The organism is Lelliottia sp. AC1 (assembly GCF_023278595.1).
GTDB lineage: Bacteria > Pseudomonadota > Gammaproteobacteria > Enterobacterales > Enterobacteriaceae > Enterobacter > Enterobacter nimipressuralis.
The window spans coordinates 294,102-408,355 of record NZ_CP025699.1 but is presented as its reverse complement, the minus strand read 5'-3'; the positions used below and the strand labels follow the sequence as shown (position 1 = coordinate 408,355).

The 114,254-nt window shown below is 55.4% G+C and carries 111 protein-coding genes, 1 rRNA gene, 1 pseudogene and 1 other annotated feature (1 of these 114 only partly in view); of the genes and pseudogenes, 35 read left to right on the top strand and 78 right to left on the bottom strand.

Features of this window, described 5'->3' with window-relative positions:
* On the bottom strand, positions 1-235 hold the 5' end (the start) of the coding sequence (locus C0560_RS01940; RefSeq protein ID WP_100777985.1) for an LrgB family protein. 455 nt of this gene lie to the left of the window's left edge; only the first 235 of its 690 coding nucleotides appear in the window; its start codon is at positions 233-235; the stop codon falls past the left edge of the window.
* Entirely contained in the window at positions 228-638 is a 411-nt protein-coding gene (locus tag C0560_RS01935) for a CidA/LrgA family protein (protein WP_100777986.1), read from the bottom strand. The genes C0560_RS01940 and C0560_RS01935 overlap by 8 nt, the downstream gene beginning before the upstream one ends.
* A gap of 102 nt (positions 639-740) precedes the next feature.
* Between C0560_RS01935 and C0560_RS01930 the strand changes: the two genes are divergently transcribed.
* Complete coding sequence (locus C0560_RS01930; RefSeq protein ID WP_100777987.1) at positions 741-1,628, top strand: LysR family transcriptional regulator; 888 nt, start codon at positions 741-743, stop codon at positions 1,626-1,628.
* A 69-nt stretch (positions 1,629-1,697) separates the two neighbouring features.
* Here C0560_RS01930 and C0560_RS01925 read toward each other — a convergent pair whose 3' ends face one another.
* The 4 genes from C0560_RS01925 to soxR form a co-directional block, all read right to left on the bottom strand.
* Complete coding sequence (locus tag C0560_RS01925; protein WP_231276214.1) at positions 1,698-3,341, bottom strand: Na+/H+ antiporter; 1,644 nt, start codon at positions 3,339-3,341, stop codon at positions 1,698-1,700.
* A gap of 273 nt (positions 3,342-3,614) precedes the next feature.
* Positions 3,615-4,964, bottom strand: coding sequence for a guanine/hypoxanthine transporter GhxP (gene ghxP, locus C0560_RS01920; protein ID WP_123429898.1), 1,350 nt, complete (start codon positions 4,962-4,964; stop codon positions 3,615-3,617).
* 304 nt (positions 4,965-5,268) lie between these two features.
* On the bottom strand, positions 5,269-5,937 hold the full coding sequence (locus tag C0560_RS01915) for a glutathione S-transferase family protein (RefSeq protein WP_248859506.1): 669 nt from the start codon (positions 5,935-5,937) through the stop codon (positions 5,269-5,271).
* A 366-nt stretch (positions 5,938-6,303) separates the two neighbouring features.
* Positions 6,304-6,762, bottom strand: a complete 459-nt coding sequence (gene soxR, locus C0560_RS01910) for a redox-sensitive transcriptional activator SoxR (RefSeq protein WP_100777991.1) — start codon at positions 6,760-6,762, stop codon at positions 6,304-6,306.
* Between the two features lie 98 nt (positions 6,763-6,860).
* Between soxR and soxS the strand changes: the two genes are divergently transcribed.
* Positions 6,861-7,187 (top strand): superoxide response transcriptional regulator SoxS, encoded by a 327-nt coding sequence (soxS, locus tag C0560_RS01905; protein WP_100777992.1) that lies wholly within the window; start codon positions 6,861-6,863, stop codon positions 7,185-7,187.
* On the opposite strand, the gene C0560_RS01900 is transcribed toward soxS, so the two are convergent.
* Both C0560_RS01900 and C0560_RS01895 read right to left on the bottom strand, forming a co-directional pair.
* The gene (locus C0560_RS01900; RefSeq protein WP_100777993.1) at positions 7,184-8,770 is read right to left on the bottom strand and encodes an EAL domain-containing protein; all 1,587 of its coding nucleotides are present in this window, start codon (positions 8,768-8,770) and stop codon (positions 7,184-7,186) included. The genes soxS and C0560_RS01900 overlap by 4 nt on opposite strands.
* A gap of 338 nt (positions 8,771-9,108) precedes the next feature.
* The gene (locus tag C0560_RS01895) at positions 9,109-10,506 is read right to left on the bottom strand and encodes a sensor domain-containing diguanylate cyclase (protein ID WP_123429896.1); all 1,398 of its coding nucleotides are present in this window, start codon (positions 10,504-10,506) and stop codon (positions 9,109-9,111) included.
* 496 nt (positions 10,507-11,002) lie between these two features.
* Here C0560_RS01895 and C0560_RS01890 point away from each other — a divergent pair, with 496 nt between their 5' ends.
* Positions 11,003-11,284, top strand: a complete 282-nt coding sequence (locus C0560_RS01890; protein ID WP_100777994.1) for a YjcB family protein — start codon at positions 11,003-11,005, stop codon at positions 11,282-11,284.
* Positions 11,285-11,356: 72 nt separating this feature from the next.
* Here the strand turns inward: C0560_RS01890 and C0560_RS01885 are convergent, their stop codons facing one another.
* The 12 genes from C0560_RS01885 to C0560_RS01830 form a co-directional block, all read right to left on the bottom strand.
* Entirely contained in the window at positions 11,357-11,896 is a 540-nt protein-coding gene (locus C0560_RS01885) for a hypothetical protein (RefSeq protein ID WP_248859505.1), read from the bottom strand.
* Positions 11,889-12,938, bottom strand: coding sequence for a plasmid segregation protein ParM domain-containing protein (gene parM / locus C0560_RS01880; protein ID WP_248859504.1), 1,050 nt, complete (start codon positions 12,936-12,938; stop codon positions 11,889-11,891). The genes C0560_RS01885 and parM overlap by 8 nt, the downstream gene beginning before the upstream one ends.
* 37 nt (positions 12,939-12,975) lie before the next feature.
* Entirely contained in the window at positions 12,976-13,734 is a 759-nt protein-coding gene (locus C0560_RS01875; RefSeq protein ID WP_248859503.1) for a C40 family peptidase, read from the bottom strand.
* A gap of 11 nt (positions 13,735-13,745) precedes the next feature.
* Positions 13,746-14,666, bottom strand: a complete 921-nt coding sequence (lafU, locus tag C0560_RS01870; RefSeq protein WP_102105717.1) for a putative lateral flagellar export/assembly protein LafU — start codon at positions 14,664-14,666, stop codon at positions 13,746-13,748.
* Complete coding sequence (gene motA / locus C0560_RS01865; RefSeq protein ID WP_100777999.1) at positions 14,666-15,529, bottom strand: flagellar motor stator protein MotA; 864 nt, start codon at positions 15,527-15,529, stop codon at positions 14,666-14,668. Before motA ends, lafU begins: the two co-directional genes overlap by 1 nt.
* 7 nt (positions 15,530-15,536) lie before the next feature.
* Complete coding sequence (locus tag C0560_RS01860) at positions 15,537-16,229, bottom strand: FliA/WhiG family RNA polymerase sigma factor (protein WP_164971819.1); 693 nt, start codon at positions 16,227-16,229, stop codon at positions 15,537-15,539.
* A 22-nt stretch (positions 16,230-16,251) separates the two neighbouring features.
* Positions 16,252-16,719, bottom strand: coding sequence for a flagellar basal body-associated protein FliL (fliL, locus tag C0560_RS01855; protein WP_248859502.1), 468 nt, complete (start codon positions 16,717-16,719; stop codon positions 16,252-16,254).
* Positions 16,720-16,722: 3 nt separating this feature from the next.
* Positions 16,723-17,772, bottom strand: a complete 1,050-nt coding sequence (locus C0560_RS01850) for a flagellar hook-length control protein FliK (RefSeq protein ID WP_248859501.1) — start codon at positions 17,770-17,772, stop codon at positions 16,723-16,725.
* Entirely contained in the window at positions 17,772-18,077 is a 306-nt protein-coding gene (locus C0560_RS01845; RefSeq protein WP_248859500.1) for a hypothetical protein, read from the bottom strand. The genes C0560_RS01850 and C0560_RS01845 overlap by 1 nt, the downstream gene beginning before the upstream one ends.
* Positions 18,070-18,465, bottom strand: coding sequence for a flagellar export chaperone FliS (gene fliS / locus C0560_RS01840; protein WP_100778003.1), 396 nt, complete (start codon positions 18,463-18,465; stop codon positions 18,070-18,072). The genes C0560_RS01845 and fliS overlap by 8 nt, the downstream gene beginning before the upstream one ends.
* Before the next feature lie 16 nt (positions 18,466-18,481).
* A complete protein-coding gene (gene fliD, locus C0560_RS01835; RefSeq protein ID WP_248859499.1) occupies positions 18,482-19,801 on the bottom strand; it encodes a flagellar filament capping protein FliD in 1,320 nt (439 codons plus the stop codon).
* A gap of 184 nt (positions 19,802-19,985) precedes the next feature.
* Entirely contained in the window at positions 19,986-20,834 is an 849-nt protein-coding gene (locus C0560_RS01830) for a flagellin (RefSeq protein ID WP_123429890.1), read from the bottom strand.
* A gap of 679 nt (positions 20,835-21,513) precedes the next feature.
* Between C0560_RS01830 and C0560_RS01825 the strand changes: the two are divergent.
* The 3 genes and pseudogenes from C0560_RS01825 to C0560_RS01815 form a co-directional block, all read left to right on the top strand.
* Positions 21,514-21,756, top strand: a pseudogene (locus C0560_RS01825) (transcriptional regulator); the annotation flags it as partial.
* A 54-nt stretch (positions 21,757-21,810) separates the two neighbouring features.
* Complete coding sequence (locus tag C0560_RS01820; protein WP_248860319.1) at positions 21,811-22,476, top strand: hypothetical protein; 666 nt, start codon at positions 21,811-21,813, stop codon at positions 22,474-22,476.
* A complete protein-coding gene (locus tag C0560_RS01815; protein WP_102105714.1) occupies positions 22,454-22,918 on the top strand; it encodes a hypothetical protein in 465 nt (154 codons plus the stop codon). Before C0560_RS01820 ends, C0560_RS01815 begins: the two co-directional genes overlap by 23 nt.
* Positions 22,919-22,986: 68 nt before the next feature.
* Here C0560_RS01815 and C0560_RS01810 read toward each other — a convergent pair whose 3' ends face one another.
* The 15 genes from C0560_RS01810 to flgB form a co-directional block, all read right to left on the bottom strand.
* Complete coding sequence (locus C0560_RS01810) at positions 22,987-23,610, bottom strand: DUF2931 family protein (protein ID WP_248859498.1); 624 nt, start codon at positions 23,608-23,610, stop codon at positions 22,987-22,989.
* Positions 23,607-25,211 (bottom strand): phospholipase effector Tle1 domain-containing protein, encoded by a 1,605-nt coding sequence (locus C0560_RS01805; protein ID WP_371923364.1) that lies wholly within the window; start codon positions 25,209-25,211, stop codon positions 23,607-23,609. The genes C0560_RS01810 and C0560_RS01805 overlap by 4 nt, the downstream gene beginning before the upstream one ends.
* A 93-nt stretch (positions 25,212-25,304) precedes the next feature.
* Positions 25,305-25,598, bottom strand: a complete 294-nt coding sequence (tssD, locus tag C0560_RS20970; RefSeq protein WP_371923363.1) for a type VI secretion system tube protein TssD — start codon at positions 25,596-25,598, stop codon at positions 25,305-25,307.
* Between the two features lie 231 nt (positions 25,599-25,829).
* Positions 25,830-26,825 carry a hypothetical protein gene (locus C0560_RS01800; RefSeq protein WP_248859496.1) on the bottom strand — a complete coding sequence of 332 codons (996 nt, stop codon included), beginning with the start codon at positions 26,823-26,825 and terminating at the stop codon, positions 25,830-25,832.
* Positions 26,825-27,739, bottom strand: coding sequence for a flagellar hook-associated protein FlgL (flgL, locus tag C0560_RS01795; protein ID WP_100778013.1), 915 nt, complete (start codon positions 27,737-27,739; stop codon positions 26,825-26,827). The genes C0560_RS01800 and flgL overlap by 1 nt, the downstream gene beginning before the upstream one ends.
* Before the next feature lie 21 nt (positions 27,740-27,760).
* Positions 27,761-29,131: a flagellar hook-associated protein FlgK gene (gene flgK / locus C0560_RS01790; RefSeq protein ID WP_102105602.1), complete on the bottom strand. Its 1,371-nt coding sequence runs from the start codon at positions 29,129-29,131 to the stop codon at positions 27,761-27,763.
* A gap of 3 nt (positions 29,132-29,134) precedes the next feature.
* Positions 29,135-29,527 carry a rod-binding protein gene (locus tag C0560_RS01785; RefSeq protein ID WP_129036130.1) on the bottom strand — a complete coding sequence of 131 codons (393 nt, stop codon included), beginning with the start codon at positions 29,525-29,527 and terminating at the stop codon, positions 29,135-29,137.
* Between the two features lie 9 nt (positions 29,528-29,536).
* The gene (locus C0560_RS01780) at positions 29,537-30,628 is read right to left on the bottom strand and encodes a flagellar basal body P-ring protein FlgI (RefSeq protein ID WP_181827182.1); all 1,092 of its coding nucleotides are present in this window, start codon (positions 30,626-30,628) and stop codon (positions 29,537-29,539) included.
* 11 nt (positions 30,629-30,639) lie between these two features.
* Positions 30,640-31,305 (bottom strand): flagellar basal body L-ring protein FlgH, encoded by a 666-nt coding sequence (gene flgH, locus C0560_RS01775; RefSeq protein ID WP_100778017.1) that lies wholly within the window; start codon positions 31,303-31,305, stop codon positions 30,640-30,642.
* A gap of 19 nt (positions 31,306-31,324) precedes the next feature.
* Positions 31,325-32,110 carry a flagellar basal-body rod protein FlgG gene (gene flgG, locus C0560_RS01770; RefSeq protein WP_100778018.1) on the bottom strand — a complete coding sequence of 262 codons (786 nt, stop codon included), beginning with the start codon at positions 32,108-32,110 and terminating at the stop codon, positions 31,325-31,327.
* A 30-nt stretch (positions 32,111-32,140) separates the two neighbouring features.
* Positions 32,141-32,872 (bottom strand): flagellar basal body rod protein FlgF, encoded by a 732-nt coding sequence (locus tag C0560_RS01765; RefSeq protein WP_100778019.1) that lies wholly within the window; start codon positions 32,870-32,872, stop codon positions 32,141-32,143.
* The gene (gene flgE, locus C0560_RS01760) at positions 32,872-34,059 is read right to left on the bottom strand and encodes a flagellar hook protein FlgE (RefSeq protein ID WP_100778020.1); all 1,188 of its coding nucleotides are present in this window, start codon (positions 34,057-34,059) and stop codon (positions 32,872-32,874) included. Before flgE ends, C0560_RS01765 begins: the two co-directional genes overlap by 1 nt.
* A 12-nt stretch (positions 34,060-34,071) precedes the next feature.
* Positions 34,072-34,764 carry a flagellar hook assembly protein FlgD gene (gene flgD, locus C0560_RS01755; protein WP_123429881.1) on the bottom strand — a complete coding sequence of 231 codons (693 nt, stop codon included), beginning with the start codon at positions 34,762-34,764 and terminating at the stop codon, positions 34,072-34,074.
* A 3-nt stretch (positions 34,765-34,767) separates the two neighbouring features.
* On the bottom strand, positions 34,768-35,193 hold the full coding sequence (gene flgC, locus C0560_RS01750) for a flagellar basal body rod protein FlgC (RefSeq protein WP_100778022.1): 426 nt from the start codon (positions 35,191-35,193) through the stop codon (positions 34,768-34,770).
* Between the two features lie 19 nt (positions 35,194-35,212).
* Positions 35,213-35,563 carry a flagellar basal body rod protein FlgB gene (flgB, locus tag C0560_RS01745; protein ID WP_100778023.1) on the bottom strand — a complete coding sequence of 117 codons (351 nt, stop codon included), beginning with the start codon at positions 35,561-35,563 and terminating at the stop codon, positions 35,213-35,215.
* An 87-nt stretch (positions 35,564-35,650) separates the two neighbouring features.
* Between flgB and flgA the strand changes: the two genes are divergently transcribed.
* From flgA to C0560_RS01720, 5 genes are all read left to right on the top strand, one after another.
* Complete coding sequence (gene flgA, locus C0560_RS01740; RefSeq protein WP_123429880.1) at positions 35,651-36,436, top strand: flagellar basal body P-ring formation chaperone FlgA; 786 nt, start codon at positions 35,651-35,653, stop codon at positions 36,434-36,436.
* Between the two features lie 128 nt (positions 36,437-36,564).
* Positions 36,565-36,837: a flagellar biosynthesis anti-sigma factor FlgM gene (flgM, locus tag C0560_RS01735; protein WP_100778025.1), complete on the top strand. Its 273-nt coding sequence runs from the start codon at positions 36,565-36,567 to the stop codon at positions 36,835-36,837.
* A 2-nt stretch (positions 36,838-36,839) separates the two neighbouring features.
* Positions 36,840-37,277 carry a flagella synthesis protein FlgN gene (locus C0560_RS01730; RefSeq protein ID WP_100778026.1) on the top strand — a complete coding sequence of 146 codons (438 nt, stop codon included), beginning with the start codon at positions 36,840-36,842 and terminating at the stop codon, positions 37,275-37,277.
* A gap of 1 nt (position 37,278) precedes the next feature.
* Positions 37,279-38,412, top strand: a complete 1,134-nt coding sequence (locus C0560_RS01725; RefSeq protein WP_123429879.1) for a hypothetical protein — start codon at positions 37,279-37,281, stop codon at positions 38,410-38,412.
* Positions 38,413-38,414: 2 nt separating this feature from the next.
* Positions 38,415-39,080, top strand: a complete 666-nt coding sequence (locus C0560_RS01720) for a glycosyltransferase family 25 protein (protein ID WP_123429878.1) — start codon at positions 38,415-38,417, stop codon at positions 39,078-39,080.
* Positions 39,081-39,236: 156 nt separating this feature from the next.
* Here the strand turns inward: C0560_RS01720 and C0560_RS01715 are convergent, their stop codons facing one another.
* The 9 genes from C0560_RS01715 to C0560_RS01675 are packed head-to-tail and all read right to left on the bottom strand — an operon-like array spanning position 39,237 to position 48,215.
* The gene (locus C0560_RS01715) at positions 39,237-40,175 is read right to left on the bottom strand and encodes a hypothetical protein (protein WP_123429877.1); all 939 of its coding nucleotides are present in this window, start codon (positions 40,173-40,175) and stop codon (positions 39,237-39,239) included.
* 34 nt (positions 40,176-40,209) lie between these two features.
* Positions 40,210-41,589: a glycosyltransferase family 2 protein gene (locus C0560_RS01710; protein ID WP_248859492.1), complete on the bottom strand. Its 1,380-nt coding sequence runs from the start codon at positions 41,587-41,589 to the stop codon at positions 40,210-40,212.
* 1 nt (position 41,590) lies between these two features.
* The gene (fliJ, locus tag C0560_RS01705) at positions 41,591-42,034 is read right to left on the bottom strand and encodes a flagellar export protein FliJ (protein WP_100778031.1); all 444 of its coding nucleotides are present in this window, start codon (positions 42,032-42,034) and stop codon (positions 41,591-41,593) included.
* 6 nt (positions 42,035-42,040) lie between these two features.
* Positions 42,041-43,360, bottom strand: a complete 1,320-nt coding sequence (gene fliI / locus C0560_RS01700; RefSeq protein ID WP_181827179.1) for a flagellar protein export ATPase FliI — start codon at positions 43,358-43,360, stop codon at positions 42,041-42,043.
* Positions 43,353-44,099 carry a flagellar assembly protein FliH gene (gene fliH, locus C0560_RS01695; RefSeq protein WP_129036123.1) on the bottom strand — a complete coding sequence of 249 codons (747 nt, stop codon included), beginning with the start codon at positions 44,097-44,099 and terminating at the stop codon, positions 43,353-43,355. Before fliH ends, fliI begins: the two co-directional genes overlap by 8 nt.
* 2 nt (positions 44,100-44,101) lie before the next feature.
* Entirely contained in the window at positions 44,102-45,136 is a 1,035-nt protein-coding gene (locus tag C0560_RS01690; RefSeq protein ID WP_100778034.1) for a flagellar motor switch protein FliG, read from the bottom strand.
* On the bottom strand, positions 45,105-46,778 hold the full coding sequence (fliF, locus tag C0560_RS01685; protein WP_248859491.1) for a flagellar basal-body MS-ring/collar protein FliF: 1,674 nt from the start codon (positions 46,776-46,778) through the stop codon (positions 45,105-45,107). The genes C0560_RS01690 and fliF overlap by 32 nt, the downstream gene beginning before the upstream one ends.
* A gap of 10 nt (positions 46,779-46,788) precedes the next feature.
* A complete protein-coding gene (gene fliE, locus C0560_RS01680) occupies positions 46,789-47,163 on the bottom strand; it encodes a flagellar hook-basal body complex protein FliE (protein ID WP_100778036.1) in 375 nt (124 codons plus the stop codon).
* A gap of 20 nt (positions 47,164-47,183) precedes the next feature.
* Entirely contained in the window at positions 47,184-48,215 is a 1,032-nt protein-coding gene (locus C0560_RS01675) for a sigma-54-dependent Fis family transcriptional regulator (RefSeq protein WP_107702453.1), read from the bottom strand.
* A 486-nt stretch (positions 48,216-48,701) separates the two neighbouring features.
* Here C0560_RS01675 and C0560_RS01670 point away from each other — a divergent pair, with 486 nt between their 5' ends.
* The 7 genes from C0560_RS01670 to C0560_RS01640 are packed head-to-tail and all read left to right on the top strand — an operon-like array spanning position 48,702 to position 54,996.
* Positions 48,702-49,583: a FliM/FliN family flagellar motor switch protein gene (locus C0560_RS01670; RefSeq protein WP_129036122.1), complete on the top strand. Its 882-nt coding sequence runs from the start codon at positions 48,702-48,704 to the stop codon at positions 49,581-49,583.
* A complete protein-coding gene (locus C0560_RS01665; protein ID WP_100778039.1) occupies positions 49,576-49,977 on the top strand; it encodes a FliM/FliN family flagellar motor switch protein in 402 nt (133 codons plus the stop codon). The genes C0560_RS01670 and C0560_RS01665 overlap by 8 nt, the downstream gene beginning before the upstream one ends.
* The gene (gene fliP, locus C0560_RS01660; RefSeq protein ID WP_100778040.1) at positions 49,974-50,726 is read left to right on the top strand and encodes a flagellar type III secretion system pore protein FliP; all 753 of its coding nucleotides are present in this window, start codon (positions 49,974-49,976) and stop codon (positions 50,724-50,726) included. Before C0560_RS01665 ends, fliP begins: the two co-directional genes overlap by 4 nt.
* Positions 50,727-50,728: 2 nt before the next feature.
* The gene (gene fliQ / locus C0560_RS01655) at positions 50,729-51,001 is read left to right on the top strand and encodes a flagellar biosynthesis protein FliQ (RefSeq protein ID WP_100778041.1); all 273 of its coding nucleotides are present in this window, start codon (positions 50,729-50,731) and stop codon (positions 50,999-51,001) included.
* A gap of 5 nt (positions 51,002-51,006) precedes the next feature.
* Positions 51,007-51,780 carry a flagellar biosynthetic protein FliR gene (fliR, locus tag C0560_RS01650; RefSeq protein WP_248859489.1) on the top strand — a complete coding sequence of 258 codons (774 nt, stop codon included), beginning with the start codon at positions 51,007-51,009 and terminating at the stop codon, positions 51,778-51,780.
* A complete protein-coding gene (flhB, locus tag C0560_RS01645) occupies positions 51,777-52,913 on the top strand; it encodes a flagellar biosynthesis protein FlhB (protein WP_371923378.1) in 1,137 nt (378 codons plus the stop codon). Before fliR ends, flhB begins: the two co-directional genes overlap by 4 nt.
* Positions 52,900-54,996, top strand: coding sequence for a flagellar biosynthesis protein FlhA (locus C0560_RS01640; RefSeq protein ID WP_100778044.1), 2,097 nt, complete (start codon positions 52,900-52,902; stop codon positions 54,994-54,996). The genes flhB and C0560_RS01640 overlap by 14 nt, the downstream gene beginning before the upstream one ends.
* A 273-nt stretch (positions 54,997-55,269) precedes the next feature.
* Here C0560_RS01640 and C0560_RS01635 read toward each other — a convergent pair whose 3' ends face one another.
* Positions 55,270-56,202 carry a lysozyme inhibitor LprI family protein gene (locus tag C0560_RS01635; RefSeq protein WP_248859487.1) on the bottom strand — a complete coding sequence of 311 codons (933 nt, stop codon included), beginning with the start codon at positions 56,200-56,202 and terminating at the stop codon, positions 55,270-55,272.
* Positions 56,203-56,431: 229 nt separating this feature from the next.
* On the opposite strand from C0560_RS01635, the gene C0560_RS01630 reads away from it, so the two are divergent.
* The 4 genes from C0560_RS01630 (at position 56,432) to C0560_RS01615 (ending at position 60,676) form a co-directional block, all read left to right on the top strand.
* On the top strand, positions 56,432-56,683 hold the full coding sequence (locus C0560_RS01630) for a hypothetical protein (protein ID WP_181827175.1): 252 nt from the start codon (positions 56,432-56,434) through the stop codon (positions 56,681-56,683).
* Positions 56,684-57,158: 475 nt separating this feature from the next.
* Positions 57,159-58,730 (top strand): sensor domain-containing diguanylate cyclase, encoded by a 1,572-nt coding sequence (locus C0560_RS01625; RefSeq protein ID WP_123429868.1) that lies wholly within the window; start codon positions 57,159-57,161, stop codon positions 58,728-58,730.
* A gap of 90 nt (positions 58,731-58,820) precedes the next feature.
* Complete coding sequence (locus C0560_RS01620; protein WP_123429867.1) at positions 58,821-59,582, top strand: EAL domain-containing protein; 762 nt, start codon at positions 58,821-58,823, stop codon at positions 59,580-59,582.
* Between the two features lie 239 nt (positions 59,583-59,821).
* Entirely contained in the window at positions 59,822-60,676 is an 855-nt protein-coding gene (locus C0560_RS01615) for an EAL domain-containing protein (RefSeq protein WP_181827173.1), read from the top strand.
* Positions 60,677-60,725: 49 nt separating this feature from the next.
* Here the strand turns inward: C0560_RS01615 and ssb1 are convergent, their stop codons facing one another.
* Positions 60,726-61,253, bottom strand: a complete 528-nt coding sequence (ssb1, locus tag C0560_RS01610) for a single-stranded DNA-binding protein SSB1 (RefSeq protein ID WP_100778048.1) — start codon at positions 61,251-61,253, stop codon at positions 60,726-60,728.
* Positions 61,254-61,499: 246 nt separating this feature from the next.
* On the opposite strand from ssb1, the gene uvrA reads away from it, so the two are divergent.
* Positions 61,500-64,322 (top strand): excinuclease ABC subunit UvrA, encoded by a 2,823-nt coding sequence (gene uvrA / locus C0560_RS01605; RefSeq protein WP_248859486.1) that lies wholly within the window; start codon positions 61,500-61,502, stop codon positions 64,320-64,322.
* Positions 64,323-64,325: 3 nt separating this feature from the next.
* Here the strand turns inward: uvrA and C0560_RS01600 are convergent, their stop codons facing one another.
* From C0560_RS01600 to dnaB, 5 genes are all read right to left on the bottom strand, one after another.
* Positions 64,326-64,679 (bottom strand): MmcQ/YjbR family DNA-binding protein, encoded by a 354-nt coding sequence (locus C0560_RS01600; protein WP_100778051.1) that lies wholly within the window; start codon positions 64,677-64,679, stop codon positions 64,326-64,328.
* 117 nt (positions 64,680-64,796) lie between these two features.
* Entirely contained in the window at positions 64,797-65,510 is a 714-nt protein-coding gene (aphA, locus tag C0560_RS01595) for an acid phosphatase AphA (RefSeq protein WP_100778052.1), read from the bottom strand.
* Positions 65,511-65,785: 275 nt separating this feature from the next.
* Complete coding sequence (gene tyrB, locus C0560_RS01590; protein WP_248859485.1) at positions 65,786-66,979, bottom strand: aromatic amino acid transaminase; 1,194 nt, start codon at positions 66,977-66,979, stop codon at positions 65,786-65,788.
* Between the two features lie 131 nt (positions 66,980-67,110).
* Positions 67,111-68,190: an alanine racemase gene (gene alr / locus C0560_RS01585; protein WP_181827172.1), complete on the bottom strand. Its 1,080-nt coding sequence runs from the start codon at positions 68,188-68,190 to the stop codon at positions 67,111-67,113.
* 90 nt (positions 68,191-68,280) lie between these two features.
* Positions 68,281-69,693, bottom strand: coding sequence for a replicative DNA helicase (gene dnaB / locus C0560_RS01580; RefSeq protein WP_100778055.1), 1,413 nt, complete (start codon positions 69,691-69,693; stop codon positions 68,281-68,283).
* Between the two features lie 74 nt (positions 69,694-69,767).
* On the opposite strand from dnaB, the gene C0560_RS01575 reads away from it, so the two are divergent.
* Complete coding sequence (locus C0560_RS01575; RefSeq protein WP_100778056.1) at positions 69,768-70,751, top strand: quinone oxidoreductase; 984 nt, start codon at positions 69,768-69,770, stop codon at positions 70,749-70,751.
* 178 nt (positions 70,752-70,929) lie between these two features.
* On the opposite strand, the gene pspG is transcribed toward C0560_RS01575, so the two are convergent.
* The 4 genes from pspG to C0560_RS01555 form a co-directional block, all read right to left on the bottom strand.
* Positions 70,930-71,172 carry an envelope stress response protein PspG gene (pspG, locus tag C0560_RS01570; protein ID WP_100778057.1) on the bottom strand — a complete coding sequence of 81 codons (243 nt, stop codon included), beginning with the start codon at positions 71,170-71,172 and terminating at the stop codon, positions 70,930-70,932.
* Between the two features lie 138 nt (positions 71,173-71,310).
* Entirely contained in the window at positions 71,311-72,306 is a 996-nt protein-coding gene (gene dusA / locus C0560_RS01565) for a tRNA dihydrouridine(20/20a) synthase DusA (protein WP_248859484.1), read from the bottom strand.
* 81 nt (positions 72,307-72,387) lie between these two features.
* A complete protein-coding gene (gene traF, locus C0560_RS01560) occupies positions 72,388-73,647 on the bottom strand; it encodes a conjugal transfer protein TraF (RefSeq protein WP_371923377.1) in 1,260 nt (419 codons plus the stop codon).
* Between the two features lie 222 nt (positions 73,648-73,869).
* The gene (locus tag C0560_RS01555) at positions 73,870-74,358 is read right to left on the bottom strand and encodes a cupin domain-containing protein (protein WP_100778060.1); all 489 of its coding nucleotides are present in this window, start codon (positions 74,356-74,358) and stop codon (positions 73,870-73,872) included.
* A 116-nt stretch (positions 74,359-74,474) separates the two neighbouring features.
* Here C0560_RS01555 and zur point away from each other — a divergent pair, with 116 nt between their 5' ends.
* On the top strand, positions 74,475-74,990 hold the full coding sequence (gene zur, locus C0560_RS01550) for a zinc uptake transcriptional repressor Zur (protein ID WP_100778061.1): 516 nt from the start codon (positions 74,475-74,477) through the stop codon (positions 74,988-74,990).
* Positions 74,991-75,058: 68 nt separating this feature from the next.
* On the opposite strand, the gene C0560_RS01545 is transcribed toward zur, so the two are convergent.
* The 4 genes from C0560_RS01545 to C0560_RS01530 form a co-directional block, all read right to left on the bottom strand.
* Entirely contained in the window at positions 75,059-75,268 is a 210-nt protein-coding gene (locus C0560_RS01545; protein WP_095280331.1) for a CsbD family protein, read from the bottom strand.
* Between the two features lie 144 nt (positions 75,269-75,412).
* Positions 75,413-76,732 carry an MATE family efflux transporter DinF gene (gene dinF, locus C0560_RS01540; RefSeq protein ID WP_248859483.1) on the bottom strand — a complete coding sequence of 440 codons (1,320 nt, stop codon included), beginning with the start codon at positions 76,730-76,732 and terminating at the stop codon, positions 75,413-75,415.
* 67 nt (positions 76,733-76,799) lie between these two features.
* A complete protein-coding gene (gene lexA, locus C0560_RS01535) occupies positions 76,800-77,408 on the bottom strand; it encodes a transcriptional repressor LexA (protein ID WP_100778063.1) in 609 nt (202 codons plus the stop codon).
* Positions 77,409-77,517: 109 nt separating this feature from the next.
* Positions 77,518-77,886 (bottom strand): diacylglycerol kinase, encoded by a 369-nt coding sequence (locus tag C0560_RS01530; protein WP_100778064.1) that lies wholly within the window; start codon positions 77,884-77,886, stop codon positions 77,518-77,520.
* 154 nt (positions 77,887-78,040) lie between these two features.
* Between C0560_RS01530 and plsB the strand changes: the two genes are divergently transcribed.
* Positions 78,041-80,461: a glycerol-3-phosphate 1-O-acyltransferase PlsB gene (gene plsB / locus C0560_RS01525; RefSeq protein WP_100778065.1), complete on the top strand. Its 2,421-nt coding sequence runs from the start codon at positions 78,041-78,043 to the stop codon at positions 80,459-80,461.
* Positions 80,462-80,555: 94 nt separating this feature from the next.
* Here the strand turns inward: plsB and ubiA are convergent, their stop codons facing one another.
* From ubiA to malK, 5 genes are all read right to left on the bottom strand, one after another.
* On the bottom strand, positions 80,556-81,425 hold the full coding sequence (ubiA, locus tag C0560_RS01520) for a 4-hydroxybenzoate octaprenyltransferase (protein ID WP_100778066.1): 870 nt from the start codon (positions 81,423-81,425) through the stop codon (positions 80,556-80,558).
* A gap of 12 nt (positions 81,426-81,437) precedes the next feature.
* Positions 81,438-81,935, bottom strand: coding sequence for a chorismate lyase (gene ubiC, locus C0560_RS01515; RefSeq protein ID WP_100778067.1), 498 nt, complete (start codon positions 81,933-81,935; stop codon positions 81,438-81,440).
* 181 nt (positions 81,936-82,116) lie between these two features.
* Positions 82,117-83,070: a maltose operon protein MalM gene (malM, locus tag C0560_RS01510; RefSeq protein WP_123429859.1), complete on the bottom strand. Its 954-nt coding sequence runs from the start codon at positions 83,068-83,070 to the stop codon at positions 82,117-82,119.
* Between the two features lie 114 nt (positions 83,071-83,184).
* Positions 83,185-84,537 carry a maltoporin gene (locus tag C0560_RS01505; RefSeq protein ID WP_100780781.1) on the bottom strand — a complete coding sequence of 451 codons (1,353 nt, stop codon included), beginning with the start codon at positions 84,535-84,537 and terminating at the stop codon, positions 83,185-83,187.
* 102 nt (positions 84,538-84,639) lie between these two features.
* A complete protein-coding gene (gene malK, locus C0560_RS01500) occupies positions 84,640-85,749 on the bottom strand; it encodes a maltose/maltodextrin ABC transporter ATP-binding protein MalK (protein WP_248859482.1) in 1,110 nt (369 codons plus the stop codon).
* A 371-nt stretch (positions 85,750-86,120) separates the two neighbouring features.
* On the opposite strand from malK, the gene malE reads away from it, so the two are divergent.
* From malE to malG, 3 genes are all read left to right on the top strand, one after another.
* Complete coding sequence (gene malE, locus C0560_RS01495; RefSeq protein WP_100778070.1) at positions 86,121-87,311, top strand: maltose/maltodextrin ABC transporter substrate-binding protein MalE; 1,191 nt, start codon at positions 86,121-86,123, stop codon at positions 87,309-87,311.
* A gap of 116 nt (positions 87,312-87,427) precedes the next feature.
* Positions 87,428-88,972, top strand: a complete 1,545-nt coding sequence (gene malF, locus C0560_RS01490; protein ID WP_248859481.1) for a maltose ABC transporter permease MalF — start codon at positions 87,428-87,430, stop codon at positions 88,970-88,972.
* Positions 88,973-88,986: 14 nt separating this feature from the next.
* Positions 88,987-89,877, top strand: a complete 891-nt coding sequence (malG, locus tag C0560_RS01485) for a maltose ABC transporter permease MalG (protein WP_100778072.1) — start codon at positions 88,987-88,989, stop codon at positions 89,875-89,877.
* A 221-nt stretch (positions 89,878-90,098) separates the two neighbouring features.
* On the opposite strand, the gene psiE is transcribed toward malG, so the two are convergent.
* From psiE to pgi, 6 genes are all read right to left on the bottom strand, one after another.
* Positions 90,099-90,509, bottom strand: coding sequence for a phosphate-starvation-inducible protein PsiE (gene psiE, locus C0560_RS01480; RefSeq protein WP_095280319.1), 411 nt, complete (start codon positions 90,507-90,509; stop codon positions 90,099-90,101).
* A gap of 172 nt (positions 90,510-90,681) precedes the next feature.
* The gene (locus C0560_RS01475; protein ID WP_248859480.1) at positions 90,682-92,778 is read right to left on the bottom strand and encodes a YjbH domain-containing protein; all 2,097 of its coding nucleotides are present in this window, start codon (positions 92,776-92,778) and stop codon (positions 90,682-90,684) included.
* The gene (locus C0560_RS01470) at positions 92,778-93,515 is read right to left on the bottom strand and encodes a capsule biosynthesis GfcC D2 domain-containing protein (protein WP_102105625.1); all 738 of its coding nucleotides are present in this window, start codon (positions 93,513-93,515) and stop codon (positions 92,778-92,780) included. The genes C0560_RS01475 and C0560_RS01470 overlap by 1 nt, the downstream gene beginning before the upstream one ends.
* Positions 93,512-94,150, bottom strand: coding sequence for a YjbF family lipoprotein (locus tag C0560_RS01465; protein ID WP_181827167.1), 639 nt, complete (start codon positions 94,148-94,150; stop codon positions 93,512-93,514). Before C0560_RS01465 ends, C0560_RS01470 begins: the two co-directional genes overlap by 4 nt.
* A 62-nt stretch (positions 94,151-94,212) precedes the next feature.
* The gene (yjbE, locus tag C0560_RS01460) at positions 94,213-94,455 is read right to left on the bottom strand and encodes an exopolysaccharide production protein YjbE (RefSeq protein WP_100778077.1); all 243 of its coding nucleotides are present in this window, start codon (positions 94,453-94,455) and stop codon (positions 94,213-94,215) included.
* Between the two features lie 366 nt (positions 94,456-94,821).
* Entirely contained in the window at positions 94,822-96,471 is a 1,650-nt protein-coding gene (pgi, locus tag C0560_RS01455) for a glucose-6-phosphate isomerase (protein WP_100778078.1), read from the bottom strand.
* Between the two features lie 372 nt (positions 96,472-96,843).
* Between pgi and lysC the strand changes: the two genes are divergently transcribed.
* From lysC to C0560_RS01440, 3 genes are all read left to right on the top strand, one after another.
* Entirely contained in the window at positions 96,844-98,193 is a 1,350-nt protein-coding gene (lysC, locus tag C0560_RS01450; RefSeq protein ID WP_100778079.1) for a lysine-sensitive aspartokinase 3, read from the top strand.
* Positions 98,194-98,285: 92 nt separating this feature from the next.
* A complete protein-coding gene (panS, locus tag C0560_RS01445; protein WP_248859479.1) occupies positions 98,286-99,230 on the top strand; it encodes a ketopantoate/pantoate/pantothenate transporter PanS in 945 nt (314 codons plus the stop codon).
* A gap of 63 nt (positions 99,231-99,293) precedes the next feature.
* Positions 99,294-99,566, top strand: a complete 273-nt coding sequence (locus C0560_RS01440) for a DUF3811 domain-containing protein (protein ID WP_100778081.1) — start codon at positions 99,294-99,296, stop codon at positions 99,564-99,566.
* Between the two features lies 1 nt (position 99,567).
* Here C0560_RS01440 and rluF read toward each other — a convergent pair whose 3' ends face one another.
* Positions 99,568-100,437, bottom strand: a complete 870-nt coding sequence (gene rluF, locus C0560_RS01435) for a 23S rRNA pseudouridine(2604) synthase RluF (RefSeq protein ID WP_100778082.1) — start codon at positions 100,435-100,437, stop codon at positions 99,568-99,570.
* Positions 100,438-100,634: 197 nt separating this feature from the next.
* On the opposite strand from rluF, the gene C0560_RS01430 reads away from it, so the two are divergent.
* Positions 100,635-100,775 (top strand): hypothetical protein, encoded by a 141-nt coding sequence (locus tag C0560_RS01430; protein WP_248859478.1) that lies wholly within the window; start codon positions 100,635-100,637, stop codon positions 100,773-100,775.
* 3 nt (positions 100,776-100,778) lie between these two features.
* On the top strand, positions 100,779-101,066 hold the full coding sequence (locus C0560_RS01425) for an addiction module antidote protein (protein ID WP_248859476.1): 288 nt from the start codon (positions 100,779-100,781) through the stop codon (positions 101,064-101,066).
* On the opposite strand, the gene C0560_RS01420 is transcribed toward C0560_RS01425, so the two are convergent.
* Entirely contained in the window at positions 101,063-102,694 is a 1,632-nt protein-coding gene (locus tag C0560_RS01420) for a Na/Pi cotransporter family protein (RefSeq protein ID WP_100778085.1), read from the bottom strand. The genes C0560_RS01425 and C0560_RS01420 overlap by 4 nt on opposite strands.
* Before the next feature lie 175 nt (positions 102,695-102,869).
* Complete coding sequence (metH, locus tag C0560_RS01415) at positions 102,870-106,553, bottom strand: methionine synthase (RefSeq protein WP_107702472.1); 3,684 nt, start codon at positions 106,551-106,553, stop codon at positions 102,870-102,872.
* 194 nt (positions 106,554-106,747) lie between these two features.
* Here metH and iclR point away from each other — a divergent pair, with 194 nt between their 5' ends.
* The gene (gene iclR, locus C0560_RS01410) at positions 106,748-107,572 is read left to right on the top strand and encodes a glyoxylate bypass operon transcriptional repressor IclR (protein WP_123429852.1); all 825 of its coding nucleotides are present in this window, start codon (positions 106,748-106,750) and stop codon (positions 107,570-107,572) included.
* A gap of 46 nt (positions 107,573-107,618) precedes the next feature.
* Here iclR and aceK read toward each other — a convergent pair whose 3' ends face one another.
* From aceK to rrf, 5 genes are all read right to left on the bottom strand, one after another.
* Positions 107,619-109,346 (bottom strand): bifunctional isocitrate dehydrogenase kinase/phosphatase, encoded by a 1,728-nt coding sequence (gene aceK, locus C0560_RS01405; RefSeq protein WP_181827165.1) that lies wholly within the window; start codon positions 109,344-109,346, stop codon positions 107,619-107,621.
* 49 nt (positions 109,347-109,395) lie between these two features.
* Complete coding sequence (gene aceA / locus C0560_RS01400) at positions 109,396-110,700, bottom strand: isocitrate lyase (protein ID WP_123429917.1); 1,305 nt, start codon at positions 110,698-110,700, stop codon at positions 109,396-109,398.
* A 135-nt stretch (positions 110,701-110,835) separates the two neighbouring features.
* Complete coding sequence (gene aceB, locus C0560_RS01395) at positions 110,836-112,437, bottom strand: malate synthase A (RefSeq protein ID WP_248859474.1); 1,602 nt, start codon at positions 112,435-112,437, stop codon at positions 110,836-110,838.
* Positions 112,438-112,708: 271 nt separating this feature from the next.
* A complete protein-coding gene (gene metA, locus C0560_RS01390; RefSeq protein ID WP_100778090.1) occupies positions 112,709-113,638 on the bottom strand; it encodes a homoserine O-succinyltransferase in 930 nt (309 codons plus the stop codon).
* Between the two features lie 192 nt (positions 113,639-113,830).
* Positions 113,831-113,946: ribosomal RNA gene (gene rrf, locus C0560_RS01385) — 5S ribosomal RNA — on the bottom strand.
* A gap of 109 nt (positions 113,947-114,055) precedes the next feature.
* Positions 114,056-114,137 (bottom strand) — a sequence feature (23S ribosomal RNA rRNA prediction is too short).
* Positions 114,138-114,254: the final 117 nt, after the last annotated feature.

The following is a 114,254-nucleotide window of genomic DNA, read 5'->3' as shown; positions in this document are numbered from 1 at the left end:
CCGGCACGGCAAAGGCGATAGTCGCCGGGCCGAGCAGCCACAGTAGCCAGTGGGATTCACCGATGTAGTTTTGCCAGGAGATGTGGCCGAAGATCAGCATCAGCACCAGTAACAACGGGGTAAAGACCAGCGGCATCAGCGGCAGGGCGTGAAAGCGGCGATAGAGGCGTTTGTTGGCAAAATAGATCACCAGCGTGACCACCAGGCACAGCACGCTGATGTGAAAGTTAGTCATGCTTCTGCCTGCTGATCTCATAGCGATAGACTTTATCCACCACCCATCCCGTTGCGCCGAGCACCATCAGCGTGCTCAGGGCGATGACGGCGAAAATCCGCCAGCCGTCGACCATCAGCAGTTGCGCATAGTTCACCACCGCCACCACCGCCGGAACAAAGAACAGCAGCATTTCCGCCAGCAGCCAGCGAGAACCCGCGCGAATCCAGTTCAGGGGGATGATGCGGCACAGAATGAGCGTCAGCATCAGTACCATTCCCACCAGATTGGCGGGCAGCGGCAGGTGCAGCCAGGTAACGAGATATTCAGCGAAAACAAACAGCGCGGCATAAAGCAGTACCTGAACCGGTACCTGGAGCCGTTGCACAACAGCAGGCGTAACACGACCTAACGCCACGGCCATGGGGGAATTCCTCAGAAATGAGACGAGGCGCCAGTATAGTGACCACACGGAGTGGACAGAAATGAATTAAAATCATCAAAGGTATAGTTTCGAGGAATAATCATGGACATAAGAACGCTGCGCTATTTTGTCGAAGTGGTTCGCCAGCAGAGTTTTACCCGCGCAGCGGAGAAGTTATTTGTCACCCAGCCCACCATCAGCAAAATGCTGAAAAATCTCGAAGATGAACTGAACTGTACCCTGCTGATTCGCGATGGCCGTAAGCTGTTGCTGACAGACACCGGGCGCGTCGTGTTTGAGCGCGGTCTGGCGATTCTGGCCGAGTTCCGCCAGCTGGAAGCCGAGCTTGGCGATATTAACCACCTGAACAAGGGCCTGCTGCGCTTAGGCATTCCGCCGATGGTTGGCATGATGATGGCCGGACCGATCAGCCTCTATCGCCAGCGCTATCCCGGCGTCGAGCTGAAGATTTCCGAGTTCGGCGGGCTGACCGTCCAGCAGGCGGTAATGAACGGCGAACTGGATCTGGCGATGACGGCCCTGCCCGTCGAAGAGGACAGCGGCCTGGCGACGCTGCCGCTGTTCAGTCATCCCCTGTGCGTGCTGGTCCCGCGCTCCGGCGACTGGCTGCAGATCGATACGGTAAAACCCGAGCTGCTGGCAGAGCATCCTCTGCTGATTTACAACGAGGATTTCGCCCTGAGCCGCCAGCTGATGCAGCTTTTCCATCAGCATGACGTCAAACCGCGTATCGCCGTGCGCAGCGGTCAGTGGGATTTTCTTGCCGCCATGGTGCAGGCGGGCGTCGGGATTGCGATTTTGCCGCAGCCGATTTGCGAGCGCCTGGATAAGAACACGCTGCGCTGGATACCGCTTGAGAGCGATCTGCACTGGCAGCTGGGGATGATTTGGCGCGAAGGGGTGTATTTGTCGCACAGCGCCCAGGCGTGGCTGACGTGCTGCGAAGGTTTTTGGGTCGCAGCGGAGTAAGTCCTGCGGCGGGTGTTCCCCCTCCCCCGAAGGGGAGAGGGAATGGATGCCGCCATCAGGCCGCGCGCCCTACTGTTCTATCAACAAGGCTTCCAGCAAATCCAGATCGTGCAGCAGTTTTTGCAGCGTCTCATTGCTGATCTGGCGCGTAGCACGCAGGTGGTAAAGTTCGGCTCGCTCTGAACGCAGCGCGGCCAGACGGAAGCGGCGCTCCAGATTCTCTTCCTGCATCGAACTTTCTACGTCGTTACGCCCATCGGCGCGGCGGCGCAGGTTACCAATCACCCGCGAACTCACCTCTTTCAGCAGTTGATTATCAATGTTCTCTTCCGCATCGGACGCCAGACGCTCTTCCATCTTCTCAATCGCCACAATCGCCACTTCGGCGGTCGCCGCGCGCGCGATACGCTCCTCTTTATGCTGCTGGGAGTGGTCGGCCACCTCCAGGTGTTGCAGCAGAATCGGCAGCATCACCACGCCGATAAACAGCGAGAACAGGATCACGCCAGCCGCCAGGAACACCAGTTCGTAGCGCGCCGGGAAGACGTTGCCATCCGGCAGCAGCAGGGGAATCGAGAGCACACCGGCGAGGGTAATCGCCCCGCGAACGCCCGCAAACGAGGCAATCAGCAGCTCGCGCGTGGTCCAGGAGCCAAACTCCATCGGCTTCTTGTGCAGAAAACGCAGGCTGAATTTTTTCATCGTCCACAGCCAGCCGAAACGCACCAGCATCAGCGCCAGGTAAATCAGCACGATATCGGTAAACAACATCCAGGTTTCCACGTTCGGATCGGCTTCTGCCGCCACCAGCGAGGACTCCAGAATGCCCGGCAGCTGCAGGCCCAACAGGAGGAACACCATGCCGTTAAAGACAAACTCCAGCATCGCCCAGGTGCTGTTGGCGCGCAGACGCATCGCCAGCGGTGCGCGGCGCATCACGCCCGCACGGGTGATGGTCATCCCCGCCGCGACGGCTGCCAGGATGCCCGATACGCCGATATGTTCGGCAATCAGGTAAGAGGCAAACGGCAGCAGGAACAGCAGGACGATCTGCGTGGCGGGTTCGTCACCGCCCCAGCGGCTGAGGAACCCGAGCGAGCGACCGTACAGCCAGCTCACCACAAACCCGGCCAGGATGCCGCCAATCGCCACCTTGAAGAATTCAACGGTCGCGCCACCGATGGTAAAAATCATGGTTCCCATCGCCACTGCGACGGCAAATTTCAGTGCTACCAGACCGGAGGCGTCGTTCATCAGCGCTTCGCCCTGCAGGATGCCCATGATTTTCTTCGGTATCCGGCCTTCGCCGACGATACCGGAAAGGGCCACGGCATCCGTTGGCGACAGGACGGCGGCGAGTGCAAAGGCCGGTATCAGCGGAATGCCCGGAACGATCCAGTAAATCAGGAACCCTATCCCGACAACCGTGACGACGACCAGCGCCAGCGCCAGACCAAATATCTCTCTCCCGTGTTCAAGAAATTCACGCGTCGGCGTTTTCCAGCCGTCGGCAAACAGCAGCGGCGGAATGAACAGCACGAGGAACAGCTCGGGGTCGAACTCAACGTGCAGGCCAAACGTCGGCCACGCCAGCAGCGCACCAATGGCGATTTGCATCAGCGGGAGGGGTAACTGGAAGGGTAGTACGCGGGTAACTACCCCGGAAAGTGAGACCACAAGGGTCATGATGAGTATTGTGAAGAAGATTTCCATGCGTTCCCTGTTTGCGTGTTTCTTATTGTGTATGCCCTAAATAAGTCGAGTTGAAAGAAGGTGGCAGTAAGTGCATCTCCATGAGCTTACTCAAGTAAGTGATGAGGGAGAATGACCGCAACCAACGCACGTGCAACTTGACGTATGACAGGCATAAGCATGAAGCGTCGTGCTTCTATTCTACCGCTTCCAGAGTAACGCAAAAGACAACGAAATGGGTCTGAAAATGAAAACGGGCGGCCTAAGCCACCCGTTTTAAGGCGTCGGACAGGCTTAAATCGCCCAGCCGCCCGCATAGAATGCCACCAGCGCAATGGCAATCACCACGGTGCCGATGTTCAGCTTGCGCCACTCACCGGAGACCAGACGACCAATCACCAGCGAGGCGAAACCGATCATGATGCCGGTCACGATGTTACAGGTCAGCACGATAAACACGGCGGTAATCAGGCCGGACATCGCGTCGACGAAATCCGCGAAATCAATTTTCGCCACGTTGCTCAGCATCAGCAGACCCACGTACATCAGCGCAGGTGCGGTCGCGTAGGCCGGAACCAGATAAGAGAGCGGAGAGAGGAACAGGATCAGCAGGAACAGCACGCCCACGGTGATCGCCGTCAGACCGGTTTTACCACCTGCCGCCGTGCCCGCTGCGGACTCGATGTACACCGCCGCCGGTGCCGCACCGACCAGGCCGGAGAAGACACTGCTCAGGGAGTCGGTGGTCAGCGCTTTGCCGCCATCAATAATCTGCCCGTCTTTATCCAGCAGGTTCGCTTGGCCCGCGACAGCGCGGATGGTGCCGGTGGCATCAAACACCGCGGTCATCACCAGCGCCAGCACGCTTGGCAGAACAATCGGGTTCAGGGCGCCGACGATATCCAGGCTACCAATCAGGGAGTTACCCTGGTCGTCGCTCAGAGACGGCATGGCGAAAACGCCGGAGAAGTGAACGGTCGGATCGAAAATCAAACCGACAATCGAAACACCGATGATGGTCAGCAGAATACCGCCCGGCACCTTCAGTTTTTCCAGGCCGATAATCACCGCCAGACCAATCAGAGACATAATCACCGGGAAGCTGGCGAAATGGCCCATGGTCACTGGCAGGCCGTCCAGTGGGTTTTTGATTACCAGACCAACGCCGTTCGCTGCAATCAGCAGCAGGAACAGGCCGATACCGATACCGGTGCCGTGCGCCACGCCCTGCGGCAGGTTGCGCAAGATCCAGCTACGAATCCCGGTGGCGGAGATGAGGGTGAACAACACACCCATCAGGAATACCGCACCCAGCGCGACCGGCACGCTGATGTGCTGACCCAGCACCAGGCTAAACGCGGTAAAGGCGGTCAGCGAGATCGCACAGCCAATCGCCAGCGGCAGGTTTGCCCACAGGCCCATGACGATGGAGCCGACGCCCGCAACCAGACAGGTGGCAACGAAAACGGCCGCCGGCGGGAAGCCGGCTTTACCCAGCATGCCAGGCACCACGATGACGGAGTAAACCATCGCCAGAAACGTCGTCAGACCTGCAACAACTTCCTGACGCACGGTGCTGCCGCGAGCAGAAATTTTAAACAAGGCGTCGAGTGAACCGCCGGTACGCGCTGATGGCGTAGACATAGAAAACATCCCCTGAGAAATTTTTATCATTCGCCTGTCAGCGTGGTGGACAACTCCACTGCCAGCGAAACGTCAAATCCTTGTGCTGCGTTTGCGACGAAAAGGGGCCGTCACAAAAAAAGCAAACGTTTAGCTCCGCGCTGACAAAACGGGTGGTGAATTGAAGGCAAACGATTATCTAGCGTAATCCACGCCCTTTTCAACTGAACTTTATCGTTTTTCGCTAAAATTCCCTTATGACGCTGAAGAAATAACCAGAGGATGCGCAAACGTTATCGTGAATGCGCAATTTGATAACAATCTGTCACCCGCCAGGGATCTCAAAAGGCCCACCCTGCTGAATGGCGCGTTGCCAGGCAGGACGCATTTCCACTCTTTTTTTCCACGCCTGGGTGTGCGGAAGATTGTCGATCCCACCGCGTGCCAGCAGTGCGAAGATCGGATAGGTCATCTGGATATCGGCCATGCTCAGCTGCTCACCGGCAAACCAGGGGTTTTCGCTGAGATGGGATTCGATGTAGCGCGCGTGGGTTTCGAGCTGCGGATTGAGCCAGGCTTTTTGCACGCCCCCACCCAGCACTTTGCCAAGCGAGCGCATACCAAACGGAATCGGCGGCTTATCGAGGCTGGCAAACACCAGCTTCATCAGCAGGAGCGGCATCAGGGAACCTTCCGCATAGTGCAGCCAGAAGCGGTACTGATTTTTGTCCACCGCGCCCTCAGGCTTGAGCTGCGACTGGGTGTCATAGGTCTCCTGCAGATATTCCAGAATGGCGCCGGACTCTGCGAGGATCAGGCCGTTATCCTCGATCACCGGCGATTTCCCCAGGGGATGCACTTTTTTGAGCGACGGGGGCGCCATCATCGTCTTTTCACGCTGGTAGCGGACAATCTGATACGGCACAGATAGCTCTTCAAGCGCCCAGATGACGCGCTGGGAGCGGGACTGGTTCAGGTGGTGGAGCGTGAGCATGGTTTTCTCCTGTGATTCATACAAACTAACTATAGAAAATTGCACAACATGGCGAAAAAGTTTTGGCGAGATTCTGACCAAAGCCACTGGCGAACAACCGGGTTTTGCATACAATTAAAGTGTCAACACAAACCGGAACCTCCCCAACGTGCTCGACATGAGGGGTGTTGATGTCGGGGGAAACCCTCCCGTGTACCAACGGGATAGAGAGAAAGACAAAGACCGGGAATAAACTAAAGCGCCTTAGTCTGGCGCTTTAGTTTTTTCTGCGTTGGGTGGCTACTACATTTTAGTCCGTCCACAGGATTATGCGTTATTTGTTGGCCGGATACGCACTGCGCCATCCGGCACTCAAACCCTGCGAATTCAATCTTCTTCCAGCAGCCGCGCGCCGGTCCCCTGCGCCCCCAGCGTATCCCCCGGATTTCGCAGCGGGCAATCGCTGCGCGACAGGCACCCGCAGCCGATACACCCGTCCAGTTCATCGCGCAACGCCACCAGCGTATGAATGCGCCGATCCAGCTCCTCACGCCACTGGGAGGATAGTTGCTTCCACTCTTTCGTACTCAGGGAGTGCCCCTCCGGCAGCACGCCAAACGCATCGCCAATGGTCGCCAGCGGAATGCCGATCCGTTGCGCAATTTTGATAATCGCCACGTAGCGCAACACATCGCGGGTGTAGCGGCGCTGATTGCCCCCGTTGCGGATACTTTTAATTAAGCCTTTGCTTTCATAGAAATGCAGCGCTGAGACCGCCACCCCGCTACGCTTTGCGACTTCCCCCGGCGTCAGCAGCGCCTTAATTCTGGGTAATCTCTTTTCCATAAAACCTCTTTACCTAAAGTTAACTTGAGGAATTATACTCCCCCGCAGAGAAAACGACGAATCAACAGAGAAAGTTGTATCTAAAGAGGGGCAACCTTATGTCGCATCAGCAAATTATTCAGACATTGATTGAATGGATTGATGAACATATCGACCAACCGTTAAATATTGACGCTGTCGCTAAAAAGTCGGGCTATTCGAAGTGGTATCTGCAGCGGATGTTCCGCACCGTTATGCATCAGACTCTGGGGGATTACATCCGTCAGCGTCGGTTACTGCTGGCGGCACAGGCTCTGCGCACGACCAAGCGTCCGATTTTTGATATTGCGATGGATTTGGGATATGTGTCGCAGCAGACATTCTCCAGGGTGTTTCGTCGCGAATTCGACCGCACACCGAGCGACTACCGCCACCAGCTGAATTAACTCGTGCGCGGGATCAGCACGCCGACAGGCTGTTGCTGCCAGGTCATAAATTCCTGCGGCGGCATCGCCTTCGCAAAGTGCCAGCCCTGACAATATTGCACGCCGCGCTTGAGCAGCCAGGTCACCTGCTCCGCCGTTTCCACCCCTTCCGCAATGGTTTTCAGCCGCAGACTCTGGGCCATCTCAATGATGTGCTCCGCAATCAGGTGGCTGGTGCTATTGGTGGTCAGGGTATCGATAAACGACTTATCGATTTTCAGGATATCGACGTTGAGCGAATAGAGGTTATGCAGGTTCGAATACCCGGTGCCAAAATCATCGATCGCCACCTCATAACCCGCCTGCCGAAACGCCTGAATCACCGGCGTGGTTTTCGGCACATCAATAAACCCGCGCTCCGTTACCTCAATTTTAATCTGCTGCGCCCGTACCGAGTAATGACGTGCTTTATCCGAGATCAGGGCAATCAGGCGCGACGAGTGGAAATCCGACGCCGACAGGTTAATCGAAATATAGAGGTGCGGATTGTTGCCGAGGAAATCACCGAGATCGTTAAACACCTCTTCGACGACATAATCGGTAATGCGCTCAATCATCCCCTCTTTTTCCGCCAGCGGAATAAACTCTGCCGGGCTCATCACCGGGCCATTAAACCCCGGCCAGCGCAGCAGCGCTTCGGCGCCGACGCAGCGGTTATTTTTAATATCAATGATCGGCTGATAATGAACGCACAGCTGGCGCTTATTGAGCGCGCGGTGCAATAACCGACCTGGCGAATTAAATTCACGGTGCGTGCGCGACCAGACCAGCAAAATAATAATGCTGCAAATCATCCCCAGCGGCAGGGTCAATGTGGCCTGGTGATAAAGAATTTCATAAAAACGGGTATTGGATGTTGAGACGATCGCGGCAATAGGCCGCTTCGCTGAGCTGACGATGGTGTAAAAACGATCGTCTTTTTGAAATGGCGCGCTCACATTTCCGACGAGCGTGTGTAATAAAGAAATATTGGCCCGTGGGCTAACGGAAAAGAAGGCATTGGTCACCGTATCAAATACGCCCCACGCCAGAGAGTGATCTGTCGACATCACTTCACTGTATGAGAGCGGATTGACCACGACGACATAATTCCCGCGCTGCATATACGTCATTTTATAACCAGCAAAAAAGGGCGTATCGCGGAAATAATAGATAGAGACGTCAGGTTTTCGTTTGTAATTGGCGTCAGGTATCAGATACGGCTTATCGGGAGTCATTACCGTGGAGCAGAGAAACTGCTGGCCTTCGGCATAAATTAAATCGGACACATACAGACGGCCACGCACAACGTTCAACATATATTGCCGATGGGTGGGGGAACAAATCTCGCCCTGATATTTTTCGGCGGCGTCGCGGGCTAAATCAACCTGTTCAATTACCAGTTCAGTTTTATCTAAAGCGAGTTGCGCAAAGGAGCGTAGCTGACTGCTTGTTTCGGTGACGGCTCTTAGCTGGGCAAACCATAGCGCCAGCATCACCGGTAGCAAAACTACCATGATGATCCCGACTACCCTCAGCACCTTGCGCCGTGCGCTACGATTCATTTCCGCCCTATATCCCTGCAATATGTGTGCCTGTAGTAATGAAGGCCGGATGCTTTGATAAACAGGTGATTACGTTGCATGAATCATGCGAAGTTAGCAACTGACTTTTATCATCAGAAACCCAATATTTGGTTATGACGATATTATTTGTCCGTAAGCCAAACTTAAAGAATGCGTGCCGTTTTTATTAAGGAAAATAAATATCAAGACTTAACGGTGAGTTTTAAGATAACACAACAGAGGATCATTGATTAAGCCAAACTCACGACAGCATGAAAAAAGCTCAGCGTGATCATGAATTTTCAGACTTATTGGATACGGCTTACCCCGATATTGATTTATAAATAATCAATGGCAATCACCGTTTTTCCTCTGCCGCTTCGTTTTGCATCATATAAAGCTTTGTCGGCGCGGGTAAGCAGCGACGAGGTATCGCGCTGTCCACGTCCGACCTCCACCACTCCGGCGCTGAAGGTGAGCAGCAGTGATTTATCGCCCACCCACATCGGCCGCTCCAGCAGCGCTGCACGCATCTTTGTCGAGAGGGCTATAGCCACTTCACAATCCGCCTCTGAGAGTAGAAGTAAAAACTCTTCTCCGCCAACCCGCCCCAGCGCGGAATGTTCAGGGCTTAACTCGCGCAGGCGATCGCAGAAGTGGATCAGTGCGGCATCACCCACCTGATGGCCCCACTCGTCGTTGATCTGCTTGAAATAATCCAGGTCAAACATCAGCACGCAGAAAGGGCTATCGTGCGATTGATTGCGCTCAAGAGCGCTCTGCAGCGCCTGTAAAATCGCCGAACGATTCAAGCAGCCGGTCAGGTCGTCGGTGGTGGCTTTCAGCGCCAACTGCTGCTCGGCTTTTTTACGCTCGGTGATATCCAGACCAATATTCAGAATAGAGCCGTCCGGCAGCAGAATGTTCGACCACAGAATGGTGAGTTCCTCCCCGTCTTTACGGATCGGATGCCACTCGTACATATCTTTCAGAGGCGACACATGGACCGATTCGCGGACCCGCTGCCGCACTTCCGGATCGGGATAAAAGAGCGCCAGCGGATCGGGATACATATTGATCTCCGCCATCGTCCAGCCAAATATCTTTTCACACTCCATATTCCACAGTACGCAGCGATTACGCCGATCAAAAGAGTTCATTAATACCGGCGCGCGTTCAAATAACGTTTTATATTGCGTCACCACCTGCTGCATCTCTTTTGCCGTTCGCTCGCGAGAAATCATATCGGCAAAATAATCTTTTAATTTCTCGACCAGCACGACCACCACATTTTTCAGCGTCGGTAATGCACACAATCGTTGCGAAAAACCCAGGAAGAAATAGCCGTTGCAGCTGCCATCCCGGGAAGAGAGTTTGCATAACACGCCGCTTTGTAATTGCACATAACCCGGATGCTGGGCGTTAAAAAGCGAGCGACCAATATTTTCTTTCCAGTAAATGGCGCGCCACGAGCGGTGATGACGCTTCATCAGCGTGCTGGCAAGAAAATCGGTCACTTCAAAAGAGTGGCAGGTGACATCACCCGCGCAAACCACGCGCGGCAAGCCGCTATCATCATCCACACTCACCCACGCCAGCGCCGAACCCAGCGAGCGGTTGATCGTTTCCAGCATCTCAGTCAGCGAACACTGGGACGTTAACAGCGGCATCAATTTTGCTAAAGCATGCAAAGCCTGCATGCTGTCGTTAACAATTTCGCGGCATGTCTCTTTCATCATGTTTATTCGCAGGTCGTTGAAACTTAGAAAACAGGCGCAACGAATAACTCAGGATTCGAATAATCTCATTGAGAGCTTTTATTCCAGGCAACGCATAAATATGTGAAAAATTGCATGTGTGTGTGAATAATAAGTGACACCAGAGAATAAAAAGCAATGAATTCAGTAACCTGAATTATTAATTGTGTATATTTTATTGTCCGTTCAAGCATAAGCCATAGGTCTAATACTGTAAATATTGTACAGACCCCTCCTGGCTGTAGAGACTTTTGTATCTCAATGAATTCGTTATAAAGACGTACATGAAATCACGATTAGTCTGCAAAGATATATTTTGCTTACCCCTTCTTTTACTGAGAAGGGTTAAAAAGCGCACATTTTTGCCGCAACGAGACTGGCGAATAAAAGAACAAATGTGATATAGTTCACACATATTCTGTAACGCGAAACACTGTTTCATTGTTGTTCACACGCTTTCCGAGGATTTGGTTTTATGGCGACCATTACCACCAGCATGGTTTTACTGCGCTGGCCGTTGTTGAGTGCGGTTTTGATGTTTTTAGCCAGCACGCTGAACATTCAATTTCGTAAATCTGACCTTGCGGGGCTGGCGGTGATTAGCACCTTACTGGGCGTGGGCGCTGCATGCTGGTTCGCGACGGGATTACTGGGTATCACCATGGTGGACGTGGCGACGATCTGGGGCAACATGAAAGAGGTGATGATCGAAGCGATGAGCCATACCCCGCCTGACTGGCCGATGGTCATTACCTGATCGCTGCGTGTTTAGTCCTCTCATCCCGGCCCTCTCACACAGAGAGAGGGTCAGGATAGCTGGCACCAGCCGCTAGAAAATGCCCTTCTGCCGTACCTTCTTCATCTTCTCCGTAGGCGCATCCACCTGACTCAAATCCAGCTCTTCTTTGCCACTCGCCGCACGCTCAGGTTCCGCCGCCGTTTTCCCGGCCATTCTTAACTGCTGTAACGCCAGCTTCTGCTGCTCCAGCAGCGGCTTCAGGGCTGCAACGTCGTCACGAATCATCTGTAACTGCGCCAGCTGCTCTGCGGAACTATCCACCGCTTTTTCCGGCACAGACTCCTGCGGCGTCAATTCCCCCAGCAGCTGCGCGAGCGTTAGCGTTTCGCGCCCCAGCGATTCCGCCACATGGTGGCACAGGGACGGGTCCATCAGGTGCAGCTGCAGGCCCGCCAGGTAGACGTCACGGTGGAACGCGCGGATCTCCATATTCGTGTCGTCAATACTGGCAGACTTGTCCATGGACTGATGCCACTTTTGCAGCTGCTGCATCGCGCGCAGATCCGCGCGCGACTGGTCTGGCGTCAGGTGCAGGGACAGATTGACGCGCCGAATCTGTCCCTTACGCATCGTCACCCACCTCGGCCATTAACGGCTCCTCGACCGTCTGCGCACCGGCGTCAGAGTGGTACAGGCAGATTTCGCGCGACAGCGCGCTCTGCGGATTTTCAATGCTCACCACGCGATCGCCGAGGGTCGCGTAGACGTCGCGAATCGCCCCTTCGATCAGGTGCGCACCGCCGCCGACCAGGTAAACGCGGTTCGGGTTTTTGGCGAATTTTTTCGCTTCGTAAGCGACCTGATCGCCCAGCTCCTGAATTTTAATCTCAATCTTTTCGAGGATATCGTCGATGCGCGATTCGTCGTTAATCACGCTTTTTACAAAGTTAAGATCGTGGCGGCGCTTGATCAGCTCATTCGCCACCAGATAGCTGGAGTCGCTGTCGGCAGCGGCCAGCAGTTTGCGCGTCGCGTCCGTCACCATCGCCACGCCGATTTCGTTGTTGCCGTAGATGGCCGAGACATCGTCAAATTCGCCAATCACCACGCCCATATCCAGGGTGGTGCCGCCGCAGTCGATCACCAGCGATTTGGTAAATTCATTAACGTTCGAGTTGAGCAGGTGAGACAGCGCCGCAGGCAGGCTCTCCGGCATCACCTGCACATCCACGATGCGGAACAGCTCGCCTTTGTTCAGGGTGATATCGCGCATCAGATTCTGGCGCTTCGCTTCGATGCGCTCTTCGTTACGCTGACAGTCGTCCGGCTTGTAGAACTGGGTGATCGGTAAGGTCACAATCGCCTCTACGTCGCACGGCGTTACCCCGGTCTGAAGCAGGGCGTGATGCACCGCCAGCAGATTTAAATCGTCGTACTGATAGTCGATATGGGTAGTAGAGAGCGCCTTATCGGACGTGGCATCGTAGGTGTATTTGGTGGTGCCGATGGTGTAGTTGTGCACCGCCTGGCCGCGCAGCAGCGCCGCGCTCTTCCAGTCTTTGCGGAAGGAGTTCGGCGAGACCACGGTCTTCAGGGTGCCGTTTTCAATCCAGCTGATTTTGACGTTAGTGGAACCGTCGTCGATGGCGAATTTTTTGCAAGTCTGGGTCATGGAAAATGTCTCAATCGTTCTGAAAAAGGGGGCCGCGTCAGAGCACAGCCTCGTCAGTTAAAATGCGGCGGGCACCGAGATAGTGGTCCTGCCAGAAGTTATCGGAAAGCTGGCTGATGCGAATATTCAGGCCGGTGCGCGGGGCTTCGATAAATTTGCCGTCCCCAAGATAGACGCCGACGTGATCCGCGCCGGGGCGCTGGTTGATGTTGAAGAACACCAGATCGCCGCGTCGCAATTTGTCCTGTTTTATCTGGCGCAGCGTGCGGTCCTGATACATACCGTTGGCGGTGCGCGGCAGATTGCGGCTCAGCACCGGCGTGAACGCGTAGAACACCAGGCCGCTGCAATCAAAGCCCTGCTCCGGCGTCTGGCCGCCCCAGACGTAGGGTTTGCCAATCTGCTCTTGCAGCAAATGAATCACTTTTTTCAGCGACGCCTGCAGGCGCGGGCTCATCTTCTCGCCGGGGAGCGGCTCCCAGATCATGTCCGTAGAGAGTTTTCCGGGCTGCCAGCGTTTATGCATCGCCAGCTGTTCGCGGTTTTGTACCCGCTCAAGGCGTTTTGCTTCGCTCAGCTTGCGCTTTTGCTCCGGCGTCACCGGCACCACGGCGATGCGGGTGCGGGCTTTTTTCAGCAGCGCCGCGCGATTGCGCATCCGCGCGTTGGCGGCGGCCTCTTCTTCGGAGACCGTCTCACGACGCGGCGCGGCGTCGGCATGAACAGTCCCGGCCACCATCAGCGCGGCAGCCAGCGCCATACAGCGCAGGATCGGGAAAGGGATAAAGGTCAACATCACTCAATCGTCTATTGTTTCTGCGAGAGTTTATCAATGATCGGCTTGATCACTTTCTCGCCGTGCTGACCAAAGAACTGGTATAGCGACTCGCTCGCCGAGTGGGTCAGCACCATAATTTCAATGCGGCGGTTCGAGGAGCTGAGCGGATTTTCCGGGTCGAGCAGCATCTGATCGGCCATTCCACTCACCTGCAAAATTTTCCCTGGCGCTAACCCGGCTCTGGTCAGGACTTTACGCGCCTGCATGGCTCGCTCACCGGACAGGTTCCAGTTGTTGTAGAGATCCTGATCGCGGAAACGGGTAGCGTCCGTGTGGCCGGTGATAATGATTTTGTTGTCGATCTTGTTGAGCGCCGGGGAGAACTCCGTCAGCAGACGGGTGAAGAACGGCGTCAGGATCGCGCTGCTGCGCTGGAACATCTCGCGCTTCTGATCGTCGGTGATCAGGATCCGCAGCCCCTGCGGGACGATCTCCATTTTCAGGTTCGACTGGGCATCGTAGGCCGAGGTGATCTTCATGATGATCCGCGCCAGATCTTCGATCTCCCTTTGGGAACGCTTATTTACGTCCTCCAGGCTTTCGCCTTTCAGCCCCGCCTGAATAGTCATCGGTTTTTCTGCGGATGATTTTTTCGCTTCGCGATCGCGTTTTTCCGTGACCGCAATTTTACCGCCGCTGCCGTGCGGCTGGGTGATTGGCGTCAGGGAGTTGCCCTCAAAAATCGACTCGCCGTTGAGCTGAGAGACGATCTCTTTGCGCTCCTCTTCCGTCACCGAGCCCATGATCCACAGCACCATAAACAGCGCCATCATCGCGAGGGTAAAGTCAGCGAAGGCCACCTTCCACGCCCCGCCATGAAAGGTGTCGTGGCTTTTGCGCGAGGAGCGTTTGATGATAGTGGTATGTTCTTTTCCGCGTGTGCCGCGCATCAGGATTCACCCGTCATCTGGTTCACCCAGCCGTCGAGCGTGGCGAAGGTCGGTTTCGAATCGAGCGGCAGCATTTTACGTCCGGCATCCACCGCCAGCAGCGTGGGCTTGCCCGCCACGTGATTCACCAGCACGGTACGCACGCACTCGATCACCGCGAGCTGTTTTTTGGTGTTCTGCTCCATGGCGTTCGCCACCGGGTCCATCAGGCAGTAGCAGAAGAAGACGCCGAGGAAGGTCCCGACCAGCGCCGCCGCCACTTTCACGCCGATCACCGCAATGGAGCCGTCGATGGATTGCATGGTGATGATGATCCCCAGTACCGCCGCACAGATACCGAAGCCCGGCATCGCTTCTGCGGTACGTTGCAGCGAGCGGGACGGTTGCAGCAGGTTCTCTTCCATCGCCACCAGCTCCTGCTCCAGAATCCCTTCCAGCTCGTGCTCGTTGATCTTGCCCATCGCCATCAGGCGGAAGTTGTCAGAGATAAAGGTGATCAGCGCTTTGTTCTGCAGGATCAGCGGATATTTCTGGAACAGCGGGCTGCTTTCCGGCACTTCGATGTGTGCATCCAGTACCTTCAGACCACCGTCCTGCACCAGCTCCAGCAGTTCAAACAGCAGCATCAGCAGCTGGCGTTGATACTCATCCGTGTACTCGTTTTTGCGCATAATGCCGCGAAACTGACGATACATCTCTGCCAGAACCGGACGCGGATTCGCGAGCACCATCGCCCCAAGACCGGCCCCTAAAATGATGATGATTTCACCGGGCTGCCAGAACGAGGCGAGACGGCCGCCGGACATCAGAAACCCGCCGACAACGCAGGCAAAAATAATGAAAATACCGAGAAACTTTTGCATATACCTTTCACTTCTGGAAAAAACACTGGATCTTTTGAGCGATCTTTTTATTAAGCTGGCAGACGCGCGCCTCGGTCAGATCGAGAACCAGCGCGATTTCTTTCAGACTCATTTCCTGCTGGTAATAGAGCGTCAGAATCAGTTGTTCACGCTCATCAAGGCTCGCCAGCGCAGCCTTTAACGTGCCGCTGGTGACCATTTCGTCCTCCAGCGAGCGGGTGTTGAGGGTGCCGTGCAGCGCATCCTCACCTAATAATTCATCGAGACTTTCCAGCGTCCTGGCGCAATCCAGCAGTAAATACTCGTGGTATTCGTCAGCGGTGATGGAGAGATGCTCGCTGAGATCCTCAAACGTCGGCGTGCGCCCCAGCTTGCGCGTGATGTCGCGGATCGCATCGTTGATCTTGTGGCTCTTCTGTCGAAGCCGACGCGGACGCCAGTCCAGCTCGCGCAGCTCATCCAGCACCGCGCCACGCACGCGCGCAGCCGCGTAAGCGCCAAACTGCTCATCGGGGTGGCCGTAGCGGCGCAGGGAGGTCAGCAGACCCATCAGAGCGATCTGCTCCATGTCCTCTTTGTCCATTACGCTACTGGTTTGCCAGGAGAGCTGCTTCACCACCCGGTGCACAAGCGGTAAGTACGCATTGATGTACTTCGCTTCATCAGCCGGGGTCAGCGCGTCATCCGCAATAAAATCCATCATGTCAGTCGACTACCGTTTCTTACTGGAAAACCATTTTGCTGATGATGACGTCTTTAAACGGCATACGCGTATTGAGGCTCTCAAAGCGGGCCGTGTAGGCATTCATCAGCTTATCGCGCAGGGCTTCCACGCTCATTTCACGCACCGCGTCGTAGTCCATCGCAGAGAGGGCATTGACCGTCGCGCCGCGAATGGCCGGGGACATCTCCTCCGCGCGGCTGGTGTCGGCGGCGGAATCAATGGTCAGGGCCAGCTCCAGCAGCAGATAGCGCTCGGAATCGCCGGGGCTTTTTAAGGTCACGACCACGTTTTTGATTTCGACAAACTCCACCACGCTCTCTTTCGACGAGCTGAAGAAATCAGAAATGATGGAGCGTTTATGCTCGTCCTGGCTGAGCAAATGCGTGCCCATGACGGTCAGTACGGCGGCAAAAGTGGCTGCTATCAGGGCAATCACCAGCCCTAAAGAAAAAGTCTTCAAAGTCATAAGTTAAACCGTAAGTAATACTGAATCGTCTGTACCGTCAGTGGAGTGTGCGTCCTCTGCGGCTATCTCTGCCCCTGCTTCAGGCCTGTCTGCCTGGGATGGCAGTTGCTGTCCGCGTCCTTGCTGCTGTCCGGACTGGGTAGATACCTGCACGTTCACCTGGACAACGTTTTGTTCTGTCAGGCTCTGGCGCAGTTCATTGCTGATCTGCTGGAGCGCGCGCGCCGTCTCGCTGTTGCTGGCGCTGATGTGCACCTGCATCCGACCATTTTCGATCTGCAGCGAGATATCCACTTTGCCCATCTCTGGGGGATCGAGACGAATGGTGGCGTGCTGCACCTGGTTTTTGACCTGAATCTGCAGCCGATCGTTAAGCGCGCTGTGCAACTGCTGCGCCCATTTGGTTTCGTCTGCGTCCAGTTTGACCGGCGGCAAATGCACGGTTTGCTTCTCCATCGCCGTCGAGAATGTCTGCCCGCTGGCGACCGGCTGCCCTGCAACAGGCAGCACGTCAGCCAGGGTTTTCACCACCTCGGCGGCGAGCGGTTTGGTATGCTCGACTGCCTGTGCCTGCGCCACAGATAATGGTGCGGGCACAGGCGTCGGTTGTGACGCGTGGGCCTGCGGCATAAGCCCCGCCGACAGCGTCTGCATTTTTAGCGCTTCGCCACTTTGCGGTGCGGCCGGGGCGGCATTCAGCGTTTTGACCGGCATCTGGCTTGCCATCAGCAAGGTGTCCAGCAGCGCCTGCGGTGGCGTGAGCGTATCCGGCGCCGGTTGTGCGCGGTCGGCGGTGTCCGTCGTCGCGTCGTCGTCTTCGTCATCCGTCTTAAGCCCCGCCAGCACCATGGTGGTGTCGCGCGTTTTCTCACCGCCCAGCAGGTTATTGATGATATTGAGCAGCGCGTCGTTGAACGCCGCAGGCGCGGGCTCGCCGACAGGCGTACCCGGCAGCGTTGCCGATGCTGTGTCCGTCGCGGGCAGCGCCGGGGCAATGGCTCCCGGCTCCGGGGTGGCAGGTGTTAACGTCAGTGGCGTGAGCAGCAGATTCATCAGCCTCTCTCTCCCACATCGGCAAACTGCGCGTAGGCGCTTGCGCCTTCACGGTTGCGACGCGCGCGGGCCATCTGCTGCTCCAGCTCATCGCTTTGCTGCTGGCTGTATTGGCTCGCCTGCTGATGCACCGTGCGCAGTGCCGTCAGCGCCTCACGTTTTTCCGCTGTCAGCGTCTGCCCTTGCAGGGAGATCAACAGCCCGGCAATCTGCGCGTCGACCTCCTGCATTTTCGGCCAGTCGTGCTGACTGGCCGCCTGCTCCAGGGAACGCGCCAGAAAACGCATAACCTGTAGATCATCCATTCTGCTGCCCCATTTTTTCCCAGCCGTCCTGCAGGTTGCGGAGGATCACTTCCACCTCTTCAACGTGCTCAACGGAGAGCTTATGGCTGGCGTCATACAGACGATAAACGCAGTAGTCGTAGAGGTTCGCCAGGCTCAGCGCCAGCTCGCCCCCTTTGTCGAAATCCAGCGAGCTGGTCAGCGCATTCAGAATGTCGATGCATTTGTTAATGCTCTGGACTTTACGGTCATAGCGACGCGCCGCGATGTGGCTTTTTGCCCGCACCAGTTCATCCATCAGGCCGTTAAACAGCATCAAAACCAGTTGATGCGGATTCGCTGCCGCCGCCTGAATTGCTAAGTCGGACTGCTGGTAATGGCCGAAGCCCTGCTGTTCGTTCCCGTACATAAAAGCTCTGTTTTCCTTACTCTAAACCAAACATACTCTTGGTGTTTTCCATCTGGGCCATGGCCTGCTGCAACTGAGTAAATTGCTTCAGATAGCGGTTATACGAGGAGTCATAACGCGAATTCATGGCTTCGGTTTTGGTGTCGATATCGCTCTGCTGGCGGTCGAGCACTTCCTGGCGACCTTTCAGCAGGCCGGTGGTCGAATTGAGGTAACGGTCGAGGGATTTATCCACCGCCGCGATCAGCCCGTCTTTGCCGTTGAACAGGCCCGTCAGCGCCTGCGGATCGGCGGTCAGCGCGGCGTCGAGCTTTTTGCTGTCGATCTCCAGCTTGCCGTCTTTATCCGCTGTGATGCCGAAATCGGACATCCGCTTGCCGCCAAACTGGGTGCGCAGCACGTCGTTCAGCTCGCGATCGAGGGAGGCCATGGTGGCATCGCCCGCAAACGCACCGCGCTCTTCACCGTCGCCGCTGCCGCTTTTGGTCAGTTTTTGCAGCGTGTCCTGCAGGGTGTTGTATGAGGTAATGAAGGTCTGCAGCTGCTCTTTGGTGGCCGCTGTATCTGTGCCGATGGTGATGGTCAGCGGCTTGTCGGCTTCGGTCTTCGACGTCAGTTCGATGGTCACGCCGTCGATGAGCTTATCCAGCGTGTTGCTGCTGTTGGAAAATTCCATTTCGCCCATACGGAATTTGGCGTCTTGCGCTTTCGAGATCTCTTTGGCGTTCGCCGAGTCAAAACCTGCCGTCCCGCCGACGGTTACCTTATTGGCTGCGCCGCTTTCGTCGCTGCTCAGCATCAGCGTCACTTTGCCGTCGGTGCGGATCAGCGAAGCGGTGACGCCGGGGTTATTTTCATCGCCATTAATGGCTTTGGTGAGATCGCTCAGGCTGTTGATACTGTCCATATCAACGTTGATGGTTTTCGCAGCCGCCCCTTCTCCGAGGGTGATCTCCATCATGCCGGTGGCATCTTTGATGGCATCATCCGTCAGATCGCCGAAACCGATCTGATGGGCAGACGCCAGCTGATCGACTTCGATGTTGTATGTGCCCTTCTGCGCCGAGGAGTTGGCCGTGACGGTCGCAATCCCTTCGCGGTTGACGGTGGCGCTGTTTTGCAACATCCCGTCATTGGTGCTGTTCAGCCCTTTAATGGCGCTGCGAAAATCGGTTAATGCGGTGCGAAGCGCGTCCAGCGCTTTTTTCTGCGACGTCATCGTGGCTGTTTTGGTCTTCAGCTGATTCTGGATCGACATAATGTCGTAGGACGCCAGCGACTGCGCCAGCGTCGTCGGATCTATGCTGCTGAAATCTGCCATAGTAGTTGTCTCCATTCGCACCTGTTGCTAAACCACGCTCAGTTAATGCAACCATCGTGCCAGTTTTTAAATTTAGTTAATTCAGTTAGTTACGATTTACCGGGAAGGCAACTTTCCCCGAATGGGAAAAGACAGGAAGGGGAAAGGCCGCAAACAAAAACACCGCCTTACAGCGGTGTTTTCATCGAACGGATTGGGATTAGCCCAGCAGGGACATCACCATTCCGGACATGCTGTTGGACTGCTTCAGCATGGACATGCTGGTTTGGGCCAGCATCTGGTTACGGGTCATGCTGGAGGCTTCAGACGCGAAGTCAGCATCACGGATGTTACCCAGCGCCAGGTCGGTGTTGTCTTTCATGTTCGCCAGGTTAGCCGCGGTGTGGCCCAGACGGTTGATGTTTGCACCCAGCTTAGAACGCAGGGTACCCACTTCAGAGATAGCGCCTTCTACGCTTGTGATCATCGCCTGTGCGCCAGAAACAGTGGTCAGCGCGCCAGAAGCAGTCAGTCCACCCATACCGCCGGAACCGGTCACGGTGGTCAGTTCTGCGCTCACGTCTACAGTCAGTTTCTCGCCTTCAGATGCACCGATCTGGAAGTTCATTGCAGAAGCGAATTTACCGCTCGCACCGAACAGGTTTTCGCCTGCGTATTTGGTGTTGTCCATAATGTTGGTCAGTTCAGCGTTCAGTTCGTCCATTTCAGACTGCAGCGCAGCGCGATCTTCAGTACCGTTCGTGTCGTTCGCTGCCTGTGTTGCGAGGTCTTTCATGCGGTACATGATGTTGCTCACTTCATCAAAAGCACCTTCTGCGGTCTGCAGCAGCGCAGTCGCGTCAGAGATGTTGCGCTGTGCAACAGCCATACCATTGCTCTGACCCTGCAGGCGGGTTGCGATTTGCAGGCCAGCTGCATCGTCCGCTGCGGAGTTGATACGTTTACCGGTACCCAAACGTTCCATTGCAGTAGACAGCATGCTGTTGGATTTATTCAGTGCGTTAGTAGAAGCCATGGAAGACGCGTTAGTGAAAATAGAAAGTGCCATGTTAGTAATCTCCTTGTGAACCTGTCTGTCAGGCTCTTCTCTCTGGTACTCAAGTAAAACGACACACTGAAAGGGAGAATTAAATCGGCGATGAAAAAAAATTAAAAATTACGTCTATAAGAAAAAGCCTGGTCTGAGTAATAACCGCATAAATTGCGAAAGGTAAATTAAAAACCAATGCGACACACTCTCTCCTTAACTTAAACGCAACTTAAAAATATTTAATGAATTCATTTATCCAAATGTAACAATATTTTATCGGCGGAAAAAAATAAAACACCAAATTCACATAAAAGAACAATCTATTAATATAAAAAACATCCACAGATCACTATTAACGTTTAACGATTCTCATTAATGGTTGTTTAGAGAATTAACTTAATAATTTGTTGCACATCACAGTTTTATCGCGTAAAAATGTGTCAAGGAAGAGAAACTTCCTAATCTCATACTGGAAAAGGCGGAAAATGACCGGCAAACACATGCCGTTCCGCAGAGCGAAATCCCTGTTTACGTCGTAAAACCGCTCGTTTTTGCATAATCTCCGCAGGCACGCGGCAATTCTCAAATGAATTTTAAACGGAATTAATGATTAATTTACATTAAGCATTGCGCGACTTTTTCGCTCGGTGCGGAGATGAATAATTGATTCAGGAGTGGCTTTTTGTCACCTGTCGCCATGAGAAAAAAATATTCCACCGTTAATAACTGGTTAGTTGATCTACCCTCCGGCTCCCTCATAAGCATGGTCACGGGCGAAAGAAAACGCCTGGGGGAATATCAATTAAAACTATTAGATGTACTTCTTGAAAATGCAGGAAAAATTCTCACTCGCGAAGAATTGACGACGCTGGTCTGGGAACGTCGGGTTATTGGTAATAATAGTCTTCCCAATGCCATCCATGCTTTACGCTCTGCTTTAGAAGACGACGGCAAACAACAAAAAATTATCAAAACAATCCCCAAAAAGGGGTATTTGCTTGAGCAGGCGTGGTGCCGTTTCGTTGAGAAAGAGAGCGAAGAGATTGATCTGCCGGACACGGAGATCGATGGCTTTGTGTTGCCCACGCTCAGCCCAACCGTTGAGCACAACGCTGCCGACGAGCCGGACATCGTTTCTGAACCCGTTAAGGTGATTGAAACGCCCTCCATTGAGATCGCGGTTCCCGCTGAACGCCCCGTTATTGTACCGGCCAAACCCCGGTTTCAGCATCCGCTCATCACCCTGGCGGCCCTGCTGGTCACCGTCATGATTGGCGCGATCTTTGGCTGGCACTATGCGGGTAATCAGGGACCAAAAATCGTCGCGGCAGAGCAGGAAGTCGCGGTTTACAGCAACATTCATATTTACGAGCTGTCCGAGTCCAACCGCCTGGAGATGAGCAAAGAAGATTTTTACAGCAAAATCAAAGACACGCTGTATACCATTAACCAGCAGATCAAAACCCAGTCCATGACCATGACGGTCTATTACCAGAGTATCGATCAAACGCTGAACTACACCTTTGCGTTGAATAGCCGCTGCGACAAAAAACAGCTGGTGATGGCCATCTATCACTGGCGCATCGACCCAACCCAACTGAACAACCTGATACTGCGTGAGACGAGGAGAAAAATCAGTGAGATGGAAACCTGCGCTTAACTGGAAACTGGCCCTGTCCTGCTTTCTGCTTGTGGCGCTCGCTTTTGCGGGGCTGCGAGTCATGCAAACCGCAAACGTCCCGCAGTCTAACGTCGAGGGGTTTTTACAGCTGGGGTTTTACGATTTGATGTCGATGCGAAAAGAGATTTACGATTCGCACATGCAGACGGTGAATGGTTCGATTTTAACGACCATCACCAGCCCGAACGACAACCGCTTCGTGCTGAAAGGAAAGTTCACTGGCATCAACGAACAGAACGGCAGACAGTTTTTCGCCTACACCCCCATCTACTACAGCACCGCGCAAAAAGGGCTGATGATTGATGGTCTGGTGGATATGCTGCTGCACATTGATATCTGGATGCAGCCGCTGTTTGTCGGCAATCAGCAGCTGGTGGTGGGGCAAAGTGGGGCGATATTTTTGTATCCGTTGAAGAAGTAAGCAGGGTGGCAGCCGCCACCCGCTTCACCACTCACCGTACGGATAGGTTTTGCCTTTGATAAAGTCTTTTATATTTTGGTCGTAGCCATCAGGGATGATGTAATCGAAATTAGCGAGGGTAATGCCTTTACACCCCTCCAGCTTATCGCCGGAAAGCGTGGTGATTTTTTTGGCTCTACGGGCAAATTGTCACCGCCGCCACTATTTTGTAGCCAGACTCTGACCTTCCCTTCTGGCGCCAGGCCAAATAACATCGTGCTGTACCACGCCTTATCGCCGAACATATCCACTCCCGTCGATACGCTCATTTTTTCCCGTACTGTCTCTGGAAAGATGATCCGTGTTTCATAGGTTTTTTTATCGATAATTGAATCCCAACAAAATAAGATGGCCGCAGGCGGATGGCGGGCTTTATTAAACTGTGCAAAGCGCATATATCGCTTATCCCAGCGATTTATACTTGAGTAATCATCCTCGGTGTTATCAAGATTTCTGAACGAATAGAGCACCTTTTTATCATCAATGATTCCAACATAAGTCACTCGAGCAGGCAGATCCTTGGGGGTAAAAAAAGCGAAGCCCCATAATCCATAAGGCATTTCACCCGTTGCTTCAGGTGTTGTTGCATCGCTGTAATGGCACCCAGATAGTGTCAGTAATAGGGTGAAAAATAATTGTTTAATACCTTTCATTTCTGGTTACCATCCATGTTGTAGATTGTCCTCTGCCAGTTTTGATCTGGCCGGTTTACGAAACTAAGGATCTCCGACACGGAGGTGCCACCGTAGGGCTTTCTGGTACTATCAAAAACAATGCTGTTCCAGTTTGCCGAACAATGGATATAGTCCTGGGCAATGATATCGATCTCAGCACGAGTAAAAGGATTTGCAGTTATGCCTGAGCGTATAGCGGCTGCTGATACAATTGCTTTCTCACTCAGAGGTGAAAGAACTGAAGGCAAAATTAATTCACTGTATTCATGCGTTATCGGCTCAAACTCCACCCCCGCATCCTGCGCAGCATCGATCATCACCCGCAGCACCACCTTCGACCAGTCGTTCTTCACGATCCGTTTTTTCATTGTCAGAGCAGCAAATGCGCGCTTCTGCATCCCGTCTCGTGGATGGACGGGCATTCTCGTGTCCTCCCAGGCGTCAGCCGTAATGTCATTAGTGCGAATGAGCGGTGTCGCGACCGTAGAGGATTCGAGTATCGATAGCTGTTCCATGGCATGTCTGTAAGTTCGCGTATCCGCCAGCGGGGTATCCAGCGGCACGGTGACTGCTTCCGGACGGGTCAGGTAGATGTTTTCCCGTGTCGCAGGCAGGTAGCCGCCGCCAATATCGGAATGCGCGCCGGGCAGAGCCAGCTCCGGCCACGCGGGTTGCACGCTGTTCAGGGCGAAGTTAAAGCGGCACTCGTGCTGCGCCGTGATATGGAAGACTTTCTCCGCCACGCCAGGGCGCAACACGATATTCACGTCACCGGTATTTGCTGTGTGTGGATTGAGACCATTTTGCGGTGTCCCAATGGCGGCGACGGTATCGAAAATACCGATAAATCGCGTTTTCCCGGCCGGTGCGCCAGCGTATTCGACATCATTCATTCCATAGCGAATCGCATTGATAATGTCCCGATCTTCCGTCTGAATGCGATTGGCAAAGTGGCGTGCCGCTGCTGCGCCGCGACTAAATCCGAAGATATCGAACTGGAATTCAGTCACTTTCAAAGAGGGGACGGATGCAAACTCCCTCATATCATCAAAAAACTTTTTGAGTGTCCCGGCAATCTGCTTCACCGCAAGGTCCGTCTTCGCGATCACCCCCGTATCGGCCACGCCTAAACTCAGGCCAATCATGCTGTCCGGTCTGCCGGCTTCGGTGCCGATCCCCTCCACATAAATGGCCGCCTGCGCCTGTCCTGATTCAATCGGGAGATCCGTTTTGTACAACGTATTTAACCAGTGAATATTGGTATACCCGCCGGTATAGCTGGTGGCCCCTGTTCCGGAGACGCCCATCTGCTCCTGCGCCATGCGGGCAAGAATGCTTTCTGCATCCGGATCAGAAATGTCAAAGTGCGCGGCGGTGCAGGCCGCGAGCATATTTTGCGTGTTCACGGCGTTATTATCGGTTCCATCAAAAAAAACACCGAGCGTCAGGGTAATATTGCGTTTTTCAGGTTGTTTTATTTCATCGGGTGGAAACAGTTGGTTATAGGCGTCGGGCAGGAGCAGATTGCTGAACTCTGTATTCGCAATAAGATGTTTACTGCGAATATATTCATAACTCACAGTGATACTTTCCGTATCCAGACTGTCTTTATTATGCGAGCTGGATATCCCCTGAATCGACGCCCCGCGCAGTTCGATATGATAATATTTTTCCTAACGGCCAAAGCGGTCAGTACGGTAATAATCAAAACTGAGCCGCAGTTTTTCATTCTCATTAATGGCGGTGGTCAGGAGTGGCGAGCTTTTATCGGTGGGTTTGGTGAACCGCAGGCCCTGATGATACACGCCGCCAGAGGTGCTGATAGTGCTGGAGGAGAGCTGATAAACCAGAATTTCGTTTTCATGGCGGTACTGAAAACGATTACCAATAGATTTTTCTGTTCCACAGCCTGCGGATATTTCCCCCTGGCGCTCCTCCGTCAGCGTTAAAAAGATAACGTTGCTCACTTAATGATGTCCTTATCATTTTTCAACAAAATATATTGCAATCATTAATTATGCTGAGCAGCAGTGTAGTCTTTTTTATTTTTACAATATCGCAGCTGAGATCATGAAAATGGAAAGTAAAACGAAAATGAAGGAATGCTATGTGGCAGGAATAAATAAAATAAAGAGAGAGTATAAAACCTGAGTCGCGGTTTTCCCCTCCCCGTAAGGAGAGGAGAAACCCGCGCGGGGCTAGCCTAACAAATTCTTCACCGTCACCTGATGAACGTTCCCTTGCGCCGCCAGCGCTTGCGTCAGCAGGCCAAACTGCTTACCGCTCCCCGCCAGGGCATCTCCAAGCGCGCGCGCCGTTTCGAGCGCCTCGCCTGGGGTGTAAACCGTCGACATATCCTGAATCCGCGTCGAAACGCGATCCTGGTGAAAATGCAATTTACTGCGCTCGCGGGTGATTTGGTCCAGCGTCTGCTGCAGCTTTTTGCTGTCGCCGCGCTCCCAGCGGAGGGCCAGCTGGCTGATTTCGTCTTCGCGGCTGGTTTCTGCCTGCGGAGCCAGCAGGGTAAAGGCATCCGCCGGGAAGTGTTGCCCTTCGCCGCGCACGCTGAGATGCTGACTGACGCGCGACCAGCGCGCTTCGTCGACCTGGAAAGCGACTTTCCCTTCAGGGGCGAGCGTCGCGTTGATTCCCAGGCGCCCCAATCCCACATTGAGATGGGCCAGGATCTGACGCGGAGACGCCTGCTCGGGCAGCGCCACGGCGGTGAGTTCACGCTGGCCGCCGCCGAGCTGAAATACCAGCGTCTCCCCCTGCGGCTGCTCCAGCAGTTTTTCCACGCCCGGCAGGGTGAACGTGACCTGGCTTTTTTGCTGGAGCGTGATGTTGAAGTTCCGATCGATCGTACCGCCCGACAGCTTTCCGCGCTGATTCAGCAGCGTGTTCAGCCCTGATTGCGCAGAACCGTTCTGATGGCGCAGCACCAGCAGCTGGGTTTCAGTTTCTGACAGATAATTATCCGCCTGCTGAACCGCCGTCAGCTGCTGATTAAGCTGCACGTTATAGCGCAGCGGACGGCGCGACAGCAGCGCCGCTTCAGGAAAGGGCGGCGTCGCACGATTCGGGGTGGCGACGCGTTCTGTTCGGGCAATCTGGGCCGGTGCCCCCGGCAGCGTCCGGACGGCGGACGCGGTGCTGGAGGCGGTGGTGGTTTTTAATCCTACCTGCATAACCATTACAACATGCTGAAGAGCGAAAGCTGACTGATCATGCTGTACGCTTTGTTAGTGACCTGCACGGAGTTGGTGTATAGCTGAAGGTTGATACTGGTGGTCGCCCAGTCGGTGTCCGACAGGTCGCGCACCACCTGATCGTTGGCGGTGCTGACGTCCGTGTGGGCATCGCCGAGCATCGTCAGGCGATTCTGACGCCCACCCAGATCGGTAAACATCGCCGCCACTTTGTCGCGCGTGTCGGAGGAGAGCGTCAGCATCTCCTGCATCTCATCCTGATAATCGCTGACCGGAATGTCGGGGTCCTGCATCTTCTCACTCAGGGCTTTCAGCTTGTTCAGCATCTCCAGATCGCTGCCGTTACCAAACGCCTGCACCACGTTGGTGTTTTCCGTCACGCTCACCCCGTTTGCCACCGTGGTTTCTCGCGAGCCGTCGTTGCCCTGATAAACGTATTTCCCCTGCGCCTCGTCCCAGACCACCGGTTTGGCGTCGGTTTTGGTGCCTGAGAAGAGATAGCTGCCGCTCTCATTCTGGGCGTTAATCGACGCCACCAGCGAGTCCAGCATCGACGACAGTTCGGTGCCGAAACCGTTCATATCTTCGCTGCTGTGGGTGCCGTTGGCCGCCGCCAGCAGTTTATCGTTGAGGGACAACAGCTGATTGCTCATCGCGCTGACGTGCGCTTCCTGGCTCGCGAGCGATCCGCTGAGGCGCGAGATGTTGCTCTGATACTGCTTAATGGCCGACTGCTCGCGGTTCAGCTGCACCAGACGCGTGGCGGCAACCGGATCGTCCGACGGGACGTTGATTCGTTTCTGGGTTGCCATCTGTTCCATCAGCTTGCTCATGCGCGTGCCGTTAACGCCAAGCTGCGCCAGCATGGCGTCGGAATTATAAAGACTACTGATTCGCATAAATTCGTTCCTTAACGCCGGTTAAAACATGCCTAACAGGTCAGTAAAAATCTGGTTGCCGGTGGCGATCACTTTGACGTTGGACTGATACGCCTGCATGTAAACCTGCAGGTTTATCGCCTCTTCGTCCTGGTTGACGGCGCTGAGGTTGTTGCGCTGCAGCTGTGCCTGGTCAAACACCGCCTGCGCCGCTTCCAGCTCGCTTTGCGACTGTTTACTGGCAATACCGATGTTGGAGATGATCGCCGCCGCCCCTTCGTTCAGGCTCATGTTGCCCATCCCGCCGATATCGACCTTTTTATTTTTCAGATCGATCAGTGCCTCAAGGTTGTCGCCATTCCCCTGCTCGTCAGGCTTGCCGGAGAGCGCCAGTTCGTCGGGTTTCAAATCGTTGACCTGCAAAATGCCCGCCGGATTGGTGAGATCGAAACTGAACAGCGGTTTGCCCGGATTACCGTTTTTGTCAAAACCCTGCGCCAGCTGATCGTTAAACAGCGTGGCGACGGTTTCGGCCATCCCCTGGACCGAGGCCTGCATGTTCGCCAGTTCGCCGGTTTCGTAGTCGTACAGCGCGCCAAGCTGACCGCCCGTCGACGGGTTTAACGAGAAATCGCTGCCGGAAAACGTCAGCGTTAAGACAGAGTTACCGTTGGCATCGGTGCTGGCGCTGAGCTGTCCGGCCACTTTGCCGCTCACCAGCGGCTGGCCGTTTTTCATCGATACGGAGTAGCTGCCGTTGCTGTCTTCCACCACTTTCACGTCGCTGTAGGTGCTGAGCTGTTTCACCAGCTCGTCACGCTGATCGCGCAGCACGTTGCTGTTGCCGCCCGTCGAGTCCATCTCCATGATTTTTTTGTTGTAGTCAGCGATCCCGGTGGTCAGGGTGTTCATCTGCTCGACAATGGTGTTGCGCTGATTACCGACCGAGGTTTTCTGGCTATTGATGAAGTCGTTCATATTGTTGAAACGGGTCGCCAGGGATTGCGCCTGGTTCAGCAACTGCTGGCGGTTGGCTTCACTTTCAGGCCCAGCGGTTAAGGCGCCGAGGGCCGAGAAGAAATCGTCCAGCCCGGTGCCGAGACTGGTCGAATCGGTGCCAATCACCTTCTCCAGCGAGCTGAGATACTGGTTGTTAATGCCGTAGTAGTTAGCTTTGCTGTTGCTCTGCCACACCTGGCCCGTCAGGTATTGATCGGAAATCCGGCGGATGCTGTCCACCTGCACACCCGCCCCGGCGGACATACCGCCCGGCCCCATCGTCGTCACGGAGCTTTGGATAATGCCCTGACGGCTGTAGCCCGGCGTCAGCACGTTGGAGATGTTCATCGAGGTCACGCTCATCCCAAACTGCGCGGCCTGCAAGCCGCTAAAGGCAATATTAATCATGTTCATGGATTACTCCTGCCCGCGACGTATTACCGGGACGACGGGGGGCGTTAATGTCTTCGGATGTTCCTGTAAAGCGACCATTCCCTGCGAATTCTTAAGCGGCGCGCTCTCCTGCGGGCCGAGCTGGGTGATGATCATCTGGGCGATGCCCGTGCTGCGCTGGGAAGCCAGCTGTGACGCCAGCTTGTCATCGTAAAAATCGCGCATCATGCGCTGCTGCTTGCTGTCGAACGGATTGTTGTCCACCAGCGCTTCGGAGGCTTTTCGCATTTGCTGGAGCATCGAACGCAGGAAAATACCTTCGAACTGCTCCGCTGCCTGTTCCAGATTCTGCGGCTTCACCTGGCCGGTAAAATCGCCGGGCAGCACGCTGGTCTGGGGTTTGATCGCCTGTAGCATTGTCTCTCCTTAAATCACAACCAGTTCGGCATCCAGCGCGCCTGCTTCATGCAGGGCCTGCAGGATCGCCATGGTGTCGTCCGGCGACGCGCCGAGGCTATTAATGGTATTCACGATGCTGCGCAGGCTGGTGCCTGCTGCAATAGTCACCATCTGGCCGCTGCCGCGATTCACATCGACGTCGCTTTGCGGGGTGACCACCGTCTGACCCTGGCTGAACGCGCCCGGCTGGCTAACGTTCGACGATTCACGAATGGTGACGGTCAGGTTGCCGTGCGACACCGCCGCCGCGCGAACCACCACGCCATCGCCAATCACCACGGTGCCGGTGCGGGCGTTAAACACCACGCGCGGCGGCTGTTTACCGGCGTTGATCTGCACATCTTCCAGCATCGACATAAACGCCACGCGCTCGCCCGCCGGCAGCGGTGCGTTGACCACCACATTAGTGGCGCTCTGCGCCGTCGCCGTGCCGGAGCCGAAGGCGCTGTTCAGCGCCACCGCCACGCTGTTGGCGGTTTTAAAACTCGGGCGCTTAAGGTTGAGAATCACCTGGTTGTTTTGCTGAAAATCGGACGGCACTTCGCGCTCGACGGACCCTCCGTTCGGCACGCGGCCCACGGTCGGGGTGTTGATGGTGACGCTCGACCCGCTGTTGCCTTCGGCTTTCACACCTCCGACCACCACGTTCCCCTGCGCCAGAGCGTAGACTTCACCGTCGGCTCCGCGCAGCTGCGTCAGCAGCAAGGTGCCGCCGCGCAGGCTTTTCGCGTCGCCGATGGACGAGACGGTAATGTCGATACTCTGCCCGCGCGCGTAGCCCGGCGGCAGCGTGGCGCTGATCGCCACGGCTGCAACGTTTTTCACTTTTGGATCGATTTTGGTCGGCAACTGAACGCCAAACTGGCGCAGCATGTTGGTCACCGACTGGCTGGTGAACTTCACCTGATTTTTATCGCCCGTGCCGTCGAGGCCGACCACCAGGCTGTATCCCACCAGCTGGTTACCGCGTACGCCCTGAATATCGACCACATTTCCCAGTCGTTCTGCGGTTGCCGCCGTCGTCCACAGCAGCATCAGAAATAGCATCGCTTTACGCATGGCAGACTCCATTAAATCGGGAACAGCGGATGGTTAAAGAAGCGCGTCAGCCAGCCTGCGGAGTTGGAGTCGCTGAGCGCTCCGCGTCCGGCGTAGGAGATACGCGCGTTGGCGATCCGCTGGGAGGAGACTGAGTTGTCGCGTTCCACGTCTTCCGCGCGTACCAGCCCGGTCACACGCATGTATTCATCGCCCTGATTAAGGGTCAGCCATTTTTCACCGCGCACGGCGAGCACGCCGTTGGGCAGCACTTTGTAGACCGCCACGGTGATGGCTCCACGCAGGCTGTTTTGCTGCTGGGAAGTGGCGTTGCCGTTGAAGTTGCGGCTGCCGTCGATGGAGCCGGAAAGCTTATCGACGGAGTGACCAAAGGCTTCCGGCACGCCAATCGAGACGTCATTTTTCTTGCCGAAGTTGGTCCGTGCCTGTTTGCTGGCCTGGGTGGATTCGTCCAGTTTGACGGTCAGGATGTCGCCCACGCGGTAAGCGCGGCGATCCTGCGTCAGGGACCAGTTGTAGTTGCCGTTATACAGCCCGCCGCCCTGCACTTTGGTGGTCGGCATGGAGAAATCTTCTGGCGGCGCGTAGGCCGCGTCATCTTTTTGCACTAACAGCGCCGGGCTTTCACACCCGGCCAGCAGCAGTGCAATGCATCCAATAACTAACTGCTTTTTCATTTCTTTTTCACTTCACGCGTTACATCGACTGCGTGACAAATTTGAGCATGTCATCCGCCGCCGAGACCATTTTGGCGTTCATCTCATAGGCGCGCTGAACGGTGATCATATCGACCATCTCCTCCACGACCTGCACATTGGAGCCTTCCAGCGAGCCTTGTTCGAGCTGCCCGAAAGCCTCTTCGCCCGCCACGCCTTCTACCGCTTCACCGCTGGCCGCTGTTTCGCGATACAGGTTGCCGCCGAGGGCTTCCAGTCCGGCCGGATTGACGAAGTTCACCAGCGTGATCTGCCCAAGCTCGACCGGATCAGCTTCGCCCGCGACCGTGGCCGTGACGGTGCCGTCTTTGCCGATTTGCAGGTCTTTGACGTTATCCGGCAGTTCAATCTGCGGCACCAGCGGCAGCCCCTGAGCGTTAGTCAGCAGGCCGTCCGGGTTTTTCTGGAAGTTACCGGAGCGGGTATAGGCGATATCGCCGTCGCTGGTTTCAACCTGGAAAAAGCCCTGTCCGGTGATGGCGACGTCCAGCGACTGTCCGGTGTTCTGGATATTGCCGGTGGTGAACTCTTTTTGGGTGCCGACAATTTTGACGCCGGTACCAAACTGAATGCCCGTCGGCGAGATGTTGTTCTGGTCAAGCTGACCGCCCGGCGTGCGCTGATTCTGATAGAACAGATCGGCGAACATCACGCGATCGCGCTTAAACCCGGTGGTGTTAACGTTCGCCAGGTTGTTGGAGATGGCGCTCATCTTCGCGTCTTGCGCGGCAAGACCGGTTTTACTGATCCATAAAGCGGGATTCATCGTTATTCCTTTTGGCTAAACGGGCAAAAATCAGGCGTTACGCAGCAGGCGATTGCCCGCCGTCGCCAGATCTTCTGCCGCCTTCATCATTTTGATTTGGGCTTCGAACTGACGGTTAAGCGCGATGCTGGAGACCATTTCGTTAATCGCCGAGACGTTAGAGGTTTCCAGATGCCCGGCAACAACCTCGACCTCTTCGGTACGCGGATTGACGTTGGCGTTGGTCACCAGAAAACCGGCGCTGTTTTTGCTCAGCTCGCTGGCGGCGATATCCACCAGCTTGATACGGTCGACGTCCATCGGCGCGGCGATGTCGCCGTCATCCGCCACGATGGTGATGACCCCATCGTCGGCGATGCTGACGGACGAAAACGGCGGCAGCACGATCGGGCCGTTGTCGCCGGAGACCGGCAGGCCGTCGATGGTCAGATCGCCCTCCGGGCCGACTTCAATCTGGCCGTTGCGGGTGTAGACCTCGCGGTTGCCGCTGACCAGCGCAATCAGGCCGCTGCCTTTGACGGCGACATCGAGATCGCGCCCCGTCTCACGCGTTGCCCCTGGCGTCAGATCGACGCCGCCCTGCTGCTGTTGCACCAAGAAACGGGAGGCGTAACCCTCCCCCTGAATTTGCTGCGACATCGCGCTGTCCAGATCGTGACGAAACCCCTGGGTGTTGACGTTCGCCAGGTTGTTCGCGTGGATCTGCTGCTGCGCGAGGCTGCGGGACGCTCCGCTCACGGCGGTATAAATTAAGTGGTCCATTACAGTGCCTGGAACAGCGCCGACATCATGTTGTCGTTGGTGCTGATCACTTTGGTGTTGGCCTGGTAGTTACGCTGCGCCGTCATCAGCCCGACCAGTTCGGCGGTGAGATCGACGTTGGAGCCTTCGAGAGTGTTGGAGCTGATCGACCCCAGCAGCCCGGTGCCCGGCGCGCCCGTCAGCGGCGTACCGGAGCTGGCGGTTTGCGACCAGGTGGTGCCATCCTGCGAAGAGAGACCGTTCGGATTGGAGAAGCTCGCCAGCACCAGCTGGCCCTGCAGCAGGCGCTCACCGTTGGAGAAGGTGGCGTAAACGCTGCCGTCTTTGTCGATCATTTGCCCGGTACGTTCCCCGGAGGCGTAGCCGTTACCGGAGTTTTTGCTGACCGAGAAATCGGAGCCAAACTGAGTGGTGCCGCTGTAGCTCAGGGTCAGTTCGATGCCGTCTGCGCCCGGAATACTGGCGTTGATGGTGACCGGGCCGGTCGGCGTCTGCAGCACGCCCTGCTCGGTGAAGGTCATTTTCTCGGTAGTGCCAAGATCCTGATCGTCCATGTAGTAGTGCACTTCCCACTCGTTGTCGGTGGTTTTCACGAAGTACTGCTTCATGGTGTGTTCGCGGCCCAGAGAGTCATACACCTGAGTGGCGTAGGTGTGGTTGTAGGATTTTTCGTCGGTCGGATCGAAATCGGGATTTTCCGGCAACTTTTCGTTGGCATTCAGGTTGGCGGTGAAGTCGAGAGTGCTGGTTGCTTTCGCCGGGATAGAGCCGCTGCTGATGGTCAGATTGCCGATGGTCCCGGTCTGCACCACGCCGTTGGCATCCACCGGATAGCCCTGCAGGTACATGCCGAGGTTGTTAACCAGGTTACCGTTGTTGTCGGTGGCCATATAGCCGGCGCGGGTGTAGGCGGTGGTGCCGGTGCTGTCGCGCATCATAAAGAAGCCGTCGCCATTAATGGCCAAATCGAGGCTGTTGGCAGAGGCAAAAATGGCTCCGCTTTTGGAAATACTCTGCGCAACGGCGGTCACGCCCACGCCCAGCGGCTGACCTTCGGCATACAGGGATGCGAACTCCGCGCGCCCGGATTTAAAGCCCACGGTGCCGGAGTTAGCGATGTTGTTGGAGATCGCGCCGAGCTGTTGGTTGATGGCATTCAGGCCAGAAACTGCAATATCAAAACTCATAATAATTCCTGATTAACTCGTTAATCCCTTCGGGTTTTTGTCGTTCGACTGGCCGAACTGAGTGATGTTGTGGTACGCCACTTCACCGATGCCGCTGATGTTGAGCATGGTCGCAGTGCCATCGAGCGGGATCCGCACGTTGTTCACCACACCGCCGACTTCAATCGGCACTTTGGCCGGTTCGTTGTCCGTCATGACGGTCATGGTGTATTTGCCCTCTTTCAGCCCCAGCTCTTGCGGGTTGAGGGTGAAGTCCACGGAACCGGCTTCCTGTTTGCCCAGCTCGATTTTGGTCTCGTTGCCGCTTTCGTCTTTGACGATCACCGTGACGGTATTGGCGGCGTGATCCAGCGTCAGGCGGCCTTCGATGCTGGTGCTGCCATCACTCTGGAGGGTATCGGTCTGAACCATCACCTTCTGCCCGACCAGATTGCCCGTCGACAGGGTTTGCAGGTTGTCCATCAGCACCGCGTTGTTGGCCATTAACTGTGACATGGTCTCCATCGACTGCACCTGGGTCAGCTGTGCCAACTGGCCGACGTATTCCGTGCCATCGGTCGGGTTCAGCGGGTCCTGATTCTGGATTTGTGCCACCAGCAGCTGCATAAACAGGTTGTTCATCCCTGCCGCGCTGTTGTCATTGGCGGATACACCGCTGTCGTAAGGGGTAGTACCGGATTGAGTGGAAACGCCATTCACGCTCATCTATTACGCCTCGCCCAGACGCAGCAGGCTCTGCTGCATGCTTTTTACATTGTTAAGAACATCGACGTTGGTTTCGAAATTGCGCGACGCGGACATCATGTCGGCCATCTCTTCCACCACGTTGATGTCCGGATACCAGACGTAGCCGTCCGGGTTCGCCATCGGGTGATGCGGTTCGTACCGCTGCACCGCGTTGCCGGATTCCACGACGTCCATCACCTGCACGCGGGCACCGGACAAGCCGTTGTTGTTCATCAGCTCGTCGTTCTGATACACCGCCGCGAACACCGGGCGGCGCGCTTTGTACACGCCCGCTTCTGCCGTCGCCGCAGTGTCGGCGTTGGCGAGGTTACTGGCGACGGTATTCAGGCGGACGGTCTGTGCCGTCATGGCCGAGCCTGACACTCGGTAGATATCGGTAAAAGCCATTTATCGTTACCTGATTCAATTACTTACCTTCAATGGCCTTTTTGAGACCAGTGAATTTCATATTCAAAAACGCCAGGCTCATCTGGTAGTCCTGAACGTTTTTGGCAAACTCTGTTTGTTCCACATCCAGCGCAACGGTATTGCCGTCCGAGGAGGGCTGATAGGGCACGCGATACATCTGTTGCGCCGCCGAGCCGGGAAAGAAATCCCGCTGCGAACGTTGCATCTCCGCGGCAAAATCAATATCTTTAGCCTGGAAATTGGGTGTATCGACGTTAGCCAGGTTTGCTGAAAGCAGTTCCGCCCTGGAAAGTCGAAGTGCTACAGCTTGCGGATGAACGCCCAATGCCTTATCAAAACTAATACTCACAACTCACTCCTTCGTGATGGTGGACAGTGCCGATAGTCCGTGTTGCTGCAATCTTTAAAGCAACTATCGTGCCAGGTTCATAACATCATGATTAATAGCGTTTTATCACTGTTTTCACCGCGCAATGGGAAGGGCTTTTTCCGCTCCTCTTTGACCACAGCCATACTGTGCTTTTCCGCGGCTTCCGCCGCCGCGCCGCCCCAGCCCACCAGCGCCCGTAAGCAGGTGCATTCCCGCGTCCAGCAGGCGGCCTCCGAGGCGATTCGTCAGGAAGCCCAGCGCAGCCGCTGGGAGGATTACCAGGCAAAGCTCAATCTGTTTATTCCTTCTGAAATCTCGCAGTACGCCCCCTGCGCCGCCCCCCTCACCGTCAGCACGCCAACGGGCGAACGCCTCGATCTGCGCAGGCTGCGTTTTGACGTGCGTTGCGAAAGCGCGGGCGGCTGGGAAGTGGCGGTGACGGTCAAACCGGACATCTATCTCGCCGTATTGATGGCCAAAAACACCCTGGAGCGCGGGCACGTGCTCGGGCCGTCCGATATCACCCTGAAGAAGTTCAATATCAGCAATCTGCGCAGCGGTTACGTCACCCATCCGGATGATGTGGTTGGCCTGACGCTCAAGCGCCGCGTGCGGGAACTCCAGCCTTTAAGCATGAGCCAGCTCGATTCGCCGGTGATGGTTGAGCGCGGTCAGCGGGTGCTGATGATTGCCGATCAGGACGGCGTCGAGGCCCGCACCATGGGGATCGCCAGCAAAAAAGGGCGCAAAGGCGAGATGATCAAAGTGAAGAATGAGAGCAGCGAGCGGGAAGTGACCGCCATCGTCAGCGAGATGGGCGTGGTCAGAACCAGCCTGAGCGCGAAAAATTAAAAAACTTTACGCAGGGCTTAAGTTTCGCCCTGAGTGCGTCGCTTTACAGGGGTATGGAGATCGGAAACGTTTTTTCCGCCCGCTGAACAGCTGACGCAACCTGCACAAACAAGAAGATGGAGTAAGCGATGAAAGTGACATCCCCCCAGTACGCCATGACGAGCGCGATTAATCAGTCCAGTGCGACGGCACAGACTCGCACCGCAGGTGCTGAGGAGATGAAAGTCGCACGCACCACCGCGATTGATCCGGTTCTCGGTGATGCGCAGACACAGCTGGCAAGCCTGCCAGAAGTGGATATGGCGCGCGTCGCCAGTATGAAAGAGGCTATCGCCAGCGGGAAAATCAGTGTCGATCTCGATGCCCTGACCAGCGCGATAGAGCAATACTATCAGAGGTAAAAATGAGTAACGCCGCACAGAGCGTCAGAACGCTGATTCAGGGCATGGTCGACGATCGCAACCATTACAACCAGCTAAAGACCCTGCTGACGGATCAGCGCCAGTTCCTGATCGCGCGTAACGCGCAGGCACTGGAGACGCTGAACGCCAGCATTTTCACGGTTTATGAACAGCTTCTGGAAAACAGCAAACAGCGCTATCAGCTCCTGACCCGGCTCGGTATCCCCGCCGGTGCGCACGGCCTGCGCACGCTCTTCACCCGCCTGCCCGCCGCCAATCAGTCGCAGCTCAACACGCTCTGGGATTCGCTGGAGCAAGCAGCCGCAGAATGTAAAACGTTGAACGACAGCAACGGCATGGTACTGGCGATGCAGCAGGAGGTTCTGCAAAACCTGTTTAACGTAGGCGAGCCGGAGAACTGGCTTTATCGGCAGGTGTAAGATGATTGGTTTTTACATGGAAACCATCGAGAACGCGCAATTCTACTCGCGCGTGATCAACGCACTGCCCGCCGAGGAGCAGCAAGAGATCGTAGCCATTTCCCCCTGGGAGCCGATCTCGGCTTGGCTCAGTGAAAATCTCAGCAACGTTGCGCTTTGCCCTATTTCCGGGGAGATAAACCTCCCTTCGCCGGAGGCTTTTCAGCAACAAAAACCGGTGCTCTTTAGCCGCATCGACAGCGATATCCGTGGCTCACGCGAATTTTTGATTCAGAAACTGGAATATCAGCGCTGCTGGAATATTTATCTTTATATCCTGCTTCAGCTGATGAACAAGCCGGAGCTGAACAGCATGCGCAAGATGATCCTGTGTTCAGGCAACGGCCTCGCTGAACAGCCCGCCACGCTCTTTTGCCAGCAGCGCAATATCACGACACGCTATGTCGAACTCTCGAATTTCCCCAACAAAGTATTTATCGATCCGACTGGCTCCAATGCCCGGTCCGCACTGGCCCTAAACCCGGAATGTCTGGATGCGCTGCCAGACGTAGCGGAAGATATCCACACGCAGTGGATGGCAGAGTACGAAGCCGAAAAACGCCAGCCGCCGCTCCAGGCACGCAATAATCCGTGTGAAAAATTAATCAGTGAGATTTCCCAGGATCGCGTTCTGGGCAGACGGGGCGATTTCCTGTTTTTGCCACTTCAGGTCTCCTATGATACGCAGCTGTGGCTGAATGCCGATCTGCGTAACGAAGATGCAATCCGTCACGCCAGCCGGGCCGCGCGTCAGGAAAAACGCGATTTGGTCGTCAAAATTCATCCGGCGGAAACAGTGCCGTCTGAACTGGTGAATATTGCCAGACTCCAGCAGCGCTACGGCTTTAAAATCACCCAGGAAAATACCGTCGATTTGATCAAAGCCGCTGCAAGAGTCATCACCATTAACTCCACCGTGGGGCTTGAGGCGAAGCTCTATCGCAAGCCGGTAGAGGTGCTGGGACGGGCGTTTTATCAGCATTTCAGCCACGAGCAGCTCAAAAAATACCTCCATCGCTATCTGTTCACCGGCATCGAAGCCCGGGCAAACACAAGCATTCCAGTGGCGATCGCACGCGCATTTATCAGGCACTGACAATGAACGAACCAATTAACTGGGACGCCTTTTCCCGGATTGTCTATATCAATCTGGCCCACCGCCGCGACCGTAATGTTCGCATGAAACGTCAGCTTCGCGAGCTGAACGCGCCGAAAGAAAAAATCATCCGCTTCGAGGGGGTCAAAGCCACGCCCGGCGCCATAGGGTGCGTGAAATCGCACATCGCCGTACTGGAGATGGCGATAGCGCAAGACTGGGACGATGTGTTGATTCTGGAAGATGACTTTGAGTTTTGCCGCGATGCGCAAAGCATCACCCGGCTCAATGCCTGGTTAATCAGACTGAGCACGCTTCGCTGGGATGTTGCCCTGCTGGCGGCGAATTATCAGCACGTTACGCCGCTTAAAAGCGTTGAGTATCTGCTGCGGGTGAACCGGGCCTGGTGCTCATGCGCGTACCGGGTGAACCGCCATTACTTTGCGACACTGCTCGATAATTTTCGCCAGAGCCTGACCTTGCTGGAGCTTGAAAACCCACCGCCGCATGCGGTGCTGGATGTGAACTGGTGGCATCTAATGATGAAAGATTGCTGGCTTGGGCTTTATCCTTGCGCCGGTTTTCAGATCCAGGATAAAAGCGATATCGAACAGTCCATCGTCGATTATCGCCCCCTATTCTTTAAATCTTTGGACGCGATTTCGTAAGGGGGACGGTAACTCTGTCGTGATCAGCAGAAGCCTGACCCAGACTAACCCTCTATAGAAAAAAAACATAGACATCAAAACGTTATCTTCATGGTTTTGATGTCTATTTAAATTAAAAGGCTGAACGGCTAACGTTAATAGTGACGGCCTGGAACATCAAATCAACGACAGCCCACACAGCAACGTGTAATCCGCAGAATTCGCGCCCTTCCACACATTTCCGCTCTGCCAGTTAAACCACGCGCTAAACAGCGCCACCACATCGTTGTGGGTGAGCTGAGCGTTGTCTTCGAGCCACATGGCGCACAGCATTTTCAGCTGGAACATCATGCGGGTCAGGGACATCAGCACATCACCGTAGTTGTCGGCGTCGGGACCTGGCAGACATTCGCCATACAGTTTATAGATCAGGGCGTTGCGTAGGATATGCGGCTGTTCGTTCAGCAGGGCGTTGCGCGCGGCACCGGCTTCCAGCTCGCGTAAGCGATCCTGCAGACGGGCAGGCTGCATCACCGCCAGCTCGCTGAGCTTCAGCATCATGCTCATTTTCTGCATTGCCGGCAGATTGAGGGTCAGGCGCATCGCGCCCATCTGCTCCAGCGCTTCCACGCGATTCACCTCAATCGGCGGCAGAAGGCGCAGCTGTTCGTCGAGGATCCCGCGCTCCGCCAGCGCCGAAAGCTGCTCGCCCATCTCCAGCAGCTGGTGCGGCTCGCACTGATCGCTGTCGAGATAACGCTGCGCTTTACTGAGCAACACGCCGATGGCGTACAGGCTGCTCTCCAGCGTCAGCGCCGGATGGACCGCCAGGTTGATGCACTGCTGGTTCAGGGTTTCGTCCCAGGCGCTCAGCCCCTGCTCGCTCTGCGGCCGGGTCGTTGAAGTATGCAGAACAAAGGCCTGCGGGTTGAGCAGGATCTCGCGGGCCGCAGTCTCGCAGCCCGCGTCGAGGCTGTCGCGCTGCTGGTTTTTCAGCTTCACGTGAGTGACGGGCCATTCGTCCGTACGCCCCTGACAGGCAGGGCATTCGCAGGGCCGTATCCGCTCGGCAAAGCGGACGACATATTCGGGTTGGTAGTGCTCAATCAGTTCCATAGGGTACTCCGGCCGCTGGAGTGGCGGCCCTTCTTCATTGAAAGTTTTTGCGAAAAAACCAGTGGGTGCAATCGATACGCTTCCCGCTTTCGCGGTCGGATATCTCGGGTAAAAAAGCAAAGCTCGGCTGCAGACCAAGCCAGCAGCGGGCCTGCATGAGCGCAGGCCAGCATTCATCAAGGGTGAGCTGTTGCGCGATAGCCTGGCGGTAGCACGCCAGCAGCTCGGGGATGTATTCGCCGTTGACGGCATACGCGCAGCCGCAGTCACCGCGCGCGATGCGGGCCACGCCCGGCAACGCCTTGAGAGGTGAAATACGCTGATAGCGCGCCCCCAGCACCACCACCTGCCAGTCGATATGAGCCAGGCGGGAAAGGAGCTGGTTTACCGTTTTTATCGACATCTCTTTGCGCACATATTTCACCGACGCATCCACCAGCACCACGCTTTGCCACTGCTCGTGCATCGCCGTGTCCAGCACCTGGCAGTGGGACGTCAGCTCGTCCTGCCCGTCGCGGGCAAAAGGCACCAGCTGTTGCGCATCGAGTCCAAGCGCGACCAGCGCCTGACGCTGATGTTCAAGCTCATCGGGCTGGTCATACAGCACCGCCACCTTAGCGAAGGCCGACCACTGCACGGAGGTGCTGAGCGGCGCGTGGCTCAGGCGGCGATAGTGGTTAAGCAGATTGCGATCGGAGACGAAATCTTCCAGCGTCAGCGCCGTCGGCTGGCTGGAGCCGAGCACGAAATCTTTGTCGTAGGTGTTGGCACTGTGCGAAATGCACAAAATTGCCTCGCGGGGATCGATTTGCAGCACCGGCGCGGTGAAGTTGTTCAGGAACGCCTGCTCTTCCGCCAGCATCGCGGAGTCTTCATAGCGATGGTTTTTCAGGAAGTGGCGATGATAGGCAAAGGTGCCGTTCAGGGCATGGTGGGCGCCAAACGAATGGGTGCGATAGATTTTATCGAGATGGCTGTACCAGATATAAATGGTATCGCTGCCGGAAAAGAGGGCATTGTTGCGCTGCATTTCGCCCACTTGCGCGCTGATTTTGTTCGGCGGGTAGTAGTCGTCATCGTCAAAGCAGACGATGTACTCCCCTTTGGCCAGCTCGTTGAGTTTGTTGCGTTTTTCACCGAGATCCAGCTGCTCCGGGCTGTGGATATAACGCACATTGTCCACGCGCGCATCGACCATCATGGCGATCAGATCTTCGTTGCTTTGCGCGGAATCGTCGAGGATCACCAGCTCGCGTTTATCGGCCGGATAGTCTTGATACTGAAAGAGATAGAGCAAATAGGGCAGGAACGCCCGGCGCTCCCACGTCGGACAGATCACGCTGACAAACGGGAATTCGGTGATTTTTTTCTGCTGCTGGCGTTTGAGCAGCGACTGCATCAAATTAGTAGCCATCTTATCGCTGCCGCTGGGCCTGTTGTTGTCTTAACCAACACTGCGCGGAGACGGCGTCAGTGACTTTTTGCTCGCGGCGCTCCTGCGCCTGGCGCAGGTCCTGTCGACGGCCATCAAGCACCAGTTCGAGGCTCTTTTCCCGGCGCGATTCCGCCAGCAAATTCCCCTGCAATTTTTGCGCTTCGACTGTCGCGAGCGCCTGCTCCTGCCGCTGCCAGTCGATCACTCGCTGGATATTGCGTTTGTAGAACGACTGGTTGTGGAGCATGGTCGCGCTGCCCTGCATCTCCGGCGTGCTGTGGTTGACGAGGTTCGACAGGGCGTGAATGTTCTTCTCCAGGCGCTGGCACAGCTGCTGCTGAGTGGCGAGTTTACTGCTGAGATCTTTTACCGCACGGTTGCGCAGCACATGGAGTTGTTCGAGGGTCTGAATCAGTTTACTCATCGTCGATTATCCTGCTTTCGCCAGTACGTTGAGATCGGAGATGGTTTTGTCGAGCAGCGCCGCATCCTGCACTTCCTGCTCCAGGAACCGGGTGATTGCCGGGGCGAGATTGACCGCTTTATCGGCCATCGGATCGGCACCCGCCACGTATCCGCCCAGCGGGATGAGCGGCTTGATGCTCTGGTATTCGGCGTACAGCTGCTTGAGGGTGCGCGCCGAAAGCTGGTGTTCGCGCTCCGTCACCTGGCTCATACAGCGGCTGATGGATTGCCCGATGTCGATGGCCGGGTAGTGGCCCGCTTCCGCCAGATGTCGCGACAGGACGATGTGCCCGTCCAGCACCGCACGGGCGCAGTCGACTATCGGGTCCTGCTGGTCATCACCTTCTGCCAGCACCGTGTAGATTGCGGTCATTGAGCCGTGGCTTTCGCTGTTGCCCGCGCTTTCAACCAGTCTCGGGATCATGCCGAATGCCGATGGCGGATAGCCTTTCGTGGCGGGCGGTTCGCCCAACGAAAGGGCGATTTCACGCTGCGCCATGGCGTAGCGGGTTAAAGAATCCACCAGCAACAGAACGTCTTTACCCTTATCGCGGTAGTAGCTGGCGATGGTGTGGCACAGCTCCGTGGCTTTGATACGCATCAGCGGCGATTCGTCGGCCGGCGCGGCGACGATCACGGATTTGCGCCGCCCCTCTTCCCCCAGCGAATGTTCGATAAACTCTTTCACTTCGCGCCCGCGCTCGCCGATCAGCCCCACCACCACCACGTCGGCCTGGGTATAGCGGGTGATCATGCCGAGGAGCACGCTTTTGCCAACGCCGCTCCCCGCCATTAACCCCACTCGCTGGCCTTTGCCGATGGTCAACAGGCCGTTAATCGCCCGCACGCCCACGTCGAGCGGTGCGGCCACCGGCTGACGTCGCAGAGGATGCACCTGCGGGAGTTGCTGCGGCAGTACCGTGTCGCCGGAGAGTTTTCCTTTGTCGTCAATCGGCTCGCCAAGGCCGTTCACCACCCGTCCGAGCCACTGATCGCCAATCAGCACCCCCTGCTGTTTATCGGCGGGGTAAACGCGCGCGCCCGCCATCAGGCCGGAAGGCTGTTTGAAGGGCATTAAAAAGGTTACGTCGCGATCGAACCCGACCACCTGCGCCTCGATAAACTCCCCTTCGGCGCTTTCGACCTGGCACAACTGGCCGACGGCGAGACGGCACCCGACGCACTCCAGCAAAATGCCCGCCACGCGCACCAGGCGCCCGGCCACGCGGGCGAGGTTGATGTTGTCGATGGAGCGCAAAACCTGCGCGAAATCGGTGTTACTCATCGCGGGATTCCGGCAGCAGCGTCTCTTTCAGCACGTCCATACACTGGTCCAGTCGGTGCTGGCAGCCCACGTCCATTTCAGTGGTGTTGGTCACCACGCGGCATTCACCGGGGGCCAGATCGGGGTCCGCCATTAGCCCCCACTGGGCCACTTTTTCCGGCTCGGCTTCGCTGATGCGGCGATGTTCTTCGCTGTTGAGCATGACGTTGATCTGCTCGGGTTGCTGGGGCAATGCGCTCAGCGCTTCCTCCACCAGCGTCAAAATCTGCGTAGGATGCAGGGTCAGTTCACAGCGGATCACCTGCCGGGTCACTTTCTCCACCAGCTGTAATAACTCCTCGCGGCGACGCTGTTCGTAGTTCGCCATGAAGGTTTCCATCGACTGAATGATCTCATCCAGCGGATGGGCCGCGTCGAGAAACTGCTGCCGTGCCTGGGTTTTCCCTTCGGATCGCCCTTTCCGCACGCCCTCGTCAAAACCGAGGCGCAGCCCCTCCTGATATCCCTCTTCTTTACCCTCTTCCATACCCTGGGCAAATCCACGGTTCAGGCCGTCCTGAAATCCCTGCTGAAGCTGCTCCTGTATCGCCGCGCCGTCAGCCGCAGCGGGAATATCCTCCGCCACGCTGTGTGCAGGGCGGCGTTTACGCAGCGGCGGGAATTTGTACAGGCGCGGTTTGATCACCGCCTGTCGGGTCGGGGTCAGGGCGCTTAAGGGTAAGCTGTGCTTTTTAAACATGGTTACTCCATGGTCTGTTCGGCAAACAGCTGCACCTGAATCTCACCCTCTTCCGCCAGTTGACGGACGGTGGCCATGATCTCTTTACGCACATGATCGACGCGGCTCACAGGAACCGGACCCAGACGCGTAGTGGTGGATTGCAGCAGGGTAACCTGGCGTTTCGGCATGACGTTGAAAATGGTCTGGCGCAGTACCGGCTCGGTGCCTTTCAGGGCAACCGCCCACTCTTCGATGGAGATCTCCTCCATCAGACGTTGCAGCGTGGCTGGCGTCTGGCGACTCAGGATGAAGAACTCGTACATCTCCTCTTCCAGCTCCTCCACCACGCCCGCATCCCGTTCGCGCAGCTGATCGAGCAGTTGCTGCTGGTTGGACGGAATACGGTTGACGATATTGGCGGCATGTTTGATGCCGACCACTTTCGAACCGTGCTCGGACAGCACCGCCACGCCGCGTTCGATCAGGCGATCCAGTTCGTCAATCACGTCGCGGTTAACGTCATCGAGGCGCGCGATACGCCAGACGATTTCGTCCTGACGCTCCTGCGACAGGGCGCTGAGCACGCTGGCGGCCACGTCCGGCGGCAGGAAAGCGAGGAATACCGCCTGTAACTGGAGGTGCTCCTGCTCAATCAGCGCCGCCAGTTGCGGCACGTCGACCCACTGCAGACGCGCCATGCGGTGGCGGATCTCGTCGCCGTAGATACCGTTGATCACGCTGCTGGCGATTTCGCCGCCCAGCGCTTTCTCCAGAATGCTGCGCAGATAGCTGCGCGAGGCGCCGTTGATACCGCTCTGCTCGCGGTAATCATCAAAAAAGTTGTTCATCGCATAGCGCGCGTGGTCCACCTTCACGCCGTGCAGCCGCGCCATGGTGTCGCTGAGTAAAATCACTTCATCACGGTTCATCTTCTGCATCAGCTTTGCGGCGGCTTCTTCGCCCACGCTGAGCAACAGAATGGCGGCCTGCTCCAGGCGGCTGCGTCCACTTTTAACGCTACCTTTACTGCTCTTGTTTATTAGGTGTTCGCTCATTGCTGTTGATCCATTGTTTCAGTACTTCAGCCATACGTTCGGTTTCGTTTTCCGCCAGCATTTGCAGGTATTCCACCTTGGTTTCAAGGCCAGAACTGAGTGGCGGCAAGTCGGTATCCTGATTGAATGCCGGTCCTGGCAATCCGGTCAGGCCGTTTTCGGTGGTGACCAGCTCATTTTCCGGTGCGTCGTCCAGCCCTTTCGCTTCAATCGCATCGATGGCAGGCGTGTCGCGGCGCGCCAGGCGCTGAGCCAGAGGTCGCACGCCAAACAGCAGGGTTAACAGCGCCAGCAGGCCGATACCGCCCATTTGTCCCCAGTATTGAATGGACGGGTCTTGCCACCACTTCAGCACCGGCAGGCCGTCGCCCGTGATATCAACAAAGGTCAGACGGTCGAGGGTCAGAGAGTCACCGCGATCTTTTTCGATGCCAGCGGCGTCCTCGACCAGCCGCGTCAGCGTGGCGAGCTGTTCCGGCGTCATCGAGGCGAGAGACGGCGCGGCCTGATTCAGGGCCACCGCCACGCGGAGTTTCTCAAGCTTGTAGCCGGGATGACGGATGTGGCGGATATCGCGATCGAAGGCAAACTTACGCTGCTCCTGGGTGCGGTTGGTGAGGGAGCGCGGATCGCTGGTCTGGGTTTGCGTGGTTTGCTGCTGCGCGTCAGGTGCCGTGGCAGCTGCCGGTGGCGTCACGGGACGGTTACTGAGCGAGCCAGGAATGCCCATCGCCAGCTCGTTGGTGGTGTTTTCGCGGGAGATATTCTCGTCGCTGACCAGCGGCTCTTTGCCCAGGCGCTCCTGGGTCTCTTCGACGCTGCTCATGTCCACGGACGGCGTCACGCTGATGCGGTAGTTTTCGCTACCAAACAGCGGCGTCAGCAGCCCGGCGATATTACTGGTGGTTTCGTGTTTGATACGCTCAATCACATCGCGCCCCTGGCGGATGCTGGCCATATTGGTGGTGCCCTGCTGGCCGTTCTCCGACAGCAGATTGCCCGCCTGATCCACCACGCGTACGCTGTTTGCCTGCATGCCCGGCACGCTGCCGGCGACCAGTTGGACAATCGCGGCGACCTGCTGCTCATCCAGTTGTTTGCCGTAGCGCAGTTGCAACATCACCGAGGCGCTGCTCTGCGGTTTGTTGGTCATCACAAAGGAGCTGGATTCGCTCAGGCCGAGATGCACACGGGCGCTTTCCACCGGGTCGAGCGCCATAATGCTGCGCGCCAGTTCCCCTTCGAGGCTGCGTTTGTAGCGAACGTTCTGTACAAACTGGCTACTGCCGAGCATCTCCTCTTTGTCCATCAGCTCGTAGCCTTCCGGCATCACCGCCGTAATCCCTTTCGCCGCCAGCGCCATGCGTGCACGCGGGAGCTTGTTTTCGGGGATCAGGATCTGGCCGTTGTCGGGGTTTATGCGGTAGGCAATCGCCTCTGCGCCCAGAACTTCCACTACCTGCGCCACGGGAATATTTTCCTGGCTGCCGTACAGGGCCACATAGCCCTGATTGCTGCGCCACAGAGAGAAGACGATCGCCCCCACCAGCAGCAAGCCGCCTGCGGTAATCAGCCACTGGGGTTTCAGCCGCCCGGCAGGCAAGGGTAAAGCGGAGAGTTTTTCTTTTAACTTATTCAGCACGGAGGAGACCTTAGAGCGGAGTATTCATCACTTCGTCGAGCGCAGTGGTGAGTTTGTTGCGAACCTGCATCATGGCGGAGAAGGCCACGCTCGCCTTCTGCGATTCGATCATCGCACCAGCCAGATCGTCGCTCTGTCCCATTTCAATCGCTTTTTGCTTTGCTCCGGCAGAGTGCTGCACCGCATCGACATTATCGATCGCGTTATTCAGCACCTGGGAAAAGGAGAGATTGCCTGCGCCCGCCACGTCGGGAAACGACGCACCGGGGGCGATCATCTGCCCCTGATTCACTGCGCCAGACGCTGCCATCGCGGCCGTATTGTGCATTTTGTCCAGCATCGCCTGTTGGCTGGCGTGAAGACCGATAGCGGTAATTTTGTCCATTGGTTAAGTCCCTTATGCGGTTACGAGTAGCAACCGGCATCAATGCCTTCTTCACGCATTGACGCCAGTCGATAGCGCAGCGCGCGCGGGGTGATACCCAAAAAAGCCGCCGTTTTAGATTTGTTGCCGTTGTGACGTTTTAGCAGTTCGAGGATGTACTGGAACTCCGCCATCCGGCCATGAAGCTTCACGTTGCTCATCGCGCTGGCCGCGCTCTGCTGCTCGCGGTAGGCAGGCATCACGTCGAGGTCGGGCATTTCGACGGTAGGAATCATCACCGGCAGGCCAAAATCCACCGCCGTGATCTCTTCGCCGTTGCTCAGAATCATGCCGCGCTGAATAACGTTCTCCAGCTCACGCACGTTGCCCGGCCATTCGTAAGCCAGCAGCGCGTGACGCGCTTCGTCGCTCAGACGAATATTTCCTTTATGGAAGGCTTTATATTTGGAAATAAAACGCAGCGCTAAAGGAATAATGTCCTGGCGGCGTTCACGCAGCGGGGTGATATGAATGGGCACGACGGAAATACGGTAAAAGAGATCCTGACGAAAACGCCCTTCGGCAATTTCCTGCTGTAAATCTTTATTGGTGGAGGCGACCAGGCGAATATCCAGAGGAATACGTTTATGGCTGCCGAGACGCTCGACTTCCTGCTCCTGCAAAACGCGCAATAATTTCGCCTGCAGGGCTAACGGCATATCACCAATTTCATCGAGCAATAAGGTTCCGCCATTCGCCTGTTCGAATTTACCGGCAACGCCTGTGACCGCTCCGGTAAAAGCACCTTTTTCGTAGCCGAATAAAATTGCCTCAAGCATGCTTTCCGGAATGGCCGCACAGTTCACGCCAACATAAGGCGCATCGGCACCTAATGCATTCTCATGAATATAGCGGGAGATACACTCTTTTCCTGTTCCGGTCTCGCCAGTAATAAGTACCGATACATTATATTTAGCCACGCGACGCGCTAATGAAAATACATTGACGCTTTCTGGTGCGCTGGCAACAAATCCATTTTCATTTTGGGCTTCATGTTCAATAACAATACTCATAACAACTCACCAACAATTTAATCAATTCATTAACCTGAAACTGCTGCACAGATATTCCGCCGCCTGGCGCGGATATTTATAAATGCATAAGTTCGATATGGGTTACGAAAGTCACCGGATACAGTGAAGCATCGGAATTCATGACTGAAGCGCAGTATATCGGTGCGGGGTGAGATGTCTTGTTTTTAATGGGTATTAAAATATTAATCTATAAATATCATAGAGTTACAAAAGTTATTAATCTTAATAAGCGCCTGTAAAATAAGGAATTAATAACCCGGACAATCTTGTACCGATCGTCTAAAAAGAGTCTAATTCTTGTCCTTAATAAACTGTGTGCGTCTGGATTTATCTCTGGCAGGTAATTCCTCCTGAATAGATAAAGCGGCACCGTTTTAAGAAACTTAAATTATTTTAGAACCGATTAGCGTTTTTTGTTTTATCTCTGACGCTTTACGCTTATCACTCTTTTTATGCGGAAGAACTATGCAAGCAGCTCCTCAGCGAATCAGAATCTACCCACGTCAGGCGATTCCCGACATGGTGAAGCTCGATGTGAGCAAGCTCGGTCGCCCATGGCATAAATTACCCAAGTTAATGAATGACAGCTTCGATATCTTTGATTCGCGCCTGAGCATTTATTTTCTTAAAAAATTGCGGGTAAATGTCGCGCTGGAATCGATGACGTTTGCGATTGACCAGACGCATAAAAACACCCAACTTTTTTCCACGCCGCTCGGTTCCATTGCCTTTAGCATCGAGCGTTCATTACTCCTGCACATTCTTCATGACTATTATGGTCTGGGGAAAGAGAGCGGAAATATTTCACCGGACATCAGCCAACCGGTAACCAAAACAGAAGATCGTCTGAAAACAAAAATCGGGCTGGATCTCACCCGTTTGCTCATTGATAAAGAGACCTTTGGCCAGGACCTGGACATTAAAAGCGATAACACCACCATTATTAATCAGTGGGCGTGGTGCGTCACTTTTAGTCTCGAAGGGTATGAGCACGGCAGTTTTACGCTGTTATTTGATAATCAGCACGTCGATCACATGTTGATGAATTTGCGCGATCCGCTGACGGACAGCCACGCTGGCCCTAAACCCACGCCGGACCGTTCACAGATCGAACGTCTGTTTTACAGCCTGCCGCTAAAACTGAGCGGCAAAGTCGCCAGCCTGAATTTAACCGTCGCCCAACTGGCCAAAATCAAGCCGGGCGACATCATCCCTATGAGCATCAACGATCCCGTTCCTGTGTATATCGGGAAAGAGCAGATTTTTGACGCCAACATCGCCGAAGACCACAGCAAGTTATTCCTCTGTGGATTTAACGACAGAACCATCGAGAAGCCTTATGAGTGATCTGCAACAAGAATTGAGCCAGTCCCTGGATTTCAGCGATCTCAACCTCGGCGATATGCCGCGCGAAGAGACGGTTGAAGGCAATATCCGCCTGGATATTCAGGAACAACCTGAGACGGCGAGCGGCATCGACGACCTGCGCAAAATGGCGCTGTTCAGCCGCATACCGGTCACCCTGACCCTGGAAGTGGCGTCGGTCGAGATTTCGCTGGCCGACCTGATGACCGTCAACCATGACTCGGTGATTGAGCTGGATAAAATGGCCGGTGAAGCGCTGGACATCAAAGTGAACGGCATTCTGTTCGGTAAAGCCGAAGCGGTGGTGTTGAACGATAAATACGGCCTGCGCATTCTGGAGTTCAACAGCAAAGAACTGGGTGAACTGACGCGATGAAACCGCTGCTTCGCGCCGTGGCGCCCGCGCTGCTGTTTGCCGGGCTGCTCTTTTCACCGCAGCTGTTTGCGGCGAACGGCGATATTACGCTCTTTAGCTCGGCCACCACAGACGGCGGCCAGGATTACAACGTCAAAATTGAAATCCTGATCCTGATGACCCTGCTGGGGTTGCTGCCGGTGATGGTGCTGATGATGACCTGCTTTACGCGGTTTATCATCGTGCTGGCGATTTTGCGCCAGGCGCTCGGGCTGCAGCAAAGCCCGCCGAACAAAATCCTCACCGGCATCGCGCTGGCCCTGACGCTGCTGGTGATGCGCCCGGTCTGGACGACGATTTACGATGAGGCCATCGTGCCGTTTCAGAATGATGAAATCACCATGAAACAGGCGTTTGGCAAAGCGGAGACGCCGCTGAAGAACTACATGCTGGCGCAAACCAGCAATAAAGCGATGGCGCAGATGATGGATATCGCCAAAGTGACGGGCGATCCGCGCGAGCAGGATCTGACGGTGGTCACCCCCGCGTACCTGCTGAGCGAGCTGAAAACCGCCTTCCAGATTGGCTTCATGATCTACATTCCGTTCCTGGTTATCGACCTGATTGTCGCCAGTATTCTGATGGCGATGGGGATGATGATGCTGTCGCCGCTGATTGTGTCGCTGCCGTTCAAGCTGATGCTGTTTGTGCTCTGTGACGGCTGGACGCTGATTGTCGGCACCCTCACCTCCAGCGTGCAAGGGGTATAGCCATGGTCACGATGGATATTGCCGGTGACATCATGGCGAGCGGCATCAAGCTGGTGCTGATTATCTCGGCGGTGGCGATTGTGCCGAGCCTGATCGTCGGCCTGTGCGTCAGTATTTTTCAGGCGACCACGCAAATTAACGAACAGACCCTGAGCTTTCTGCCGCGTCTGCTGGTGACGCTGGCGGTGTTGATCATTGGCGGCAAATGGATGCTGACCCAGTTAGTCGACTTTACCGTCAATCTCTTTCACCAGGCGGCGGCGCTGGTGGGCTGACGGCCATGGGCATTGATATTCTCACTCTGATAAACCCGCTGATGGCGCTCGTTCTGCCGTTTGTGCGCATTCTGGCGTTTATCCACTTTTGCCCGGTGCTGGATAACCGCGCTTTCAGCAAACGCATCAAAGCGGCGCTCGCGCTGGCGCTGTCGGTGATTATCACCCCGATGCTGCCGGAAAAAGTGCTGCTCACCGAGCTGCTGTCGGTGCGTACCCTTCTGCTCATCGGAGAGCAAATGCTGTGGGGCATGCTGTTTGGCATGGCGATGCATCTGGTGTTTGTCGCCCTGCAGACCGCCGGACATATTCTTTCGATGAATATGGGCCTCGGGATGGCGATGATGAACGACCCGGTCAACGGCAGCTCGACCACCGTGATTTCGCAGATTATTTACACCTTTTGCGCCCTGCTGTTTTTCATTATGGACGGGCATCTGCTGGTGGTGACGATTCTGTTTAAAGGCTTTGTCTGGTGGCCCATCGGTCAGGCGATTAATAAACCGACATTATTATTAATCGTACAAAGCCTGGGCTGGATAATGTCTGCGGCGACATTAATCGCCCTTCCCACCACCTTTGTGATGCTGATTGTGCAAGGGGGGTTTGGCCTGCTAAACCGCATCTCTCCGACCCTGAACCTGTTCTCGCTCGGCTTTCCCATCAGCATGCTGTTCGGCCTGCTCTGTATTTCGATGATGATGACCAATATTCCCGACCACTATCTCAACCTGACCAATGAAATTCTGGCCAGGCTCGAAGCCGTAAGGAGCCACTGATGGCCCAGGGCGGAGATAAGAGCGAAAAACCCACCCCCCAGAAACTGCGCAAAGCGCGGGAAAAGGGCGATCTGCCGCGCTCGAAAGACCTGACCATGGCGGTGGGGCTGCTGACCTCGTTTATCACCCTGAGCAGCTTTTTTCCCTATTACCAGCAGCTGATTACGGAATCTTTTACCTCGGTGGGAATGATGGCCGGGCGGCTGGACGATAGCGGCGCGCTGAGCCAGTTTCTGATGCTCAACGTCTCGGTGATCTTGCGCTTTATCGCCACCCTCGCGCCGATTCCACTGGCCTGTATTGTGGCGAGCCTGATCCCCGGCGGCTGGATTTTTACACTGTCGAAGCTAAAGCCCGACTTCAAAAAAATCAGCCCGATCAGCGGCGTAAAGCGCATGTTCGCCGCCAGCCATTACGTGGAAGTGGGCAAGATGATGCTCAAGTGCGGGGTGATTCTGGCGGTGCTGTATTCGATGGTTCACAGCTCCCTGAATCCGCTGCTGCATCTGCAGCGCCTGAACCTCAACCAGGCGATCCACGCCGGTTTTGGCATTTTTCACCATGTGCTGATCTACTTCATTTCAGTGATTGTGATTTTTGCTCTGCTCGACGTGCCGCTGACCAAATTCATGTTCACCAAAAAGATGCGCATGACCAAGCAAGAGGTGAAGGAAGAGTACAAAAATAACGACGGGAATCCGCAGATCAAGGGGCGTATCCGCCAGCTCCAGCGCCAGATGGCGATGGGGCAGATTAACCGCACCGTACCAGAAGCAGACGTGATCATCACCAACCCGACCCATTTCGCGGTGGCGCTGAAATACGATCCGAACAAAGCAGAAGCCCCGTACATCGTGGCGAAAGGGGTCGATGATATCGCCCTCTACATCCGTGAAGTGGCAAGCCAGCACCAGATTGAAGTGGTGGAGTTTCCGCCGCTGGCGCGAGCGGTTTACCACTCCACGCGCGTTAACCAGCAAATTCCGGCCCAGCTTTTTCGCGCCATTGCGCATGTGCTGACCTACGTCATGCAGCTCAAATCCTGGCGCACCGGCCAGCTTGAGGCCAAACCGAGCCTGAACAAACAGATCAACATTCCTAAAGAGGTATTAAAAACCCATGGCGAACAGTAAGTCACAGCAAATGCTTGCCATTCTCCGTCAGGGCCGCATCGGCGTACCGATATTACTGCTCAGCGTGCTGGCGATGGTGATGTTGCCGTTGTCTCCGTTGATGCTGGATATTTTGTTTACCTTCAACATCGTGCTGGCCGTGACGGTCCTGCTGGTGGCGGTAAACATGCAGCGTCCGCTCGATTTTGCCGTGTTCCCGACGCTCCTGCTGATCACCACCCTGATGCGACTGACCCTGAACGTCGCCTCCACGCGTGTGGTGTTACTCCACGGCCACGAAGGGGAAGGTGCAGCCGGTAAGGTGATCGAGGCCTTCGGACAGGTGGTGATCGGCGGCGATTTCGTCGTCGGCTTTGTCGTATTCATCATCCTGATGATCATCAACTTTGTGGTGGTCACCAAAGGGGCAGAGCGTATTTCCGAAGTGTCGGCGCGTTTCACCCTTGATGCCCTGCCCGGTAAACAGATGGCGATCGACGCCGACCTGAATGCGGGGCTGATTAATCAGAAACAGGCGCGCGATCGGCGTAAAGAGGTGTCGAAAGAGGCCGACTTCTACGGCGCGATGGACGGGGCCTCGAAGTTTGTCCGTGGTGACGCCATCGCCGGGATCATGGTGCTGGTGATTAACGTCATCGGCGGGATCTGTATCGGTATCTTCAAATACGATCTTGATGCCAGCCACGCGTTCCAGCAGTACGTTCTGCTGACCATCGGTGACGGCCTGGCGGCGCAGATCCCTTCCCTGCTGCTGGCGACCGCCGCAGCGATTATCGTGACGCGCGTCAGCGACGGCGATGACGTCAGCGATGAGATCAAAACCCAGCTGCTGGCCAAACCGCATGTGCTCTACACCGCCGCCTTCGTCATGTTTATTCTGGCGATTGTCCCCGGTATGCCACACATCGCGTTTCTGTGCTTCACCGGTTTACTGCTGTTTGCCGCCTGGCGGCAGAGCAAAGTGGTTAAACCCGCCGAAGAAGAGACGGATTACGAGGCGATTACCGACGCACTGGGCCAGGATGTCGCGCCTGCTATCAACTGGGAAAGCATTCCGCTGGTGGAGCCGATTGGCCTGAATCTGGGGTACAAACTGGTGACGCTGATTGACTCGGCAAAGGGCAGCCCGCTGTCGCAACGTATTCGCGGGGTGCGCCAGGTGGTGTCTGAGCAGTGTGGTGTGCTGCTGCCGGAGATTCGCATCCGGGAGAATTTCCGCCTCAAGCCTGCGCAATATGCGATTCATATCAACGGCATTCGCACTGCGCTGGCGGAGGTGTACGCTGAAAAACTGATGGCGATTCCAGGGGCGGAGCTGTACGGCGAAATCGACGGCGTGCTGGATACAGATCCGGCGTACGGCATGGCGATCGTCTGGATCGACCCGGAGCAGAAAGCCAATGCGCTGAATCTGGGTTATCAGGTGGTGGACTGCGCCAGCGTGGTCGCGACGCACGTCAATAAAGTCGCCCGCGAGCATCTGCCGGAGCTGTTTAATTACGACGATATTACCCATCTGCACGCCCGTCTGGCGCAACAGGCGCCGAAGCTGGCGGAGGATCTGTCGAACGCCCTCAACTTTAGTCTGCTGCTGCGGATTTACCGCCAGCTGCTGCTGGAGCAAGTGTCGCTGAAAGATATTGTCACCATCGCCTCGACGCTGCTGGAAAGCTCGGCAGTGACTAAAGATCCGATCCTGCTGACCTCCGACGTGCGTTACGCCCTGCGTCGCGCCATTATTCATAATATCAATGGTGACCGGCAGAAGCTGGCGGCCTACACCATTGATAACGCGCTGGAGAATATGCTGCTGGGCGCGCTAAATCAGTCTCAACAGAGTGGAAAAGTGGCGCTGGATAGCTTCCCGGTCGACCCGAACATTCTGACGCAGTTGCAGAACACGATGCCGATTATTCAGGAGCAGATGAAAGCGAAAGGGATGCCACCGCTGCTGCTGGTGACGCCGCAGCTGCGACCACTGATTTCACGCTATGGACGTCTGTTTGCCAGCAATTTGAATGTACTGTCGTATAACGAGGTACCGGATGACAGTGATTTGACGATTGTGGGGACGTTGTCGTGAGATTATATTTGGCAATCATGCCGGTTAATCCCTTTATGAGCTTAGTGGAACTGTTCCGTTCACTTCATATCCTCTGCTTCCTGTCTGTTTCTCTGCGGTGAACGTGTAAAGGGCGCTCGCCGCCGCGCCCTTTACAATCCCGGCTCCCGGCCAGGAAAATCGCCGCTTCGCGGTGCCCTCAGCTTATTCCTTCAGGCTTTCGGGTCGGGCGCGATCCTGCATCCGTGCAGGCCGCCCCCTCTCCGCACATCCATAGCAAAGCAACCGATCACCTTACTGATCCAAAAAACGCAGTTTCCACCCCGCCAGCGTGCGGGGCATATGCCGCTGATCGCTACCGTCGGTGCTGTAATAGCTGAACATCAGGCCACCCCCTTTCGCTGGCGAAATCAGCCCGGCCCAGATTTCCCCTTTCGGCGTGTACATCACGATAGCCGTGTGTTTGTTTGCCGCGCCTTGCACCCACATGGAGATCACGCGGGCACCGATGTTGTCGATATCATTCTGATAAATATAGACGTTCGCGCTGTTGACGAAGTTCTGGTAATCGTCGCCGACTAGCGTGCGGAATTTGTCGTCGAGGGCGGCATCCTGGAAGATCCCGAGGGTGAGCAGCGTCGCTTTGGGGCGCGGATCGTGTTCCGCCATCTGATAAGCGCCATCGAGGAATACCCCGGCTGGCATTGACATGCGGCAACCCCAGTCGGAGTTACTGTAAACCTGGAGAGAACCGTCGTGTTTGGGGATCAGCAACAGTTTGCAGTTATTGGTGTCCACCACCTTTTCGACCACCAGCATCCCGTAGAGTTTGCGCGCCTCGGCGGTGAATTCATCTTTGTTTAACCCCGCCCAGGCACGAATATCCAGCGTCTCGCTCCACTGGGCACTGCGACTGAACTGGATCACCCCGCCGCTCATATTGGGCGCCAGCATGTTCCACCATTTGCCTTCCCACTTAAAATCGCGGTTAACGTTGGAAATCCCACTGATCCCGGCGTAGTACGCACGTTCAATGCAGACGGCAGTTGTGCATTTTTCCAGCAGTTTTTCCCAGTGGAGATACTCTTTATCGTTTGCCGCCAGACCATCCTGATGAATCGCCTGCTGATAAACCACCGACAGGGTGCTGTCGAGCCAGTGCAAGTTGTCGTTATTGCAGATGGTATTTTCCAGCGGGGTGACGGCGCGCTGGCAGTTCACGGCCATCGCACTGCCACTTAACATTAACGTGAGGCAAAACAGAAAACGGCAAAAGCGAGGGATCATATTTGTTCAACTTTCATCCAATAATAGAGCTATTGTGGCGAATGGATCAGCGCTTTGCAATATAAACCCATTCACGATAACTATATGAATAGAAAATGAAAATGAAGTGTTAAGTTCTGTTTGTATTTTGTCGCATTAAAAGAGGGGATGTATAATTTATGGATGCTTAATGATGAAAATTGATAGTAGCAATCTAACCATGGCGACGGTGGCAGCTTACGGTTCACAGATGGAATCCTCGCGAAGCCCATTAGGGACCAGACGTTCTAGCGGCAATGCCTGCCCACAAAGTGGTTACTGGCAAATAGATAATCCTGCAGTCACTAACGTGGTTAATGTGAAAAAGGGCGACACGATGCCCTGGCAAAATGGTTATCCGGTTAACTGGAAATTGATTGAGTATGATTTGAAAAACGAATAATTCATTTCTTTTGCTATGGCTGGAAAATTGCTTTTCCGCTTATCCAGGAAATAAAATTTCCCTCCCCCCCCCCTCACAATAATCATTGAATCAACATCACAGCAACATTTACCCCTTTTCCTAATACTTCGTAAAATAAATATTCCCGCGTAGAAAGTGTTAATTCTATAAGTATTGTCAACGCATGAAAAGAAGTTGAGTTAATTTCATTATAAACAACAAGTTAACATGTATATATGTAAACAAAAGATCGTTTTAATCTATCAATACCTCGATTTCGATCGATATTAACAAATAGATCTCCTTACGTTCCATTCATTGACCGCATCGATCGATAACCATTATTCGATCGGCTTTGACAATTAAAAAATGAGCATGTACGCTTCCCACAAATCGAATTTCTCTCGTCGTTGTTAATTAATTGTTAGGATGATTCATCCTCTTATTTAGCGACAATTCATCCCTGTTACCAGGCATGTTTTGCGCTTTTTTTCTATTTCTATCTCTTATTGTTTATAGCCTGTACGATCCGGAGTACACAGTGATCAAAAGTTTGAATTTCAGAAGGCCGTTGAATATTTGTTTTTCCGCGATGGCTTTTACCCTCATTTTAGTTTGTCTTATGATCACCCTGGCACAGTGGACAGATATTAAAGATTCGTATAAAAGGCTGAACAATTATTACGTCAACAATATGGCGTCCTTTTTTGATAAATATCTGAGTGGATATGAAGATATCCTCAGAGAGATGGCGCGCGTCGCCGCCGATCAGCATAAGTTTAGCCATATCGAAGAGACGGATTTACCCCTGCGAAACTGGTTAATTGAGCGCCTGCGCATCATGCCGGATGCGGTGTCTATTATTCATGCCGATGATGACGGGCATTTCATTCGCCTGCCCTACACGGGCGCGCTCAGCAAGAAAAACATCAACTGGGACCCACGTCAGGCCGCCTGGTTTACGATTGCTGTGGAAGATACCGAGGTCGCCCACTACACCATTAACACCGATCCTTTTACCGGAAAAGAACAGGTCCTGACGATATCACTTCCCATTATCAACGGCGAGGATGGTTCGAACGACGGCGTGCTGGCCCTCAATCTGGATGTGGAAAAAAGCGAAGAAATTCTCATTAATTCTCTGCCGCCGATGAAGAGCAAAACCTTCCTGATGAGCCGACGCGGTAAAGTCATCATTAACCCGGGTCACGCTATCGAGCCAGACACCTTAAAGGCGATCGCCGATCACGCCCGAGAGTATCGCGGGGATTTTTACTTCAACAGGCATTACTATTTCTATCGTGCCATCTCACCACAAGGATGGTTTGTCGTTCAGCAGGTGGCTGAACATGAGATGAACCAATTGGTGCTGCACGAAAGTATCAAAGTGACTTATGGAATGGCCTTTGCGCTGGTGGTGCTGCTTTTCTGCTGGTGGGCATCCCGGGCGGCGCTGAATACGATTTATATGCGTATCGCCAATGGGATCAGAAACGGTGCAATTAAGCCTACCGCTGTAGAAGAACTGCTATTTGATGAGATCCATAGTGCGAGGCTGCGTCAGGAACAGATTGAGCATGATGCGCTGACCGATGGCCTGACCGGTCTCGGAAATCGCCGCGCCTTTGACCATGACATCGAAGAGTACAATGGGCAAAACAATACCCATATCGCGATGATCGACATCGATAATTTCAAAACCGTCAATGACACCTGGGGCCACATGACCGGCGATATGGTGCTTAAAACCACTGCCGAAATCGGGCTACGCCTGCGCGGGCTGGAAACTATCACACTCTATCGCTACGGCGGTGAAGAAATTGCCGTGTTGTTCAAGGATGTTTCCATCGAAAAGGCGCAAAGCTATCTCGAAAAATGGCGAATTACGTTGAATACCAGAAGTTTCCGCGAAAAAGATCTGCGAGTTTCGTTCAGTGCCGGACTGTGCAAAATGGGGGATAGCTCGGTCTCTGAGGTCATCGCTCAGGCCGATAAGCTGCTCTATCAGGCGAAAAAAACCGGGAAAAATAAGGTCCTGACCGGTTAACTTGCCAACGCCGCAATATGTCCCCGCCGGTTTAAGTCTGACATGCGTTGTGTCGTTTTAAACGGGTAACCTTTTGGCTATGAGGCTGGTATGGAAAAAAGTACACATTTTGTCGTTCAGAGTGTCGAAAAAAACAGGCTCGATGCTGGCATCGATTTTGTCATTCAACCTATTTTCGATCTCTCGCGCTTCGTCTGCATTGGCGGCGAGGTGCTGGTGCGCGGCACCCATCGGCGCAATATTGTTCCGCCAAACCTCTTTATTCGTCAACTGGAAGAGACGGGTGGGATCGTGCCAATGGGCGATTACGTTATGGCTCAGGCGTTTGCATTTATCGCCAGGAAGCAGCAGGCATTGCGAGAAAACCAGCTCTTCACACTGAATATTTCTCAGATTCAGTTGAACGACAGCGCTTTTGCCGCGCGCGCCATTAACCTGCTGCAACAAAACCATCTGCCTCCACGAAACTTCGTTTTTGAAATTACGGACAGCGTCGATTGCCCGGAACCCGCCATTCGCCAAAACCTCGAACAGCTGAGCCACGCGGGCATTCAGCTCGCCTGGGACGGAATTAACGGCCTGGAGAGGCTGCACGCCAGGCTCGCCGTCTGGACAACCGACTACATTAAACTGGACAAAAGCTGTCTTGCCGCAGCGAATCTCGACAACACCTGTTTGATGCTGGACGATATCAATAAAAGAGATATCGACGTAATTATCGAAGGCGTTGAAAACTATACCCATGTCTCCACCATGCTGCGTCACGGAGTGAAATATGGACAAGGTTTTCTCTTCTCTCGGCCTCTCAGCAAAGAGCATTTTCACCAGGAATATATGCAGCCCGAACGCTAACAGACTGCCTGCCCGACCATGCGTATAAGAAAATAATCCTCATGTATCAGCAATATCTTCTTCGAACAAAAAAGAACAGAGTCATCATTTCATGTATGGCCTTTGTGCTGACATTCGTTGTGACCGCGATGATTGCGCTGGCCAGCATGTATAACCATCAGAAAAAAAATAGTGAGAATGAGGCACCCGTTTATATCCAGGCAGACCATGAGCCCCGGTTGAATCACACGTTAAAGGCCATGGCGACATCCTGGATTTCTGTCAGTTTTATCCTTGCGATGTCCTGTATTATGGCGGGCGTCGTCTGGCGACTGGCGGTGCGTCGCCACTCTCTTTATCACCAGCTGGCCAATGCGATTCGGCAGCGTAAGATCCACCCGCATTATCAGCCGCTGATTTGCGCCCATACCAATGTCGTCTCAGGCGCGGAGATCCTCGCTCGCTGGCGTCATCATGAGTTGGGGTTTATTCCACCGGACCTGTTTATCCCGGTGGCGGAGCGCACGGCGTTGATTATCGATTTAACGGAAAGCCTGCTGGAGCAAGTGGTGAAGGATATTCAGCAAGGCACAATGACGCTCCAGCCTGGGTTTAACCTTAATCTCAATATCAGCTACAGCCATTTGACGGATGACGCCTTCGATGCCTTTGTAGACCGCTGGGCACCGGTTTTGGCGGCACAGGGCCTGACGCTGGTCTTTGAAATTACCGAGCGCGAAAACATTGATATTGGCGAGGCGATGGCGAGGAAGGTAACCCACATAAAAAGTAGTGGCATCAAGATTGCGCTGGATGATTTCGGCACCGGCTTTTCGAATCTGGCGTTTATTGCCAACCTTAGCCCCGACTACATCAAAATCGACCGCATGTTTGTCCGTCAGATCACGCGCGATACCGCCACGCCGCTGATTGACTGCGTGATTGATATGGCGAAAAGAATGAACATTCTCACCACCGCAGAAGGCGTGGAGTATGACTATCAGGTGGAGTATCTGAAGGCGAATCAGATCGACTGTTTACAGGGTTATTTCTATGCAAAACCGCTCGCATTTGGTGATTTTGTGACATTTTTAAGAAATTACGCCGCCAGGTAAAAACAAAAAGCCCCGAAAGGGGCTTTTTTAATACTGATGTCTGCAAACCTTAGAACGGGATGTCGTCGTCGAAATCCATTGGTGGTTCATTAGACGGTGCTGGAGCAGACTGCTGCTGCGGACGAGACTGCGCGCCGCCGCTGAACTGATTGCCGCCCTGTGGCTGCTGAGGCTGACCCCAGCTACCCTGCTGCTGCTGGCCGCCGCCTGCAGGTGCGCCACCGCCCTGACGGCCACCCAGCATCTGCATGGTGCCGCCGACGTTTACCACAACTTCAGTGGTGTACTTTTCTGCACCGGACTGATCGGTCCATTTACGGGTACGAAGCTGACCTTCGATATACACCTGAGAACCTTTACGCAGATATTCACCAGCTACTTCTGCCAGTTTGCCGAACAGCACAACGCGGTGCCATTCAGTCTGCTCTTTCATCTCACCGGTCGCTTTATCACGCCAGGATTCGGAAGTAGCCAGCGTAATGTTGGCAACTGCGCCACCACTCGGCATGTAGCGTACTTCCGGGTCCTGGCCCAGATTACCGACGAGAATCACCTTGTTTACGCCTCTGCTGGCCATGATTGTGTCTCCTGAATACGTTTCTTAATAGTGTAAACGCGCGAGTGTACCATTTCCACGGTGCAATTTGATAGCTGCGACCGCGATTCCACAGAACTCACGCTACCTAAACATTGTTGCACATTAAATCGGAATCTGCTTTCCAATACTGTATATTAAAACAGGTCAGATTGTGTCATAATTAGCCGTTTCTGCCGTTTGTCCTTCAAACAAACCAGGCATCCGAGTCTCTACCGGGAAAGGTGAATGGATAAGATCGAAGTACGGGGCGCCCGCACCCATAATCTCAAGAATATCAACCTCATAATCCCTCGCGACAAGCTGATTGTCGTGACCGGGCTATCGGGTTCTGGCAAGTCATCTCTGGCTTTCGACACCTTGTATGCCGAAGGACAGCGTCGTTACGTTGAATCGCTCTCCGCCTATGCGCGTCAGTTCCTGTCACTGATGGAAAAGCCAGACGTCGACCATATCGAAGGGTTGTCGCCTGCCATTTCCATTGAGCAGAAATCAACGTCCCACAACCCGCGTTCTACGGTCGGTACGATTACTGAAATTCATGACTATCTGCGTCTGCTGTTTGCCCGCGTGGGCGAGCCGCGCTGCCCGGATCATGACGTGCCGTTGGCCGCGCAAACCGTCAGTCAGATGGTGGATAACGTGCTGGCGCAGCCTGAAGGCAAGCGCCTGATGCTGCTGGCGCCTATCATTAAAGACAGGAAAGGCGAGCACACCAAAACGCTGGAAAACCTGGCAAGCCAGGGCTACATCCGCGCGCGTATCGACGGGGAAGTGTGTGACCTTTCCGATCCGCCGAAGCTGGAACTGCAAAAGAAACACACCATTGAAGTGGTGATTGACCGCTTTAAAGTGCGCGACGATCTCACGCAGCGTCTGGCCGAATCGTTCGAAACGGCGCTGGAGCTGTCGGGTGGGTCCGCTATCGTCGCGGATATGGACGATGTGAAAGCTGAAGAGCTGCTCTTCTCCGCGAACTTTGCCTGTCCGATTTGCGGCTACAGCATGCGCGAACTGGAACCGCGTCTGTTCTCGTTCAACAACCCGGCTGGCGCGTGCCCTACCTGTGATGGTCTGGGCGTGCAGCAATATTTCGATCCGGATCGCATCATTCAGAATCCGGAGCTTTCGCTGGCGGGTGGCGCGATTCGCGGCTGGGATCGCCGTAATTTCTACTATTTCCAGATGCTGAAATCCCTGGCCGAACACTATAAGTTCGACATCGAAGCGCCGTGGGCGAGCTTAAGCCCGAATGTTCATAAAGTGGTGCTGTCAGGTTCCGGCAAAGAGAACATCGAGTTCAAGTACATGAACGATCGCGGCGATACTTCCGTGCGCCGCCATCCGTTCGAAGGCGTGTTGCATAACATAGAACGCCGCTACAAAGAGACCGAGTCCAGCGCAGTGCGCGAGGAGCTGGCGAAGTTTATCAGCAACCGCTCCTGCACCACCTGTGAAGGAACGCGTCTGCGCCGCGAGGCTCGCCATGTCTTTGTCGAGAACACGGCGCTACCGACCATCTCAGACATGAGCATCGGCCACGCGATGGACTTCTTCACCAATCTTAAGCTCTCCGGCCAGCGCGCGCAGATTGCTGAGAAAGTGCTGAAAGAGATAGGCGATCGCCTGAAGTTCCTCGTGAACGTCGGCCTGAACTACCTGTCACTTTCTCGCTCAGCGGAGACCCTCTCCGGCGGCGAAGCGCAGCGTATCCGTCTGGCAAGCCAGATTGGCGCGGGCTTAGTCGGGGTGATGTATGTGCTGGATGAGCCGTCCATCGGCCTGCACCAGCGCGATAACGAACGCCTGCTCGGCACGCTGATCCACCTGCGTAATTTGGGTAACACAGTGATTGTGGTCGAGCACGACGAAGACGCAATCCGCGCCGCAGACCACGTCATCGATATCGGCCCTGGCGCGGGTGTGCATGGCGGCCAGGTGGTCGCCGAAGGGACACTGGCCGACATCATGGCCGTTCCGGAGTCGTTGACCGGGCAGTTCATGAGCGGCAAACGCAAAATCGACGTGCCGAAGCAGCGCGTTGCGGCCAACCCAGAGAAAGTGCTGAAGCTGACTGGCGCGCGCGGCAACAACCTGAAAGACGTCACGCTGACGCTGCCGGTTGGGCTGTTCACCTGTGTCACCGGGGTGTCGGGTTCCGGTAAATCGACGCTGATTAACGATACCTTGTTCCCGATTGCACAGACTCAGCTGAACGGCGCAACGCTCGCCGAGCCAGCGCCATATCGCGACATTCAGGGCCTGGAACATTTCGATAAAGTGATCGATATCGACCAAAGCCCGATTGGCCGTACGCCGCGTTCAAACCCGGCTACATATACGGGCGTCTTTACGCCTGTACGTGAACTGTTTGCCGGTGTTCCTGAATCACGCTCGCGCGGGTATACGCCAGGACGTTTCAGCTTTAACGTGCGCGGTGGCCGCTGTGAAGCCTGTCAGGGCGACGGTGTGATTAAAGTTGAAATGCACTTCCTGCCGGATATCTACGTGCCGTGCGATCAGTGCAAAGGCAAGCGCTATAACCGCGAAACCCTGGAGATTAAGTACAAAGGCAAAACGATCCACGAAGTGCTGGATATGACCATTGAAGAGGCGCGTGAGTTCTTCGATGCGGTGCCTGCGCTGGCGCGTAAGCTGCAAACGCTGATGGACGTGGGGCTGACCTACATTCGTCTCGGGCAGTCAGCGACAACGCTCTCCGGCGGGGAAGCCCAGCGCGTGAAGCTGGCGCGTGAACTGTCGAAACGCGGCACGGGCCAGACGCTGTATATTCTGGATGAGCCAACCACCGGCCTGCACTTTGCCGATATCCAGCAGTTGCTTGAAGTGCTGCATCAGCTGCGCGATCAGGGCAATACGATTGTGGTCATTGAGCACAATCTGGATGTCATCAAAACCGCAGACTGGATTGTGGATCTCGGTCCGGAAGGCGGCAGCGGCGGCGGTGAAATCCTCGTCTCCGGTACGCCAGAGACAGTTGCCGAGTGCGAAGCCTCGCACACCGCGCGCTTCCTTAAACCTCTGCTGTAATCCTCAGTCTGAAAGCTGCTGTCGGGTATTTTCCGGCAGCAGCTCAAAGGCCTGCTTGTAAGAGGCATCCACCAAATAGTAAATCTGCGAATCGGGCAGCGAGCCGTCGAGATAGACGGTGCTCCAGTGCGCTTTATTCAGATGCTTGCTCGGGCGCACATCGCTGTGCTGCTGACGCAACAAGTCCGCCAGTTCCGGGCTGGTTTTTAACGATGCCGCCGGACGCCCTTCTACCTCTTTTACCATCGCAAACAGCACGTCAGCCACTTTGATCTGCGTGGCTTTCCAGTCGCTGTGGACACTCTGCCCGGCGCCCGGTTTATTCATGCAATATTGCAGTATCTCCGAAATTGTCATCTTTGCTCCCCTGTGAGTGGGTTGAGTGCGACCTGAGGACTTGCCTCTTTAAGTGTGCAGCAAGACGACAAAAGGTAAACCCGGGCAGGCCCAATTTGTACAAATAATCATCGATTATCAGTATTCAGAATTAACAATCACCTCTTCGCCAAAAGAGCCGGCCATAGGCAGCGGGCGGTACGTCGAGTTGGAGGCGCGCAGAACGCGGATGCCACGGGCACCGACATCACGGGCGGCAGAGATATCGTTATCCGAATCGCCGTAGAACACTTTGATATTTTTCTGTTCCAGCCACTGGGTTTTGGTGTTTTGCCCGTGCTTATCCCCGGCAAAAATTACCGGATTCATATTCGCTGGCGGAATAGAAAAATCGCCCTGCAGGGTTTTGCTGACGGTTTCCGTTTTGGTCTGGCTGCGACCGGTGATGAAATAGATGCTGTCGCCGCGTTTTACGTGCATCGCAATCAGTGCGCGACCCACCTCTTTCGGGATACTGAATTCATCCCAGCCGTTGTTCATTTTTTCCCAGAATTCCGGGTTCTTCAGATACTCCTCGCTCTCAGGCGAGTAGGTTTTTTTGCCTCGCCAGAAGCCAGGGCTGGAAAAGAGGACGGTATCGTCGATGTCAAAACCAACAGCCATTGGCGCGCGGCCCATCAGGCTATTTTCAATTTGTGCCACGGAGACCCAGTGAATGGGGGCTTGTTCAGCCAGAATGGCGGCGGTGGTTCCGGTGTAAAGCGGCGTTGGTGCGGAGGCTCGGGCACCGACTGCACTATTAAGCGAGAACAATAAGCAGGCGGCGCTGAGCGCCAGTGTGATCTTGCGCATGTATTCCCCTGAATATTCAGTTTGTTATCGTTTTAAATTGAGCGAATGGTCAAAAATCTATCAGACCTTAACCCCTGAGCCAGGCGAAGGAAAGGAAATTTTTCAGATTGTCCCTGGTAAAGGGAGGGATATCACAAAGCGGGAAAAACAAAAAAGCCGGGTGGCCATTGCGCCTTACCCGGCCTGCGATTCAGGTCGTGGTCACCGTTATTGGCCCGGTACGCACAGCGCCACCGGGCGTTAATGGGTACGAACCCAAAAGAGTAAGTGAGTGCTTACATCACAGCCGCAAACGCCTGTGCGACGCGCTGAACGTTATGCGCATTCAGCCCTGCGACACACATGCGGCCGCTGGCAATCATATAGACGCCAAACTCTTCACGCAGACGATCGACCTGCTGCGCGCTCAGCCCGGTGTAGCTGAACATCCCACGCTGCTTGAGCAGATAATCGAAGTTATGCTCCGGTAACGCGCTTTTCAGGGCGTTAACCAGCGCCTGACGCATCGCCAGAATACGCGTACGCATCGCTTCCACTTCAGCAAGCCAGGTCGCTTTCAGGCCCTCATCGCCCAGAACCGTCGCCACGACCTGCGCACCGAAAGCTGGCGGGCTGGAGTAGATACGACGCACGGTGGCTTTGAGCTGGCCAAGCACGCGGCCTGCTGCCTGTTCGTCTTCGCAGACCACCGACAACCCGCCGACACGCTCGCCGTACAGGGAGAAAATCTTCGAGAAGGAGTTGCTCACCAGTGCTGGCAGCCCGGCGCTGGCAATCGCGCGGATCGCGTAGGCATCCTCTTCCATGCCTGCGCCAAAGCCCTGATAGGCGATGTCGAGGAACGGGATCAGATTCCGCGCTTTCAGCACCTCAATGACCGCATCCCACTGGCTGTTGGTCAGATCCGAACCGGTTGGGTTGTGGCAGCATGGATGCAGCAGGACGATGCTGCGCTCCGGCAAGGTGTGCAGTTTTTCCAGCAGCGCTTCAACGCGTACACCTTTGGTGTCGTTGTCGAACCACGGATAGGTGCTGACGGCAAAGCCCGCGCCTTCAAAAATCGCGACGTGGTTTTCCCAGGTCGGATCGCTGACCCATACGCCTGAATCGGGGAAGTATTTTTTCAAAAAATCGGCGCCCACTTTCAGCGCACCGGAACCACCCAGCGTCTGAATAGTCGCGACGCGTTTTTGCGTTAATACCGCATGATCGGCACCAAACAGCAGCGGCGCAATGGTGTTGCGGTAGGTATTCAGCCCTTCCATCGGCAGATAGAGCGAGGCGCCGTGCGGCACCGCGTTGAGACGCGCTTCGGCTTCGGCCACCGCCTGCAGTTGAGGAATAATGCCGTCTTCGTTGTAGTAAAGACCGATGCTGAGGTTCACTTTGTCGCTGCGTGAATCTTCTTTGAAACGCTCCATTAAGGAGAGAATGGGGTCGCCGGCGTAGGCGTCAACTTTCTGGAACACGCGATGTATCTCCGGATATCTGTCAGGCAGGGATTTCAACAATAAACCGGAAGCGCGAGAAGATCGAGGGGATGTTCATCACAAGGTGCATGCCGGGTGAGGCGAAGCCGCCACCCGGCACTCAATGGGCGTTAATCGACGTACTTCATCGCCACCCGCGACGTGAGGCGCGTGATAAGTTCGTAAGCACTCACTTTCGTAATTTCAGCAATGCGCTCAACGGGTAAACCTTCGCCCCACATCACGACCGGATCGCCCGCTTTGTCGGCGGCATCAGGCCCGAGATCGACGCAAATCATGTCCATCGCGACACGCCCGACAAGTTTCACCTGACGGCCATTCACCAGCACGGGCGTACCGGACGGTGCCGCGCGCGGATAACCGTCGCCGTAGCCCATCGCCACCACGCCCAGACGCGTATCGCGCTCGCTCACCCAGGTGCCGCCGTAGCCAACCGGTTCACCCGCCTGATGCTCACGCACGGCAATCAGGCTGGAGACCAGCGACATCACCGGCTGGAAGCCAAAATCAGGCCCCCAGGGTTTACTTTCCAGCGGCGAAACGCCGTAGAGAATAATGCCCGGACGCGCCCAGTCGAAGTGCGACTGCGGCCAGAGCAAAATACCGCCGGACGCCGCGATAGAGCGCATTCCCGCCTTGCCTTCGCAGAAGGTGTTAAAGATGTCGAGCTGCTGCTCCGTGGCGCCGCACTCAGGCTCATCGGCACGGGCAAAGTGGCTGACGATATTCACCGGCTGACGCACGTTTTTGCACTGGCTCAGGCGCTGATAAAACGCCTCTGCCTGCTCCGGGCGCACGCCCAGGCGATGCATGCCGGTGTCGAGTTTCATCCACACGGTGACCGGCTCGCTGAGGGTCGCAGCTTCTAGTGCGGCCAGCTGCTCTTCGTTATGCACGGCGGTGTGGAGATGCTGATCGGCAATCGTCGTCAGATCGTCGGCTTCGAAAAAGCCTTCGAGTAACAGAATCGGTTGGGTGATGCCGCCCGCGCGCAGGTGCAGGGCTTCTTCGAGACGGGCGACGCCAAAGGCATCGGCATCAGGGAGCGTTCGCGCGGTCTCAAGAAGACCGTGTCCGTAAGCGTTCGCTTTCACGACTGCAACGAGCTTACTGGCGGGCGCCAGTTCACGCAGACGTTGCAGGTTGTGTCGCAGAGCGCGGCGGTTAATGACTACAGTTGCCGCTTGCATTCGAATTCCTTGCCTTAATGAAATAAATCCAATCCTCTAAATCATTTGCGTTCCAGCGGCGGTGGCTGTGACGCGAAGGATGACGAGGATTTATTCGTCGTCGTACTGCGGCCCCGCATAATTATCAAAACGCGACCACTGACCGTTAAACGTCAGACGCACCGTCCCGATCGGGCCGTTACGCTGCTTACCAATAATAATTTCCGCGATGCCTTTCATGTCGCTGTTCTCGTGATAGACCTCGTCACGGTAGATGAACATGATCAAGTCGGCATCCTGCTCGATGGAGCCTGATTCACGCAGGTCGGAGTTGACCGGGCGCTTATCGGCACGTTGTTCCAGGGAGCGGTTAAGCTGTGACAGCGCCACGACGGGCACCTGCAACTCTTTGGCTAACGCCTTGAGTGAGCGAGAAATTTCTGCAATTTCCAGAGTACGGTTATCGGAGAGCGACGGCACGCGCATCAGCTGCAGGTAGTCAATCATGATAAGGCCGATACCGCCGTGTTCGCGGGCGATACGGCGCGCACGGGAGCGCACTTCCGTCGGCGTCAGGCCGGAGGAGTCATCGATATAGATGTTCCGTTTTTCCAGCAGAATGCCCATGGTGCCTGAAATGCGCGCCCAGTCTTCGTCGTCAAGCTGACCGGTACGAATACGGGTCTGATCCACGCGCGACAGGGACGCCAGGGAACGCATCATAATCTGGTCCGATGGCATCTCAAGACTGAAGATAAGCACCGGTTTATCCTGCAACATCGCCGCGTTTTCGACGAGGTTCATCGCAAATGTCGTTTTACCCATCGACGGACGCGCCGCGACGATAATCAGATCCGACGGCTGCAAACCGGCGGTTTTTTTGTTGAGATCGTCGTAACCGGTATTTACGCCGGTCACGCCGTCATGCGGCTGCTGGAAAAGCTGTTCGATACGCGCGACGGTGGAGTCGAGCACGTCGGCGATATTTCGCGGACCTTCGTCTTTATTGGCGCGGCTTTCGGCGATCTTGAAGACGCGGGATTCGGCGAGGTCCAGCAAATCTTCGCTGGTACGGCCCTGTGGATCAAAGCCCGCTTCGGCGATCTCGTTCGCAACGGCGATCATCTCGCGCACAACGGCGCGTTCGCGCACGATATCTGCATAAGCGCTGATGTTCGCCGCACTTGGCGTATTTTTCGATAACTCTGCCAGATAGGCAAATCCACCGACCGAATCCAGCTGCCCCTGACGCTCCAGCGATTCCGCCAGTGTAATCAGGTCAATCGGGCTACCGGCTTCCTGCAGGCGCGCCATTTCGGTAAAGATATGGCGGTGTGGACGGGTATAAAAATCGTCGGATACCACGCGCTCGGCGACATCGTCCCAGCGCTCGTTGTCCAGCATTAAACCGCCCAACACCGACTGTTCCGCTTCAATCGAGTGCGGCGGGACTTTGAGTCCGGCGACCTGCAAATCGCGCTCGCGAGGCTCAGTCTGTTTGTTGAAGGGTTTATTTCCTGCCATAGTGAATGGATTACCATAAATTGAGAGACGGGGAAGTATAACCGTCTGCAAATGAATCGACAAAGGAGTTCAACGTGGCAACTCGTATCGAATTTCACAAGCATGGTGGTCCGGAAGTCCTCAAGGCCGTGGAGTTTACCCCCACGCCGCCTGGGGAAAATGAAATCCAGGTCGAAAACAAGGCCATCGGTATCAACTATATCGACACCTACATTCGCGGCGGGCTTTATCCACCGCCAGCCCTGCCGAGCGGTCTGGGGACCGAGGCCGCAGGTGTCGTGGTGAAAATCGGCAGCGGCGTGAAGCATATTAAAGAAGGCGATCGCGTGGTGTACGCCCAGTCGCCGTTGGGCGCGTACAGTTCGATTCACAACGTGCCCGCCGATAAGGCCGCCATTCTGCCGAACGCGATCTCATTCGAACAGGCCGCCGCCTCCTTCCTGAAAGGGCTGACGGTCTATTATCTGCTGCGCAAAACCTACGAAATCAAACCTGACGAGCAGTTCCTGTTCCACGCCGCAGCGGGTGGCGTTGGGCTTATCGCCTGCCAGTGGGCAAAAGCGCTGGGCGCAAAACTGATCGGTACCGTCGGCAGCGCCCAAAAAGCGCAGCGGGCGTTACAGGCTGGCGCGTGGCAGGTGATCAACTATCGCGAAGAGAGCATCGCCGAGCGGGTGAAAGAGATCACCGGCGGCAAGAAACTGCGCGTGGTGTATGACTCGGTAGGGAAAGACACCTGGGAAGCGTCGCTGGACTGCCTGCAGCGTCGGGGTTTGATGGTGAGCTTTGGCAACGCCTCGGGCGCGGTCACCGGGGTGAATCTGGGTATTCTGAATCAGAAAGGCTCGCTGTACGTGACGCGCCCTTCCCTGCAAGGTTACATCACCACCCGTGACGAACTGACAGAAGCCAGCAATGAGCTATTTTCGCTGATCGCCAGCGGCGTGATTAAAGTGGACGTGGCTGAGGCGCAGAAATATCCGCTGAGCGATGCACAGCGCGCGCATGAGGTGCTGGAGAGTCGTGTGACGCAGGGATCGAGTTTGCTGATCCCTTAAAAAAGAATTAGGGCTTCCCGTAGGAAGCCCTTTCTTTTTTTAGTTCGGCTGTATGTAGGGTACAGCTCGATGAATTCTTTAACGGCGGCAATAGTGACAGATTCGATAAGTAAATCCTATTCTGTTCTAAGCATCGCTGCCGGAAAAGTTGCAGGTATGTGACGAAGACCTCAATACCTTAGTAACGAAAGCGGTTATTGCGCTGATACTGTGGGACTTTTGGCGCTTTTATCGCCCGAATTACCCACACCACGGCCACCGCCAACAGCAACCACGGCAACAGTTTTAGCATCAGTGCAAACAGCCCACCGATAAACATCACCACCGTCGCCACAACCAGTGCCGCCAGAATGCCAAGCAGCGAAATTCCGGTCGCCATCAGCATGACAAAAAATCCAATCACAAACAGCAATTCCAGCATGGCTCTCTCCCACGTCAATACCATAAAGATGTAGTGACTATTACAAGAAATGTGCCAAATTTAACTTATTGAAATATAAACAAAACGCCCCGCGAACATTCGCAGGGCGTGGTGAATTTGACGAACTTTTAGTGAAAATTATCGCTTGTCAGCGACCAGACGCAGGGCCTGCTCCAGCACTTCAATATCCGCCCCGGCTTTATGCGCGTTTTCACTCAAGTAGCGACGCCACTGACGCGCCCCTGGAATGCCCTGGAACAACCCGAGCATATGACGCGTTACGTGGCCCAGATAGGTGCCATTGCTCAGCTCACGTTCGATGTACGGGTACATGGCACGCACCACGGCCACCGGATCGCTATCGGCGCGCTCAACGCCAAAGATCTCGCGATCCACCGAGGCCAGAATGCCCGGATTCTGATACGCCTCGCGGCCTACCATGACGCCATCCATATGTTCTAAATGGGCTTTGGCTTCGTTGAGAGACTTGATACCGCCGTTAATCGACATTGTCAGATGCGGGAAATCACGCTTCAGCTGATACACGCGCGGGTAGTCCAGCGGCGGAATTTCACGGTTCTCTTTTGGACTAAGACCGGACAACCAGGCTTTACGCGCGTGGATAATAAACATCTCGCACTCGCCCTTCCCGGATACAGTGTCGATGAAATCGCACAGGAATTCGTAGCTGTCCTGATCGTCGATGCCGATACGGGTTTTGACCGTCACCGGAATCGACACCACATCGCGCATCGCTTTGACGCAATCCGCCACCAGTTGGGCATTCCCCATCAGGCATGCGCCGAACATGCCGTTCTGCACGCGATCGGACGGGCAGCCGACGTTGAGGTTAATTTCGTCGTACCCACGCTCTTGCGCCAGTTTCGCACAATGCGCCAGCGCCGCCGGATCGCTGCCACCAAGCTGCAACGCAACCGGATGCTCTTCTTCGCTATAGGCCAGATAGTCGCCCTTTCCGTGAATGATCGCCCCGGTGGTGACCATTTCGGTGTACAGCAGCGTGTGGCGAGAGAGCTGACGCAGGAAATAGCGGCAGTGTCTGTCGGTCCAGTCGAGCATCGGCGCGATGGAAAAACGGTGTGCAGGGAAATCGGACTGTAGTTCTGACGGCATGGCGAAGTTTTAAGCATGTGGTGGAAAAGGGGCGCTACTATAGCACAAAGAAAAGCCGGAGGCGCATGGCCTCCGGTCGTCTTAGAAGGTGACGCTCAGCTGCGCGCCTGCCCCCCAGGTTTTGTCCTCGCCGTACAGACCCATCAGATCCACATGGACCGCGTTGAACGGCGCAAAGCCAACACCGCCGGTGAAGACGTTGCTGTCATTGTCCTTCACGTCCGCGCGATAACCGGCGCGCACCGCCAGCCAGCTGAGCGGCGTGACCTCGGCGCCGACGCCGACGTACTGAGAGTTATCTTCGCTCTTGAAGCCTTTGGTTTCAGTCAGATCGCCATCGGCAGTCAGGGTCACCAGATCGTTATGCCAGGCCACGCCCGCAGTCACCAGCGGACGGATCTGGTAGGTGTCTTTGTAGCTCACCACGTCACCCGTGCGGCCATTGCGGATACGGATATCTTTGGTATCGATATCGCGCGACATCAGGTTCTGCCCGCTCAAGCCCACCGTCCAGTTCTCGCCAAAATCGGCGGCCACACCGGCATCCACGTTAAAGCCAGTATCGTCCGTGCGATAGCGGCTGCTGTTCCAGTCGCTGCTGTCGTAGGTGTAAATGGAGGTGGTGTAGTTGTAGAGCCAGGTTTTTTGCAGTTTTGGCGTGATACCGACGGAGACCGGCACATCGCCAATATCAAACTGACGGGCCACCGCGACGCCATAGTCAGAGACAATCGCCGCCCGGCCTGAGGCCGTGGAGTTGAGGTTTTTGGTGATCTCATCCGAACCGTTAAGAGCGGCATCAAGCGCGACGCTGCCCGCCACCAGTTTACTGTTCTGGATGCTGCGCAGATAATCGATATCCTGCTGGTCAATAGAGGAGCTTACCCGTGCGTGAGCGTTGCCTTTCGCCACAAAGGCGACCGCCAGCACGTTATTTGGAATGCTGACCGCAATCCCGGCACCGGCGGTGGCGCGAGCGGTTTTACCTTTCAGATCGTCCAGCTCGTCAGCGAGATCTTTCGCGGCACTCTGAAACTGGTTAACGGATCCCAAAGGATTGGCGATGATCTCAGCCGCTGTCAGGCTGTTAATCACATCGTCGTAGTAATCGACTTTATCGCTGATATCGTCGATCTGATCCTGCAGATTATCTTTGTCGGTAATCTGTGCGCCGACCGAAGGCAAAATAACGGTAATGTCGTCATCCGGTTTTGCTTTTGCCAGCAGTGCCGGGTTAATAAACGCTCCGCTACCGTAATTGCCTGATGCAACGCCAGTACCGCCCATCGCGTCGCTACGCGCTTCTGTCCAGGTATTGGCTGCTCCCGCCTCGTTTGCCATAAACAGGGAGACAGCGATGCTAACCACCGAAAATTTAAAATGTTTTTTCACAGTATGCTCGTTTTATAGTCTGTTATTAAACAACCCCTGTCAGTTATCACCCATACAGGGACGAACTATTGCTGTGAATAACATCAAAAAGACACGCCTGTTCCCTAAGTTAAATCTTCCGCAAGGCCTGTTGTAATTTGTGACGGCCCTCAATATTTATAGAAGAGGATATTATTTTCGCCCAGGTTTTCCGTCGTGAGGGCCAAAAAATTGCGGCGGATGGTCCACCCAGCGGTCCTCGCGGGTGGCAGCGTAGACCGGGTTGAGCGGGTAATAGATGCGGTTGTGTTTTTTGTTCGCCTCGCCCACCACCAGCAGCCGCACCTCTTCGTCGGTGTTATTGATAAAGGTGTGGCACACGCCGGTTCCGGCCGGAAAACCGACGCTGTCGCCCGGCTCTAGTTTCCATAAATATCCGTTAATCCACGCCTGGGGATACCCTTCAATAACAAAGATAAACTCCTCTTCGTCGCTTTCAGCATGCGGATACGAAGTGCGACGGCCCGGCGGCAGGCGTTCATGGTGGATACCGATCCGCCCAAGCCCCAGTTTGCGGGCCAGCGGTGCACCGATAGCAAAAAGTTCGTCACTGTCTGGATAAGTGGAGTCGTCGGCACCTTCGACGTCGCGCCAGTGCCGGATGCAATCAGGTCTTTTCATTGTATTTTTCCCGTGTGGCGATGGGTCAGGTATAGCACAACTGTGGCGGATCTCGGCGTTTTCAGCAGAACATGGTAAAGTGAGGGTTTTCCAGACTCCATAATTCGAGGTGCGATATGGATAAGACCACGATGCAAGATCTGCTAGCGCAAGCTGAAAAGCTCTGTGCGCAACGCAATGTGCGCCTGACCCCGCAGCGCCTTGAAGTGTTACGTCTGATGAGCCTGCAACGCGGTGCCATCAGCGCCTACGATCTGCTCGATCTGCTGCGCGAAAGCGAGCCGCAGGCGAAACCGCCCACCGTTTATCGCGCGCTGGATTTCCTGCTGGAGCAAGGCTTTGTGCATAAGGTTGAGTCGACTAACAGCTATGTGCTGTGCCATCTGTTCGATCAGCCAACACATACCTCAGCCATGTTTATCTGCGATCGCTGCGGCGCGGTTAAAGAAGAAGGGGCGGAAGGTGTGGAAGATATTATGCATTCGCTGGCGGCTAAAATGGGCTTTGCCCTGCGCCATAACGTGATTGAAGCACACGGGTTGTGTTCAGCCTGTGTCGAAGTGGAAGCCTGTCGTCATCAGGGTGAATGTCAGCATGATCACTCCATTCTGGTGAAGAAAAAACCGCGCTAAAAACGAAGCGGGCGGCCATTAGGCCGCCCTCAGGGATTGTACTTCCGTGTACAACGGGTAGAACTCTGTTACCAGCGGTAGTCGTTGCGTTTTTCCCAGTCAACAACCTCTTTTTCCGCCTGATCTTTCGCGTAGCCGTAGCGTTCCTGAATCTTACCTACCAGCTGTTCGCGTTTACCTTCAATGACGGTCACGTCATCGTCGGTCAGTTTACCCCATTGTTCTTTCGCTTTACCTTTGAACTGTTTCCAGTTACCGCCGATTTCGTCTTTATTCATAATCAGTTCCTCATCGTTCGGTTATCACGTAAATTCGAGTCGTCCGTTACGTTCATTTCTGCTGGACGTGATAATAATTGTAGATAAGGATTCGGCATGCGTGTTGAGATTCAGAATCTTTAACCGTTTCGTCAAATCACGCTATCAGCTAAACCAGCTGTTATTGCGCCAGTGGCGCCGCCAAATCAGCGCTAATGACAGGCCGCGCAAGGCGAGGAACACCGCCAGCGCCAGCCACAAACCGTGGTTGCCGAGCCAGGGCAGCGTGAAGAGCGTCAGGGCGAAACCGGCCGCCGCGACTGCCATGCTGTTGCGCATTTCCGCCCCGCGCGTTGCGCCGATAAACATACCGTCCAGCAGATAGCACCAACCCCCCACCACCGGTAACACGACCTGCCAGATGATGTAGTGATTAGCCAGTTCTCTCAGTTCAGGCAGCGAGGTCAATAGCGCCACAATCTGCCCGCCAAATAAGGCATAGATCAGTGCGAAGACCAGCGCCACCAGCCCAGACTGACGACAGGCCGCGCGCCAGACCTCCTGCAACTGCCCCGCCTCGCGAGCGCCATAGGCCTGGCCTGAATGGGCTTCCACCGCATAGGCAAAACCGTCCAGCGCATAGGCGGTGAACGTCAGCAACGTCATCAGCACTGCGTTTACGGCCACGATCTCCGGCCCCAGGCGCGCGCCGAACACCGTTAAGGCGCCAAAGCAAAGTTGCAGCAGCAGCGAGCGAAGCATGATGTCGCGATTAAGCGCCAGCAGTTTACGGATGTTGCCGTGCCACGCTGTTTTAAGCATCGCGAATGAGATTCCCCGCATGGCCAGCACACGTTTCACCATCCATAGGCCAATGAAGAAAGTGCCGTACTCTGCGACCACCGTTGCAAGCGCCGCCCCCTGCACGTTCATGTGCAGACCCATCACCAGCCACAGATCGAGTACGATGTTGAGTAAATTTCCCACCACCAGCAGGATCACCGGCGCACGCGCGTACTGCACGCCCAGCAACCAGCCAAGCAGAACCAGATTTGCCAGCGATGCCGGTGCGCTGAGCCAGCGGATTTCGAGGAAGCGCCGCGCCTGTTCCAGCACCGCCTCACTACCGCCCACGACATGCAGAGCCAGATCGATGAGCGGCGTGCGCAGCAAAACAATCAGCAGCCCTGCGCCAAGGGCGAGGATCAGCGGCTGCACCAGCGCACGGGCAAGTCGAACGGGATCTTTGGCACCAAACGCCTGGGCAGTCAGCCCGGTGGTGCTCATGCGTAAAAAAAGCAGCAGCATGAAGAGGAAACTGGTCGCCGTCGCGCCAATGGCCACGCCGCCGAGGTAAACAGGGGAATCCAGATGACCAATCACCGCTGTATCCACCAGCCCCAACAGGGGAACGGTGATATTGGAGAAAATCATCGGCAGCGCAAGACGCCACAATGCCTTGTCTGAGGTTGTCAGCAGAGACATGAGAAAGTACCGGGAATTGAGAGTAGACAGTCAGGCTGCGGTGCGACCACAGCCTGTCAGTAAGAGATTACAGCCATTCGCCGTTGCGGATAACACCAACAGCCAGACCTTCAATAGAGAAAGCCTGTTCGCGGAGATCCACCACAATCGGGGAAAACTCGCTGTTTTCTGGCAACAGCTGAACCGTGTTGCCCTGTTTTTTCAGGCGCTTAACGGTCACTTCGTCGTCGATACGCGCAACCACAACCTGCCCGTTACGCACATCCTGCGTTTTATGAACCGCCAGCAGATCGCCATCCAGAATACCGATGTCTTTCATGGACATCCCACTGACGCGCAGCAGGAAATCGGCACTTGGCTTGAACATGGCCGGATCGACCTGATAGTGACCTTCAATATGTTGCTGTGCCAGCAAAGGCTCACCCGCCGCGACGCGCCCCACAAGTGGCAGACCTTCTTCTTCTTCCACCAGCAGGCGAATTCCGCGTGACGCACCAGAGACAATCTCAAGAACGCCTTTACGCGCCAGCGCTTTGAGATGCTCTTCAGCGGCATTTGGAGAACGGAAGCCCAGGCGCTGCGCGATTTCCGCACGCGTCGGTGGCATTCCCGTCTGGCTGATATGATCTCGAATGAGATCAAACACCTCTTGCTGTCTGGCCGTTAACGCTTTCATTCCGCCCCCTGGGTGTATATACAGTTATGCTGTGAGTATATACAGTCAAAGGTGATTTTGGAATCAAAAACTGCACAAAAAACCAGAGACTTATTGGATTCCTGAAGCCTTATCGAAAATGTGACCAAAGAAGCGTGCCCCAGGTGATGGCTGCGATGATAATCGCCAGCAGCACAGCGGCAGAACCCATGTCCTTCGCACGGCCCGACAGCTCATGGAAATCAGAACCGATGCGATCCACCACCGCTTCAATAGCGCTGTTGAGAATTTCCACTATCATCACCAGAAGGACTGAACCAATGAGCAATACGCGGGTTATCGGGTCGACATCCAGAAAACAGGCGATGATCACCGCAACAACCGCAGCAACCCCTTCCTGGCGGAAAGCGGCCTCATTGATCCATGCGGCGCGGAAACCTTTCCATGAATATCCGGCAGCTTTGATGATTCGGGTTAACCCAGTGGTATTATTGGCCATTAAAAGAACCTTTTCTTAGATTTAGCGTCAGTAACTATAGCTGTAGCGCATAGCAATACAGCCTGAAGTATGACCGGTAACAACAGAAATTTTGCGCGCTTTCTGTTATCCTTGCGCCGCAATTGCATTATTAACCAGAGGCTTTACATCGTTTATGTCCGGCTGGCCACGAATTTACTACAAATTACTTAATTTACCATTAAGCGTCCTGGTAAAAAGTAAGTCTATCCCGGCGGAACCTGCGCTGGAATTAGGGCTCGATACCTCGCGCCCTATTATGTACGTTTTGCCTTACAACTCGAAGGCAGACTTACTGACGCTCCGCGCCCAATGTCTGGCGCATGACTTGCCCGATCCGCTCGAACCCCTTGAGGTCGACGGGACTCTGCTGCCGCGCTACGTGTTTATTCACGGCGGGCCGCGCGTGTTCACCTATTACACGCCAAAAGAAGAGTCCATCAAGCTGTTCCACGACTACCTCGATCTGCACCGCAGCAACCCCAGTCTGGATGTCCAGATGGTGCCGGTGTCGGTGATGTTTGGTCGTCGTCCTGGCCGTCAGAAAGGCGAGGAAAACCCACCACTGCGTATGCTGAACGGCATCCAGAAGTTCTTTGCCGTCTCATGGTTAGGGCGCGACAGCTTTGTGCGTTTCTCCCCTTCCGTCTCCCTGCGCCGCATGGCGGATGAGCACGGGACGGATAAAATCATCGCCCAGAAACTGGCTCGCGTCGCGCGTATGCACTTTGCCCGTCAGCGTCTGGCTGCCGTTGGCCCGCGCCTGCCTGCACGCCAGGACCTGTTCAACAAATTGCTGGCATCTAAAGCCATTGCCCGCGCGGTTGAAGACGAAGCGCGCAGCAAGAAAATCTCTCACGAGAAAGCCCAGCAAAACGCCATCGCTCTGATGGAAGAGATCGCGGCCAACTTCTCCTACGAGATGATCCGCCTCTCCGACCGTATCCTGAGCTTCACCTGGAACCGTCTGTATCAGGGGATTAACGTCCATAACGCCGAGCGCGTGCGCCAGCTTGCCCACGACGGCCACGAAATCGTCTATGTGCCTTGCCACCGCAGCCACATGGACTACCTGCTGCTGTCATACGTGCTGTATCACCAGGGGCTGGTACCACCGCACATCGCGGCCGGTATCAACCTGAATTTCTGGCCAGCCGGCCCGATTTTCCGCCGTCTGGGTGCGTTCTTTATTCGTCGTACCTTCAAAGGCAATAAGCTCTACTCCACGGTGTTCCGCGAATATCTGGGCGAGCTGTTTAGCCGTGGCTATTCCGTTGAGTATTTCGTCGAAGGGGGGCGTTCCCGTACGGGCCGTTTGCTGGACCCGAAAACCGGTACTCTGTCGATGACCATTCAGGCGATGCTGCGCGGCGGTACGCGTCCGATTACGCTGGTGCCGATCTACATCGGTTACGAGCACGTCATGGAAGTGGGCACTTACGCCAAAGAGCTGCGCGGTGCGACCAAAGAGAAAGAGAGCCTGCCTCAGATGCTGAAAGGCCTGAGCAAGCTGCGCAATCTCGGCCAGGGTTACGTGAACTTTGGCGAACCGCTGCCGCTGATGACCTATCTGAACCAGCACGTGCCGGAGTGGCGCGAATCTATCGACCCAATCGAAGCGATTCGCCCTGCATGGCTGACGCCTACGGTGAATAATATCGCGGCCGATCTGATGGTGCGTATTAACAACGCCGGGGCGGCCAACGCCATGAACCTGTGCGTCACAGCACTGTTAGCCTCACGCCAGCGCTCGCTGACGCGTGAACAGCTGACCGAACAGCTCGATTGCTATCTGGATATTATGCGTAATGTCCCGTACTCAGCGGATTCCACCGTTCCGTCTGCCACCGCCAGTCAGCTGATCGACCACGCGCTGCAGATGAACAAGTTCGAAGTTGAGAAGGACACCATCGGGGACATCATCATTCTGCCGCGCGAGCAGGCGGTGCTGATGACCTACTATCGTAACAACATCACGCATATGCTGATGTTGCCGTCGCTGATGGCAGCCATCATCACTCAGCATCGCCGCATTTCCCGTCAGGAACTGCTGCGCCATGTTGAGACGCTCTATCCGATGCTGAAAGAAGAGCTGTTCCTGAGCTGGAGCAAAGATGAAGTGGCCGTTGAGCTGGAAAAACTGACTGCTGAGCTGCTCCGTCAGGGTCTGTTGACCGTCAAAGATGACGAGCTGCATATCAACCCGTCACGTTCCCGCACGCTGCAACTGCTGGCGGCCGGTGCGCGTGAGACATTACAGCGCTACGCGATCACCTTCTGGCTGTTGAGCGCGAACCCGTCTATCAACCGTGGTACCCTGGAAAAAGAGAGCCGCACGCTGGCTCAGCGTTTATCCGTGCTGCACGGCATTAACGCGCCAGAATTCTTCGATAAAGCGGTGTTTAGCTCACTGGTACTGACGCTGCGCGATGAAGGCTATATCAGCGATACCGGCGATGCGGAACCTGAAGAGACGATGAAGGTTTATCAGATGCTGGCCGAGCTGATTACGTCGGACGTGCGTTTGACCATTGAAAGCGCAACGCAGGACGAATGACAAAAAAAAGCCGGGAGGCGGTTTCGCCTTTCCCGGCTTACACATATGCATCAGATATATGCCCGGTGAGCGTTAGCGCTGCCGGGCATTTTTTTCAGGAAAAATAGCTCATCGCCAGCCCTAAAAACAGCACCAGCCCAACATAGTTGTTGTTCAAAAACGCTTTGAAACAGGCTTCACGCTCGCGATTCGCAATCAGCTTTTGCTGATATGCAAACAGCATCCCCGCCACCAGCACGGACCAGTAAAATTCCCAGTTCAGGGCGTTCAGATAACCAATCAGTACCATCAGCCCTAACACCGCGACCTGCAATATCCCGATGATCAGCTTGTCGTGGCGGCCAAACAGAATCGCCGTCGATTTGATGCCAATTTTCAGATCGTCATCGCGGTCGACCATCGCATACTGGGTGTCGTACGCCACCGCCCAGAGGATATTAGCGAGGAACATCAGCCAGCAGCTCAACGGCACAGACTCACTGACGGCGGCAAACGCCATCGGAATCGACCAGCCAAAGGCCGCGCCCAGCACCACCTGCGGCAGATGGGTATAGCGCTTCATAAACGGATACACCCACGCCAGCGCCAGTGCTGCGACTGAGAGTAAAATCGTCATGGTGTTGAGCGTTAAAACCAGCAGAAACGCGAGGAGCACCAGCACCACAAACAGGGTGCGGGCCTCTTTTTCTGACACCTGACCGCTCGGCATCGGGCGGTTGGCGGTGCGTTTCACGTGGCCGTCAAATTTGCGGTCGGCATAATCGTTAACCACGCAGCCCGCGGCACGCATCAGCCAGACGCCTGCGACAAACACTGCCAGGATCCACAGCGGCGGTAAACCAGGGGTGGCAACCCACAGCGCCCATAGCGTCGGCCACAGCAACAAAAAGGTGCCGATGGGTTTATCGGTACGCATCAAGCGGTGAAAAGCCAGCAGCTTATCCTGCGTCAGACTCCACTCCATTTTCATATCCTCTTAGTACAACGGCGATGCAGGCAAAAAGAGTTCTGTCAGCATGAGCGGCTTGCCGCTTAAGCGCAGGCGGGAACGGCGTCCCCACAGGTCTGCATTGCGACCAATTTCAATAAAATCACGGGTAAGCTCAGACGACGTAAAAAGATAGCGTCCCAGCGGGGTTTTACCCAGCTGTTGCAGCGCCAGCTCCGGACCGCACAGGGTAGATTCAGGGACCACGGTCCGCCCGGCAAGCCAGGGTTCACCATCGGCGCAGAGTAAAATTTCACGCAGCCAGTAACGATCTTCTTTTGGCAGCAGCGGCAGTTCACTGGCGACGTCATCAGGCGAGACGAACCCTTCCTGAATCAGCGTTACCGTGACTTTTTTCCCCTGTTGCTCAAAGCGTTTCGTCATGGAATCTTCCAGCAGCAACCAGTCCAGTTGCTCCGGGTCAAGCGCGGGAATGTTTTCAAAATAGCGCAGCGCACGCAGTTGCGTTAGCGCAGGGTGTGACATGCCAGACTCTCCGATACATAACGTCTGGCTATTGTATCGCAGAAAAGCAGATTGGGGGCGGCCAAACGCGGTTTAACGATCATTATCGCAACAGGAGTGCAACAGCCTGCGCCGCCCAAAAAAAAGTGCGCCCACTCAGGCGCACTAAACTACTGACAACATCAGCACTGTGGGGAGACGGTCACCCCTTGCCTTTTACACTGCTGATAAAGGTGGAACGGGCAGTGGTCGAACCTAAACGCTCAGCTTCATCCAGCAGCTTCAGCGCTTTGTCTACATCGCCGCGATCAACTGCTTCTTTGATGGCGCGATTGAAGTAACTTTCAGTGTCATTCAACATCGGCTCGGCTTTCTTCGCCGGAGCTGGTGCTGGTGTCGGCGCAGCGGCGGGGGCAGCGGCGACAGGCGCGGCATAAGCCGGTGCGGCGGTGTTACCCACGGTCACAGGGCCAGGGCCGGCGGAGCCAAACAGTGGGCCAACCAGCACGCTGGAGGCGGAAGAGGTGCTGACTTTCAGTTTCAGCGTGCCGTCGGTGGTGTGGCGCGCTTTTGGATCCGGAATATCCGGGACCGCATTGCCCGTGCCTTTGGCGTAGGCTTTGGCCGGGTCAACCAGGGTAGTTGTCTGGGCGAGATCCTGCGGCGTCGTGAAGACCAGCACATAAATTTTCTGCTGACCCAGCGCAGGCGTCAGGCGCATCACCCCTTCCAGGCGATCGGCGCTCATCACGCCCGGTTCCTGATAGGTGAAATAGCTGCTCGGGAAGAACGCCGATGGCGTCATGTTCTGATCCAGAATCAGCACGTTCGGCGCAAAGACATGTGTTTGCTTGTCGACAATACTGGTCAGCGTCAGGTTCAGCTCACCAATGTTTGCCGGGACGCTCCAGGCCGCGACCGGGCCGGAAATACCAGGCACATTCAGCTGCTGGCCGCCGCTCGCAAGATCGGTGCTTTGGGTTTTAGACTGGTCGACAGGCGTCCAGACCAGTTGTTGCAGCGCAGAAGCCGGGATGGCGGGAGCCGCCGTGGTGTTCTGCGGAACGAAATTAACCTCGGCAAAACTGACTGCCGGAACGCTTGCCAGCAGGCCAGCGGAAAGGCAGAGGGCGACGAGACTTTTGTTCATTTTCATTGTTATCACCTCAGATATTCAGCGCAGCGGTGGCCAGGCAATAGCGCGCGACGCTTAAATCAGAGGGGCTTGCGCCCCTCCTTTGTTTAGCCATTACGTGAGATTAACTGCGGATTACCACCAGATTTCCATCTGGGCACCGAAGCTCCACTCGTCGTTATCGCCGCGGCCAAGGCCAGCAGTCTGCATACCGAAGTTGGAGTTGTAGTTACCGCTGGTAGTGATCGGGCTACCCGACGTGTCGTAACCCCATTTCTCATCCCACTTCGCATAGGTTGCGAAGACGCGGATTGCCGGACGAGACCAGATGCTGTCGCCAGCCTGCCATTGTTGCGCCAGGGTGACTTTGTACTGGTTGTTTTTGTCGCCGGTGTTCTGGGATTTGACGTTGTCGTAGCCCACTTCCAGCAAGGTACTCATGATAGGCGTCCATTTGTACATTGGGCGCACACCCACGGTGTACCATTTGGTGCCGTTGCCGTTATCCCAGTCGATATCCTGGTACATACCGACGTACATCAGGTCCCAGCTGTCGCCCAGGGAGATTGCACCGTGGTCGAGAACGCGCAGCAGGTGGCCGTTGTTGTTGATGCCGTAGGCATACAGTTTGCCATCGGAATCGTCATTACCCAGACCGATGCCAGCACCCTGGTTCAGGCCTTTACCCTGAGAGGTCATGGAATCTGTTGCGTACTGAACGACGAACTTGTTAAAGCCTTTCAGCATGCTTTGGGTATGTTCTGCGGTGAACATCCAGCCATCTTTGGAGGCGTTCGGCTGCAGATAGTAATCGTCATTTACGTTGGTGTGACCGTAGTCAACGCCCAGTTCCAGGGTACCGCCTGGGTTGATTTCCATCTGCGCTAAACGCACGTCGAAGACGTCGTTAGCGGTATCGGTGGTGTAATCACGAATGTTGTTGCTGGCGAAGGTAGAGGAACCGCCCGCTTCAGTCGAACGGGTCACAGCCATGGAGAGTTTACCAAAGCCGAGATCCACGTTTTCCAGACCTGCACCCGGGCCGGAGATATCCCAGTAGTAGAAGTCGATCATGTGAACGTCATGACGCTGATAGAAGCGCTTACCCGCCCACATGGTGGAACCTGGCAGCCATTCAATCAGGTTTTTACCCTGCACGTTGGCTTCACGGAACGCGGGATCAGTAGCTTCCCAGTCGTTCTGCTGTGCAACGGAGTACGCGACGTTGGTGTCGAAGTAGAAGCTCTTATCGCCTTCTTTCCACACTTCCTGGCCCAGTTTCAGCTCAGCGTAAGTTTCACATTCGTTACCAAGACGATATTTACTTTGTGCACCCGTTGCCTGGAAGCACTGTTGCGCGCCGCCGCTACCGGTCCAGCCGATACCCGAACGGGCGTAACCTTTAAAATCGACGGCGCCCGCGTGAGCAGACAAAATGCCTGCAGTCACGGCGATTGCCAGTGGAAGTTTGCGCAGAGTAATCATTATTCTATCTCCTGAGATCATTGCTTTTCTTATTACACTTCACTCTTCGGGCTGCCTGTTCGTTGGCTGCAGCGCGAAGGATGACGTGTAGTTTTGTTGGAATGCTTAAACGCCTGGCTCTTTATGCAGCCGACGACATGCAGTGCCATCCTCTCGGAACAGATGGCAACGCTCTGGCGGCAAACCGATAGCGAATGTGGCACCCTCTTCTACCAACACCACGTCGTTCTGGCGGTAAACCAGGTTCTGACGGATGGCGGGGATCTGGATATGAATCTGTGTTTCGTGACCAAGTTGCTCGACGACCTGAACGTCTCCTTCCAGCGTCACATCGGCGATCTGACTTGGCAGTAAGTGTTCAGGACGAATACCCAGGGACATGTTTGCCCCGACCTGTACGTTAGCGCTGTCCACTGGCAGCCAAATCTGCTGACGGTTCGGCAGTTCCACCTGTACCTGTTCGATCGCCGTTGCGGTCACTTTGACCGGCAGGAAGTTCATCTTCGGCGAGCCAATAAAGCCCGCAACGAAGCGATCTGCCGGGTAGTGATACAGTTCCAGCGGTTTCCCCACTTGCGCGACGCGACCGGCGTCCAGCACCACGATTTTGTCGGCGAGCGTCATCGCTTCGACCTGATCGTGGGTGACGTACACCATCGTGCGGCCAAGGCGTTTGTGCAGGCGGGAAATTTCAATACGCATCTGAACGCGCAGGGCGGCGTCCAGGTTAGAAAGGGGTTCATCAAGCAGGAACACGCGCGGTTCCGCCACCAGCGTACGGCCAATCGCCACGCGCTGACGTTGTCCGCCGGAGAGCGCTTTCGGTTTACGCTCCAGCAGGTGTGCCAACTGCAGCACTTCTGCCACCTGGGTGACGCGCTGATTGATGACATTTTTTTTCGCCCCGGCCAGCTTCAGGCCAAAGGACATGTTTTCAGCAACGGAGAGATGGGGATAAAGCGCATAAGACTGGAAAACCATGCCGACACCGCGTTCGGCGGGTGGGATATCGTTCATGCGGGTTTCACCGATAAACAGATCGCCACTGGTGATCGTTTCAAGTCCAGCAATCATACGCAGCAGTGTTGACTTACCGCAGCCTGATGGGCCAACAAACACCACGAATTCACCTTCGTGGATGTCGAGATTGATGTCTTTTGACACCACTACGTCGCCCCAGGCTTTCGTTACATTCCGCAGCTGTACGCTCGCCATGCCCTTCTCCCTTCGTTACAACCTGTCACCGACAGAAACATTCAACATAAGTTCACTATGGGGTATCCATAAGTTCTGCAAATCCTCCACCCCCTGCCTTTTTCATGGGGGAGGAGGCGGGAGGATGAGAGAACCGGTTCTGCCACCGCGCCGGGCGTGGTCTGGGTAAATTCGTGATGCAGGCGGCAAAATTCAGTGGGTTTTTATGTGCGCCATGACTCATAACTTAAATTTATGCAACGCAGATCACACAAAGCAGGGGTGGGGCGTAGACCTAAGGAGGATGGAAAGAGGATGTCATATAAGGAAACTGGCTCACGTTGAACCACCTCAGTGTATCCACGAGCACATCACCAAAAAGGATGGCAGATATGAAGATCAAGACTGGCGCACGCGTTTTCGCATTGTCCGCCCTGGCAGCAATGATGATTTCCGCACCGGCTCTCGCCAAAATTGAAGAAGGTAAGCTGGTTATCTGGATTAACGGCGACAAAGGCTATAACGGCCTGGCCGAAGTGGGTAAGAAATTCGAAAAAGACACCGGCATCAAAGTCACCGTTGAACACCCTGACAAACTGGAAGAGAAATTCCCGCAGGTCGCGGCAACGGGCGATGGCCCGGACATCATCTTCTGGGCGCATGACCGTTTCGGTGGCTACGCACAGTCTGGCCTGCTGGCTGAAGTCTCTCCTGATAAAGCGTTCCAGGACAAACTGTTCCCGTTCACCTGGGACGCCGTGCGTTACAACGGCAAGCTGATCGCCTATCCGGTGGCGGTTGAAGCCCTCTCCCTGATTTACAACAAAGACCTCGTACCGAATCCGCCGAAATCCTGGGAAGAGATCCCGGCTCTGGATAAAGAGCTGAAGGCGAAAGGTAAGAGCGCGCTGATGTTCAACCTGCAAGAACCGTACTTCACCTGGCCGCTGATCGCAGCCGACGGCGGGTATGCCTTCAAGTTTGAAAACGGCAAATACGACGTGAAAGACGTGGGTGTGGACAGCGCTGGCGCGAAAGCCGGTCTGACTTTCCTGGTTGATCTGATCAAGAACAAACACATGAACGCGGATACCGATTACTCCATCGCGGAAGCTGCGTTCAACAAGGGCGAAACCGCGATGACCATCAACGGTCCGTGGGCCTGGTCTAACATCGACAAGAGCAAAATCAACTACGGCGTCACGCTGCTGCCAACCTTCAAAGGCAAACCGTCTAAACCGTTCGTAGGCGTGTTGAGCGCAGGCATCAACGCCGCCAGCCCGAACAAAGAGCTGGCGAAAGAGTTCCTCGAAAACTATCTGCTGACCGATCAGGGTCTGGACGAAGTGAACAAGGACAAACCGTTGGGTGCCGTCGCGCTGAAGTCCTTCCAGGATACCCTCGCAAAAGACCCACGCATTGCGGCCACGATGGATAACGCCCAGAAAGGTGAAATCATGCCGAACATCCCGCAAATGGCGGCGTTCTGGTATGCCACTCGTACGGCGGTGATCAACGCAGCAAGCGGTCGTCAGACTGTCGATGCCGCGCTGAAAGACGCGCAAGGTCGTATCACCAAGTAAGCACTATGGCGGGTGAGCGTAGCGATCCCGCCCTACTACTACGGCTCAAACCGTAGGTCAGGTCAGCGACGCGCCGCCTGACAATAAGTTTTCATCGCTGTAGAGGAAGATTCCCCATGGATATCATTAAAAAGAAACACTGGTGGCAAAGCGACACGCTGAAATGGTCAGTGATAGGTCTGCTGGGCTTACTGGTGGGTTACCTTGTTGTTTTAATGTATGTGCAGGGGGAGTACCTGTTCGCCATCATGACGCTGATTTTAAGCTCTGTTGGCCTGTATATTTTCGCCAATCGTAAAGCCTATGCCTGGCGTTATGTCTATCCGGGTGTGGCCGGGATGGGGCTGTTCGTCCTGTTCCCACTGATCTGTACCATCGCTATCGCATTTACTAACTACAGCAGCACCAACCAGCTCGCGCAGGAACGCGCCCAGCAGGTGCTGATGGACCGTTCTTATCAGGCCGGAAAGACCTTTAACTTTGGTTTATACCCGGCGGGTGACGAATGGAAGCTGGCCCTGACCGACGAAGGGACCGGTAAAAATTATGTTTCCGACGCCTTTAAATTTGGCGGCGAACAGAAACTCACCCTGAAAGAAGCCGACGCCCTGCCGGAAGGCGAGCGCGCGAATCTGCGTGTCATCACCCAGAACCGCCAGGCGCTGACCCAGCTGACGGCCATCCTGCCAGACGAAAGCAAAGTGATCATGAGCTCGCTGCGCCAGTTCTCCGGCACGCGGCCGCTCTATACCAAAGCCGATGACGGTACGCTGACCAACAACCAGAGCGGCGTGAAATACCGTCCGAACAACGAGATCGGTTTCTATCAGTCGGTGAATGCCGACGGCAACTGGGGCGACGAAAAACTCAGCCCGGGCTATACCGTCACCATCGGCTGGGACAACTTTACCCGCGTCTTCACCGACGAAGGCATCCAGAAGCCGTTCTTCGCCATCTTCGTCTGGACAGTCGTCTTCTCGGTCCTGACGGTGATCCTGACCGTGGCGGTCGGCATGGTGCTGGCGTGCGTGGTGCAGTGGGAGTCCCTCAAGGGTAAAGCCATCTATCGCGTGCTGCTGATTCTGCCGTATGCGGTTCCGTCGTTTATCTCGATTCTGATTTTCAAAGGGCTGTTCAACCAGAGCTTCGGTGAAATCAACATGATGCTGGGCGCGCTCTTTGGCATCAAACCGGCCTGGTTCAGCGACCCGACCACCGCCCGCAGCATGATTATCATCGTCAACACCTGGCTCGGTTATCCGTACATGATGATCCTGTGCATGGGGCTGCTGAAAGCGATTCCGGACGATCTGTACGAAGCCTCGGCGATGGACGGCGCGGGCCCGTTCCAGAACTTCTTTAAGATTACGTTCCCGCTGCTGATCAAGCCGCTGACGCCGCTGATGATTGCCAGCTTCGCCTTTAACTTTAACAACTTCGTACTGATTCAGCTTCTGACCAACGGCAGCCCGGACAGGCTCGGAACCACCACGCCAGCAGGCTACACGGACCTGTTAGTGAGCTACACCTACCGCATCGCCTTCGAAGGCGGCGGTGGTCAGGACTTCGGGCTGGCAGCCGCCATCGCTACCCTGATCTTCCTGCTGGTAGGCGCACTGGCGATTGTGAATCTGAAAGCCACACGCATGAAATTCGACTAAGGAGGGCACACATTATGGCTATGGTACAACCCAAATCTCAGAAACTGCGCCTCCTGGCGACGCACTTAGGGCTACTGATTTTTATCGCAGCGATCATGTTCCCGCTGCTAATGGTTATCGCCATCTCCCTGCGTGAAGGGAACTTCGCTACCGGCAGCCTGATCCCGGATCAGATCTCCTGGGAGCACTGGAAGCTGGCGCTGGGCTTCAGCGTCGAACACGCCGATGGCCGCGTGACGCCGCCGCCGTTCCCGGTGCTGCTGTGGCTGTGGAACTCCATCAAAGTGGCCGGTATTACCGCCATCGGGATTGTGGCGCTCTCCACCACCTGCGCTTACGCCTTTGCCCGTATGCGTTTCCCGGGCAAAGCGACGCTGCTGAAAAGCATGCTGATTTTCCAGATGTTCCCGGCAGTGCTGTCGCTGGTGGCGTTGTACGCGTTGTTTGACCGTCTCGGTCAGTACGTGCCCTTCATCGGTCTGAACACCCACGGCGGCGTGATTTTCGCCTACATGGGCGGTATCGCGCTGCACGTCTGGACGATTAAGGGCTATTTCGAAACCATCGACGGATCGCTTGAAGAAGCGGCGGCACTGGATGGGGCAACACCGTGGCAGGCTTTCCGCCTCGTGCTGCTGCCGCTGTCGGTGCCGATTCTGGCGGTGGTCTTTATTCTGTCGTTCATCGCGGCCATTACCGAAGTCCCGGTCGCGTCGCTGCTGCTGCGTGATGTGAATAGCTACACGCTGGCCGTAGGTATGCAGCAATACCTCAACCCGCAAAACTACCTGTGGGGCGACTTTGCCGCAGCCGCTGTGCTCTCCGCCATCCCGATTACCGTGGTGTTCCTGCTGGCTCAGCGCTGGCTGGTCAACGGCCTCACGGCGGGCGGTGTGAAAGGTTAAGCTTCATTGTGTTATGCCACTGCAACCCTCAACTTTAGACGTATTGTATTGACCCAATACTCAAAATATTTTGCGGTGCTGGAAGGCGGCAAGTGAGTGAATCCCAGGAGCTTACTAAAGTAAGTGACTGGGGTGAGCGAACGCAGCCAACGCATCAGCAGCGTAAAATATGAAGAGTAAACTTGTGACTGTTGTTTGGCGGCCTTCAGGCCGCCATTTTTTTATTCGCGTTTCAGCCGCTTAGAGTTACACAGCCAGAGGGTAATCACTAACAGCAGGATCGCCGCCGAGTAGATCAGCACATCAAGGGGGGATTTATGATCGACGATGATCAGCCGCACAATCGCGGTGATCCCGATATAGACAAAGTAACGCAGCGGGAAGTGAAAGCCAGACTGAAAGTATTTCACAATCAGGGCGATAAATTCGAAGTAGAGAAAGTAGACCACCAGTCCTTCAACCAGCTCATATTTGCTGGTTTGTTCAGGGGCGAACAGCACATCCGCCAGATGCACCGTCTCTTTGCCGAGAAAGACGACCAGTATCAGGCCAAGGCTCAACAGACCGAGGCTCAGCACGGTCTGGAGGACCATTGAGATAAACTCAACGCGCGGACGAGTCAGGGATGTCATACAGCACCTCATTCTCTGGAGCGAAGATCCTGTATAACTCAAAAATGTGACAGAGATCTATATTTTTTGTTTATGTTTGGAGCAAACCAGAGGAATCGCCCGGTGGCGCGACGCTTACCGGGCCGACAACATCGTTGGCCGGAAACGCGCAGCGCCATCAGGCAAAACAGCATTAACGGAAGTTAACGGAACGGTCGCTGGTCATGTCGTACAGCTGGAACTTACGTCCAAGCTGCTGTCCGCCGTCACGCGTCAGCGGCGTCCAGCCAATGGCTGCGCGGCTGCGGGTTGGGCCTGACGAGAAGAGATCCAGTGGGATAGAAACATATACCCCTTTGGTGAAGTCCCCTTCCCCGTACTCGTCCGGCGACACGTTAGTGATCGTCGCGTAACCGCCCACAACCACGCCGCTGTCGAAGCGCTTCGCAATCTCCAGCGTACCGCCCTTATCCCCCGCCAGATATTGTCCGACGCTGGCTTTCACCAGCACGTCCTGGGCAAACGACGGCGTCCAGTAGGCGGTCAAATGACCGGTTTTGACGCTGTAGTCGGTGAATTTCATCATGTCCTGCGCACTGCGCCAGTCACGCTGTTTCACGTAGTTGGCATCCAGGCCGAACGCCCAGTTGCTGTCTACCGGACGGTAGAGCACTTCTGCCCCCGCGCCGCCGTACATGGTTTCCAGATAACCGCCATACACCTGGCCGTAGAAGCCATTTCCGAGATACTGGAAGTAGTTGGCCTGCAGGTTATTCACATACACATCGTTCTGCACATATTCACGCACGCGGGTACGCACGCGCGGCAGCTTCGAGTCGCTCGGCGGGTTGGTGTAGTTAAATTTGTCGTAGTTGTTGGCGATGTTGCCAAACACGCTGCCGGTGGTCAGCAGGTGATCCGTCATCCACAGATCCGCCGTGGCCATCACGCCCAGCTGATACATGTAGAAGTTTTCCGGGCCGCCGACGGACTGGTTGAGGATCGGGTCGATATGGAAATCGAAGCGCGATTTGTCGATATACCAGCCCTGCTCAGTGGTTTCTGGCACGACCGGTTCGATACGTTTTTGCACCAGCTCCGTTTCGTGGCCCAGCGGTTCGCCTTCGAGATGACGCTTCAGGCTGGCGACATCCGTTTCCGTGGTCACCTGCGGCATGTTGAGTCGGTTTTCCGTCACGCGGATCGTGCGGATCCCATCCGGCAGATCGTTCATCACGATCCGGTTCGCCCGTTCGATCCCTTCGTGGGAGTCGCGATACTTCACCTGCTCGCCCGTGACATACAGCGTGTCACCTTTGGTCTGGATTTTCGGATCGGCCAGACCCGCGTTGTATTTCAGCAGGGTCAGCTGATTCGCCACCACCGAGTGCTGCATGATCGCATCCTGCGGCTGCGGTCGATAGGCCGGGCGGGAGTTGTCGTTGTAGGACGGACGCATATCGTTAAAGTTGGTTCGAAGCGTGACACCAAACATGAAGTTGTTGCCGCGCTCGTAGCTGAGGTTAACGTCGGCCCAATCGGTAACACGGTAAATGGCGCCGACGTTAAACTTGCTCTTCTGCTCGATCTTGCCTGCAAAATCTTCCGTGTAGTTGTTGCCTTCGTACTCCAGCTTCAGGCGCAGCGGCTGCCATGGCGTCTGATACTCCACGCCGCCAAACAGCGACGCCGGGCCGTGGAACATCTGATCGCCGTTGACCGAACCGGCTTTCTGATAGCTGTTGTCGCGATAGCAATATTTGTCGCTGTAGGAGCAGAACGGGTTTTTCACGTTGCCGCTGGTGCCAAGATATCCCCAGCCCATCCCGAGGGAGAAATCGAACGGTCCCCAGGCTTTGTTAGCGACGATGTACTCCGCATCAAACAGACCCGTACCGCCGATATCGCGCGCGCCGACGGAGACCTGCGGCATCCAGTAGCTCTCTTCCCACAGGCGCAGTTTGACGTCGAAGGCTTTGTCTTTGTAAGTCTGGTTGCCCGAGAACGCCTCGACGCTGCTGTACTGTTTGGTACGCACATCGGTGTAACGCAGGGTGGTTTCGAGCCACGGGAAGAGCTGTACCGACGCGGAATAGTAGCGGTACTGATCGTTATCGCGGTAGTTAAGGCTGATTTCGCCCTCGCGCGCCATGCGTGCCGTGGGCGTTTGCAGCAAGCCGACGCCGCCGAAATCTGACTGCGACGGCCCGACGGGCGCGGGAAAGGTTTCAGCGTGGCAGGCGGCGCTGACGCAAAGCGCCAGCATGCTGTAGAGATAAGTTCTTTTCATTAATCCGGTATCCGATGCGTCAGGGAGTGAAGGATGTCGGTGTTCAGCCCGTCATACGCCTTCGTCCAGAAGTGATCGGCAAAGCCGACAAAAATCACGCTGCCCGGCATCGGCTCGATATGGCGTTTGTTCCAGTACGCTACCGGGGCTTTTTGCGTGCGACCATCGGGATAAACCACCCACGCATAGCTGCGATCCGCACCTTCCAGCAGGCTCTGGTCATCCAGGTAACTCGCGAGATCGCGCCCCGGCGTAAACGGCTTTTTCCCAGGAGCGCTGACCAGCCCCATCACCGTCACGGTAGTCGGCTGGGGTGTGATCCACAGGGTGTATTCCCCTTCCAGGGTCGGATTGCCTTTCTCCGCCACGCGCACTTCGTCGGGATCGAGATTAATCAGCTGGCGCCCCGTTACGCTTATCGCCTGCAGCTGCTGACGCACGGCGTTAATCGCGGCAGCCGTGTCGCCCGTTTCTTGCCCTGCCAAACCCGTCAGTCGGGCAAGCAACGCCTTATGTTGTTGATCGGCAACCGCGCTGGCCTGACGCTCGCTGATCACCGCTCCCGGCCACCAGCTATTCGCCAGACGCGGCTGGCCGACCAGATCAATCAGATGTTCAGCGTTAGAAAGTGTTTTCGGCTCTTTACTCCCGGGGGTATAGACCTTGACGGTGCCCGCCGACCACGCCAGCGGTGCAGTCAGTGTCAGGAGTAGCGCAGCAGATGTGATGATTTTCATGGTTTCGCCGCCTTGATCAGGGTGGCTTTCACCGGGAAGAAGTTCGCGCCAAGGTATTGCAGAGACTGGCGAATCTGCCCTTCGTCATCCACCCAGAAGCGGTTATGCCAGCGAGCCTGGTCGGTCGTGACCTCTTCATCAAGGATGCGCACCTGAGTTTGGTCGCTGCCCACGGTCACGGTGTCAGTGCCATCCCAGCGGAACAGGGATCGCGCCGTGGCGTAGCGCACCTGTTTGTGCTCCGTCCAGCCCATGGTGCGCGTCCAGCTTGCGCCATCGACGATCTGATTCGGTTTGATAAGCGGGTCTTCTGCGAGGTTGTTCACCTCAAGCAGGTTATCGCCGCCGAGCAGGGTTTTCACCAGACGCCCATGTTGCGTCACGAGTGTGGCCTGGTCCTGCGTCACCCATTTCTGCTGCCCGTTTTCGGCGAAAGCGAGCACCACAAACAGCTGTGGCCCGTCGTTTAACTGCATGTACTGGCTGGCGTAAGGCATATTCTGGATATCGTCATCCGTCAGATGCACGCCTGGCGTGCCGAACAGGCTGTCCCACAGTGAGTTTCCCAGCCCTTTGGTGGTGGCTGAGCACGCCTGCAACAGCAGGCAAATCAGAATGATTGCAGGTCGCTTCACGACTCTTCTCCGAAGGGGTGAAATAACCACACCGAAGTGTGGTTATGGTAATACACCCGTTATTACTGAGTGCTTGTTGTCGTGGTGGTCGTGGTTCCGGTATTGGAGCCATCACCGCCACCGGTTGCCGCCAGAGCGACACCCACGGCCGAGCCTACGGTGCTGGTCGCGGTTGCGGTAGAACTCCCCGCAGACGCAGACGTTGCCGCCGAACCTGCTGCTTCCCCGACCTGAACCGGAGCCGCATAGGCTGACGTCGCCGCAAGCGCAGATATGGCAAAAATGCCATACAGTACTTTCTTCATAACAATTTCCCTTCAATGAATGAATGGAGATTTGCCCAAAAAGAAATTCAGGCGGATTCGAGTATACACAACTAAAGCAGAGGGATTGCCGAACGGGGAAATAGGGGGATGGTTTTAGGATAAATGGATGAAAGGAAATAGCATCGGCTATTTACTATTTATAAAACCATATTAAATCAACAATTTATAATATACACGAAAACACAAAGGCTCCGTATATTCCTAAAATAACACCCAGTGATTAGCGGGGTAATCGACCTTTTCGGATTAAACTCAGAATAGAAATTTGCGCCAGGTAACGGACAACCGGAATTATCCGATAAAAAAAATGCCGGCATTTCGCCGGCATTGCTATGGGAATATTAATTATCCGCGCCAGGATTTATAGCGATTAATCAGACCATTCGTTGAACTGTCATGGCTGTTAATATCTTTGTCATCACCCAGCTCTGGCAGAATGCGGTTAGCCAGCTGTTTGCCCAGCTCAACGCCCCACTGATCGAAGGTGAAGATATTCAGGATCGCGCCCTGCGTGAAGATTTTGTGCTCATACAGCGCAATCAACGCACCCAGGCTGAACGGAGTGATTTCGCGCAGCAGGATGGAGTTGGTTGGGCGGTTGCCTTCGAAGACTTTGAACGGCACCACGTGGTCCAGCGTCGCCGGATCTTTACCCTGATCGCGATATTCTTGCTCAACCACGTCGCGCGCTTTACCAAACGCCAGCGCTTCGGTTTGTGCGAAGAAGTTAGACAGCAGCTTCTGATGATGGTCTGAGAGCGCGTTGTGGGTCACCGCTGGCGCGATGAAATCGCATGGGACCATTTTGGTGCCCTGGTGAATCAGCTGGTAGAACGCATGCTGACCGTTAGTGCCCGGCTCACCCCAGATGATTGGGCCAGTCTGGTAATCCACGGCGTTGCCGTTACGGTCAACGTATTTGCCGTTGGATTCCATGTTGCCCTGCTGGAAGTACGCCGCGAAGCGGTGCATGTACTGATCGTACGGCAGGATCGCTTCGGTTTCAGCGCCAAAGAAGTTGTTGTACCAGATGCCGATCAGTGCCAGCAACACCGGCAGGTTTTTCTCAGCCGGGGTGGTGGAGAAGTGCTTGTCCATCGCGTGCGCGCCGGAGAGCAGCTCAACAAAGTTGTCGTAGCCCACGGACAGGATGATCGACAGACCAATCGCTGACCACAGGGAGTAACGGCCACCGACCCAGTCCCAGAATTCAAACATGTTCGCGGTATCAATGCCGAACTCGCCCACGGCTTTGCCGTTGGTAGAGAGTGCCGCGAAGTGTTTCGCCACGTGTTTGTTATCGCCAGCCGTTGCCAGGAACCAGTCGCGCGCGCTGTGGGCGTTGGTCATGGTTTCTTGCGTGGTGAAGGTTTTAGACGCAACCAGGAACAGGGTGGTTTCTGGATTCACTTTTTTCAGCACTTCGGCGATGTGGGTACCATCGACGTTGGAGACGAAGTGCATGTTCAGATGGTTTTTGTACGGACGCAGCGCTTCGGTCACCATGAAGGGGCCGAGGTCAGAGCCGCCGATACCGATGTTGACCACGTCGGTGATCGCTTTGCCGGTATAGCCTTTCCAGCTGCCGGAGATAATGGCTTCAGAGAAGGTTTTCATCTTCTCAAGCACGGCGTTCACTTCCGGCATCACATCTTTGCCGTCAACGATAATCGGAGTATTGCTACGGTTGCGCAGGGCAACATGCAGAACAGCACGGTCTTCGGTGCGGTTAATCTTCTCGCCGGAGAACATGGACTTGATCGCCCCTGCCAGATCGGTCTCTTTCGCCAGATCCTGCAGTTTTGCCAGCGTCTCTTCGGTGATACGGTTTTTGGAGAAGTCCACCAGCATCAGATCGTCGAAGGTTGCGGAGAATTTGCTGAAACGGTCGCCGTCTTTCGCGAACAGGTCCGCGATGGTGACGTCTTTCATTTCGTCGAAGTGTTTTTGTAGTGCCTGCCAGGCAGTTGTCTGCGTTGGATTGATATTTTTCATTAGCAATACTCTTGTGATTTGAGAATTGTGACTGCGGTCGATTGTAGCGCCTGCGCGCGGAAATTGTGATGGTTTTTATGCCATTGCCCTGGTCTGCATCAAACGGGCGTGAAAAGTCCCAAAAGTATAGTCGCTATAGCCAGCCCTATCGCGGTGGAATGTCCTCCAGATCGCCGTAAAACGAGGGATAAAATAATGGCTTGTTATTAGTCCTGTTACTGAGGGGTACCCCCCCATGAAAAATCCGCATAATCCCAGCGTTGACAGGACTCTCCCCACATTTTATTTATAGGGCGGTATTTGCGCCTGCACCTGTCATCGTTTCGTTCTTGTGCCATGGTCGCTTTATTCTTTCCCTGACACGAGGATGTTATGACGAGTTTTGTTGTCGCCAAATTTGGCGGTACCAGTGTGGCCGATTACGACGCCATGAACCGCAGCGCCGACGTGGTGCTGGCCGATCCGACGACCCGCCTGGTGGTGCTTTCTGCATCGGCTGGCGTGACGAATCTGCTGGTGGCCCTGTCAGAAGGACTGGAAGCGACCGAGCGCTTTGTGAAGCTCGATGCGCTGCGCAAAATTCAGTTCGATATTCTCGAACGTATGAAGAACCCTCAGGTGATTCGCGAGGAAGTCGAACGCCTGCTCGAAAATATCACCACTCTGGCGGAAGCCGCTTCCCTGGCAACGTCGACGGCGCTGACCGACGAACTGGTGAGCCACGGCGAGCTGATGTCCACCCTGCTGTTCGTTGAGATCTTGCGTGAGCGCGACGTGCTGGCGCAGTGGTTTGACGTGCGCAAAGTGATGCGTACCAGTGACCGCTTCGGTCGTGCCGAACCGGACGTCGCGACCCTTTCCGAGCTGTCTAAACAGCAGCTGGCACCGCGACTGGCCGAAGGAATTGTCATTACCCAGGGCTTTATCGGGAGCGAAGCCAAAGGCCGCACCACCACTCTGGGCCGTGGCGGCAGCGACTACACGGCTGCGCTGCTTGGCGAAGCGCTGTACGCTTCCCGCGTGGATATCTGGACCGACGTCCCAGGCATCTACACCACCGACCCGCGCGTGGTGCCTGCCGCAAAACGTATTGATGTTATCGCCTTTGAAGAGGCTGCCGAAATGGCGACCTTTGGCGCGAAAGTGCTGCACCCGGCCACCCTGCTGCCTGCCGTACGCAGCGATATTCCGGTGTTTGTCGGGTCGAGCAAAGATCCTAAAGCAGGCGGGACGCTGGTGTGTAAAAGCACTGAGAATCCACCGCTGTTCCGCGCCCTGGCGTTGCGCCGCAAGCAAACGCTGGTGACGCTGCATAGTCTGAATATGCTGCACTCTCGCGGTTTCCTGGCGGAAGTGTTCGGGATTCTGGCGCGCCACAATATCTCGGTGGATCTGATCACCACTTCCGAAGTGAGCATTGCGCTGACGCTGGACACCACCGGCTCGACGTCGACGGGCGATACTCTGCTGACGCAATCGCTGCTGATGGAGCTTTCCGCTCTGTGCCGCGTTGAAGTCGAAGAGGATCTGGCGCTGGTCGCGATTATCGGCAACCAGCTGTCACGCGCCTGCGGCGTGGGCAAAGAGGTCTTTGGCGTGCTGGATCCGTTCAATATCCGCATGATTTGCTACGGCGCATCGAGCTATAACCTGTGCTTCCTGGTACCGGGTCATGAAGCCGAGCAGGTCGTGCAAAAACTTCATCATAATTTGTTTGAATAATATTCCTTAGCACGATAAACATTACCTATAGCCGGGCTCGAACCCGGCTTTTTTATAACTAAATAACACAACGTCATCGCAAGGAATTCACTATGTTATCCGCTATCACGCGGCTGTTCCCGTTATGGGCACTGCTGCTCTCTGTTCTCGCCTATTACACGCCATCGACTTTTACCCCTGTCGGCCCGTGGGTCACCACGCTGCTGATGCTGATCATGCTCGGCATGGGTGTGCATCTGAAAATCGACGACTTTAAACGCGTGCTGTCGCGCCCGGCACCGGTCGCGGCGGGGATTTTCCTGCATTATCTGGTGATGCCGCTGGCCGCCTGGCTGCTGGCGCTGGCTTTCAAGATGCCACCGGATTTGTCCGCCGGTATGGTGCTGGTGGGAAGCGTCGCCAGCGGTACGGCTTCGAATGTGATGATCTATCTGGCCAAAGGCGACGTGGCGCTGTCGGTGACCATCTCATCCGTCTCGACGCTGGTGGGCGTTATCGCCACACCGCTGCTGACGCGTTTGTATGTGGATGCGCATATTCAGGTGGATGTGATGGGGATGCTGCTCTCCATCCTGCAAATCGTGGTGATTCCGATTGCGCTCGGTCTTGCCATTCACCACCTGCTCCCACGCGTCGTCAAAGCCGTGGAACCTTACCTGCCTGCTTTTTCGATGGTCTGCATCCTGGCGATCATCAGCGCTGTGGTCGCCGGCTCTGCCTCGCACATCGCCTCGGTCGGTTTTGTGGTGATTATCGCGGTGATCCTGCATAACACCATTGGTCTGCTGGGCGGATACTGGGGAGGGAAACTGTTTGGCTTTGATGAATCGACCTGCCGCACGCTGGCGATTGAAGTTGGGATGCAGAACTCAGGCCTCGCGGCAGCGCTCGGTAAGATCTACTTCTCTCCGCTCGCGGCCCTGCCTGGCGCACTGTTCTCCGTATGGCATAACCTGTCCGGCTCGCTGCTGGCGGGCTACTGGTCAGGAAAACCGATTGCAGAGCCAGCGAAAAAAGAAGTGGTGAAAGAAAACTAATTCACTTCGCGCAAACCCCGGCTTGCTTTACACTGAAGCCTCTACTCTCAAGAGGCTTCAGGTATGTCCACACCGAGATTGACCCAGAAAGACATGACGGAAAGCGAGCAGCGCGAGCTGAAAACCCTGCTCGATCGCGCACGGATTGCACATGGTCGTACTCTGACAAACGCTGAAACCAATCAGGTGAAAAAAGAGTACATCGATAAACTGATGGCCCAGCGTGAAGTTGAAGCAAAAAAAGCCCGCAAACTTAAAAAAGCGCAGGCTTATAAACCGGATACGGAATCCACGTTCTCGTGGTCTGCGAACACCTCACCCCGTGGAAGGCGCTAATTTAGCGCCCTTTCTTTTTACGGCCCGGCTGCACGAAACGCTTCCCGGCAGGCTTGTTGCGCTCTTTTTCTGCGGATTTTGGCGCACTGACGACAGGCCGTTTAATCCCCTGCGTTTTCGGTTTTGCTTTGGCTTTCGGCTTCGCCTCGGAAGACGAACCTTCTATCAGCTTAAACAGCTCAATCAGCTCATCGCCTGTCAGATCGCGCCATTCGCCCTGCGGAATTCCGGAGAGGCTGACGTTCATGATGCGCGTTCGCTCCAGTTTCGTGACCTCAAAACCAAAGTGCTCACACATACGACGGATTTGACGGTTTAGCCCCTGCACCAGGGTAATGCGGAAGGTGAACGGTGCCTCTTTTTTGACTTTGCACTTCTTCGTGACGGTACCGAGAATCGGCACGCCCGCGCCCATACCGCGAATAAAATCATCCGTAACCGGCTTGTTGACCGTGACCAGATACTCTTTCTCATGGTCGTTACCGGCGCGCAGGATTTTGTTCACCAGATCGCCATGGTTGGTGAGAAAAATCAGCCCCTGCGAGTCTTTGTCCAGACGCCCAATCGGGAAGATGCGGCTGCTGTGGTTGACGAAATCAACGATGTTATCCCGCTCGCCATCTTCCGTGGTGCTGACAATACCCACCGGTTTGTTCAACGCGATAAAGACCAGATCTTCTTCGTCTCTTGGTTCGATCAGCTGACCATTCACTTTTACCACGTCGCCAGGCACCACCTGATCGCCAATGGTGGCGCGTTTACCGTTCAGGAAAACGTTACCTTGCTCGATGTAACGATCAGCCTCGCGACGCGAGCAGATTCCGCTCTCGCTAATGTATTTGTTTAATCGGGTTGATTGGGTGGGCAGCATAATTTCTCCTTAATGGGCGAAATATACCTTAGGTTTGGGCTGGTAAAAAGATTAGCCGGTAAAAACTGACTTTCACTTTTCCGCCTTGCGAGGCGGCTTCAGGATCTGCGTTTCGGCCATTTATCAGATGACGATTTTCTTCTAATTTCACGCCATGAGTTCATTCGGGATGTAGTTTAAAAAATACATGGAGTAGTATGAAGGAAATCGTTCAGACACCCTCTTTCCGCAGCTGGGAGCAAAACCTAAAAGATAAAAGGCTCAAGACGCTCATTGCCGCACGCCTTTTTCGTTTAGCCAACGGTTTGCCAGATCGCTTGAACCCAATGAGTTTATAAGCCATGAATAAATTTACGCTGTACGATCCCGCCAGTGCGCTTGTCGATGATGATGAAATCGCTGTGTTTATGGCTGATGCATTTGAAACCGGAGACGCCGCTTATATAGCAAAAGCGTTGGGTGTCATTGCCCGGGCAAAGGGGATGAGCCAAATAGCCGCTCAGACGGGTTTATCTCGTGAACAACTCTATCGTTCATTCAGCGATAAAGGCAACCCAACGCTCAAAACCACGTTAACGGTCATGCAAGCGCTGGGTCTCTCTTTAACGATTAAAAGTGCGCACGATTAATACTCATCCCTTTCATCATCTTCATCCGGCTGTTCCATGACGCTGTAGGCCACCGAGCAGAACAGGGAGTTGAGACGTTTCATGTCGCCAAGCAGCCCCAGGTGCAGGGAGCTGGTTTCGATACTTTGCACGTTTTGCTGATGCAGACGGTCAACGTGTGCGTGGGAGTATCGGCGGTTGAGGATGCGGAAGCGATGCTTATTGCGGCGCAAACGGCGAGCGCTGGGCACGTCGCCGGAGAAGAAGACCGACATGGCCAGCTGCAGGTTACTGAGTAATTGATCGTGCAGCGCATCCAGTTCAGCAACCCCTTCCAGCGAAAACGCCCGACGGGCGGCCAGCGATTTGTCGGCGATCTCACTGCCCATACGCTCGACGATATCGGATGCCTGCTCAAGGTTGAGGGACATCTCGATGATCTCGGCCCAGCGGCGGGATTCCTCTTCCGCCAGCTCGTCTTGCGGCATACGCGCAAGATAGAGTTTGATGGCGGTGTAAAGCACGTTGATATCATCGGCCAGTTTGCGCAGCTCTTTCTCCTCGCGAGGCTCGCCGTGCATTACTTTCTTCAGTCCATCCAGCATGGTTTCCATCGCGTCGCCCATACGCAGGGTTTCGCGGGCAGCATTGGCCAGCGCCAGCGCCGGGGTATCCAGCGCCGAGGTGTCGAGGTGCTTCGGCTTCAAGCGGGCGTCCAGCTCAGGCTCATCGCGGATCATGCGTTTGCAGAACCGCGCCATTGGACCGGCGAACGGCACCATCGCCAGACAGCGCACCAGGTTGTAGAAGACGTGGAAGTAGATCACCAGCTCAGCTTTCGGCAGCGGCAGGTTATCCATCAGATTCGCCAGCGGATGAACAAACGGCAGGATTATCAGGCTGCCCACCAGCTTAAAGAGCAAACTCCCCAGCGCCACGCGACGGGCCGCAGCATTTGCGCCGCTATTGTTGAGCATCGCCAGCAGACCCGAGCCGAGGTTCGCGCCGATCACCAGGCACAGCGCCACCGGGAAGGAGATCGCCCCTGCGGTGGTCAGGGTGGCAGTCAACAGCACGGCCGCCAGACTGGAGTAACTGATGATGGCAAACACCGCGCCAATCAGCGCGTCGAGCATGATGTCGCCCGTCAGCGAGGCGAAAATCACCTGCACACCGTTGGCCTGGGTGATCGGCGTAACCGCCTGCACGATCAGCTCCAGCGCCAGCAGAATCAGCCCGAGACCAATCCCCACGCGCCCCAGCTGTCCTTCGCGGGTCTGTTTACGGCCAAGGAAGAAGATGACGCCGATGAAGATCAGCAGCGGTGACAGCCAGGAGAGATCGAAGGTCAGGATACGCGCCATCAGCGCGGTCCCGACGTCGGCACCCAGTACAATCACCAGCGCCGGTGTCAGCGCCACCAGATCTTGCGCCACAAACGATGTGACGAGCATGGTGGTGGCATTACTGCTTTGCACGAGGGCGGTGACGCCGATCCCCGCGCAGAAGGCGAGCGGCTTCTTCTCAACGCTGCGGCTGAGGACGGTGCGTAAGCGCGCGCCAAAGACGCGCATCACGCCGGTACGAACAATGTGCGTGCCCCAGACCAGCAGGGCGACGGCCGATAGCAGGTGTAACAACGTCAGCACGGAAGTGGGTTCTCCTTATTGTTATCGATTCCTGAAGCCTATGCCTGAAACGCCGGATAGCGCGTAGCTTATCCGGCCTACGATGAGGCTGAGCTTGCTTAAGTATAAGGGTTTAAACGCAATAAAGAGACAGGGCGCCCGATGAGCGCCCTGTTAGTTGTAAGGAAAAGTGACGTTAATCAGCGTCGTAGCCCAGATTCGGGGCCAGCCAGCGTTCTACTTCTGAGACACTCATCCCTTTGCGCAGGGCATAGTCTTCCACCTGATCGCGCTGGATTTGCGCCACCGCGTAGTATTTGCTGTCAGGATGGCTGAAATACCAGCCCGAGACGGACGCGCCCGGCCACATGGCGTAGGATTCGGTAAGCTTCATGCCCGTATGGGTTTCCACATCCAGCAACTGCCAGATGGTGCCCTTTTCCGTGTGCTCCGGACAGGCCGGATAGCCTGGCGCCGGACGAATCCCCTGGTAGTTCTCGCGAATCAGCTCCTCGTTGCTGAGGTTTTCATTTGCCGCGTAACCCCAGTGGACTTTACGCACCCGCTCATGCAGGTATTCAGCGAAGGCTTCTGCCAGGCGGTCAGCAATCGCTTTCACCATGATTTTGTTGTAGTCATCGTGCTGTGCTTCGTAAGCCTCGGCGAGAGCATCCTCTTCCAGTCCGCCGGTAACGGCGAACGCGCCGATGTAGTCCGCTTTGCCGCTGAGTTTTGGCGCAACGAAATCGGCCAGGCAGTAGTTGGCAAACCCGACCTTCTCGGTTTGCTGGCGCAGATGACGGCTCACCGCCAGCACGTTAGTACGGGTTTCATCGCGATAAATTTCGATGTCATCCCCGACGCGGTTCGCCGGGAACAGCCCCACGACGCCGCGCGGATTGAGGCTCTTTTCAGCGCTGAGCTGGTCGAGAAGATCGTTGGCGTCTTTAAAGAGGCGCTGCGCCTCTTCACCGACCACCTCATCTTCAAGAATGCGCGGGTATTTTCCCGCCAGCGACCAGGTCATGAAGAACGGCGTCCAGTCGATGTAATTACGCAGGGTTTCGATGTTCGCCGTGACCGCCTGCACGCCCAGGCGATGCGCCACCGGCGGTGTGTAACTTGCCCAGTCGAAGGCCAGATCGTTTTCCCGCGCGGCGGCCAGCGTCACTGGCGGAGTGCGCGGTTTTTTGCGGCCATGCTGGATACGAACGGTGTCGTACTCTTTGCGGGTTTTCGCGACAAAATCATCACGCTGAGTCGCAGAGAGCAAGGCCGACACCACCCCCACGGTGCGTGAGGCGTTCTGTACGTAGACCGTCGGCCCGCTGTAGTTCTGCTCGATTTTCACCGCAGTGTGCGCTTTTGAGGTCGTCGCACCGCCAATCAGCAGCGGAATGGTAAAGCCCTGGCGCTCCATCTCCTTCGCCACGTTGACCATTTCGTCCAGCGAAGGCGTGATAAGCCCGGAAAGGCCGATTAAATCCGCATTCACTTCGCGCGCGGTTTTGAGAATTTTGTCTGCCGGAACCATCACGCCGAGGTCGATGATTTCGTAGTTATTGCACTGCAGCACCACGCCGACGATATTTTTGCCGATATCGTGGACGTCGCCTTTGACGGTGGCGATCACCATCTTGCCGTTGGTCTGCCCTTTTTCTTTGCTGGCCTCAATGTAGGGTTCGAGATAGGCCACCGCCTGTTTCATGACGCGCGCGGATTTGACCACCTGCGGCAGGAACATTTTGCCCTCGCCAAACAGGTCGCCGACCACATTCATCCCGTCCATCAGCGGCCCTTCGATCACCTCAATCGGGCGAGCGGAGAGCTGGCGGGCCTCTTCGGTATCCAGCTCGATAAATTCGGTAATGCCTTTGACCAGCGAGTATTCCAGACGCTTTTTCACGTCCCACGAGCGCCACTCGGCCTGCTGAACCTGGGCGCTTTCGTCGCTTTTACTGCCGCGATATTTCTCCGCCAGCTCCAGCATCCGTTCAGTGGAGTCGTCGCGGCGGTTGAGGATTACGTCTTCCACGGCGTCGCGCAGCTCGGCGGGCAGGTCGTCATAAATCGCCAGCTGTCCGGCGTTGACGATCCCCATGTCCATGCCGTTACGAATGGCGTAGTAGAGGAACACGGCGTGAATGGCTTCACGAACCGGATCGTTACCGCGGAACGAGAATGAAACGTTGGAGACACCGCCGGAGATCAGCGCATGCGGCAGCTCGCGTTTGATATCCTCGCAGGCGCCGATAAAGTCCTGTGCGTAGTTGTTGTGCTCTTCGATACCCGTCGCGACGGCAAAGATATTGGGGTCGAAAATGATGTCTTCTGGCGGGAAACCGACCTCTTCCGTCAGGATCTTGTACGCGCGGCGGCAAATCTCAATCTTGCGTTCGCGGGTATCGGCCTGGCCGACTTCGTCAAATGCCATCACCACCACGGCCGCGCCATAGCGGCGCACCCGTTTTGCGTGATGAATGAACGGCTCCACGCCCTCTTTCATCGAGATAGAGTTGACGATGCCTTTGCCCTGAATGCACTTCAGCCCTTTTTCGATGACGTCCCACTTTGAGGAGTCAATCATGATCGGCACGCGGGCAATGTCCGGCTCACCGGCAATCAGATTCAGGAAACGCACCATCGCCGCTTCGGCGTCGAGCATCCCTTCGTCCATGTTGATATCGATGATCTGCGCGCCGCTTTCCACCTGCTGGCGGGCAACGTCCAGCGCTTCGCTGTATTTTTCTTCTTTGATTAACCGCTTGAACTTAGCGGAACCGGTGACGTTAGTACGTTCACCGACGTTCACAAACAGGCTGTCATCAGCGATGGTCAGCGGTTCAAGGCCCGCCAGACGACAGGCCACCGGCAGCGTCGGTAACGGGCGCGGCGGCAAGCCTGCGACGGCATTGCTCATGGCAGCGATATGTTCCGGCGTGGTGCCGCAGCAGCCGCCGACGATGTTCAGGAAACCTGACTCTGCCCACTCCCGAATTTGCGCGGCCATCGTCGTTGCATCGAGATCGTATTCGCCAAAGGCATTTGGCAGGCCGGCGTTCGGGTGCGCCGTGACGTAGCACTCGGCGATGCGGGAGAGTTCCTGCACGTACTGGCGCAGTTCATCCGGGCCGAGGGCACAGTTGAGGCCAAACGTGAGGGCATCCGCGTGGCGCAGGGAGTTGTAAAACGCTTCCGTCGTCTGACCGGAAAGGGTGCGCCCGGAGGCATCCGTAATGGTGCCCGAGACCATAATCGGCAGATCGACGCCCAGCGCTTCCATCTCTTCCTTCACCGCAAAAATCGCAGCTTTCGCGTTGAGCGTGTCGAACACCGTTTCGATCATGATCAGATCGCAGCCCCCTTCCACCAGCGCTTTGGTGGATTCACGATAGGCTTCGACCAGCTGATCAAAAGTCACGTTACGGAAGGCCGGATCGTTCACATCCGGTGAAATAGAGGCGGTACGGTTGGTGGGGCCAAGCACCCCGGCGACGTAGCGCGGTTTGTCCGGCGTGCGGGCCGTCCATGCATCGGCGCAGGCGCGCGCCAGCCTGGCGGCCTCAAAATTGATTTCTGCCGACAGGGATTCCATCTGGTAATCCGCCATGGCGATGGTTGTCGAGTTGAAGGTATTGGTTTCGACGATGTCCGCGCCCGCCTCAAAATAGGCGTTATGAATGGCCGCGATGACATCCGGTTTACTCAGCACCAGCAGGTCATTATTGCCTTTCAGGTCGCAAGGCCAGTCGGCGAAACGCTCGCCGCGAAAATCGTCTTCACTCAGACGATAGCTCTGGATCATGGTGCCCATGCCACCGTCCAGCACCAGAATTCGTTCATTTAACTGCGCACGCAGTTGATCTACTTTGCTGCTCACACTCGCTCCCGACAACGCTCAACAAGGCCAAAAGGCCAGCAGTCCATACTGGCATAATCTCGCAGGGTGGAGAAGTCACGCAGCGTTAACATGAGACATGTTCACTATCACTCCTCCGATCAGTCAGGATAACGGTTGCAAATTCACCAAATAAAACGAAAATGATTTCCACGATACAGAAAAAGGATTCCGTCATGGTCGCTACCGTTCCCGCAAAACGCGGCAGAAAACCTGCTGCCACCACCGCGCCGCCAGGCGGACAAGTTCAGTCGCTCACACGCGGATTAAAGCTGCTGGAATGGATCGCGGAATCCCACAGCAGCGTGGCTCTGACCGAGCTGGCGCAGCAGGCAGGTCTGCCGAACTCCACCACGCACCGTCTGTTAAGCACTATGCAGCAGTTGGGCTTTGTCCGTCAGGTGGGTGAACTGGGCCACTGGTCCGTCGGTGCCCATGCGTTTATCGTCGGCAGCAGCTTTTTGCAGAGCCGTAATCTGCTGGCGATTGTGCATCCGATCCTGCGCAAACTGATGGAAGACTCTGGCGAGACGGTCAACCTGGCGGTGCTCGATCAAAGCGACCATCAGGCGATTATCATTGACCAGGTGCAGTGTACGCAGCTGATGCGTATGTCCGCACCCATTGGCGGTAAGCTGCCGATGCATGCGTCGGGGGCGGGGAAAGCCTTTCTGTCGCAGCTCAGCGAGGAACAAGTCACTGGCCTGCTGCACCGCAAAGGGCTGCATGCCTATACGCATGCCACGCTGGTTTCCCCGCTGCATCTGAAAGATGATTTGGCCCAGACGCGCAAGCGCGGCTATTCGTTCGATGATGAAGAACATGCGCTGGGTCTGCGCTGTATCGCGGCGTGTATTTTTGATGAGCACCGCGAACCGTTCGCCGCAATCTCCATTTCTGGGCCGATCTCGCGCGTGACCGATGACCGCGTCACCGAGCTGGGGGCGCTGGTCATCAAAGCGGCGAAGGAAGTGACGCTGGCGTATGGTGGGATTCGCTAACCTTGAATGCGGCCTGCTCCCCTCTCCCGTTAAGAGAGGGGAAACACTACATTGACCACCGCACGCTAAAACGCTGCCGCCTGCGGTAGGCGTACACATCTTCAACGTAACCATTTTTGATGCGCGTTTGCAGACCGCGCCAGTAGTCGGCGTGGAACAGATCCTCGTGCATCTCTGCAAATAACGGCCCGATGCGCGGGTCGGCACAGAGCCAGTGGCGAAACTCCTCCGGGAAGACATCGCCCGGCGAGACGCTGTACCACGGCTCGCTGGCCAGTTCATCTTCCGGATAGCGCGCAGCCGGGATATCGCGGAAATTTACCTCGGTCATGTAGCAGATTTCATCGTAATCGTAGAACACCACCCGCCCGTGGCGCGTCACGCCAAAGTTTTTAAACAGCATATCGCCGGGAAAAATATTGGCCGCTGCGAGCTGGCGGATCGCGTTGCCGTACTCTTCAATCGCATCACGCAGCGCCTGGCCGTCCACCTGCTCCAGCCAGATATTAAGCGGAACCATTCGGCGTTCGATGTAAAGATGGCTGATGGCAATCTTATCGCCCAGATCGGTGATTTTGCCCGGCGCTTCCTGCATCAGCAGGGTCATTAGCGCTGGCGCGATCTGCCGTTTATCCAGCACAAAGTTTTCGAACTCCTGAGTGTCGGCCATGCGCCCCACGCGGTCGTGCTCTTTGACCAGCTGATAGCAGGCGCGAACGTGCGCCGCCGTCATCTCTTTCTGCGGCGCGAATTTATCTTTGATGACCTTAAACACACGATCAAAACCCGGCAGCGTGAAGACCAGCATCACCATCCCGCGGATTCCGGGCGCTTCGATGAACTGCTCGTCGCTACTGCTGATGTAGTGCAGGTATTCGCGATAGCTCTCAGTTTTCGCGTGCTTCTGGCAGCCAATCGCCATATACAGCTCAGCGGTGGTTTTGACCGGCAGCAGCTCGCGCAGCCACTCCACCAACGCGGCGGGGTGTGGCGCATAAACCATGAAATAGGAGCGGGCGAAACCGAAGACAATGCTCGCCTCGGCGCTGGTTGTCAGGCAGGCGTCGACAAAAAGCTCGCCGTCATCCGTACGATGGATCGGCAACAGAAAGGGAATGGTGGCCGTGGGGGTGAGCAACTTCCCGACCAGCCAGGCGGCTTTATTGCGGAAAAACAGTTCGTTAGCCACCTGTAAATGGCTGCGTTGTAAAACGTCGGTGCCGAAAGCGTCCGTCAGATGGGCGATGATATAGCCCACGTCGCGCGTCTTGTTTTGCCATGGCAAACGCAGCGGTAAATCCGAGAGCATTTTGCTTAACAGACTTTCCCAGCCATGTTCGGGGAAGAAATCCTTCGCCAGCGGGCGCGGGATGGTGCGAAAGCGACGCTCAGGCTGAGAGCTGAAAATAAATAACCGCTCAGGAGATAACGAGCGGTGGTCAAATAACCGGCAATAGACGGAGTTGAAAAAGCTCTCCGCAATCTCGAAGCGCGGGTAATCCGGCAACAGATGGGTGTAGTGCTCTTTTACGCGGAGCAGAAAATCGGCGTCGGGGCTTTTACCATCGGTGATGCAGCGCAACTGCTCGACCACCAGACCCACGTGATGATCGTAAAGATGGATACGCTGTTTCATCGCCTGCTGTACGGCGTGCCAGTCGGCGTGTTCGAAGCGCTGCTGCGCGCCTGAAGTCACTTCCAGAAAACGGCCATACTGCGCGTCGAAGCCCTGCAGGATGGTTTGTGCAATCAGTAACTCCAGGCCACGCGACATAGGCTCCCCTCATCCCGGCCCTCTCCCCAGCGGGGAGAGGGGGAAAACATCAGAACTGTGATTCTTCAGTCGAACCGGTCAACGCCGTAACCGATGAGGCGCCGCCCTGAATGATCGTCGTGACGTTATCGAAATAGCCTGTGCCCACTTCCTGCTGGTGAGAGGCGAAGGTGTAGCCCTCTTTGCTGGCCGCAAACTCTGGCTGCTGCACTTTTTCCACGTAGTGCTTCATGCCCTCACCCTGTGCGTAGGCGTGGGCCAGATCGAACATGTTGAACCACATGCTGTGGATACCCGCGAGGGTGATGAACTGGTATTTGTAGCCCATCTCAGAGAGCTGCTGCTGGAAGCTGGCGATGGTTTTATCATCCAGATTCTTCTGCCAGTTGAACGACGGCGAGCAGTTGTACGCCAGCAGTTTGCCTGGATATTTAGCATGGATTGCATCGGCAAAGCGTTTTGCCAGCGCCAGGTCCGGCGTGGAAGTTTCGCACCACACCAGGTCGGCATACGGGGCGTAGGCCAGACCGCGGCTGATAGCCTGCTCGATACCCGCATGCGTACGGTAGAACCCTTCGCTGGTGCGCTCACCGGTAATGAATTCGCTGTCGTAAGGGTCGCAGTCAGAGGTAATCAGATCCGCCGCATCCGCATCGGTACGGGCGATAACCAGGGTCGGCACGCCCAGAACATCCGCCGCCAGACGCGCGGCGACCAGTTTCTGGATCGCTTCTTGCGTCGGCACCAGCACTTTGCCGCCCATATGGCCGCACTTCTTCACGGACGCGAGCTGATCTTCAAAGTGGACCGCCGCTGCACCGGCTTCAATCATTGATTTCATCAACTCAAACGCATTAAGTACGCCGCCAAAACCTGCTTCGGCATCTGCCACGATAGGCAGGAAGTAATCCACGAAACGCGGATCGTTTGGCTCAATGCCGGACGCCCACTGGATCTGATCCGCACGACGGAAAGTGTTATTGATCCGATCGACCACCGAGGGTACGGAGTTGGCCGGATAGAGCGACTGATCCGGATACATGCTGGAGGCCAGGTTAGCGTCGGCCGCCACCTGCCAGCCGGAGAGATAGACCGCTTCAATCCCCGCTTTCGCCTGTTGCAATGCCTGGCCACCGGTCAACGCACCGAGGCTGTTGATATACCCTTTTTTCGATTCGCCGTGCAGCAGACGCCACATTTTTGCGGCACCGAGCTGCGCCAGCGTGCATTCCGGGTTGACCGAACCGCGCAGTTTCACCACTTCCTCTGCGCTGTACGGGCGGTTGATGCCTTCCCAGCGCGGTTGAGTCCACTCTTTTTGTATTTCTTCGATTTGTTGGGTACGGGTTTTCATGTGCAGATGCTCCATATTATCGTCCTGGCTTCCCAGGCGTTATTGGTGAAGGCAGTTTGGTCACGGCCAGCGCTAGAACCAAAGGGATTCAGAGCACTGCCTGGGCCAAAATGGCGAACAAAATAGCCTGGGTAGTTAGGCCAGCAGGCGATAGCCGGGCAAAGTAAGGAAGTCGATTAATTCTTCAGACGTCGTGATTTGCTCCATCAAGCGCGCGGCATCGTCAAAACGGCCACTGCTGAAGCGGTGTTCGCCCAGCTCGTCCTGAATCACCCGCATCTCTTCCGCAAGCATCTGGCGGAACAGGGATTTAGTGACCGGTTTGCCGTTACTGAGCGCTTTCTGGTGGTGGATCCACTGCCAGATGGAGGTTCGGGAGATCTCCGCCGTGGCGGCATCTTCCATCAGGCCGTAAATCGGGACGCAGCCATTGCCCGAGATCCATGCTTCGATGTACTGCACCGCAACGCGAATATTGGCGCGCATGCCTGCTTCAGTTCGCTCGCCCTCGCACGGCATCAGCAGCTCTTCAGCTGAGACAGGTGCGTCGTCTTCGCGGGTAACGAAAAGCTGATTTTTGTTCTCACCCAGCACACTGTTGAAGACCTCCATCGCCGTGTCCGCCAGGCCCGGGTGAGCAACCCAGGTGCCATCGTGGCCGTTGCGGGCTTCCAGCTCTTTATCCGCCTTCACTTTGGTCAGCACCTGATTATTGCGCTCGGCGTCTTTGCTCGGAATAAAGGCCGCCATCCCCCCCATCGCGAACGCGCCGCGTTTATGGCAGGTCTTGATCAGCAGGCGTGAGTAGGCACTCAGGAAAGGCTTGTCCATAGTGACCGCCTGGCGATCGGGCAGCACGCGGTCTGGATGATTTTTCAGGGTTTTGATGTAGCTGAAGATGTAATCCCAGCGCCCACAATTCAGGCCGACGATGTGGTCGCGCAGGGCGTGCAGGATTTCATCCATCTGGAACACTGCCGGCAGCGTTTCGATCAGCAGGGTGGCTTTGATGGTGCCGCGCGGCAGATTGAAACGATCTTCCGCGTAGCTGAATACCTCGCTCCACCAGGCCGCTTCCTGCCATGACTGCGTTTTTGGCAGGTAGAAATAAGGGCCACTCCCTTTTGCCAGCAGGCTTTTATGGTTGTGGAAGAAGTAGAGCGCAAAATCAAACAGGCTGCCGGGAATGGCTTCGTTGCGCCATGTAACGTGTTTTTCAGGCAGATGCAGGCCGCGCACACGGCAAATCAGGACGGCCGGATTGGGTTTCAGCTGATAGATTTTTCCGGCTTCATTGGTGTAGCTGATAGTGCCATTGACCGCATCGCGCAGGTTAATTTGCCCCTCGATCACTTTACGCCAGTCTGGCGCCAGTGAATCTTCGAAGTCAGCCATGAACACTTTTACATTGGCATTCATAGCGTTAATCACCATTTTACGCTCAACCGGACCGGTGATTTCGACACGACGATCCTGTAAATCCTGCGGAATACCACGGATTTTCCAGGTTGAGTTACGAATGGAAGCAGTTTCCGAAATGAAGTCTGGAAGCTTACCGTTATCGATGTCCTGCTGTTGCTGAATACGAGCCGCCAGCAGTTTATTGCGCTTCGGTGCAAAGCGCGTCACCAGCTCAGCCAAAAACTCGACGGCGTCTGGCGTCAGAACCTGCTGTTCCAGCTCACCATAGGGCTGGTTAAACGTCAGTTCATCGGTAGTCGTTGCCTGTTGATTCATTTCTCTGCTCCTCATCAAAGATCCAAAAATGCGTCCCCCACTGCGAGCGAAAGATCGTTGTGTGGTTTTCGCTCAGCAGATTTAAGACTATCCATTATTTTTCTAAAATCAAAAACAATTTCCATTTTAATTAAATATTGTTCTTATCTTATTGATTAGGAAGAGATTAAAAATTATTTAACGGATGAAGGGTTTTTCGGAAATAAAAAAGGCACCCGAAGGTGCCTGATCTGGAATGCTGAAACGCTTTAGGATCGTTCTGCGCAGAGGATTAATCTAACGTCGGATTCATGTGGCGCAGATCGTATGGCGTGATCTGATAGACGTAATAGTTGAGCCAGTTAGTAAACAGCAAATTGCCATGGCTGCGCCAGGTTGCTCGTGGCGTGTTTTGCGGATCGTTTTTCGGGAAATAGTTGTACGGCACTTCCGGGGTTAACCCCGCTTCCACATCGCGGAAAAATTCGCTGGCCAGGGTATGCGCATCGTATTCCGGATGTCCCGTCACAAAGGCGATACGTTTGTCTTTGCTGGCGAACAGATAGGCGTCGCCATCTTCCGTTTCGGCCAGGATCTCGAGATCCGTGTAATCACGAATCAGCGCGGCCGGGAAATCTGCGTAGCGCGAGTGAGGTGCGAGGAAAGAGTCGTCAAAACCTCGCGTCAGCAACGCATGAGGATGGAGAATGTGGTGTTCGTAGACGCCAGACAGCTTTTCCGTGCGGGTTTGCTTCGGGATGCCGTAGAGAATATTCAGTGCCGCTTGTACCGCCCAACAGACAAAGAGCGTTGAGGTGACGTGATCTTTGGCCCACTCGAGTACCTGCTTGATCTGCGGCCAGTAGGCCACGTCGTTGAACTCAACCAGGCCCAGCGGTGCACCCGTGACGATCAGACCATCGAAGTTATCGTTGCGGATATCTTCGAAGTTGCAGTAGAAGTTATTCAGATGCTCGGACGGTGTGTTGCGCGATTCACGGGCATCGACGCGCAGCAGCTGGATGTCCACCTGTAGCGGGGAGTTGGAGAGCAAGCGCAGGAACTGGTTTTCCGTCTCAATCTTTTTGGGCATCAGGTTGAGGATGAGAACCTTAAGTGGACGAATTTCCTGACCTGTCGCGCGCGAGGCCTTCATCACAAAGACATTCTCTTCACGCAAGAAATTAACGGCTGGCAGCTCGTCCTGCACCCTAATCGGCATAACCTTATATCCTCACAGCATACGTATAAACGTTTAGACATCCAGATAGCTGACAATACCCAGGAATCGTGCGAATGTCGAGTCTGTAAGAGGAAGGTGAGAAATTTTCACGGAGGGAAACAGAGGCATAAACAAGAAAGGACAAAAACGCAAAGAGGCCATCCTTGCGGATGGCCTCTTCACTTAATTAATGCCTGGCAGTTCCCTACTCTCACATGGGGAGACCCCACACTACCATCGGCGCTACGGCGTTTCACTTCTGAGTTCGGCATGGGGTCAGGTGGGACCACCGCGCTAAAGCCGCCAGGCAAATTCTGTATCAACACGCATTCCTGCGNATNAATTAATCTGTATCAGCTGAAAATCGACTGTCTCTGCTTCGCCAAAACATCTTCGGCGTTGTAAGGTTAAGCCTCACGGTTCATTAGTACTGGTTAGCTCAATACATCGCTGCACTTACACACCCAGCCTATCAACGTCGTAGTCTTCAACGTTCCTTCAGGACNCTNAANGNGTCAGGGAGAACTCATCTCGGGGCAAGTTTCGTGCTTAGATGCTTTCAGCACTTATCTTTTCCGCATTTAGCTACCGGGCAATGCCATTGGCATGACAACCC

What these genes read in the sequence shown, in the direction of transcription:
- C0560_RS01440 (WP_100778081.1), top strand. Translation starts at nt 99,294, where the DNA reads ATGTCCACACCGAGATTGACCCAGAAAGACATGACGGAAAGCGAGCAG.
- C0560_RS01875 (WP_248859503.1), bottom strand. Translation starts at nt 13,734, where the DNA reads ATGTTGACCTTTATCCCTTTCCCGATCCTGCGCTGTATGGCGCTGGCT.
- C0560_RS01665 (WP_100778039.1), top strand. Translation starts at nt 49,576, where the DNA reads ATGAGTGATCTGCAACAAGAATTGAGCCAGTCCCTGGATTTCAGCGAT.
- C0560_RS01830 (WP_123429890.1), bottom strand. Translation starts at nt 20,834, where the DNA reads ATGGCACTTTCTATTTTCACTAACGCGTCTTCCATGGCTTCTACTAAC.
- flgM (WP_100778025.1), top strand. Translation starts at nt 36,565, where the DNA reads ATGAAAGTGACATCCCCCCAGTACGCCATGACGAGCGCGATTAATCAG.
- C0560_RS01545 (WP_095280331.1), bottom strand. Translation starts at nt 75,268, where the DNA reads ATGAATAAAGACGAAATCGGCGGTAACTGGAAACAGTTCAAAGGTAAA.
- malE (WP_100778070.1), top strand. Translation starts at nt 86,121, where the DNA reads ATGAAGATCAAGACTGGCGCACGCGTTTTCGCATTGTCCGCCCTGGCA.
- soxS (WP_100777992.1), top strand. Translation starts at nt 6,861, where the DNA reads ATGTCGCATCAGCAAATTATTCAGACATTGATTGAATGGATTGATGAA.
- C0560_RS01690 (WP_100778034.1), bottom strand. Translation starts at nt 45,136, where the DNA reads ATGAGCGAACACCTAATAAACAAGAGCAGTAAAGGTAGCGTTAAAAGT.
- ssb1 (WP_100778048.1), bottom strand. Translation starts at nt 61,253, where the DNA reads ATGGCCAGCAGAGGCGTAAACAAGGTGATTCTCGTCGGTAATCTGGGC.
- dinF (WP_248859483.1), bottom strand. Translation starts at nt 76,732, where the DNA reads ATGTCTCTGCTGACAACCTCAGACAAGGCATTGTGGCGTCTTGCGCTG.
- lafU (WP_102105717.1), bottom strand. Translation starts at nt 14,666, where the DNA reads ATGCGCGGCACACGCGGAAAAGAACATACCACTATCATCAAACGCTCC.
- C0560_RS01630 (WP_181827175.1), top strand. Translation starts at nt 56,432, where the DNA reads ATGATGAAAATTGATAGTAGCAATCTAACCATGGCGACGGTGGCAGCT.
- C0560_RS01470 (WP_102105625.1), bottom strand. Translation starts at nt 93,515, where the DNA reads ATGAAAATCATCACATCTGCTGCGCTACTCCTGACACTGACTGCACCG.
- ghxP (WP_123429898.1), bottom strand. Translation starts at nt 4,964, where the DNA reads ATGTCTACGCCATCAGCGCGTACCGGCGGTTCACTCGACGCCTTGTTT.
- C0560_RS01625 (WP_123429868.1), top strand. Translation starts at nt 57,159, where the DNA reads ATGTTTTGCGCTTTTTTTCTATTTCTATCTCTTATTGTTTATAGCCTG.
- C0560_RS01765 (WP_100778019.1), bottom strand. Translation starts at nt 32,872, where the DNA reads ATGGACCACTTAATTTATACCGCCGTGAGCGGAGCGTCCCGCAGCCTC.
- psiE (WP_095280319.1), bottom strand. Translation starts at nt 90,509, where the DNA reads ATGACATCCCTGACTCGTCCGCGCGTTGAGTTTATCTCAATGGTCCTC.
- C0560_RS01885 (WP_248859505.1), bottom strand. Translation starts at nt 11,896, where the DNA reads ATGCGTAAGGGACAGATTCGGCGCGTCAATCTGTCCCTGCACCTGACG.
- C0560_RS01475 (WP_248859480.1), bottom strand. Translation starts at nt 92,778, where the DNA reads ATGAAAAGAACTTATCTCTACAGCATGCTGGCGCTTTGCGTCAGCGCC.
- C0560_RS01800 (WP_248859496.1), bottom strand. Translation starts at nt 26,825, where the DNA reads ATGGTTATGCAGGTAGGATTAAAAACCACCACCGCCTCCAGCACCGCG.
- C0560_RS01600 (WP_100778051.1), bottom strand. Translation starts at nt 64,679, where the DNA reads ATGACAATTTCGGAGATACTGCAATATTGCATGAATAAACCGGGCGCC.
- ubiA (WP_100778066.1), bottom strand. Translation starts at nt 81,425, where the DNA reads ATGGAGTGGAGTCTGACGCAGGATAAGCTGCTGGCTTTTCACCGCTTG.
- lexA (WP_100778063.1), bottom strand. Translation starts at nt 77,408, where the DNA reads ATGAAAGCGTTAACGGCCAGACAGCAAGAGGTGTTTGATCTCATTCGA.
- alr (WP_181827172.1), bottom strand. Translation starts at nt 68,190, where the DNA reads ATGCAAGCGGCAACTGTAGTCATTAACCGCCGCGCTCTGCGACACAAC.
- fliS (WP_100778003.1), bottom strand. Translation starts at nt 18,465, where the DNA reads ATGTACGGGAACGAACAGCAGGGCTTCGGCCATTACCAGCAGTCCGAC.
- C0560_RS01720 (WP_123429878.1), top strand. Translation starts at nt 38,415, where the DNA reads ATGAACGAACCAATTAACTGGGACGCCTTTTCCCGGATTGTCTATATC.
- plsB (WP_100778065.1), top strand. Translation starts at nt 78,041, where the DNA reads ATGTCCGGCTGGCCACGAATTTACTACAAATTACTTAATTTACCATTA.
- malM (WP_123429859.1), bottom strand. Translation starts at nt 83,070, where the DNA reads ATGAAAATGAACAAAAGTCTCGTCGCCCTCTGCCTTTCCGCTGGCCTG.
- malG (WP_100778072.1), top strand. Translation starts at nt 88,987, where the DNA reads ATGGCTATGGTACAACCCAAATCTCAGAAACTGCGCCTCCTGGCGACG.
- flgD (WP_123429881.1), bottom strand. Translation starts at nt 34,764, where the DNA reads ATGAGCGTGAATGGCGTTTCCACTCAATCCGGTACTACCCCTTACGAC.
- iclR (WP_123429852.1), top strand. Translation starts at nt 106,748, where the DNA reads ATGGTCGCTACCGTTCCCGCAAAACGCGGCAGAAAACCTGCTGCCACC.
- C0560_RS01640 (WP_100778044.1), top strand. Translation starts at nt 52,900, where the DNA reads ATGGCGAACAGTAAGTCACAGCAAATGCTTGCCATTCTCCGTCAGGGC.
- C0560_RS01730 (WP_100778026.1), top strand. Translation starts at nt 36,840, where the DNA reads ATGAGTAACGCCGCACAGAGCGTCAGAACGCTGATTCAGGGCATGGTC.
- C0560_RS01725 (WP_123429879.1), top strand. Translation starts at nt 37,279, where the DNA reads ATGATTGGTTTTTACATGGAAACCATCGAGAACGCGCAATTCTACTCG.
- aceB (WP_248859474.1), bottom strand. Translation starts at nt 112,437, where the DNA reads ATGAATCAACAGGCAACGACTACCGATGAACTGACGTTTAACCAGCCC.
- C0560_RS01895 (WP_123429896.1), bottom strand. Translation starts at nt 10,506, where the DNA reads ATGAAAGAGACATGCCGCGAAATTGTTAACGACAGCATGCAGGCTTTG.
- C0560_RS01785 (WP_129036130.1), bottom strand. Translation starts at nt 29,527, where the DNA reads ATGCTACAGGCGATCAAACCCCAGACCAGCGTGCTGCCCGGCGATTTT.
- rluF (WP_100778082.1), bottom strand. Translation starts at nt 100,437, where the DNA reads ATGCTGCCCACCCAATCAACCCGATTAAACAAATACATTAGCGAGAGC.
- zur (WP_100778061.1), top strand. Translation starts at nt 74,475, where the DNA reads ATGGATAAGACCACGATGCAAGATCTGCTAGCGCAAGCTGAAAAGCTC.
- C0560_RS01530 (WP_100778064.1), bottom strand. Translation starts at nt 77,886, where the DNA reads ATGGCCAATAATACCACTGGGTTAACCCGAATCATCAAAGCTGCCGGA.
- fliL (WP_248859502.1), bottom strand. Translation starts at nt 16,719, where the DNA reads ATGACTTTGAAGACTTTTTCTTTAGGGCTGGTGATTGCCCTGATAGCA.
- motA (WP_100777999.1), bottom strand. Translation starts at nt 15,529, where the DNA reads ATGCAAAAGTTTCTCGGTATTTTCATTATTTTTGCCTGCGTTGTCGGC.
- C0560_RS01930 (WP_100777987.1), top strand. Translation starts at nt 741, where the DNA reads ATGGACATAAGAACGCTGCGCTATTTTGTCGAAGTGGTTCGCCAGCAG.
- pgi (WP_100778078.1), bottom strand. Translation starts at nt 96,471, where the DNA reads ATGAAAAATATCAATCCAACGCAGACAACTGCCTGGCAGGCACTACAA.
- malK (WP_248859482.1), bottom strand. Translation starts at nt 85,749, where the DNA reads ATGGCGAGCGTACAGCTGCGGAATGTAACGAAAGCCTGGGGCGACGTA.
- C0560_RS01430 (WP_248859478.1), top strand. Translation starts at nt 100,635, where the DNA reads ATGAAGGAAATCGTTCAGACACCCTCTTTCCGCAGCTGGGAGCAAAAC.
- flgA (WP_123429880.1), top strand. Translation starts at nt 35,651, where the DNA reads ATGATTAATAGCGTTTTATCACTGTTTTCACCGCGCAATGGGAAGGGC.
- yjbE (WP_100778077.1), bottom strand. Translation starts at nt 94,455, where the DNA reads ATGAAGAAAGTACTGTATGGCATTTTTGCCATATCTGCGCTTGCGGCG.
- C0560_RS01635 (WP_248859487.1), bottom strand. Translation starts at nt 56,202, where the DNA reads ATGGCCGTGAACTGCCAGCGCGCCGTCACCCCGCTGGAAAATACCATC.
- C0560_RS01845 (WP_248859500.1), bottom strand. Translation starts at nt 18,077, where the DNA reads ATGGATGATCTACAGGTTATGCGTTTTCTGGCGCGTTCCCTGGAGCAG.
- fliR (WP_248859489.1), top strand. Translation starts at nt 51,007, where the DNA reads ATGGGCATTGATATTCTCACTCTGATAAACCCGCTGATGGCGCTCGTT.
- dnaB (WP_100778055.1), bottom strand. Translation starts at nt 69,693, where the DNA reads ATGGCAGGAAATAAACCCTTCAACAAACAGACTGAGCCTCGCGAGCGC.
- fliQ (WP_100778041.1), top strand. Translation starts at nt 50,729, where the DNA reads ATGGTCACGATGGATATTGCCGGTGACATCATGGCGAGCGGCATCAAG.
- fliE (WP_100778036.1), bottom strand. Translation starts at nt 47,163, where the DNA reads ATGGACAAAATTACCGCTATCGGTCTTCACGCCAGCCAACAGGCGATG.
- flgL (WP_100778013.1), bottom strand. Translation starts at nt 27,739, where the DNA reads ATGCGAATCAGTAGTCTTTATAATTCCGACGCCATGCTGGCGCAGCTT.
- aceK (WP_181827165.1), bottom strand. Translation starts at nt 109,346, where the DNA reads ATGTCGCGTGGCCTGGAGTTACTGATTGCACAAACCATCCTGCAGGGC.
- C0560_RS01675 (WP_107702453.1), bottom strand. Translation starts at nt 48,215, where the DNA reads ATGAGTATTGTTATTGAACATGAAGCCCAAAATGAAAATGGATTTGTT.
- C0560_RS01715 (WP_123429877.1), bottom strand. Translation starts at nt 40,175, where the DNA reads ATGGAACTGATTGAGCACTACCAACCCGAATATGTCGTCCGCTTTGCC.
- C0560_RS01670 (WP_129036122.1), top strand. Translation starts at nt 48,702, where the DNA reads ATGCAAGCAGCTCCTCAGCGAATCAGAATCTACCCACGTCAGGCGATT.
- fliD (WP_248859499.1), bottom strand. Translation starts at nt 19,801, where the DNA reads ATGGAGACAACTACTATGGCAGATTTCAGCAGCATAGATCCGACGACG.
- flgE (WP_100778020.1), bottom strand. Translation starts at nt 34,059, where the DNA reads ATGAGTTTTGATATTGCAGTTTCTGGCCTGAATGCCATCAACCAACAG.
- metA (WP_100778090.1), bottom strand. Translation starts at nt 113,638, where the DNA reads ATGCCGATTAGGGTGCAGGACGAGCTGCCAGCCGTTAATTTCTTGCGT.
- C0560_RS01710 (WP_248859492.1), bottom strand. Translation starts at nt 41,589, where the DNA reads ATGGCTACTAATTTGATGCAGTCGCTGCTCAAACGCCAGCAGCAGAAA.
- flgC (WP_100778022.1), bottom strand. Translation starts at nt 35,193, where the DNA reads ATGGCTTTTACCGATATCTACCGAGTGTCAGGCTCGGCCATGACGGCA.
- uvrA (WP_248859486.1), top strand. Translation starts at nt 61,500, where the DNA reads ATGGATAAGATCGAAGTACGGGGCGCCCGCACCCATAATCTCAAGAAT.
- C0560_RS01425 (WP_248859476.1), top strand. Translation starts at nt 100,779, where the DNA reads ATGAATAAATTTACGCTGTACGATCCCGCCAGTGCGCTTGTCGATGAT.
- fliP (WP_100778040.1), top strand. Translation starts at nt 49,974, where the DNA reads ATGAAACCGCTGCTTCGCGCCGTGGCGCCCGCGCTGCTGTTTGCCGGG.
- aphA (WP_100778052.1), bottom strand. Translation starts at nt 65,510, where the DNA reads ATGCGCAAGATCACACTGGCGCTCAGCGCCGCCTGCTTATTGTTCTCG.
- C0560_RS01935 (WP_100777986.1), bottom strand. Translation starts at nt 638, where the DNA reads ATGGCCGTGGCGTTAGGTCGTGTTACGCCTGCTGTTGTGCAACGGCTC.
- C0560_RS01890 (WP_100777994.1), top strand. Translation starts at nt 11,003, where the DNA reads ATGGCGACCATTACCACCAGCATGGTTTTACTGCGCTGGCCGTTGTTG.
- lysC (WP_100778079.1), top strand. Translation starts at nt 96,844, where the DNA reads ATGACGAGTTTTGTTGTCGCCAAATTTGGCGGTACCAGTGTGGCCGAT.
- flgH (WP_100778017.1), bottom strand. Translation starts at nt 31,305, where the DNA reads ATGAAAAAGCAGTTAGTTATTGGATGCATTGCACTGCTGCTGGCCGGG.
- malF (WP_248859481.1), top strand. Translation starts at nt 87,428, where the DNA reads ATGGATATCATTAAAAAGAAACACTGGTGGCAAAGCGACACGCTGAAA.
- C0560_RS01900 (WP_100777993.1), bottom strand. Translation starts at nt 8,770, where the DNA reads ATGAATCGTAGCGCACGGCGCAAGGTGCTGAGGGTAGTCGGGATCATC.
- dusA (WP_248859484.1), bottom strand. Translation starts at nt 72,306, where the DNA reads ATGCCGTCAGAACTACAGTCCGATTTCCCTGCACACCGTTTTTCCATC.
- fliJ (WP_100778031.1), bottom strand. Translation starts at nt 42,034, where the DNA reads ATGAGTAAACTGATTCAGACCCTCGAACAACTCCATGTGCTGCGCAAC.
- aceA (WP_123429917.1), bottom strand. Translation starts at nt 110,700, where the DNA reads ATGAAAACCCGTACCCAACAAATCGAAGAAATACAAAAAGAGTGGACT.
- ubiC (WP_100778067.1), bottom strand. Translation starts at nt 81,935, where the DNA reads ATGTCACACCCTGCGCTAACGCAACTGCGTGCGCTGCGCTATTTTGAA.
- panS (WP_248859479.1), top strand. Translation starts at nt 98,286, where the DNA reads ATGTTATCCGCTATCACGCGGCTGTTCCCGTTATGGGCACTGCTGCTC.
- flgG (WP_100778018.1), bottom strand. Translation starts at nt 32,110, where the DNA reads ATGAATCCCGCTTTATGGATCAGTAAAACCGGTCTTGCCGCGCAAGAC.
- C0560_RS01615 (WP_181827173.1), top strand. Translation starts at nt 59,822, where the DNA reads ATGGCGACATCCTGGATTTCTGTCAGTTTTATCCTTGCGATGTCCTGT.
- C0560_RS01860 (WP_164971819.1), bottom strand. Translation starts at nt 16,229, where the DNA reads ATGGATTTTATTGCGGATGACGCGCTGACCCCGGCTGATGAAGCGAAG.
- parM (WP_248859504.1), bottom strand. Translation starts at nt 12,938, where the DNA reads ATGACCCAGACTTGCAAAAAATTCGCCATCGACGACGGTTCCACTAAC.
- soxR (WP_100777991.1), bottom strand. Translation starts at nt 6,762, where the DNA reads ATGGAAAAGAGATTACCCAGAATTAAGGCGCTGCTGACGCCGGGGGAA.
- fliH (WP_129036123.1), bottom strand. Translation starts at nt 44,099, where the DNA reads ATGTTTAAAAAGCACAGCTTACCCTTAAGCGCCCTGACCCCGACCCGA.
- traF (WP_371923377.1), bottom strand. Translation starts at nt 73,647, where the DNA reads ATGGCAAACGAGGCGGGAGCAGCCAATACCTGGACAGAAGCGCGTAGC.
- C0560_RS01555 (WP_100778060.1), bottom strand. Translation starts at nt 74,358, where the DNA reads ATGAAAAGACCTGATTGCATCCGGCACTGGCGCGACGTCGAAGGTGCC.
- C0560_RS01850 (WP_248859501.1), bottom strand. Translation starts at nt 17,772, where the DNA reads ATGAATCTGCTGCTCACGCCACTGACGTTAACACCTGCCACCCCGGAG.
- C0560_RS01780 (WP_181827182.1), bottom strand. Translation starts at nt 30,628, where the DNA reads ATGCGTAAAGCGATGCTATTTCTGATGCTGCTGTGGACGACGGCGGCA.
- flgK (WP_102105602.1), bottom strand. Translation starts at nt 29,131, where the DNA reads ATGAACATGATTAATATTGCCTTTAGCGGCTTGCAGGCCGCGCAGTTT.
- C0560_RS01925 (WP_231276214.1), bottom strand. Translation starts at nt 3,341, where the DNA reads ATGGAAATCTTCTTCACAATACTCATCATGACCCTTGTGGTCTCACTT.
- C0560_RS01915 (WP_248859506.1), bottom strand. Translation starts at nt 5,937, where the DNA reads ATGCTCACGCTCCACCACCTGAACCAGTCCCGCTCCCAGCGCGTCATC.
- fliI (WP_181827179.1), bottom strand. Translation starts at nt 43,360, where the DNA reads ATGAGTAACACCGATTTCGCGCAGGTTTTGCGCTCCATCGACAACATC.
- C0560_RS01620 (WP_123429867.1), top strand. Translation starts at nt 58,821, where the DNA reads ATGGAAAAAAGTACACATTTTGTCGTTCAGAGTGTCGAAAAAAACAGG.
- pspG (WP_100778057.1), bottom strand. Translation starts at nt 71,172, where the DNA reads ATGCTGGAATTGCTGTTTGTGATTGGATTTTTTGTCATGCTGATGGCG.
- C0560_RS01810 (WP_248859498.1), bottom strand. Translation starts at nt 23,610, where the DNA reads ATGAAAGGTATTAAACAATTATTTTTCACCCTATTACTGACACTATCT.